The sequence below is a fragment of the Pseudomonas sp. 2995-1 genome, from assembly GCF_002742505.1.
GTDB classification, from domain to species: Bacteria; Pseudomonadota; Gammaproteobacteria; order Pseudomonadales; family Pseudomonadaceae; genus Aquipseudomonas; species Aquipseudomonas sivasensis.
This window is the reverse complement of sequence record NZ_LJSA01000250.1, coordinates 56,832-171,963: the sequence shown is the minus strand read 5'-3', so window position 1 is coordinate 171,963 and position 115,132 is coordinate 56,832. Positions and strand designations below refer to the sequence as shown.

The following is a 115,132-nucleotide window of genomic DNA, read 5'->3' as shown; positions in this document are numbered from 1 at the left end:
GCGCCATTGAACCCCTCCCGCACCGCCCCGCACCATGGCCGCCACCTGCACAACCCCAATAACAACAGGTCCAACGCCATGAGCACGCTCCGTCCTCGCCAGCTTTTGCTGGCCACCGCTGTCGCCAGCCTTGCCCTTCCCGTCGTCGCCGAAGAACACGGTTTCCTGGAAGACGCCAGCGCCAACCTCAACCTGCGTAATTTCTTTATCAACCGCAATTTCACCAACCCAACCAAAACCCAGGGCGGCGCGCAGGAGTGGACGCAGAGTTTCATCCTCGACGCCAAGTCCGGCTTCACCCAAGGCACGGTGGGTTTCGGTGTGGATGTGCTGGGGCTGTACTCGCTGAAGCTTGATGGCGGGCGCGGTACTGGCGGCACGCAGTTGCTGCCGCTGGATCATGACGGCCGGCCGGCGGATGAATTCGGGCGTCTCGGCGTTGCGTTCAAAGCGCGTATTTCGAAGACAGAAGTAAAGGTCGGCGAATGGATGCCTGTGCTGCCGATCCTGCGTTCGGATGACGGCCGTTCCCTGCCGCAAACCCTGCGCGGCGGGCAGATAACGTCCAAGGAAATCGACGGCCTGACACTGTACGGCGGCCAGTTCCGCGCCAACAGCCCGCGCGACGACAGCAGCATGTCGGACATGTCGATGGTCGGCAAAACCGCTTTCACTTCGGACCGCTTCAACTTCCAGGGCGGCGAATACGCGTTCAACGACAAACGCACCCAGGTCGGCCTCTGGAATGCCCAGCTCAAGGACATCTATAGCCAACAATACGTCAACCTGACCCACAGCCAGCCACTCGGTGACTGGACCCTGGGCGCCAACCTCGGGTTCTTCTACGGCAAGGATGACGGCAGCGCCCGCGCAGGCGACTTGGACAACAAGACCTGGTCCGGCCTGTTCTCCGCCAAGTACGGCGGCAACACGTTCTATGTCGGCCTGCAAAAACTCACCGGCAACAACGCCTGGATGCGCGTCAACGGCACCAGCGGCGGCACCTTGGCCAACGATAGCTACAACTCCAGCTACGACAACGCTCAGGAAAAATCCTGGCAACTGCGCCACGACTACAACTTCGCCGCCGTCGGTGTGCCGGGGCTGACGCTGATGAACCGCTATATCAGCGGCAGCAACGTACACACAGGCACCATCACTGACGGTAAGGAATGGGGTCGCGAAAGTGAATTGGGCTACACCGTGCAAAGTGGCAGCCTGAAAAACCTGACGATGCGCTGGCGCAATTCGAGCATGCGCCGCGACTACAGCAACAACGAGTTTGACGAAAACCGGTTGATCGTCAGTTACCCGATAAGTCTGCTGTAATCCGGCGCGGCACTTACTGTATCGTGCGCGCCTGCCGCTGCTGATCCGCCCAGCAGCGGCCTCTTTTTCGAGCCCGCGCACACCATGAAATCCTTCGCCATCGCATCCGCCGTGCTGGCCCTGGCCGTGAGCCTCAGTGGCTGCATCGGCGCGCCTATCGCCCTGACGCCCCAGACCGAACAGCGCCTGCAAGCACAGGCGCCGATCCGTTTTCTGCTGACCTTCGATGACGGCCCCAGCGCCTCGGGTTACAACAACCCGAGCCGTTCGGTGGTGGCCGACCTGGCGCACAACCCGGTGTTGCCGGGAATCAAGGCCGTGTTTTTTTTACAGACCGAAGCGGCCCGTTCCGGCGGCAGTTCACGGGGTCGCAAGACCATGGAGCGTGAGTACGCGGGCGGTCATATTCTGGCGTTTCACACGGCCACCGCGTTCCATACCAACCACCGCTGGCTGAACAACGCCGAACTGGATAGCACCCTGGCCCAGGGTTCTGCCGATATCGCCTCGATCACCGGCGCACCACCGGTATTGGTCCGTCCGCCGTTCTGGAACTACGACCGCCGCACCTTCGCCGCCTACCAGCGCCATGGCATGCACGTTCTGCTGACCGACTTGAGCGCCAATGACGGCAAGATCTGGGGTTTCAACGGCAGCCCACGCCGCCGCGCCAACCTGTATCGACAACTGTCGGTCGTGCGCGAACGCATCGCGCTGGGGGAGCTGCCGACAGTGGACGGCGTGATACCGGTGGTGGTGACCTTCCACGACATCAACCGCTACACCGCGCGGCATATGCAGGAATACCTGCAGATCCTGCTGGACAGTGCCCAGGTCACCGGCATGAAGACCGCCGCCGAGCCGTTCTACACCGACCGTAGCGCACTCGAACGGGCAGCGCTGTCACGCACCGTGAAGGCTGTCAGTGAGGAAGTGCATTTACCGGGCGTGTGGAATTGGGTGTGGGACGCCGACTCCCACTGACCTTAAGCCGTGTGAAGAGCAAAAATGTGGGAGGGGGCTTGCTCCCGATGGCGGTGGTGCAGTCTCAATAACGCTGACTGATCCATCGCCATCGGGAGCAAGCCCCCTCCCACATTTCGACCGCGTTTCAAATCTACTCTGGTTGCCGGGACTCAACACCCAATTCATCCCACACCGACTCTGCCAGGTGAAAGGTGGCATTCGCCGCCGGGATACCGCAGTAGATCGCGCTCTGCATCAGCACTTCCTTGATCTCGGCACGGGTCACGCCATTGCTGGCAGCCGCGCGCAGATGCAACTTGAGCTCTTCGGCGCGGTTCATGCCGATCAGCATCGCAATCGTGATCAGGCTACGAGTGTGCCGAGGCAGGCCAGGACGGGTCCAGATATCACCCCAGGCGTGGCGGGTGATCATTTCCTGAAACTCGCTGTTGAACTCGGTCAGGGCATTGAGGCTGCGGTCGACATGGGCATCGCCCAGCACTTCGCGGCGTACTTGCAGGCCCTCGGCATAACGTTGTTTCTCTTCCACAAACAGCTCCTCAACGGGCCAGCAAAAATTCAATCACGCGGTCGCTGAATGCAGCGCCGGCCTGAACGTTGGACAGGTGCGCCGCGTAGAACTCAGCGTACTCGGCCCCCTGCACATGATTCTGGATAAAGTGGCTACCGGCCGGCGGTGTGACGGCATCTTCGGTGCCCGCAATCACCAGCGTCGGCACTTTGATAGAGCGCAGTTGCTCACGGAAATCCGCATCACGCACGGCGCCGCAGCTGGCCGCGTAACCTTGGGGTGACGTGGACGCGAGCATGTCAGTGATCTGCTGGGCCTGATGGGGGTTCGCCGCTGCAAAGTCGGCGGTAAACCAGCGTGCAATGGAGGCATCGCGCAAGGCGACCATCGCCGCCGCGCCATCGCGCAACACCATCTCGATGCGTGGGTTCCAGATATCCAGCGTGCCGATCTTGGCGGCGGTGTTGCACAGCACAAGGCGGTTCAGGCGGCCACCGGCGTGGATGCCGAGCCATTGGCCGATCAAGCCACCCATGGACAGCCCGCAAAAATGCGCACGTTGAATATCCAGTGCGTCCAACAGCGCCAGCACATCACGGCCGAGTTGCTCGATGCTGTAGGGCCCTTCGGTAACCAGGGATTTGCCGTGGCCACGGGTATCGAAACGCAACACGCGAAAATGCTCGGTGAAGGCCTGGATCTGGATGTCCCACATATGCAGGTCGGTGCCCAATGAGTTGGACAGCACCAGTACCGGCGCGTCCACCGGCCCATCCAGTTGGTAATGCAGGTCGCCCTCGGCGAGTTGTACAAATGGCATGGGGGCCTCCTCAGGCAGTCAGTTCAAAATGTTCGGTGACAGCACGCGTGACCCAGGTATGGGCCTGGCCCAGATAGTGGGCAGGGTCGAGCAGTCGATCCAGTTCGGCCGCAGATAACTCAGCGGTGATCTGCGGTTCGTCCGCCAATACCGCGCGCAGATGGCGCCCCTCGGCGACCGCACGCTTGCAGCACTGCTCCAGCAGATGGTGCGCGGTTTCGCGGCCAAGGCGTTGGGCAAGCACAATGCTGACGGCTTCGGCCAGTACCAGGCCTTGGGTCAGGTCGAGGTTCTGCTTCATGCGCTCGGGGTCGACTTCCAACCCTTCGCTCACCAGTAGCGCCTGTTGCAAGGCACCGGACACCAACCGGCAAATCTCCGGCAAGGTTTCCCATTCCGCATGCCACAGTCCCAGGCTGCGCTCGTGCTCCTGGGGCATGGCGCTGAACATCGTCGAGACCAACCCAGGCACGCGCGTAGCCGCACTGATCAGCACCGCAGCGCCTACCGGGTTGCGTTTATGGGGCATGGTGGACGAGCCGCCCTTGCCCGGCGCCGACGGTTCGAACACTTCCGCCGCTTCAGTCTGCATCAACAGGCTGATGTCCCGGCCCAGCTTGCCGAGACTGCCCGCGATCAAACCCAGCACGCTGGCGAACTCCACCAGACGATCTCGCTGAGTGTGCCAGGGCTGTTCGGGCAGGCTCAGTTGTAACTGGGCCGCCAAGGCCTCGGCCACGGGCATCGCCTGTTCACCCAACGCTGCGAGGGTTCCGGAGGCGCCGCCAAATTGCAGCACCAGCAAGCGCGGTTTCAACTCCGCCAAGCGCTGGCGGCTGCGCGTCACAGCGCCCAGCCAACCGGCGATTTTCATCCCCAGCGTGACCGGCGTGGCGTGCTGCAACCAAGTGCGCCCGGCCAACGGCGTCACCGCGTAACGCTGGGCTTGGGCGGCAAGCACATCGCCCAAGCGGGCCAGGTCGGTTTCGATCAACAGCAGTGCACGCCGCAGTTGCAGCACCAGGCCGGTGTCCATCACGTCCTGGCTCGTCGCCCCCAGATGCACGTAGCGCTCGGCACCGGCATCTTCACTGGCTATCAACTTGCCCAAGGCCTTCACCAATGGAATCGCCGAGTTCCCGGCCGAGGCAATCGCCACGCCGAGGGCGTCCATGTCATACAGCGACGCCAGGCACGCCTGGGCAATTGGTGCGATGGCCGACGGCGGGATCAACCCGACCTGAGCTTGCGCCCGGGCCAGGCCGGCTTCGAAATCCAGCATGCCCTGCAAGCGCCCCTCGTCGCAGAACACCTCGGCCATGCTGTCAGCGGTGAAATAGGCGTCGAACAGTTGGTTGCTCGTGCGCAGTGTCATAACGCGTCCCTTACAAATCGTGGTGCAAGTACTCCGCCTGTTTCGGCAGACGCAAGCTGAACAGGAAGGCCACGGCCATCATGCCGGTGACGTACCAATAAAAAGTGTTTTCCATGCCCATGGATTTGAGTCCCAAGGCCACGTATTCCGCCGAGCCACCGAAGATCGCGTTAGCCACTGCGTAAGCCAGGCCCACACCCAGGGCACGTACGTGCGGCGGGAACATTTCCGCTTTCACCAGGCCGCTGATCGAGGTGTAGAAACTCACGATAGCCAACGCCAGGGAAATCAGTACAAAGGCCAGGAACGGGCTTGTCACGGTTTTCAGGGTCAGCAGGATCGGCACCGTGCAGAGGGTACCGAGGGCGCCGAACCAGAGCATCGAGTTACGTCGGCCGATCTTGTCCGAGAGCATGCCGAACAGCGGCTGCATGCACATGTACACAAACAGCGCGCCGGTCATGATGTAGCTGGCGGTCTTGGCGTGCATCCCGGCGGTGTTCACCAGGTACTTCTGCATGTAGGTGGTGAAGGTGTAGAAAATCAGCGAGCCGCCCGCTGTGTAGCCGAGCACGGTGATGAAGGCCGCTTTGTGATTGCGAAACAGCGCGGCGACGCTGCCGGCGTCCTTGTCCTGGCGGGTTTCCTTACTGGTGGTTTCCTTGAGGGTGCGCCGCAGTAACAGGGAGATCACCGCCGCAATCGCACCGATCACGAACGGAATCCGCCAGCCCCAGGCGCGCAGTTCTTCTTCAGTGAGGATCTGTTGCAGGATCACCACCACCAACACCGCCAGCAGTTGCCCGCCGATCAGGGTGACGTACTGGAACGAGGCGAAGAAGCCGCGCTGGCCTTTGAGTGCGACTTCACTCATGTAGGTCGCGGTGGTGCCGTACTCGCCACCCACCGACAAGCCCTGGAACAACCGCGCCACCAGCAGCAATGCCGGGGCCCAGGCGCCGATGTCTTTGTAAGTAGGCAGGAAGGCGATGACCAACGAACCGGCGCACATCATCAGCACCGAAATCATCATCGAATTTTTGCGCCCATGCTTGTCAGCGACCCGGCCGAACAGCCAGCCGCCGATGGGGCGCATCAGGAACCCGGCGGCGAATACACCGGCGGTGTTGAGCAGTTGCACCGTGGGATCGTCCGACGGGAAAAATGCGGGGGCGAAGTAGATAGCGCAGAAGGCGTAGACGTAGAAGTCGAACCATTCGACCAGGTTGCCGGAGGAGGCACCGACAATCGCAAAGATCCGTTTGCTGCGCTCTTCTCCGGTGTAGTGACTGGTGGCTGTTGTCATGATTTTTTCACTCAGTGGGAACGGTTATAGCCTAGACATACTTTGCAACAACCATGTTCCGCAAGCAGACATTTGGGTAGGCCGTGCCTGAACCGGCCTCATCGGGGGCAAGCCCCCTCCCACATTGATAGGCGGCGCGCTCAAAATGTGGGAGGGGCTTGCCCCCGATGGGGCCCTGACAAGCGACTCAGTAGTCGAAGAACACCGTCTCCTTATCTGTCCCCTGCAAAATCACATTCCACTGATACACACCGTCAGCATCCTGCTTGGCAATCAAGGTGCTACGACGCTCGGCAGGCACGCATGCCAGCAAGGCGTCATCCCCATTCAACGCCTCACCGTCAAAATAAATCCGCGTGAGCAAGTGCTTCACCAAGCCACGGGCAAACACCAGCACTACCAAATGCGGCGCCTGGGTCGTGCCCTTGAGCCCCGGCACGCTGCCCGGCTTGATCGTGGTAAAGCGAAAACGCCCTTCGGCGTCCACCGGCACCCGACCGAAACCCTCGAAGTTGGGATCGACGGCCTTGTCCTGGTCATCTTCCGGGTGGTCGTATTTGCCGGCGGCGTTGGCCTGCCAGACTTCGAGCATGGCGTCGTTGACCACATCACCGTTGCCATCCACCACTTGCCCGCTGATCGCCACGCGCTCACCAAGGGTGGCGGCGACGGTCAGGTCTTCGCGGTTCAGCCAGGTCAGGCCAATGTGGTAGTACGGCCCGACGGTGTGGGACGTGGTTGCGTAAAGGCTCATCTCATTTCTCCATCGGCGTGGCGTCGCGGCCGCGCAGGACGATGTCCCAGCGGTAGCCGAGGGCATAGGAAGGAATGGTTTTTTCCAGGTCGAAACTGGAGATCAGGCGCTGCTTGGCCGAAGTGTCCGGCACACAGTTGTAGATCGGGTCGTATTCCAGCAGCGGGTCGCCAGGGAAATACATCTGCGTGACCAAGCGCGTCAGCACGCTGGGGCCGAACAGCGAAAAGTGGATATGCGCCGGGCGCCACGCGTTGTGGTGATTGCCCCATGGGTAAGCGCCGGGCTTGATGGTCTGGAACTGATACCAGCCATCGGCGTCGGTGACGGTACGGCCGGTGCCGGTGAAGTTCGGGTCCAGCGGCGCGTCGTGCAGGTCACGCTTGTGGTTGTAGCGGCCGGCGGCGTTGGCCTGCCAGATCTCCACCAGAATGCCCGGCACCGGCAAACCGTTTTCGTCCAGTACACGCCCATGGATGATGATGCGTTCGCCCTGGGGCTCGCCTTCATGCTGGGCGGTGAGGTCGTTGTCTTTCTCGTTGATCCGCTCGGCGCCGATGGTCGGGCCGGTGATTTCCGACAAGGAATGGGGCAGGAACACCAACGGCTGTGACGGCGAACGCAAGTTCGTCGACTGGTAGGCCGGGTGCAGGTAATCAGGTTGGGTGCCCGCTTGCGGGCGCCGGTAACCGGGCTTGTCACTCATGGAGCAATCCTCTCTTATTAGATGCGTTCAATCGCCAGGGCCAACCCTTGGCCGACGCCGACACACATGGTCGCCAGGCCTTTACGGCCACCGGTTTTTTCCAACTGATGCAAGGCTGTCAGTACCAACCGCGCACCGCTCATGCCCAACGGGTGACCGAGGGCGATGGCGCCGCCGTTCGGATTGACCTGGGGCGCGTCGTCGGCAATACCCAATTCGCGCAGTACCGCCAGGCCTTGGCTGGCGAAAGCTTCGTTGAGTTCGATCACGTCAAAGTCGGTGACCGCCAACCCCAGGCGTTCCACCAGCTTGCGCACCGCTGGCACCGGACCGATGCCCATCACACGCGGGGCGACACCGGCGCTGGCCATGCCCAACACGCGGGCACGCGCCGTCAGGCCGTGTTTCTTGACCGCTTCGGCGGACGCCAGAATCAGCGCCGCCGCACCATCGTTCACACCTGAAGCATTACCGGCGGTGACGGTCTTGTCAGGGCCGTTGACCGGCTTGAGTTTGGTCAGGGCTTCCAGGGTGGTGTCTCGTGGATGCTCATCGTGCTCGACCACGGTTTCGCCTTTTTTATGGGCAACCCTTACCGGCACGATTTCTTCGGCAAAAAAGCCCGCAGCCTGAGCGGCCGCCGTGCGTTGCTGGCTGCGCAGGGCGAAGGCGTCCTGATCAGCACGTGAAACCTGGTAATCATCGGCGACGTTATCGGCGGTCTGCGGCATCGCGTCCACGCCGTACTGGGCTTTCATCAAGGGGTTGATAAAGCGCCAGCCGATGGTGGTGTCTTCCAGCTTCATGTTGCGCGAAAACGCCGCGTCAGCCTTGCCCATCACGAACGGCGCACGGGACATCGACTCAACGCCCCCGGCAATCGTCAGCTCCATTTCGCCGCTGGCGATGGCGCGAAAGGCGGTGCCAATGGCGTCCATGCCCGAGGCGCACAAACGGTTAAGGGTCACGCCCGGAATGCTTCCCGGCAGACCCGCCAGCAACAGCGCCATGCGGGCGACGTTGCGGTTGTCTTCACCGGCCTGGTTGGCGCAGCCGAGGAACACCTCATCCACCGCGCTCCAGTCCACCGACGGATTACGCTCCATCAGCGCCTTGATCGGCAATGCCGCCAGGTCATCGGCGCGTACGGTGGACAGGCCACCGCCAAAGCGGCCGATGGGGGTGCGAATGGCATCACAAATAAATACGTCGCGCATCAGGCTTCTCCCGGTGCTTGGCCGTGGGCGGCAGCGGTGCGGGCTTCGAGATCACGCAGGGCGGTCAACTCGACCTCGGTCGGCTCGGCGGTGGTGCTGACTTGGTCGGCAAAGCGAATCGCCCAACCGGTAGCGGCCACCACTTGCTCGCGGGTCACGCCAGGGTGCAGCGCGGTGACCACGAATTCATGGGTGCCCTCTTCCGGCTCCATGATGCACAGGTCGGTAATGATTCCGACAGGACCGGCACCCGGCAGGCCCAGGCGTTTACGTGAATCGCCGCCCTCGCCGTGGCCGACTGAGGTAATGAAGTCCAGCTTGTCCACAAACGAACGGGACGACTGCTTGAGGATAATCAGCACGCTCTTGGCGGAGCCGGCGATTTCCGGCGCGCCACCGGCACCCGGCAGGCGTACTTTGGGCTGGTGATAGTCACCGACCACGGTGGTGTTGATGTTGCCGAAACGGTCGACTTGAGCTGCACCGAGAAAGCCAACGTCGATACGTCCGCCTTGCAGCCAGTAGCGAAAAATCTCACCGGTTGGCACCACGGTGTCAGCGGTTTCCGCCAGTTCGCCATCACCAATGGACAGCGGCAGTACCGAGGGCTTGGCGCCAATCGGGCCGGACTCGTAGATCAACACCACATCGGGCGATGAGGTCAGGCGCGCCAGGTTGGCCGCTTTGGATGGCAGGCCGATGCCGACAAAGCACACCGAGCCGTTCTTGAGGCGGCGCGCGGCGGCGACGGTCATCATTTCATTGGTCGAGTAAGCCATTACTTGGCCTCCTGCGCGGTGGCCAACTTGGCCTGGTATTCACTGAAATCGGCAGTGCCGTGGATGTATTCGTCGATCCAGGCGGTAAACGTCCCACGGTCGCGGGCAATCGGATCCCACGCCTGGTAGAAGCGGTTGTCGCGCTCGTTGTAACCGTGGGCGTAGGACGGATGCGCGCCGCCGGGTACGTGGCACACAGCAGTCAGGGCCCAGGTGGGCAACACGCAGCTGTTCATCGGTGCATTCAGGTCGTCGACAATTTCTTCAACGGTGACGATGCAACGCTTGGCCGCCAACGCCGCTTCTTTCTGCACACCGAGAATCCCCCAGAGCAGCACATTGCCCTTGCGGTCGGCCTTTTGCGCGTGGATCACCGTGATGTCCGGACGCACCGACGGCACCGCCGCCAGCACTTCGCAGGTGAACGGGCATGTCACGCTTTTGATCAATGGGTTGACTTTGGGCAGGTCGGAACCGGCGTAGGCACGCAGTACCGCGAACGGCAGGCCAGAGGCGCCGGCGACGTAGGCATTGGCCAGGTCGGCGTGGCTGTGTTCTTCGATTTCCAACGGTTGTGGCCATTGCTTCTCGACTGCGTCACGCAGGCGATGCAGGGAGCCCACGCCCGGGTTGCCGCCCCAGGAGAAAATCAGCTTGCGTGCGCAGCCGGCACCGATCAACTGGTCGTAGATTAGGTCAGGCGTCATACGCACCAGCGTCAGGTCTTTCTTGCCCTGACGAATGATTTCATGGCCTGCGGCGGTAGGGATCAGGTGGGTGAAGCCTTCGAGAGCGACGGTATCGCCGTCGTTCACGAAACGCTTGACCGCATCACGCAGGGTGAGAATTTCAGCCATGGGGTTGGGCTCCCGGTGTTGATCGAAAAAGGCGCTGAGGTGGCGCCGAAGTGCTTGAAGATTAAGCTGGGGAAATGAGCCAAACAATCCGATAATCGACTCAGCGTTCGATTATCGAACATATTGTTGTCTAGCTAATCTTCTGGTTTGAGAGGGCGCTTGCCCTCTCCCAGCTTAGAAACCTGCCAAGCTCAGGTGGCATCCGCATGGCTGACCATGCCCTTGATCACCACCGCCGTCGTGGCCACAGCGGCCGGGATCACCAGGGCGGTGAGCACCTGCTCAAAGTTCCAGCCCAGGCCCAGCAAGGTGGCGCCCATCCAGGCGCCGAGGATCGCGCCGAAGCGGCCGATGCCGAGCATCCACGACACGCCGGTGGCGCGGCCTTGGGTCGGATAAAAGCGCGCCGCCAGGGACGGCATCGCCGATTGCGCGCCGTTGACGCACATTCCGGCGATCAGCACCAACGTCGCCAGCACGGTGATATTGCCCAGGCTCTGACCTACCGCATAGGCAAACACCCCGGCCAGCAGGTAAAAGATGCCGATGACTTTGTGGGGATTGAACCTGTCCATCGCCCAGCCCACGCCGACGGCGCTTAACACCCCACCGAACTGGAACAACGCGCCAATAAACGCGGCCTGCTCCATGCTCGCGCCACTGTCACGCATCAGCGTCGGCAACCAACTGGTGAGCAAGTACACGATCACCAGGCCCATGAAGTAGGTGAGCCACAGCAGCAAGGTCCCGGCGCTATAAGTGCCGGAGAAGATCACCGCGAACACGTTGCGGGCTTTGACGGTTTTTTGTTCGGGCACGCTGAAGGCGGTGGCCTGGGCGACGATGTTGGGCTCGATGGGTGACAAGGTTTTGCGCACCTTATCGGTGCCGCGGTTGCGCACCACCAAGTAACGCGCCGACTCCGGCAGCCAGAGCAGCAGCACCACCACTAGGACCAGCGGCAGGATGCCGCCGATCATCAATAACGCGTGCCAGCCGAACGCCGGGATCAGTTTGGCCGAGATAAACCCGCCACCGGCCATACCCAGATTGAAACCGCAGAACATGCTGGTCACCAGCAGCGACTTGTGGCGCTCGGGGGTGTACTCGGACAGCAGCGTGGTGGCATTAGGCATGCCTGCTCCAAGGCCCAGCCCTGTGAGGAAACGCAGCACCAGCAACTGGTCGACGTTGCTGCTGTAGGCCGAAGCCAGGCTGAACGCGCCAAACACCAAAACCGCGCCGACCAGCACGACTTTACGACCGAAACGGTCGGCCAGCGGGCCCGAACCTAACGCGCCGAACACCATGCCGATCAACGCGGCGCTCATCACCGGACCAAGGCTGGCGCGGTCGATGCCCCAGTCCTGGGACAGCGCAGGCGCAATAAAGCCCATGGCGGCGGTGTCGAGGCCATCAAGGAAGACAATCAGGAAACACAGGATAACCACGCGCCACTGATAGCGTGACAGTGGCTGGGTGTTGATGAAGGACTGCACGTCCAGCGTGGTACCGACAGAAGGCTGATTCATTATTTTTATTCCACACCGAGGGCGGGCCAACGACCTGGGGTCGTCATTATTATTGGGGCGCCCTTAAGAGCGCTGCCGCACAGTAATAAGCCGGGGGAAATAGCGTCAATTGATCAAGCCGGGATCTGTGCGGTCACCGAACACCTTAGGCAAACAACTGCGCACTCAGCTCACGGCTGGCGCTGAGCATGCTCGGCAGGAAGCGCTGTTCCAGCTCGCTGCGGCTGACGCGTCCGGCATGGGTACTGACGTTGAGCGCCGCCAATACTTGGCCAGACGCGTCATACACCGGCACGGCGATGGAGCGCAGGCCTTGCTCCAGTTCCTGGTCGACGATGCACCAACCCTGCTGACGCACTTGTTGCAGGCATTCGAACAGGGCTTCGGGAGTGGTGAGGGTGCGGCTGGTCTTGATTTGCAGGTCCGCGTGGTCGAGGTAATCCTGCAGCGAGGCGTCGTCCAGCGCCGCGAGCAGGATGCGGCCCATGGACGTGCAATAGGCCGGCAAACGCCCGCCCACCGACAGGTCCACGGAAATCAGGCGTTGGGTGGTGGCCGAACGGGCGATATAGAGGATGTCGTCGCCTTCGAGGGTCGCCATATTGCAGGCTTCGTGCAGTTGTTCACTCATGCGGTCCAGATATGGCTGGGCCGACACCGCCAATGGCGTGGACGACAGGTAGGCATGGCCGAGGGTCAGTACTTTGGGCAACAAGGAATAGGTACGCCCATCGGTGGTGGCGTAGCCAAGTTTGATCAGGGTATGCAGGCAACGACGCACAGCGGCGCGGGGAATTTCGGTGCGATGGCTGATTTGGGCAATCGTCAGGTGGCGTTTGCGCTCCTGGAATGCCTGCACCACGGCCAGGCCACGGGCCAGGGACGTCATGAAGTCCGGGTCACCGGTAAACGCCTGGATACGCTTGGCCGGCGAGGCAACGATCGGCGGCGCCACTGAGGCGAAAGAGTTGCGCAATTGATCGTTCATCTCAGGTTCCTTTCTCTTATTGTCAACCGCAGGGATTGGGCAGGTATTACAAGCCGCACCGACCGATCTGCACAAGGCAGGGCCGGCAACATTGGGCGATTATCGGACGATCATGCGATTATCGCAATTTGGGGCGTACCTGAGCGACCGGCCTCGCGATGGCGCCTTGGCAAAGTAAAGTTACGGTGAAAGGCTTGAACCTTTAGTTGCTTGTTGAATTTATGGCGCCAGAATCTCAGCAACTACTCACGTGTGCGTGTAACAAAACGCTCACACAAAGTTGACGCTTTTCAACTTTATGCCGATAGTGTTATTCAAATGCGCCGCTATAATGCACCCTGTGCGGAGGTCAGCCCGGTTTTACTTTCGGGGCCAGAGCTCGCCAGGCCAGGCACATGCAGTGCATGGACAGTCGCAACTACCTGCTTTGAATGACAGCCATAACCAACGGTTTCCAGTATCCGTTGTTCAAACTTGAACGCATCAACTGCTCAACTTTGAACAATCCGAGGGCGACATTCAGGCATAACGCTGCAGCGTAATTACACTCAACTCAATTAGGTAACAATGTGACGAAAGATGAACTGCGCGCGGAACTTGAGCGCCAGGAGCAACGTTACAAGGATGTTTACGGCGGGGAAGTCACCACCTACGCCGCCCAGCCTGAACCTGAACGCAAACCGTGGCGCAAGCGAGCCAGCCTGCTCGACCAGGCATTTGCCCAGGAAATCCAAAAGATTGAACAGGAACTCAAAGCCGAAGAGCCATAAGCGCTTCGGATTGAGCCTAGGGTTCGGCCCTGACTGCTGGCAGCTAGCCATCAGTCGGGCACCCTGAGTCCCACTCCCACCAGTAAAATTTCATACAAATGTTTCAAGGATGACGATTCGGTGACAAAACCGTGTCTTTTCAGCCCTGCACTTTATAAATCAAAGACTTGCTAAAGCCCCGAAAACCTTGGGATCGCCCGGTTTCGCCCCAGGCGTTTCAATGAAGATTGTTACCGACGAGCAGCTAATGCATCGATTACTGAGGTTTTCTGGCATAATCGCGCCCCCTTACGACCGGGTCAGAAAACCTTCATGATCGATTTATTCAGCGGACTGGATGCTTGGGTTCTAGTGAGCCTGTTGCTCGCCCTCGCCTTTGTCCTCGCCTTCGAGTTCATCAATGGCTTTCATGACACCGCTAACGCGGTGGCCACAGTCATCTATACCAAAGCCATGCCGCCGCATCTGGCCGTGTTCTTCTCCGGGGTGTTCAACTTCCTCGGCGTGTTGCTCGGTGGTGTCGGTGTCGCCTACGCCATCGTGCATCTGCTGCCGGTGGAGTTGCTGATCAATGTGAACACCGGCCATGGTTTGGCGATGGTCTTCTCGTTGTTAGCCGCGGCGATCACCTGGAACCTGGGCACCTGGTACTTCGGTATCCCTGCTTCCAGCTCCCACACCTTGATCGGTTCGATCCTCGGTGTCGGCCTGGCCAATGCCCTGATCAACGATATCCCCCTGGCTGACGGTGTGAACTGGCAGAAAGCTGTTGATATCGGCGCATCCCTGGTGTTCTCGCCAATGGCTGGCTTCCTGGTCGCAGCCCTGGTGCTGATCGGTCTGAAATGGTGGCGTCCGCTGTCGAAGATGCACAAGACTCCGGACCAGCGCCGCAAGCTCGACGACAAGAAGCACCCGCCGTTCTGGAACCGCCTGGTCCTGGTGATCTCCGCCATGGCCGTGAGTTTCGTGCACGGCTCCAACGATGGCCAGAAAGGCATCGGCCTGATCATGCTGGTGCTGATCGGCATCGTGCCGGCGCAGTTCGTACTCGACCTGGGCAGTACCACCTATCAGATCGAACGCACTCGCGACGCCACCGTGCATTTGAGCCAGTTCTACCAGCGCAATAACGCCACCCTCGGCGAATTCCTGGCCCTGGGCAAAAGCGTGAAAGACGATCTGCCGGGCAAGTTCCAGTGCAACCCGCAGCAGACCGAACCTACTATCAATGCGCTCGTCAGTACGCTGAAAGGTGTCTCCGACTACCATTCGCTGACTTCGGATCAGCGTATCGAAGTGCGTCGCTACCTGCTCTGCCTGGACGACACTGCGAAGAAAGTCGGCAAGCTGCCGGGCCTGGATGCGCGTGAGAAGTCCGACCTCGACAAACTGCGCAAAGACCTGACCGCCACCACCGAGTACGCGCCGTTCTGGGTGATCCTCGCCGTCGCACTGGCCTTGGGCCTGGGCACCATGGTGGGTTGGAAGCGTGTGGTACTGACCATCGGTGAGAAGATCGGCAAACAGGGCATGACGTATGCCCAGGGCATGTCGGCACAGATCACCACCGCTACCATGATTGGTTTTGCCAATATCTTCGCCCTGCCGGTGTCCACGACCCACGTGCTGTCTTCGGGCGTGGCCGGCACCATGGTCGCGAACAAAAGCGGCCTGCAAGGTGGAACGGTCAAGACCATCCTGATGGCCTGGGTGTTGACGTTGCCTGCGACTGTTGGGCTGTCGGCCGGGTTGTTCTGGTTGGCTTCCAAGGCGTTGGGTAGCTGATAGATTTGGGTTGGAAAAGAAGGCGTGATCCTGATGGGGGTTGCGCCTTTTTTTGGTTTTTTTGGCGGGGGACCTATCCGTTGCTGCAGCGACGGATATACACACAAAAACAACTCAAAAAAAAAGGCGACCGAAGTCGCCCAAAATGCCTTGCGTGCTCATGTAACCCGGAAAGACCTAAGGTTTTTTACGCTTGTTTGCGTCTTTCCAGATGAAGAATCCAAACCCTACAAAAAACAACACCATGAGGCTTACAGTCAGCACTCCGGCGAATACCACATTATCGATAAACATGACCGGCCTCCTGCACTTGCCCTGTTGCGATAGGGCTAAGTTACTGGAGAAGGCGGATTGAAAAATTGACGGGGATCAATGTCGCCCGCAACGGGGCGTAAAGAAGGGGACTAACTGACCTGCATCAACAGATGCAGGCCGTGTTAACGCTTTTTCGGTTTGTTCTTTGATTTTTTCTTGCCTTTGCCTAAAGGCATCGCGTGTTCAAACGCCTGGCGCACTTCATTCAGGCGTTTGTCATTGAGGTCATGTACGCGCTTGGCGCGTTCGGCATTCAGGTCGATCAGCTTGTCGTCATCACTCATGGCTTGTCTTACGTCGTGGCGAGTAGGGTCCAATAATGCGGGCTGCTGCGCCCGACGGCAAATCAGCGCGCGACAAATGGCAGGCCGTCGCCCAAAATCGGCACTTTCCGCACGACCCAGGAGGCGCACTCAGGTGGCTCTGCACAAGGATCTTCCACCGTTGCTGGCACTACGAGCCTTTGAAGCCGTGGCCCGCCACTTGAGTTTTATCAAGGCGGCGAGTGAGTTATCGGTTACCCAAAGCGCCCTAAGCCATCAGGTGCAAAAGCTCGAACAGCATCTGGGTAAACCGCTGTTTATCCGACGCACCCGCGCGATCGATCTGACCGCCGACGGGCAGCGTTACTACGATGAAATCCGCCCCGCCCTTGACGCCATCGCTGCCGCGACCCGCGCCCAACGGCAGCTACCCAGCGCCACTGTGTTGCGCATCGGCCTGCTGGCGTCTTTCGCCACCTTGTGGCTGGCCCCGCGCCTGGCGGGGTTTCTCAACCGCTATCCGCACATCCAGGTGGAGTTATTGCCAGCGATTCAACTGGCCAACGTCGCCGCCGCCGAAGTCGACCTGGCCATCCGTTACGGCAAAGGCGATTGGCCGGACGTGCGGGCCACGCGGCTGATGGCTGAAGTGATTTCACCGGTGTGCAGCCCGGCATTCAAGGCCAGTCAACTGCACAACGGCCCCTTGCTGATGGCAACCTCGCACCGGCCGTTCGAATGGACGGATTGGTCCCAGCATTATCAAGTCGACCTCGAACACCACCCGCGCGTCATGCTGCATGACTACAACATCGTGGTCGAAGCCGCCGTCGCCGGCCAGGGCATTGCCATGGGCCGTCACCGCCTGATCCAACGCCGGCTTCAGGACGGCAGCCTGGTTGAAGCCTTCGATTGGCCGCCCTACCACAGTGACATCGGCTATTGGCTGATCGCCCCCCAAGGTTCCACCGGTGAAGCGGCCGAGTGTTTCAGCCAATGGTTAAAGGAGGTCTGCGCTGACGCGTGAGTTATTTCGATACGTCGCGTGAGATCTATCCGTTTGTCGCAGCCTCCCCCGGACCAACATGCTCAAACCTCTTGAAATCAGAGGATTCAGCATGAGCAACTCCATCCGCCAACGCGTGCACGCCCTTGGCTTGACGCTGCCAGCCCCCAGCCAGCCGATTGCCAACTACATCAACCATGTCATCAGCCAGAACCAGCTGTTTATTTCCGGGCAGATCCCCCTGCTCGACGGCAAGCCTGCTTACCTCGGCAGACTGGGGGAATCCCTCAGCGAGGAAGACGGCACCCAGGCGGCAGAACTGGCTGCACTGAGCTTGCTCGCGCAATTGAGCGATGCCTTGGGCGACGACCTGTCGCGCTTGGTACGCACCCTGCGCCTGGGGGTGTTTATCGCCAGCAGCGCTGACTTCCAGCACCAGGGCGCGGTGGCGAACGGTGCGTCGAACCTGCTGGTGAATGCACTCGGCGAACAGGGCCGGCATGTGCGAACAGCGGTGGGTGTTGCCAGCCTGCCGGCCGGCGTGGCGGTGGAGGTTGACGCAATTTTCGAGTTGCAGCCGTGAGCCCGCTGGATATTCATCGATTAAGGGAGTCCACACCCGGCTGCCAATCGGGCCTCGTGCACTTCAACCATGCCGGCGCGTCCCTGCCAAGCCAGGCGACACTGGACGCCATCATCGACCAACTACAGCGCGAAGCCCGCGACGGTCCAATGGAGGCCGGTGAGCATGGCGCCATGCTAATGGAAAAAGCCCGCCACGCCGCCGCGCAACTGCTCAATGCGCCCGCCGCGTCCATAGCGTTTGCCAGCAGCGGCTCAACTGCCTGGAACATGGCGTTCCAAGCCTTGGGCGCGTGGCAACCCGGTGATCGCATTCTGGTGGGGCGCCACGAATGGGGCGGTAATCTGGCGAGCATGCAGCTGGCCGTGCAGGCGGGTGCACGGGTGGAAGTCATCCCCTGCGATGCAACCGGCGCGGTTTGCCCCGTGGCGCTGGCGTCAATGATCGATGTCCATGTAAAGCTGATCGACCTCACCTGGCTCCCGGCCAACGGCGGCCTGATCAACCCCGCCCAGGCCATCGGCGCAGTGGCCAAGCGTCATGGCATCCCCTACTTTGTCGACGCCGGCCAAGCCGTCGGCCAAGTGCCGGTGGATGTACAAGCGTTGCAGTGTGACGTACTCAAGTCGGCCGGTCGCAAACACCTGCGCGGGCCGCGAGGCACGGCGCTGCTGTATGTACGGCCGGACTTTCTCCAGCACCTGGACCCGGCCCAGCGTGACGTGCTTTCTGCCCCCTTGGCCGCAACCGGTTTCGACCTGCGCGACGACGCCAGGCGCTTTGAAACCAGCGAAGTGTCCTTCGCGCTGTTAGCGGGTTTGGGAAATGCGCTGCGCGAGATGAATCACCTGGGGATTGGGCGCGTATGGGAGCGCGTCGCACAGACCAGCACACAAATTCGCGAAGCTCTACGTGAGATTCCGGGGATTTCCCTACATGAACTGGGCACGCTTCAATCAGGGCTGATCGCTTTCAACCTCGCCGGCTGGGACGCCTTCGAACTCAAACGGCAATTGGGATTGAAGCGCATCAATATCGGCGCCAACGGCGTGGGCTACACCCCGCTGGATATGCAGGCGCGTGGCCTGGCAAGCGTTGCAAGAATCTCCGTCAGCCCCCTGAACAACGATCACGACATCAAGTCGCTGATGGCAGCCCTGCGGCAACTGAGCGCTTAAACTTCGACGTCAACCCACAAGCCCTGGCGCGGCGCGTCTTCGATCAACGGCACGACCGGTACGGTGTTGTCGGCATTGAGCAGGTCGCCCGGAATCGCCAGGTGCTGATCCGGGTTTTCATCGGCTTCGCGCCGACGTTTCTGTTGTTCCTGCTGGCGGCGTTGTTCCTCGCGCAGCAAAAAGGTCGACTGCTCGGCATCGCCCTTTTTCAGGTCGATCGTGCTTTCGTTGGAGCCCGCTTGCACAGGGACCACGGGCGGAATATCCGGTTTCTGGCGGACCGGGTCGAGTTGCGACGTAACCGGTACAACGCTGACGGGCAGCATGGGTGGCAGCATGATAGTTGTTCTCCTGTCAGCAGGCTGTCGGCGGACCGGGCGACGACTTGAGCACGGACTCGCCAACCTGTGACCCAGTCGACACTCGCAAGTGCCCGCCACCCGTCGATTCAGCGCTCGCCCCTGCACTCAAACGGAGTAGTTTTCGTCAGAGTCCTTTGGCTGAGGGCCTTGTTCCGTTAAGATAGTCGGCTTTTTCACGGCGGGAGTCAGGCAGCATGGCGCAGCAGTATCAACCGGGGCAACGCTGGATTAGTGACAGCGAAGCAGAGCTGGGGTTAGGCACCGTTCTGGCACAGGACGGCCGCTTGTTGACCGTGCTCTATCCGGCCACTGGCGACACTCGCCAGTATGCGCTACGGAATGCGCCCCTCACCCGCGTGAGGTTCTCGCCGGGTGACTCCATCACCCATTTCGAAGGCTGGAAAATGACCGTTCAGGAAGTCGACGACGTCGACGGTCTGTTGGTTTACCACGGCCTCAATGGGCAGAACGAGCAGGTCACCCTGCCGGAAACCCAACTCTCCAACTTCATCCAGTTCCGACTGGCCAGCGACCGTCTGTTCGCCGGCCAAATCGACCCGTTGGCGTGGTTCTCGCTGCGCTACCACACCCTGGAACACACCAGCCGCCAATTGCAGTCCTCGCTGTGGGGCCTGGGTGGCGTGCGTGCGCACCCCATTGCTCACCAACTGCATATCGCCCGTGAAGTCGCTGACCGTATCGCGCCGCGGGTATTGCTGGCGGACGAAGTAGGCCTGGGCAAGACCATCGAAGCCGGCCTGGTGATCCATCGCCAATTGCTGTCGGGCCGCGCCAACCGTGTGCTGATCCTGGTCCCGGAAAACCTGCAGCACCAGTGGCTGGTGGAAATGCGCCGCCGCTTCAACCTGCAAGTTGCGCTGTTCGACGAAGAACGCTTCATCGAAAGCGATGCCGCCAACCCGTTCGAAGACACCCAGTTGGCCCTGGTTGCACTGGAATGGCTGGTGGACGACGAGAAGGCCCAGGACGCGCTGTTCGCCGCCGGCTGGGACTTGCTGGTAGTCGATGAAGCCCACCACCTGGTCTGGCATGAAGAAAAAGCCAGCCCGGAATACACGCTGGTGGAGCAACTCGCCGAAGTGATCCCCGGCGTCCTGCTGCTCACCGCTACCCCGGAGCAACTGGGCCAGGACAGCCACTTCGCTCGCCTGCGCCTGTTGGACCCGAACCGATTCCACGACCTGCACGCCTTCCGCGCCGAGAGCGAGAACTATCGCCCGGTGGCCGAAGCCGTGCAGGAGCTGCTCGATAAGGGCCGCTTGTCACCGACCGCACACAAGACCATCCAAGGCTTCCTCGGCAACGAAGGCGAAGCGCTGCTCACCGCCGTCAACGATGGCGACGCAGAAGCCAGCGCGCGCCTGGTGCGTGAGCTGCTCGACCGCCACGGCACCGGCCGCGTGCTGTTCCGTAACACCCGTGCCGCCGTGCAGGGTTTCCCGGAGCGCAAGCTGCACGCCTACCCAATGCCGAACCCGGACGAATACCTGGAGTTGCCGCTGGGCGAACACGCCGAGCTGTACCCGGAAGTCAGCTTCCAGTCGCAACCGGACATCGATGAAGAAAACCGCTGGTGGCGCTTCGACCCGCGCGTCGAGTGGCTGATCGACCAGCTCAAAATGCTCAAGCGCACCAAAGTGCTGGTGATCTGCGCCCACGCCGAAACCGCCATGGACCTGGAAGACGCCCTGCGCGTGCGCTCCGGCATCCCGGCCACGGTGTTCCACGAGGGCATGAACATCCTCGAACGTGACCGCGCCGCCGCCTACTTTGCCGATGAAGAGTTTGGCGCACAGGTGCTGATCTGCTCGGAAATCGGCAGTGAAGGCCGCAACTTCCAGTTCTCCCACCACTTGGTACTGTTCGACCTGCCGTCCCACCCCGACCTGCTGGAACAGCGGATCGGTCGTCTGGACCGGATCGGCCAGAAGCATGTGATCGAACTGCACGTGCCGTACCTGGAAACCAGCCCGCAAGAGCGCCTGTTCCAGTGGTACCACGAAGCGCTGAACGCGTTCCTCAACACCTGCCCGACCGGCAACGCCTTGCAGCATCAGTTCGGCCCGCGCCTACTGCCGCTGCTGGAAAACGCCGACGACGGCGAGTGGCAAGCCCTGATCGACGAAGCCCGTGCCGAGCGCGAGCGCCTGGAGCAAGAGCTGCATACCGGTCGTGACCGTCTGCTGGAGCTCAACTCCGGCGGCGCTGGCGAAGGCGATGCGCTGGTTGAAGACATTCTTGAACAAGACGACCAGTTCGCCCTGCCGATCTATATGGAAACCCTGTTCGACGCATTCGGCATCGACAGCGAAGACCATTCGGAAAACGCGCTGATCCTCAAGCCCAGCGAAAAAATGCTCGACGCCAGCTTCCCCCTGGGCGACGACGAAGGTGTAACTATCACCTACGACCGTAACCAGGCACTGTCGCGCGAAGACATGCAGTTCATCACCTGGGAACACCCGATGGTGCAGGGCGGCATGGACCTGGTGCTGTCCGGTTCCATGGGCAATACCGCCGTGGCGCTGATCAAGAACAAGGCGCTCAAGCCGGGCACCGTGCTGCTGGAGCTGCTCTACGTCAGCGAAGTCGTCGCACCACGCGCACTGCAACTGGGTCGCTACCTGCCGCCGGCGGCACTGCGCTGCTTGCTGGATACCAACGGCAACGACCTGTCCGGCCGCGTCTCGTTCGAAACCCTGAACGACCAGCTGGAAAGCGTGCCACGGGCCAGCGCCAACAAGTTCGTGCAAGCCCAGCGCGATCAACTCACCCCGCGCATCAACGCCGGTGAAGAGAAGATCACTCCGCGCCACGCCGAACGTGTGGCCGAGGCCAAGCGTCGCCTGGCGGCAGACACCGACGAAGAACTGGCACGCCTGACCGCGTTGCAAGCGGTCAACCCGACCGTGCGTGACAGTGAGTTGGTTGCCCTGCGCAACCAACGCGAGCAAGGCCTGGCCATGCTCGACAAAGCGGCGCTGCGACTGGAAGCCATTCGGGTGTTGGTAGCGGGTTGATTACCGCCCTGCCCTGCTGAACAAGAAGGCCCGCGCAATGCGGGCCTTTTTTATTCGCTGGAGAACAGCGTTGGCTTTGCGGGCTTCATCGGGGGCAAGCCCCCTCCCACATTGATCAGTGGTCGACATAACAACTCGGTCAACTGTGGGAGGGAGCTTGCCCCCGGTGGAATCACCGCGGTTTCAAGCAGTCGCTGCCGCAGCCGGCACCTCAACCGCCATCAAGCCTTCCTTCATACGCTTGGCATCACGCACAAAACTGCGTGACGCCTGGAACAGAAACAACATCGTCAAAAACAGCGCCACCGGAATCAGGTACATGGCGTCGTGCAAGCCCACGGCTTTATAAGCCTCGGTCATCTGCGCAGCCCCATCGGCATACATCGCCGAATGGGCAAAGTGGTCGGACAGCCCGCCCACCACAATCGGCCCCATCCCGCCGCCGAGCAAGTACAACCCGGCAAAGAACAACGCCATCGCCGTGGCCCGCAGGCGCGGCTCGACCACGTCCTGGATCGCGGTGTACACGCAGGTGTAGAAGTTATACGCAAACAACCAGCCCACACTGAACAGGGCCACAAACACGCCGATCTCGATGCGCCCGGCATGCAATGCCCAGGCGGTGGTCACAGTGGAGATGATCAGGCTGAACGCCGCAAACAGCAGCCGGCCATTGGCAACACGTTGATGGATCTTGTCGGCAATCCAGCCCCCCAAGGTCAAGCCCACCAGGCCGGTCAACCCGACAATGACGCCAGTGGCGACCGCCGCGTCCTGCAGTGGCATAAGGAAATAGCGCTGCAGCATCGGCACCAGGAACGAGTTGCACGCGTAGGTGGCAAAGTTGAAGCACAGGCCAGCCAGCACCAGCCACAGGAAAGTCGGCACAGCCAGTACGCGGCGAATCGGGCGGTCGACGCGTTCCTGGGAGACTTGTACGGTTTCGGCGGCGCCGCGCTTGGGCTCCTTGATATAGAACATGAACACCGCAAGGATCATCCCCGGCACGGCGGCGATAAAGAACGGCGCGCGCCAGCTGTCGAAGGCCTTGACCATCCAGCCAATGGTAAAGAATGCCAGCAATAGGCCAAGCGGCAGGCCCAGCATGAAAATCCCCATGGCTCGAGCACGGCGGTGCGCCGGGAACAGATCGCCAATCAGCGAGTTGGCGGCAGGCGCATAACTGGCTTCACCGATACCGATGCCCATGCGCACCAGCAAGAATGTCCAGAAACTGCCGACCAAGCCGTTGACCGCCGTCAGGCCGCTCCACGCGAACAGGCCCCAGCCCATGAGTTTGCTGCGCGAGCCGGTATCGGCCATGCGCCCAAGCGGCAGGCCGGCAATGGCGTAGACGATAGTAAAAGCGGTGCCGATGATGCCGAGCTGGAAGTCGCTCAGGTGCCATTCCATGCGGATTGGCTCGATGATGATCGCCGGAATCGTGCGGTCGAAGAAGTTGAACAGGTTGGCCAGAAACAGCAGGAACAGAATGCGCCAGGCATTCGCCGCTTGGGTCGAGTTCTGCATGGGTCCGTCTCTTTTATTGTTATGAGAGCTGCGATGCCCGATGCATCCTGCCCGGTACCTGCAACATAGTCAGGCGAGCTCTGGTTGTCTGTAATGATTCGTAAAGCTGATAGGGCATGATTTCACCCGGTGCTGCGGGACTTCACCTACAAAAATATAAGTGCGCCACCCTCTTCCCAACGGCCATGGCGCGGATAGAATGGCGAGCCTTCCCGTAGCACCCCCTTCTTACCTTTCTTATCGATGACGCCCATGTCCGAAGCCAGTCCGTGTCTGAGTTGCGGTGCCTGCTGTTCACACTTCCGTGTGTCTTTCTTCTGGGGCGAGTGTGCCTCATCGGGGGGCACGGTGCCGGATGACCTAGTGGTGCAGATCAACCCGACCCGCGTGGCGATGATCGGGACTGATCAGAAGCCCGCACGCTGCTGCAGCCTTGAAGGTGAAGTCGGCAAAGGCACCAGTTGCTCAATATATGAGCTGCGTTCAAGCCCCTGCCGAGAGTTCGATGCGTCGTGGAGTCAGGGCGAACAGAACGTCGACTGCGATGCAGCCCGCGCTGCATTTGGCCTGCCGCCGTTGCAAGCGCCGTTCGAATTGGAACTGCCCATCAGCGCTTAGCATTAATCGCTATGGGTGGCATGCCAAAATCATTCAGAGCAAAGTGCCATTATCCCTGGCAAATCCTTCGAGGCTTCTATACTCGACCCCATAGGTCATTGCCGCAGGCTGTGACGTGACGCTATGACGGGACATGCTATGGAATGGCTGGGTCTGCACTTCTTTACCGATCTTCCAGCGAACGGGCACTTATTACTCAATTGCAGTCATAACCCTTTCCTGGTGTTGCTGGCCTATCTGGTGGCCTGTGCGGCGGGGTTCGGCACCCTGGACATGGCTGAACGCGTTGGCCATGTCGAAGATCCCACCGCACGCCGCCACTGGCGCTGTCTGGGTGCCGGCTGCCTGGCGGGTGGCATCTGGTCTACCCACTTCATCAGCATGCTGGCCTTCCAAGCCCCCATTGCGATTCACTACGAACTGATTACAACGTTCGCCTCGCTGCTGATCGCCCTGATCGCCTCGTTGTTCGCCATGAAAACCCTCAGTCATGCCAACCTGCGGTTCCACCAATACGTGCTGGCGTCGGTCTGGATGGGGTTTGGCATCGCGTTGATGCACTACGTCGGCATGTCAGCCATGCGCTCCCAGGCTCAGATGTATTTCGAGTCGGGGCTGTTCCTCGCTTCTGTGGGCATCGCCATGGGCGCCAGCCTTGCCGCGTTATTGCTGTCGAGTTACCTGCGCACCGGCACTGGGGTATTTCATCAACTGCTCAAATACGCCGCCAGCCTGGTGCTGGGCGCGGGCATTCTCAGCATGCACTTTACCGGCATGGCCGCGACGCAATTGATCGTGCCCACGGGTGCCGACCTTTCATTGCCGCTGGACAACAACCCGATCCAATTGGGCCTGTCGGTCGCCGTGATCACCCTGCTGGTAATCGGCAGCAGCATCAGCGCTGCTCTGGCGGACAAGAAACTGCAGCACAAGGAACGCGACCTGCGTCGGGTCAACGCACTGCTCAGCGAACTGGACCAGGCGCGCGCCTCTCTACAACAGGTAGCCCATTACGATGCTCTGACCAGCCTGCTCAATCGCCGGGGTTTCAATCAGATCTTTGCGGAGAAAATCGCCGAAAAAACCGCTTCAAACGGCATGATGGCGGTTATTTTCCTGGACATCGACCACTTCAAGCGCATCAACGACAGCCTCGGTCATGACGCCGGCGATCAATTGCTCACCGTACTCGCCAGCCATATCAAAGGCTCGGTGCGCAGCCATGCAGACGTGGTCGCCCGGTTTGGCGGCGATGAGTTCTGCATCCTGATCAGCGTCCACCACCGCGACGAAGCGCGGCACCTGGCCCAGCGCATCATGCAGAAAATGAAAGAGCCCATCGAACTGGCCGGCCGCCGCATGGTAATGACCACCAGCATCGGCATCAGCCTGTTTCCCGACGATGGCCTGACCTGCGAAGAGCTGCTCAAGACCGCCGACCTGGCGCTTTACCAGTCCAAGGATACGGGGCGTAACAGCCTGAACTTCTTCAGTTCCAACCTGAAGACCCGGGCCTTCCTCGAACTGCAATTGGAAGAAGAACTGCGCAGCGCCTTGCGCGCCCAGAACCAACTGGTGCTGTTCTACCAACCGATCTTTGACATGAAACTGGGCAAGGTCACGCGCCTGGAGGCCCTCGTGCGCTGGCAGCATCCGCAACATGGGCTGCTGGCACCGGACCGATTTATCGGCATTGCCGAAAGCAACGGACTGATCGCCGACCTCGACCACTGGGTACTGCGCCAGGCCTGCCATGACTTGAGCCTGCTAACCGACCGAGGCTATACCGACCTGACCATGGCGGTGAACTGCTCGGCCCTGAACCTGGCCCGCGATGAGCTGGCAGATGAGATAGAAGACGCCCTGCGCTTCAGCGGCATCGGCGCTAATCGCCTGGAGCTGGAAGTGACTGAAAATGCGCTGATGGGCAACATCAGCAGCACCCTGGCGCTGTTGCGGCAAATACGTTCGCTGGGCGTGTCGCTGGCCATCGACGATTTCGGCACCGGCTACTCCTCCCTCGCTTACCTCAAGCGCCTACCGCTCAACACCTTGAAGATTGATCGTTCGTTCATCCAGGACATTCCCAAATCGACCGCCGATATCGAGATCGTCCAGGCGATTATCGGCATGGCCCATACCCTGCACCTGCAGGTGGTGACCGAAGGCGTGGAAACCCATGCCCAGTTCGAACTGCTGCTCCAACACGGCTGTGATTACGTCCAGGGTTACCTGCTGAGCCCAGCAGTGGCCGCCAGTGACATCATCAGCGTTATGCAGGGCATCGACATACGCAACCCGCTTTATTCGTTGAGCATGGCAGCCACCAAAGACACCATCGCGCCGAGAGAACCTGCCCCGGGCCGACCTGGGCCCACCTCTATCGTCAGGCCAATTCGCTGACGCCGACTCTTTGGCAGTTCGCCATCATTCATCTAAAGATTCCCGACGAACGGCCGATTCATCAGAGTCCGGCCAGGTTTTCCCTGAGAACACGGGGTCAACCCGATCGTCCCGGACAAGGACGCACTGCAAAGTCGCGAACTCCCATTCCGTGATGGCCCTTTGATTCTTTCCAGCCATCCGCCCAGGCACATGGCGCACAATGACTTCTAAAAATAACTCTGCCACCGTGGTATCCGACGTGTTGATCGCAGCGCCTGCGCAGAAGCCCTCAGGTTCAACGTCATTGACCACTGCCCGCCCGCTGTCCGCCCAGCAATACCTGTACTTCACCGAAACCAATACCGACCGTATCCTCGATAACCTCGATGGCCTGCGCGACATGGTGTTTCCACGTCCGCCTCATCTGGAAGTGGACGGCGAGCAGCGCAGCGAGCAAGAGTTTCCGTCGGTATGCCTGATCGGCCTGGGCCGCTGCGGTTCGAACATTGCGCTGGACGTGGCGGAGTTGGTGTACAACGCGCGCAAGTTCTACCTGAACGAGTTCAGCAACGAAGATAAGTCGTTGGACAAGGGTTACAGTCCGGCCCAGTGGATCCGCAATAACCTGCGCCTGGGCGGCGGCAAGGCCAGCAAGCCGGTGTTCCTGGTGGAACCGTTGGTGATGCTCGGCGACCTGGACAAGGACATCGCCGGGCGCATTCGCTTCTCGCGCAAGGGCGAAAAAAGCGGCTTCCTGCGCGACTACAGCAAAATGAAAATCATGGACCTCTCCGAAGTCCATGCCGGTGGCGCCGGTAACGCGCCGATCCTCGGCCAATACCTGGCGAAGATCATCCTCAACAAAGACACCCAGCGCTTTTCCAGCCCCGACTGGAAGATGATCCACTCGTACCTCATCGACTCCTGCGGCATCAAGGCCAATCAGTCGCGCCTGTACTTCTCGATCTTCAGCGCCGGTGGCGGTACCGGCTCAGGCATGGCCTCGGAATTCGGCCTGGCCCAGCAGCACTCGTACATGAACAAGACCTTCGACACCAAGCCCGCCGATGAGCACGACAGCAAAAGCGGCCATGCTTTCGTCTTCGAGCCGATCTTCACCAGCGGTATTTGTGTGCTACCGAACATTTCCGATCACCGCAGTGAAATGTCCGAGGCGCTGCACATCAACGCCGGCCGGCTGCTGTGCAAATACCTTTCGGAAGAGTGGGACTTCTCGTACAACTTTGACAACGAAGACAGCAGCGAAGCCAGCGTGAAGGGGCGTATCCGCCCATGGAACGCGATGATGCTGATCTCCAACGACATCATGCGCTATGCCGAAGAAAGCGATGACGGCAACATCCAGAACATTGACGTCAATGCCATGGAAAAACACGCCAACCAGTACATCTCCCAGCAGATCTTCAACATCCTCACCGCCCAGGCCGTGACCACCGACTACGACCAGAACTACTTCCGTCGCGCCGGTATCGACATCGGTGAAACCATCCGCCTGGACGCCAATGACCTATTCATGAGCCTGGCCGGCCCGGTGGCGATTGCCTACGCCGAGTCCGTGGTTCCGGAAACACCGGTTCCTTCGAATGACAAGTTCAAAGTCTTCGAGAAGGAGCCCCAGCGCCTGAATATCGACGATCTGTTCTTCCGCTCCATCGACCTGCCGCACTTCAATAAGGTCACCCAGGCCATCGAAGGCATCAGCCTGTTGCCAATCGAGTCCAAGCGCTACAAAGCGTCCCTGGAGCAGTACAAGAATTCCGGCTATGACGCAGCGGCGCTGCACGACCTGCACTTCTTCAAGAACTGCTCGTCGGTGGTGTCCATCGTCTCGCTGCCCAAGGACTACAAACTGTCCTACATGGACCTGAACAGGCTCAAGACTCACCTCAACAGCCTGTTCCCCAATACCACGCTCAAGCGCTACGCCTTGGTCATCGGCGCGTCGGCCAACCTGTCGCTGACCACCCTGATTGCCAAGAGCCCCTGCCTGTCGGATGACTTCCTGACGCTGATCGTGGCGTTTATCAAGCGTTGCTTCGCGCGCAATCCGTACCGCTTCGATGACACGCTGGACAACTCGATCCTGGATTTCATCATCCACGAGGACTTCGACGAAGACCGTATCGACGAGCTGCTCAACGAGTTTGAAAACCCGGCCAAGATCCTCGACACCAACTGGTACGCGATCAAACCGATGTATGAGAAGAAGTACCGGGAGCTGATCAACGACAAAGACAAGTTCGTATCGATCAATGACATTCGCCTGTCACGGGACTGCGTGAAGAAAGCGATCAAGTACCTGCGTGAGATCTATCGTCACCGCATCGGCAAGACCAAGGTTATTTCGTTGAATAACCATACCGGCAAGACGGCCTGATACTGTGCGACGGCGCCGCGTGGCGCCGTCGCAACGTCATTGCGTCATGCGCTGGCGCAGGAATGCGAGGATGGTTTGTTCGTCAGCGCGCTTGGCAGGCCGAGGAATATGCTTCGGCCAGCCGGCGTCTTTCGCGCCGAAAAACCGCTGCTGCTCCTCCTCATCCCAGCCGCGAATCTCCCGCGAAGCCGATTCCCACCAGCCATGTCGGCACACGTCGTAGTACGGATGTTCGGGCGCCGAACTGCCGTAGAGCAAATCGCGGCCGACCTTTTTGACACGCTTGCACTGATTGCGCAGCTTCCATTTGATGCGCAGTCGCTGCCAGGGCGAGGGCACCGGCTTGACCCGCGGCACATCAAGGCAACGCGCTACCAGCTCAGGGCCGAATACCTCACCGTGCTGGGCGAAGAAGTGCGCCTGCATGGCATGGAAGAAGCGCTTGTCGGCATAGTAGTGATGCACGAACTTGCACGCCTCGCGCACCTTCTGTTCGCGCATCGCAAAGGAAATCGCGATTTGCTCGATGGTGTGGATATCGAACGAGTGCTGGGTCCACTCGTCGATCAGGCAGATGGACGCTTCGAGCAGCGGCGCATCACTGGCGCGGACACCGCACAGGCCACTGTTGTAGAGCTTGAAGCTGTTATCGGCAGAGATGCCATGGGCCTGTAGGTGCTCGCCCAACTTGAGGTAGTCAGGACGCTTGCACACGTAGCTCCAGTCGTATTCGAAGCCATCCATCACGTACTGGCCCGGCTCGATCAGCTCAAGCACGCGATGGGGGGATTTGAGAAACAGGGTGTCGGTGTCAACGAACAGGGTCTTGTCCGCAAGCGCAAGCCCGTGGGCAATCGCGCACGCCTTGCGGCGGTGGGCATAGCCGTTTTCACCCTGCCATTGGGTCAGGGTCTGCTCGTCCAAGGTGATGGTCTCAACCGGCCAGCCGAAGTAATCCTGGGGGCGATCGGTCATGACACGGATGCACAACGACTCGCCCGCTTTGAGCTGGGACAAGGCAGTGAGGATACTGAACTTGGCTTCGCGCCGATAAACGTCCTGATTACCGTAAATAAGGTAAAGCAGCTGGTGCGAAGACTTGGCTAAAGGGGGCAGCGCTGACGGCATGACGAGCTCCGGGTGACAAGCGGCGAACTTTACCGGAATTCACCCTTTCCCATGTCATGATCTGACAGCCGCTACGCTTTATTCACACTGAGAAACAATTCTCCCGCCTATTCGCTCGCAAGATAACTGTTCCCATGACGCGCACGTCACCCTGAGCTGTGACCTTTCTCCACGGCAAGATGCCATCACCGTATCTGCGGTTACTCCGCTACACACTTTTGCCACGGAAAAACACGCACCGTTTTAGTGCCCACCTCTATTGCGCTGCCCTTTCCTGGATCAATATCCACGGCGAAACCACCACCGCCCACAAACTCGGGTCACGCTCCACCAGGTCCAATGCCCGCGTCGCAGACACTTCGCCCAGGCTACCCGAGGCCAGCCAGGCAGCGACTTTGTCACGGTTGTCCTCGGCCATTCCCTCGGCGGCTTCGATCAAATCCAAGCCGGTGTCGACCCACAATAGGGCACCCTTGGCAAAGAACGGTTCAAGCTCCTTCCAGGAAATTTCGGCGGTTTCACCGAGCAGCTTGGCATAGAGGGTGCTAGGTTCTTGCGTCATGGGAATTCACCTTGGGAAAAAATCGGCGCAATCATAACGTCGCGACCGAGGTAGAAAAACCCAGTTGCAAATGAGTCATCGATAGAAAGTGTCAGGAAAGCCAAGGATTGCCCGAAACTCTGGCATCACCCCGCCGCAATTCTGTCTTTTTCTTTCATTTAAGCGACACGCCAAGGTTTTGCCCCCAGCAGCCAGCTTTTCAAGCGATGAACCGGCGCTCTACACTGTACCGGTACAGTTGCCAGGGCACTGCCGGGGGATATCCGAGATATCTGATCCGGTTCTGCAGCTCACAAGGCCGCTAGAACTATAAAAAATACAACAGTAAGAGTGGAGCACTATGAATAAGGCTACTAAGCAGATTTCCAAACTGTTTGCCGCTATGGTCCTGGCTGGGGTTGCCGGCCATTCGTTCGCAGCTGACACCATCAAGATCGGCATCGCCGGTCCAAAGACTGGTCCTGTAACGCAATACGGCGACATGCAATTCATGGGTGCCAAGCAAGCTATCGCCGACATCAACGCCAAAGGCGGCGTCGACGGCAAAATGCTTGAAGCCAAGGAATACGACGACGCTTGCGACCCTAAACAAGCCGTGGCCGTCGCCAACAAAGTGGTTAACGACGGCGTCAAGTTCGTGGTCGGTCACCTCTGCTCCAGCTCCACTCAGCCAGCGTCCGACATCTATGAAGACGAAGGCGTGATCATGATTACCCCGGCGGCCACCAGCCCGGAAATCACCGCCCGTGGTTACAAGCTGATCTTCCGTACCATCGGCCTCGACAGCGCCCAAGGCCCAGCGGCCGGCAACTACATCGCCGACCACGTGAAGCCTAAAATCGTTGCCGTCCTGCACGACAAACAGCAATACGGCGAAGGCATCGCCACCGCCGTCAAAAAGACCCTGGAAGAAAAAGGCACCAAAGTTGCCGTCTTCGAAGGCCTGAACGCTGGCGACAAAGACTTCTCCTCGATCATCCAGAAACTCAAACAAGCCAACGTCGACTTCGTTTACTACGGCGGCTACCACCCTGAGCTGGGCCTGATCCTGCGCCAAGCCAAGGAAAAAGGCCTGAACGCCAAGTTCATGGGCCCTGAAGGCGTCGGCAACGACTCCATCTCGCAAATCGCCCAAGGTGCTTCCGAAGGCCTGCTGGTGACCCTGCCGAAATCCTTCGACACCGACCCAGCCAACAAAGCCATCGTTGAAGAGTTCACCAAGAACAAGCAGGACCCAACCGGTCCGTTCGTGTTCCCGGCCTACTCGGCCATTGAAGTCATCGCCGGCGGTATTACCGCTGCCAAGAGCGAAGACACCGCCAAAGTGGCTGCCGCCATCCACGCGGGCACCTTCAAGACCCCTACCGGCGAGCTGAGCTTCGACGCCAAGGGCGACCTGAAGGACTTCAAGTTCGTGGTCTACGAATGGCACTTCGGCAAACCAAAAACCGAAGTTTCCCCTCAGTAAGCCAGGCGTTACTGGTCCAACAAGCCCACTGTGAGAGCAGTGGGCTTTGTTTTACGAGGTTTATGGGCCTGTCACCCGCGATCCGGGCGCTGGCTCACCTGAAAATCTTAAAACCGTCACCAGCGGTTCGCTGGCAAACGCTTTGTGCAAATGTGCTCACAGAACACAGCACAGGGCCGGAACATGACTCCACCAGTGAAATGCGTATCGGGTTTTTAGGAGCGCTGTAATGCCTGAGATCTATCATTTTTTCCAACAGCTGGTTAATGGCCTGACCATTGGCAGCACCTATGCCTTGATAGCCATTGGCTACACAATGGTTTACGGCATCATTGGAATGATCAACTTCGCCCATGGCGAGGTGTACATGATTGGTTCCTACGTGGCCTTCATCGCCCTTGCCGGGCTGGCCATGATGGGTATCCACTCCCTGCCGCTGTTGATGACCGCCGCGTTCCTTGCGTCGATCGTCGTAACCAGTGCCTATGGCTACAGTATCGAGCGCGTTGCCTACCGTCCCTTGCGCGGCAGCAACCGTTTGATCCCGCTGATTTCCGCCATCGGCATGTCGATTTTCCTGCAGAACACCGTATTGCTGTCTCAGGACTCCAAGGATAAATCCATCCCCAACCTGATCCCGGGGAGCTTCTCCTTCGGCCCAGGTGGTGCGGAAGAAGTGCTGATTTCCTACATGCAGATCCTGGTCTTCGTCGTCACCCTGGTGGCCATGCTGGGCCTGACCCTGTTCATCTCCCGCTCCCGTCTGGGGCGCGCCTGCCGGGCCTGTGCCGAAGACATCAAGATGGCCAACCTGTTGGGCATCAACACCAACAACATCATCGCCCTGACCTTCGTGATCGGTGCTGCGCTGGCAGCCGTCGCGGCGGTACTGCTGAGCATGCAGTACGGCGTAATCAACCCCAACGCCGGTTTCCTGGTAGGCCTCAAGGCTTTTACCGCAGCGGTATTGGGCGGCATCGGCAGTATTCCGGGCGCGATGCTCGGCGGGCTGGTGCTGGGTGTGGCCGAGGCGTTTGGTGCCGATATCTTCGGCGACCAGTACAAGGACGTCGTGGCGTTCGGCCTGTTGGTTCTGGTGCTGTTGTTCCGTCCGACCGGCATCCTGGGCCGTCCGGAGGTTGAGAAAGTATGAGCAGATATCTTAAATCGGCGTTTTTCAGCGCCTTGCTGGTGTGGGCCGTGGCCTTCCCGGTACTCGGCCTCAAGCTGAGCATTGTCGGCATCAATCTGGAAGTGCATGGCACCGGTCCCGTGACCCTGACCATCATCGCCCTGTGTTCGGTGCTGATGTTCCTGCGTGTGCTGTTCACCCAGCAGGTCGGCGCTCTGTTCAAGAGCAACCGTGGTCCGTTGGTATCGCCTAAGGTCAGCCAATTCCTGACCCTGCCGCGCACCCAGCGCTACATCATCATCGGCCTGATCGTGGCCGCGCTGATCTGGCCGTTCTTTGGCTCGCGCGGTGCCGTAGACATCGCCACCCTGATCCTGATCTACGTGTTGCTAGGCCTGGGCCTGAACATCGTGGTGGGCCTCGCCGGCCTGCTCGACCTGGGTTATGTGGGTTTCTACGCCGTGGGTGCCTACACCTACGCGCTGCTCTCGCACTATCTGGGCTGGAGCTTCTGGATCTGCCTGCCGCTGGCCGGCATGGCGGCGGCCACGTTCGGCTTTCTGCTGGGCTTCCCGGTACTGCGACTGCGCGGTGACTACCTCGCCATCGTGACCCTGGGTTTCGGCGAGATCATTCGTCTGTTCCTGCGTAACCTCACGGACATCACCGGCGGCCCCAACGGCATTAGCAGCATCCCCAAGCCAACGTTCTTCGGGCTGTCGTTCGACCGCACCGCTGCCGAAGGCATGCAGACCTTCCACGAGTACTTCGGGATTGCCTACAACCCGGTAAGCAAAGTGGTGTTCCTGTACCTGGTGGCGCTGTTGCTGGCGCTGGCGGCATTGTTCGTGATCAACCGCCTGCTGCGCATGCCAATCGGCCGTGCTTGGGAAGCGTTGCGCGAAGATGAAATCGCCTGCCGCGCCCTGGGCCTGAACCCGACCATCATCAAGCTCTCCGCCTTCACCCTGGGTGCTGCGTTCGCCGGTTTTGCCGGCAGCTTCTTCGCCGCGCGCCAAGGCCTGGTGACACCGGAGTCGTTCACCTTTATCGAGTCGGCGATCATCCTTGCCATCGTGGTATTGGGCGGCATGGGCTCGCAACTGGGCGTGATCCTGGCCGCGATCGTGATGATCCTGCTGCCAGAAATGATGCGTGAGTTCAGCGAATACCGCATGTTGATGTTCGGCGCCATGATGGTGCTGATGATGATCTGGCGTCCTCAAGGTCTGCTGCCCATGCAACGTCCACACATGGAGCTGCGCAAATGAGCCGCGAGATCCTGAAAGTCGAAAATCTGAGCATGCGCTTTGGCGGTTTGCTGGCGGTCAACGGCGTGGCCCTGACCGTGAAAGAGAAACAGGTGGTTGCATTGATCGGCCCCAACGGCGCCGGCAAGACCACGGTGTTCAACTGCCTCACCGGCTTCTACAAGCCAAGCGGTGGCAGCATCCTGCTGGACGGCCAGCCGATCCAGGGTTTGGCCGGTCACGAGATCGCCCGCAAGGGCGTGGTGCGTACCTTCCAGAACGTGCGGTTGTTCAAAGACATGACGGCGGTCGAAAACCTGTTGATCGCCCAACACCGTCACCTGAACACAAACTTCTTTGCAGGCCTGTTCAAGACCCCGGCGTTTCGCAAAAGCGAGCGCGAGGCCATGGAATACGCGGAGTACTGGCTGGACAAGGTCAACCTCACCGAGTTTGCCAACCGTCCCGCCGGCACCTTGGCCTACGGTCAGCAACGTCGCCTGGAAATCGCCCGCTGCATGATGACCCGCCCGCGGATCCTCATGCTCGACGAACCAGCCGCCGGCCTGAACCCAAAGGAAACTGAAGATCTCAAGGCGCTGATCGGTGTGCTGCGTGAAGAAAACAACGCCACGGTGCTGTTGATCGAACACGACATGAAACTGGTCATGAGCATTTCCGACCACATCGTGGTGATCAACCAGGGCACGCCCCTGGCCGACGGGACGCCGGAGCAGATCCGCGACAATCCTGAAGTGATCAAAGCCTATTTGGGGGAAGCGTAAAATGCTGCAATTCGAAAACGTTTCCACTTTCTACGGCAAGATCCAGGCCCTGCACAGCGTCAATGTGGAAGTACGCCAGGGTGAAATCGTGACCCTGATCGGCGCCAACGGCGCCGGCAAGTCCACCTTGTTGATGACCTTGTGCGGTTCGCCACAGGCCCACAGCGGCAGCATCCGCTACATGGGTGAAGAACTGGTGGGCCAGCAATCTTCGCAGATCATGCGCAAGAGCATTGCGGTGGTGCCGGAAGGCCGCCGCGTGTTCTCGCGACTGACCGTCGAAGAAAACCTGGCCATGGGCGGGTTCTTCACCGACAAGGGCGACTACCAGGAGCAAATGGACAAGGTGCTGCACCTGTTCCCCCGGCTCAAGGAGCGCTTCAGTCAGCGCGGCGGCACCATGTCCGGCGGCGAGCAGCAAATGCTCGCCATCGGCCGGGCGCTGATGAGCAAGCCCAAGCTGTTGCTCCTGGACGAACCGTCCCTGGGCCTGGCACCGATCATCATCCAGCAGATTTTCGACATCATCGAACAGCTGCGCAAAGACGGTGTGACCGTGTTTCTGGTGGAACAGAACGCCAACCAGGCGCTGAAAATCGCCGACCGCGCCTATGTACTGGAAAACGGTCGTGTGGTGATGCAGGGCACTGGCGAGCAGTTGCTGACGGATCCGAAGGTGCGCGAGGCGTACTTGGGCGGCTAAGAGACGGTTGCTGAATACACCGGATCTAAATGTGGGAGGGAGCTTGCTCCCGATGGCGGCATATCAGGCACAGAGCATGTGACTGATAGTCCGCCATCGGGAGCAAGCTCCCTCCCACATTTGTTTTGCACCGTTTGAAAGTTTTTCAACTGCCTTTGTAACGAACTCAATCCTCCCTTCTCTAGTGGTGCATGCAGGCAATCAAGCCTGCCCACTCAACCACTGCTGGAGAAACACCATGACGACCAAACTGTCCGCCGCATCCCTCGTCCTCGCCCTGAGTTCTGCCTTGAGCCTCTCCGCTCTGACCAGCACCGTCCACGCCGCCGACGACATGCAAAAATGCTTCGGCGTCGCTGAAGCCGGTAAGAACGATTGCGCCGCAGGCGCAGGCACCTCCTGTGCCGGCAGCTCGAAAACCAAGGATCAGGCCAACGCCTGGAAACTGGTCCCCGCCGGCACCTGCACCCAAACCCCCAGCTCCACCTCGCCGACCGGTTTCGGCCAGGAAGCTGCCTTCACCGCCAAGTCGTGAAACCCTGCACAGCCTGAGTACGGATCATGACGCTTTCACGCCAGCACACGGTCTCAAACGCTCAGGCGCCCGGCCTCCCCTGTCGGGCCGGGCTGGGGCTGAAGAGCGAGCACTTCACCGAAGTGCTCCAGACCCTTCCCGATGTCGGTTTTTTTGAAATACACGCCGAAAACTACATGGTGGCCGGCGGCCCGTTTCATCACTACCTAGGGTTGATTCGCCAACAGTACTCGCTGTCGCTGCACGGCGTGGGCCTGTCCATCGGCGGCGAAGGCCCGCTCAACCGTGAGCACCTGGCGCGCCTGGCAACGCTGATCGAACGCTACCACCCCCACTCCTTTTCCGAACACTTGGCCTGGTCCAGCCACGGCCCGGTGTTTCTCAATGACTTACTGCCCCTGGCCTACGACGCAGACACGCTGAACCGGGTATGCGAACACATCGACCAAGTGCAGAGCACACTCAAGCGGCCCATGCTGCTAGAGAATCCATCGACCTATTTGCAGTTCCAGCGCTCGACCCTGGACGAGACCGACTTCATCAGCGAGACCATCCGCCGCACTGGCTGTGGCTTGCTGCTGGATGTGAACAATGCCTACGTGTCGTGTATCAACCACCAGCGCGACCCGCTCACTTACATCGACGCCCTGCCGTTGCACGCGGTGGGCGAGATTCACCTGGCCGGCTTTGGCGAGGACACCGACAACCTGGGTGATCGCCTGCTGATCGATGACCATGGTGCCCCCATCAACAACGCCGTATGGCAACTGTACGAACAGGTGCTCACACGAACTGGCCCGGTCGCCACGCTCATTGAACGTGACAACCACGTGCCGGCCTTTAACGTTTTGCACGCTGAAGCCCAACAGGCCGAGCACTATTTATCGCAGGTCCGCCCATGAGCCTTCACGACGCCTTCACCAGTGCCTTGCTGGCACCCGACCTGCCCTGCCCGGACGGCCTGTTCAGCAGTAACGGTGCCGACCCGGCCAGTCGCTTTGCGGTATATCGCAACAATGTTCACAGCTCATTGATCAATGCACTGGCATCGGCCTATCCCGTGACAGTGCAATTGGTAGGCGATGAGTTTTTCCGCGCCATGGTCGGCGTTTACGTCCAGGCGCACCCGCCTACCAGCCCACTGATCAGTGACTACGGCAGCACATTCGCCGACTTCATCGAGGGTTTCGATCCGGCCTCCAGTGTGCCTTATCTGGCCGACGTGGCCCGCTTGGAACGCTTGCGGGTTCGTGCCTATCACGCGGCAGATACGCCGGCGGTGAGTCAGCAAGCCGCCCTGCAACAGCTGCAGGCCCAAACGGAGCTGGGCGCATTGCGCCTACGGCTGCACCCATCCCTTGCCGTTTTGAACTCAGCCTACGCCGTGGTTGCGGTATGGGCGGCGCACCAGACCGAGGGCGCCTTGGCCACTCTTGATCCTTACAAAGCCCAAAGTGCATTGGTGCTGCGCCAGGGGTTGATCGTCAAGGTCTTCGCCGTCGACGGCGGCGCTGTCGCTTTTATCAATAGCCTGAACCACGGTGCCGCATTGGAAATGGCCGTGGCGGATGCGCTTAAAGCCTGCGCCGAGTTCGACCTGCACCAGTGTCTGTCACTGCTGATCAACCACGACGCCATCACTCACTTGCTCCCAGAACAAAAGGTATCGCCATGAACACTAGCCCTTCGTGCCGGATCAAACAGGCCATCGTTCTTTTCGAGAAAATCCCCTACAGCCTGATCGCGTTTATTGCGCGCTTTTCAATCGCGGCAGTGTTCTGGAAATCCGGGCAAACCAAGGTAGAAGGCTTCGCCATCGATCTGGTCAGCGGCACGTTCCAACTCGGTGAACCCTCACTCGCCGCCTCGACACTGCCGCTGTTTCGCAGTGAGTACCACGTGCCGTTGATATCGCCGGAAGTGGCCGCGCACATGGCGGCGTTTGCAGAGCACTTTTTCCCGGTACTGATATTGGTGGGGTTCGCCACGCGCTTCTCGGCCCTGGCCTTGATTGGCATGACGTTGGTCATTCAATTGTTCGTGTACCCGGACGCCTACCCCACCCACGGCACTTGGCTTGCGCTGCTGTTGCTATTGGTTGCCAAGGGCCCTGGTTGCTTGTCCATCGACCACTTGATCGCCCGCCGCTACCGTTAAAGACGATCCAACGCCTCGCCGCTGCGCTTGAACCACTCCACCAGGTAGTCGGCCAGAACCTGGGTGCGCCTGGGCAGGCCACCTTGATAAGGGTGAACCAGGTACATCGGCAGGCTTCGAGTCTGATAGTCACGCAGCAACCAGCGCAATCGACCGTCGGCCAGTTCCGTCGGCAGCACGTAGGACGGCAACCGGGCAATACCAGCGCCTACCAGCGCTGCCTTCTTCAGCAAGTTGTAATGGTTGGAGGCAAAGGTGCCGCTTACCCTGACCCGCAACAACTCGTGCTGCTGGTGATACAGCCATTCCTCGCGGCCGCTGTAGTGGCTGTTGAGCAAGCAGGTGTGCGCCGCAAGATCCGCCGGGGTCAGCGGTTCGCCGTGCTGCTCCAGATAGGCGGGGCTGGCGCAAGTCATCTCATGCCAGGCCAGCAGAGGCTTGGCCACCAGGCGCTCGTTTTCAATCGCACCCGAACGCACCCCCAAGTCGAATCCATCACGCGCGAGGTCTCGATAGCTGTTGTTGAGTTCAATCTCGATCTGCACCTGAGGGTACTGCTTGGAAAATTCCAGCAACAAGCCATCGAAGAAAGTTTCGCCTAATGAAACGGGAACCGTCATACGCACCGGCCCGGCCAGATCGTCCTTGAGCCTCGCCAGTGCCTGACGCGCACGTTCCACCTGCACCACCAATGCCTGGGCCTGTGGCAACAACGCCGCGCCGGCAGCGGTCAGGCTGAGCTTGCGGGTGGTGCGGTGCAACAACACCACACAAAACTGCGCTTCCAGCTGGGAGATACGCTTGGATAACTGGCCCTTACTGCAGCCCAGTTGCTCGGCGGCCACCGTAAAACTGCCGGCTTCGATCAGTACGGCAAAGGCCGCCAGGTCATCCATCTCGCTCATGGATTGTTTCCATTTGAAAACCAAAGGTTGCCTATTACCAAGTTTATCCAGCGAAAAAGCCACCCTAGACTGAGCCCTCACTTATCACTGGAGGAACAGCACCATGAAAATCCTATTGATTGGCGCGAGTGGCACCGTCGGCTCGGCAGTCAAGGCCGAACTGGCTCAGCGTCATGAGGTGATCAGCATTGGCCGCACCAGCGGCGACTTCCAAGTGGATATCAGCGACAGCGCGTCAATCCGCAGGTTGTTTGAGCAAACCGGTAAATTCGACGCCCTCATCTGCGCGGCCGGTAGCGTGAATTTCGTGGCGCTGGGTGATATGAGCGAAAACGACTTTGAACTTGGCCTGCGTGACAAGCTGATGGGCCAGGTAAACCTGCTGCTGATCGGCCGCGAGTATGCTAACGACGGCGCCTCGTTCACCTTCACCAGTGGCATTCTCAACCGTGATCCGATTCGGACTGGCGCTTCTGCGGCGCTGGTCAATGGCGCACTCGATGCGTTTGTCAAAGCGGCAGCGATCGAATTGCCACGAGGCCTGCGCATCAACTCCGTGAGCCCCACAGTGCTGGAAGAGGCCATGGGCAGCTACGCACCTTACTTCCGCGGCTATAAGCCTGCTCCGGGCGCTGACGTGGCCTTGGCCTACGCTAAAAGCGTGGAAGGCCTACAGACCGGCCAGACATTTATGGTTGGCTGAATGTAAGGGTTGTAAGAATTACCTGAAGCGGGACAGCGGGGTTGTGATGCACCGCCAGCCTGCGTAACGTGGCGGCACTTGCCTGGAGACCCCGATAATGCGTGCCGCCCGTACCTTTGCTTTGTGTGCTTTGCTTCCCTTTCTAACCGCGTGTCAGGTCTTCGAAAGCGAGCCGGCCAAGCCGTCTACGGTTGGGCTGACCCGCATGCAGGGCCAACTCACAGCCGTAGGCGACAAACTGTTGTTCCAAGCGTGCCACGACCAACGTAACTACGTGGTCAAGGACACCGGCGGCACCAGCATCCTGCAGGAAGCCGCCTCCCTGGCCGGCCAGCAAGGTGCGCTGTTTGCCGACCTGCGCGGTAAGTTTTCGGGCGTCGCCACCGGCACTCAGGGCGAAGTGGAGTTGCAACAGCTCTACCGTGTCGAACGGTCGACCTCGGCCTGCGACGACCCCGATTTCAAACGCATGATCCTGCGCGCCAACGGCCACAAGCCGGCCTGGGCGATGAACGTCACCGCCAAGGGCATGGTGCTGGAACGTGAAGGCCAGCCGCCTTTGGCCGTACCTTATGTAGAAGAGCAGATCGGCGACGGCCGCTTTAACCTGATGACCGAAGCCAACAACCAGCACATCGAGCTGTGGGTGGCTCCGCAACGTTGTGTGGACAGCGTCAGCGGCAGCCTGCAACACATGACCGCCGAATTGCGGATCAACGGTCAAGTCCAGCGTGGCTGCGCGGCTTTCGGTGGTTCGCGGGACGATTGATAGTGTCCTGCGCTTTTTAGCATGACGGGACACCACCGTTGGGGCTTATAATCGCCGGTTTGCAAAACCGCCGGCCTTACCGAATGCCGCACACCGGATCCCGTCATGTTACGAATCACCGAACTCAAGCTGCCCATCGACCATCCCGAAGAAGACCTGCGGCCTGCCATCCTGGCGCGCCTTGGCATCGCCAGTGATGACCTGCTCGATTTCACCCTCTTCAAACGCAGCTACGACGCCCGTAAAAAATCGTCGGAGCTATGCTTCATCTACACCATCGACTTGGATGTGAAGGGTGAAGCCGCCCTGCTGCTCAAGTTTGCCGATGACCGCAACGTCAACCCGGCGCCGGATGTCAGCTACAAAGTAGTCGGCCAAGCGCCCGAAGGCCTGGCTGAACGACCGATCGTAGTCGGTTTTGGCCCCTGCGGGATCTTCGCCGGGCTGCTGCTGGCACAGATGGGTTTCAAGCCGATCATCCTCGAACGCGGCAAGGAAGTGCGCCAGCGCACCAAGGACACCTGGGGCCTGTGGCGCAAAAGCGTACTGAACCCCGAGTCCAACGTGCAGTTTGGTGAAGGCGGCGCCGGCACCTTCTCCGACGGCAAGCTTTACAGCCAGATCAAAGACCCGAAATTCCACGGTCGCAAAGTACTCCACGAGTTCGTCAAAGCCGGCGCGCCGGAAGAAATCCTCTACGTCAGTAAGCCGCACATCGGTACCTTCCGCCTGACCGGCGTGGTGGAACACATGCGCGAGCAGATCATCGCCCTGGGCGGTGAGGTGCGTTTCGAGCAACGCGTGACTGACGTGCTGATTGAAGACGGCCAACTGAACGGCGTGGTGGTGGATGGCGGCGAGCAGATCCTGTCCAGGCACGTGATCCTGGCACTGGGCCACAGCGCCCGAGATACCTTCCGCATGCTTCACGGTCGTGGCGTATACATGGAGGCCAAGCCGTTTTCGGTGGGCTTCCGCATTGAACACCCTCAATCGCTGATCGATGCCGCGCGCCTGGGTAAATACGCCGGGCATCCGAAGCTGGGCGCCGCCGACTACAAACTGGTGCACCACGCGAAGAATGGTCGCTCGGTCTACAGCTTCTGCATGTGCCCTGGCGGCACCGTGGTGGCGGCCACCTCCGAGCCGAACCGCGTTGTGACCAACGGCATGAGCCAGTACTCACGTAACGAGCGCAATGCCAACTCCGGCATCGTGGTCGGCATCACGCCGGAAGTGGACTACCCCGGTGGCCCGCTGGCGGGTATCGAGTTGCAGGAACGCCTGGAGTCCCACGCCTACATTCTCGGTGGCAGCAACTACGAAGCCCCGGCACAACTGGTGGGTGATTTCATCGCCGGCAAGCCGTCCACTGCCCTCGGCAGTGTGGAACCGTCCTACAAGCCTGGCGTGGCCCTGGGCGACCTGGCGTTGGCGCTGCCGGACTTCGCCATCGAAGCCATCCGCGAAGCGCTGCCGGCGTTCGAGAAGCAAATCAAAGGCTACTCGCTGCACGATGCGGTACTGACCGGTATCGAAACGCGCACCTCGTCGCCGCTGCGGATAACCCGTGACGAATCGATGCAGAGCCTGAACGTTAAAGGCCTGTTTCCGGCCGGTGAAGGCGCGGGTTATGCCGGTGGGATTTTGTCGGCGGGTGTTGATGGGATTCGAATTGCCGAGGCGTTAGCGCGGGATATGTTGGGCATCGAGGCCTGAGCACATCCGTGTTCACAAGTGGGAGGGGGCTTGCTCCCGATAGCAGTGGATCAGTCAGGACACATGTGACTGGTCCACCTTCATTGGGAGCAAGCTCCCTCCCACACGGTTTTTGCGTGATTTCAGATGTTAGCGCGCAGGATGCAATCCGGTAGCGGCTCGCCCCGCTCCACACTGGCCGCAACGGCCGCGATCAGCCCTTGCAACTCGTACCCCTGCCCCGCCAACCACACCGGGTTGTAATAGGTTGTGGCGTATCGCTCGCCACCATCGCACAAGATCGCCACGATAGAACCCGACTCCCCCGCAGCCTTCATCTGCTGCGCTGCCACCAGCGCGCCAACCAGGTTGGTCCCGCTGGAACCGCCCACTCGCCGCCCCAATCGCTCTGCCAAGTAATGCATGGCTGCCAGTGACAGCGCATCCGGGACCTTGACCATTGCGTCGATCACCTTCGGCAAAAACGACGCCTCGACCCGTGGCCGGCCAATGCCTTCGATACGCGAACCGCAGTCCAGGCGCAGGCTGGCGTCACCCGTCTGGTAATAGTCAAAAAACACCGATCGCTCAGCATCGGCGCATAGCACGCGGGTGGCGTGCTGGCGATACCGCACGTAGCGACCCAATGTCGCCGTGGTGCCGCCGGTGCCGGGGCTGGAAATCAGCCAGCTCGGCTCGGGATGCTGCTCGAAACGCATCTGTTGGAAGATCGACTCGGCGATGTTGTTGTTCGCGCGCCAGTCGGTAGCGCGCTCGGCGTAGGTGAACTGGTCCATGAAGTGACCGCCACTTTCCCGCGCCAAGCGCTCGGATTCTGCATAGATCTGTGTGGGATCTTTTACCAGATGGCTCTTACCGCCATAGAAGGCAATCTGCGCGATTTTTTCCTGGGAAGTGGTGGCCGGCATCACCGCGATAAACGGCAGGCCGAGCAGCCGAGCAAAGTAGGCTTCGGAGATCGCCGTGGAGCCGCTGGAGGCTTCAATCACTGGTGCTCCGGGCTTGAGCCAACCATTGCACAGCGCATACAGAAACAGCGAGCGGGCCAGCCGGTGTTTGAGGCTGCCGGTGGGATGGCTCGACTCGTCCTTGAAGTACAACTCGATACCCGGCAAACCTGGCAGCGGCAAGGGGATCAGGTGGGTGTCAGCGCTGCGCTGGAAGTCTGCTTCGATGATACGAATGGCTTCGCGAGCCCAGGGACGATGGTCACTCATGGTCGGTTTCTCTAAGAATTTCCAGGTCAATATTAGGATCTTTCCTACACTCGACACAGATACAGTAACGTCTCAATTGGACACACAATTTCAAGCCCCTGACGCAACGCTGAACCTGCCCATTGCTTATAACAAATAAGAATATAACTTTTGTTTTAACAACTAACGGTACGGGTTAGGGTACCCGCCTATTGAATCCGGATTGGAGAGCACCCCTTGGCTCTGCGTAGCACTTTCACTCGTTTCTTCCAGCTGGAAGCCGCCAGCGGTCTGTTGTTGATCGCCGCTGCGGCCCTGGCATTGATCATCAATAACTCACCGTTGTCCCACCTGTACGGCGCGTTTCTCGACGTGCCGGTGGTGGCGCAGATTGGCGCGTTGAAAATCGACAAGCCAGCCTTGTTGTGGATCAACGATGGCCTGATGGCTCTGTTCTTCCTGTTGATCGGCCTGGAGGTCAAGCGCGAGTTGCTTGACGGCCATCTGTCCAAACCGTCGCAAGTGGTCCTGCCCGGTGCAGCCGCCATCGGCGGTATGGTGGTGCCGGCGCTGATCTACTGGGCGATCAACAAGGACTACCCCGCCGCCCTCTCCGGTTGGGCAATCCCCATGGCCACCGACATTGCCTTCGCCTTGGGCGTGTTGGCGCTGCTGGGCAAGCGCGTCCCGACGTCCTTGAAACTGTTCCTGATGACCCTGGCGATTATCGATGACCTGGGCGCGATCATCGTGATCGCAGTGTTTTATTCCGCCGATTTGTCCGGTGCAGCCTTGGCTGGCGCGGGCGCCTGTCTGGTGGCCTTGATCGCGATGAACCGCCTCGGAGTGATCAAGCTCTGGGCCTATCTGATCGTCGGCCTGATCCTGTGGGTATGCGTGCTCAAGAGTGGCGTGCACGCCACACTGGCCGGCGTGACGCTGGCGTTCTGCATCCCGATGCGCACTAAGAACGCCGAGCCCTCGCCGCTGCTGTCCCTCGAACACGCTCTGCACCCGTGGGTGGCGTACGGCATCCTGCCGCTGTTCGCCTTCGCTAACGCTGGCGTTTCCCTCACCGGCGTCAGCCTGGAGAGCTTCACCCACCACGTGCCCATGGGCATTGCCGCCGGCCTGCTGATCGGCAAGACCATCGGTGTGTTCGGCCTCACTTGGCTGGCCATCAAGACGGGTCTCGCCACACTGCCTAACGGCGCCAACTGGGGCCAAGTCTTCGGCGTGGCGATCCTGTGCGGTATCGGCTTCACCATGAGCCTGTTCGTCGGCTCCCTGGCATTCGTGCCGGGCGCCAGCGAATTTGCCGGCGAGGATCGAATGGGGATTCTGACCGGGTCGATATTGGCAGCATGTATTGGATATCTGGTGACGGCGATGGCGAGTCGTAAAAAAGCCTGATCCCCCAGAAAAAGCGCCCACAAAAAAACCCCAACCGGTCACCCGGTTGGGGTTTTTCTTTACCTGCTGCTTACCGATTAACGGGTAACGCGACTGGTACCATCGACCGTCATGATGCGCACGCGGTCGCCAATGCGGAAGATTTCGTTCTCCTGCACAGCCTGGACGTAAGCGCGCATGCTGCCATCGTCTTCGCGAACGGTGATTTCCACGCCTTGAGTGCGGGTCAGGCCTTCTTCAGTGGCCGAGCCCAGCAGGCCGCCAGCGACTGCGCCGATCACAGCAGTGACGATGCTGCCACGGCCGCCGCCGATGGCGCTGCCGCCAACGCCGCCGATGACTGCGCCGGCAGCGCCGCCGATTGGGGTCTTGGTGCCTTCGATTTTCACCGGACGCAGGGATTCGATGGTACCCATGCGCACGGTCTGTACACGACGCGCTTCATCACGGGAATACGAATCGCCGGTCAAACTTGAGGCGCAGCCACCCAGCAGCAGCGACAGGGTGGTAAAGCAGGCAACCAGTAAAACGGACTTACGCATAGCATCAACTCCAAAGGACAGGTGTTCATTAGACGCTGCGGCTTGGCGCCTGTCACGGCAAGCACCGCAGAAAACTGCTTTCATTCAGCCTGAGTACAGACTGCGCACACCGGAAAACTCGACAAACGGTAGCTCAGTTCGTGTACCAAGAGATGTCACAACGGTTTCATCATTGTAGCCGCGCAGCCGCATGCGACCGAAGTCTCTCCCATAGAGACGTCGGTGCTGCGAACAACATTCAGATGAAGTGACGAAAGGTGACGCTCAGGGCGCCAGGCGCTCGCGGGTCCACTCGCCCCCTTGCAGGCGGTAATTCAAGCGGTCATGCAGGCGGCTGGCGCGACCTTGCCAGAACTCAATACGCTCCGGCAGCAGACGATAGCCACCCCAATGCTCGGGGCAGTCGGGCTGGGTATCGCTGAAGCGCTGCTCAGTGGCCGTGAGCAGGTCTTGCAGTTCTTCACGGTCACGAATGACCTGGCTTTGCGGGGAAGCCCAAGCGCCGAGACGGCTGCCCAGAGGACGGACCTGGTAATAAGCATCCGACTCCTGAGGCGTGACCTTGACCACCCGCCCTTCGATGCGCACCTGGCGCTCCAGGGTCGGCCAGAAAAACGTCATGGCTGCAAACGGCCGCGCCGCGAGTTGTTCACCCTTCGCGCTCTGATAGTTGGTGAAGAAGGTAAAGCCCTGCGTATCCAAGCCCTTGAGCAGCAGGATGCGGCAGTGCGGGCGACCTTCCTGGTCGACCGTAGCCAGGGTCATGGCATTGGCTTCCACCGGGGGCTGCTCGGTTTTCACCGCATCGGCAAACCACTGGTGGAACAACGCAAACGGCTCGCCCGGGGCCTGGGCCTCGCTCAAACCGTCCCGTGTGTAGTCACGGCGCATATCGGCCAGTGCCTGGGTCATGCGGCTTTATCCTTCTGGTTCAGCAGATCAGTTTTTTGCCTGGTCGTTCGCCGGTGCAGCAGCCTTGGCTTTGGCCGGGGCAGTTTTCTTGGCAGCTGGCTTGGCCGGCGCCTTTTTAGCGGCTGGCTTGGCGGCAGCTTTCTTCGCGGCCGGAGCTTTTTTCGCCGCAGCTTTGGCTGCCGGAGCCGGTGCAGGTACGTTCTGCACGGCAACCATTTCAGCCACAGGCGGCGTCTTGCCCGAGTTGTACTTGCTCAGCAGCGCCAACATAGTTGTACGCTGAGTGAACATAATTTCCATGCGACGGTTCAGCGCACGGCCCTGGGTGCTGTCGTTGGCGGCACGTGGCATCAGGTCACCCATGCCACGCAGCATCAGGCGATCCTGCTTCAAACCGCTGAGGCTGAAAATCGAAGCGATGGACTGTGCGCGCTCCCTGCTCAGCGCCTGGCTCGCCGGGGCGGTGCCGGTGGCGTCAACGTGACCCAAGACCAGTACGGCGGTCTTGGGGTCTGCTTCAACAGCCTTGGCAACACGCGTGAACGGGCCAAGGGTAACCGGCAACAGCATGGCTGGACGTTTTGGGTTGTAGGAGCCATCGACCGGCGCAATCACGACGAGCACGTTGTCGCGACGTTCCAGTTGCAGGTTGCTGTCCTTGATGGCGGCGCGCAGGCGCGGCTCATAGTCGTCCAACCAGGCCTGGGTGATTTTCGGGTCCGGCATCGGCACGTTGGTCACGTCGACCTTGGACAATGGCTTGGGTTTGCTTTCGAACGGCCACCACCAGTGAGTTTCGCTGTCGGTCTTGGCGACGGCTGGTGCGGCGGCAGGGGCAGGAGTGGCGGCCTTGAGGTCGGCTTTCAGGTCTGCGGCCTTGGCATCGGCAGCCTTTTCGTCGGTGCTTTTGGAGGAGAACGGCCACCAGCTGGAGCCGGTGTCAGCCTTGGCCGCCGGAGCAGGCGCAGCGGCTACAGGTGCGGCAGGCTTGGCGCCAGCTGCGGGTTTGGCATCAGGCTTGGCCTCGGTCTGGGTCACGACGTCCTTGGTAGCGGCCTTATCAGATCCAAATGACCACCAATGCCCACCCTCGGCATCATTCTGTGGAGTTTGTGCGCAGCCGGTAATGGTGAGGCAAAGCGCCAGTGCCAAGGACTTGTTCGATAACATGAGATATCCACAAAATGAGAAAAGAAACGGGGGTCTGGATGACCCGTTAAACAGACGCTTACAGAACATTAAAGTTACATCATTTCGTTCAGCGTCTTCTTATAGTTGCCTTTGTAACAAAAAAATGTGAAACAGCAAGGGGTTTACAGACAACCGGCCAATATTCCGACCAACTTCTGTGCACGAGGGTCCATAAGTACATAAGGCCCCAATGTATTAGTCACGAAACCAAACGCTACATCGTGTTCGGGGTCGGCAAACCCTACCGATCCGCCTGCACCAGGATGCCCAAAAGCACGCGGGCCAAGGCCGAATGTGGCATTAGGCAACTGCGGTTGATCCAACATGCATCCCAAGCCAAAGCGAGTTTGTGTCAATAATGTTTTATCCGGCCCGATACTGTGTTCACGGGTCAACTCTTCGAGCATGTCGGCTTCCAACAAACTACCGTCCAACAAACCACTATAAAAACCCGCCAGGCTACGCGCATTACCGTGACCATTAGCCGCGGGCTGCTGCATGCGTCGCCATTCAGGTTTATTAGTACTGGTCAAAATAGACGGTGGATTGGCAAATGCCCGTGTGGTCATGGCGGTGGGTTCACGCATCATTACTTGCAGTAAACGTTGCGCAGCCTCATCGCCCATATTGCCTTTGCTGCGCGCTATATGGGCAACACGATAAAACTCTTCATCCGCCAGGCCCACATGAAAGTCCAGGTCCAACGGCCGTGCAACGCGCGCCACAATGGATTCACCAGGCCCACGCCCATCGGCGCGGCGCAGCAGTTCGCCGACCAGCCAGCCGTAGGTGATCGCCTCGTAGCCATGGCCTTGGCCCGGCGTCCACCAGGGTGCTTCGGCCGCGAGGGTGTCGACCATCAGTTGCCAGTCATACAGGGCCTCGGTGGGCAGCATCTCGCGGATCGCCGGCAAACCCGCCTGATGGCAGAGCAACTGGCGCAGCGTGATGCTGTCCTTACCGGCAGCGGCAAAATCCGGCCAGTACTTGGCAACTGGAGCGTCCAACTGCAACTTACCCTCAGCCACCAATTGCAGGGCCGTGACGGCAGTAAATGTCTTGGTGCAGGAGAAAAGATTGACGATGGTGTCGCTGTGCCAGGCCTCGGCACCGTCCTTGTCAGCGGTGCCGGCCCACAGATCGACCACGGTTTCGCCGCCGATCTGAATGCAAAGCCCGGCGCCACGCTCCTGTGGGTCATCGAACAGCGCGGCAAACGCTTCACGTACCGCTTCGAACTGGAGTTCGTAATGACCCTGAATCTGCACGTAAGCCGCCTCGAAAAACACCATTGAAAGTGGCCGACATTGTTCCAGCCCTTGTAGGTTTTGTGAACCCGTCAGCGATCAATCAATGACCGTTGGCGGAGTGCCCACCGGCATGCCCGGCGCCCTGCCCTGCGCCTTTGCCGTCATGCCCAGACTTACCGCCTTCACCTTCACGGACAGCGCTTGCCGCCTTGGCCTTTTCCGCCTCCTTGCCCAGTTGGTCCACCGCCGCCAGGTTGCTTTTACGCACGCTGTCGACAAAGCCCTGATAAGGCACGTCGGTGATGCCCACCAAGCCGAAGTGGCCGTTTTCACCGTCCAGCAAACGGCCGGTCACGGGTTGGTCCAGGTATTGGAACCAGTGCACACCCACAATTGACGGTTCGGCCATGGCTTGCTTGAGGAAGTTGGCGTACGCCGCGCCACGGTCCTCTTCCCTGGCCAACTGGGTCACGCCGCCCCAGAACGGGCCACGATCGGCAGAGCCAAAGTTGAATTCAGTGATCAGCACGGGTTTATCCAACGCGCGCAGCGCAGCGAAGTCGTAACCGTCCTGGGGCTTGAGGGTGTACATGTTGAAGCTCAGCACATCGCAATACTGTGCACACGAAGCCACAGCCTCGGGCGTGCTCACCGCATAGCGACCACCCAGCAACAACTGGTTCGGCGCGTGCCATTTCAGTGAATCGGAGATGGTCTTGAAATAAGCATCGGCAAAGGTTTTCTGGAAGTATTTAAAGTCGGCCTCGATTTCCGGGTGCTCAGGGTTGGGAATCGGTGGTTCAAAGCCTGGATCTTCCATCAGCTCCCAACCCGCCAATTCGATGCCCCAGGCTTTCGACAAGCCTTCTTCATTGCGGTACTTGTCCCGCAATTGTTTGAGGAAAGCGCGTTTGGCTGGAACGTCGGTGGTCATACGCAACGTGCCGTAGGCCAAGGCGTAGCGGGATTTCGGATCATCACCCGGCCCTGCCCAGGCCAGTTCGTTATCGGCAAAGAAGCCGATCAGCCACGGGTCGTCGCGATGGTCGCGGGCAGCAATCGCAACGGCACGCTCGGTCGCCATGGCGAAGCGTGGGTCAAACGGATCGGGCATGCCGCCCCACCAGTCGGTGCCGGTGCTGATGCTGGCGTAATCGCCGACGATCGACAGCGGCAAGGTATAGGGGACGCGGTCGGCACGGGCCAAAGCCTCGTCGCTCCAGTTGCCCACGGTGTTGAAACCCCAGGCCTGCAGGCGGTCCAGGGTGTGAGTCACCCAGCGTTTCTGGTCGAAGCCTTCGCCACCATAGGCCCGCTGCAGGTTGGCGCCATAGAAATCGTACCAACGCCCGGCGCCAAAACTGCGCCCCTCACCCGCACCGTTACCGGTGCGGTTATCGCCGCTGCCGTAATACTTATCCAAGGGCTCACCAGCCTTGGGCAACGCCGCAAACATCCATTCACGACCGGCCACGTAGGTCTGGCTGTTATCCGGGGCCACGGTATTGACGCCCAGGGAGTAGAACGGATGGCCCTCAGGCGTTACCAGATACCAGCGGCCGTCACGCTTCTCCGTGTGGAAAAATCCGCTGGCCTTGAATGCAGGGCCTTTGTTCCAGCCACCAAACTTGTCCAATGCGGACTTATCCCGCGCAGCCAGCCAGCCTTGAAGCTGGGTTTGCTCTTTGGCCGCGGCGGCCTTGAGCTGCTCGTCGCTGCTGACCTTCTCTGGCCAACGCGCACGGGTGGATTGGCCATACGTATCCACTAACTCGCTGTAGGCGGCCTTCAATACCGGCTCACTGTCCTGCACACCAAAGCGCTCCAGCAGGATGCTTTGGGCCGCGTTGGGCTTGATCATCGACAACGTCACCGAGACCACCTGGCTGCGGTCGATTTCCCCAGCGCTGCCAGCCAGCAACACACGCTGGCCATCAACAGTAATCGGCATCGGCGGGCCGGCCTTCATGCCCTGACTCAGCGGCGAGTTGGCTTGCAGCGGGATCAGCAGGGTCTGTGCCGGGCCGGCCGGCAGGTCGATTCGACTGACCAACGTCTTGCCGTCACTGCTCTGCACCTTGACGTAAAGGGTCAGCGCCCAGTCCATGGCACTCTGAATACGCAGGCTCATGGCGCTGGACTGCGACCAGTCCCACACCCCCGTCTGCGGGCTAAGCACCAAGCTGGGTTCAGCGGCCGGGTTGAAGGTGATACGGCGCAACACCTCACCTTCGGGGGTTTGCTCGGCGTTGTATTGCGGCAGGCTGGCGTCCTGGGTCGCCACCTTGACCACATCGGCAGGCCGGACGAAGTTGAACAGGGTTTGTTGCCCGGCGGGCGCCGCCATCAAGGGCGCAGCGAACAGCAGGGCAAAAAGGGCGGGCAGCGTGCGAATCATACGAGCAAGGTTCTCCCAAACGGCCGGTGAATGGCCTGATGACATTGATGAGATAGACCACGAAGTGGGCGAATCCGCCCACAGTGGCTTAAGAAATTTCGCGCCGGAACGGCGGTAAAGCATTCAGGATAGCTTTGCCGTAGCGCTGGGTGACCAAACGACGGTCGAGCAAGGTGATGGTGCCGCGGTCTTCTTCCGTACGCAGCAACCGCCCGCAGGCCTGCACCAGCTTCAACGAAGCATCCGGCACCGAGATTTCCATGAACGGGTTACCGCCACGCGCTTCGATCCATTCGGCCAACGCGGCCTCTACCGGATCATCCGGCACCGAGAACGGGATCTTGGCGATCACCACGTGCTCGCAGTACGCGCCCGGCAAGTCGACACCTTCGGCAAAGCTCGCCAGGCCGAACAATACGCTGGAGTCCCCGCCGTCGACGCGCGCCTTGTGCTTATTCAGGGTTTCCTGCTTGGACAGGTTGCCCTGGATAAACACCTGCTTGCGCCAGTCGCGGTCGAGGCCGTCGAACACGTCCTGCATCTGCTTGCGCGACGAGAACAGCACCAGCGTGCCCCGAGAGCCTTCGACCAAGCCCGGCAAGTCACGAATGATCGCGGCAGTATGGGCCGGCGCGTCCCGAGGATCGGCCTTGAGGTCCGGCACCCGTAACACACCGGCGTCGGCGTGATGGAACGGGCTCGGCACCACGGCGGTGACGGCTTTTTTCGGCAGCCCGGCGCGCATGCGGAACCGGTCGAAAGTGCCCAGGGCCGTCAGCGTGGCGGAGGTGACCAGGCAGCCGTAGGCCACGTTCCACAGATTGCGCCGAAGCATTTCGGCGGCGAGGATCGGGCTGGCATTGACCTCAATATCAAACAGCGCGCCGCTTTCCGACAAGGTCAGCCAACGGGCCATGGGCGGGTTGTCTTCCGGGTCTTCGACGGTAAACGCGGTCCACAGCTCCCAGTTACCTTGGGAACGGGACAACAGGCTGCCGAACAGTGGGTACCACTCCTCGGCCTGGTTGCTGGCGATGCCGATATTGACCTCGCCATCCATGCCTTCCTTGAGCAAATCCGTGAGACGGGTAAACAGGTCAGTCAGGCGTGAAAAGCCTTTCTTCAGTTCAATGCCCATTTCGCGCATATGCTCGGGGATCATCCCGCCGACAAAGCGGTGGCGTGGGCGCTCACGGCCCTCCACATCTTCGCCGGGCTTGAAGTCGGCGACCTGCTCGCAGGCGCTGAACATGAACTGCTGCTGGGTCTTGATCTCCCGCGCCAGCTCCGGCACCTGCTCAATCAGCTTGCCCAAGTCGCCGGGAAGCGGGTGCTGGGCGAGCAATTTGGTGAGGTTCTTCGCGGTGGTTTCCAGCCAGTCGGCGGTGGAACGCAGGCGCGTGTAGTGGGCGAAGTGGCCGATGGCCTTGTCGGGCAGGTGATGGCCTTCATCGAACACATAGAGCGTGTCGCGAGGGTCCGGCAGGACGGCGCCGCCGCCCAGGGCCAGGTCGGCCAGGACCATGTCGTGGTTGGTGACGATTACGTCGACTTTGCCCATGCCCTCGCGCGCTTTGTAGAAAGCGCATTGACCGAAGTTCGGGCAATGGCGGTTAGTGCATTGGCTATGGTCGGTGGTCAGGCGTGCCCAGTCGGCGTCTTCAAGGGCGGTGGGCCAGCTGTCGCGGTCGCCGTCCCATTTATTGCCGGCCAGTTTCTCGATCATGCTGGTAAACAGCTTCTGGCTGACTTCATCAACCTCAATCTTGAAGCCTTCTTCTTCGAACAGCGACGCCGTGGCGGTCTGCGCGTGGCCTTCCTGCAGCAGCACGTCGAGCTTGGACAGGCACATGTAGCGGCCACGGCCCTTAGCCAGGGCAAACGTGAAGTTCAGGCCGCTGTTGCGCATCAGGTCGGGCAGGTCTTTGTAGACGATCTGCTCTTGCAGGGCGACGGTAGCGGTGGCGATCACCAGGCGTTTGCCTGCGGCCTTGGCGGTCGGGATCGCAGCGAGGCTGTAGGCAACGGTCTTGCCGGTACCGGTGCCGGCTTCGACGGCCACGACCGCTGGATCACCTTCGCGGCGACCTTCGTCGTCGGTGTCGATATCCCCGAGGACCTTGGCCACTTCGGCGATCATCAGGCGTTGGCCGTAGCGCGGTTTCAAGCTCTTGGCTTCGAGAAAACGCGAGTAGGCGCCCTGGATCGTGGTTTTGAGTTCAGTGCTGATCATGGATAGTCGGGCGCAAAAAACGCTGGATAAATTTTCAGTGGTTCGGATCGGCCGCTATCATACCCCGCTAATTAATCCCGCGCAGAACGGAGTACCACAATGACCGCGTTTAGCCTCGCTTACACCCTGCATGTATTGGCCGCCCTGGTATGGGTGGGCGGTATGTTTTTCGCCTGGATGATCCTGCGACCCGCCGCCATGGCGGCACTTGAGGGCCCTGCCCGACTCAAGTTGTGGGCAAATGTGTTTCAACGTTTTTTCGTGTGGGTATGGGTGGCGGTGCTGGTTTTGCCGATCAGCGGTGTGGGCCTGCTGCAACTGCGTTTCAGCGGGTTTGAGACTGCACCGCGTTACGTGCAGGTGATGATGGGCTTGTATCTGGTGATGACCGCGTTGTTTATCCGCATCCAGGCGTTGAAATTTCCGGAGTTGAAGGCGGCGGTGGCGGCTGAGGATTGGCCGGTGGGCGCGGCTGCGCTGGGGCAGATTCGTAAGTTAGTGGGGGTTAATCTGATTGTTGGGTTGGTGGTGGTCGCGATTGCTTCGGCTCGGCCGATGTTCTGAGACGACCTTTAGCCCGCTATCGGCAGCAAGCCCCCCACACCCGGAATGCATTCCAAGGTGGGAGGGGCTTGAAGTATCAGAGACGCTGAATAGTCACAGTCCCCGCAGGCCCAACCGGCCCCGGTTGTCCTTCCAAACCAGGACGGCCCTTTTCGCCGCCATCGGCGCGATACACCAGGCAGCCTTTGGATTCCCCGCCTTTGCCCGGTTTGCCCGCTGTACCCGCCAGCCCGCCAGCGCCGCCGTCCACCCAGACCTTGATATGTTCAGCCGGGAAGTCCTTAGGCAACTCCACGCGTACCTGCGCACCCGCGCCCCCCGGCAGGCCATCACCGCCATTATCACCATTGAAACCGCGCCCGGCTGAGCCCCATGTGCAACCCGGGTCCACACCATTGGCACCATCAAGCCCGGCATAACCCTGAGCACCGGCGCCGCCACGGGCATCCACCGACAGCTCTTCAGCCGCCAGCGAATTGATGCGCAAGGTCAGGTCTCGACCGGCTTTCGCAGGTTTTTCATGGGTGCCTGGCGCGCCGCGCGAGGTGATCTGGCTGCCATGTTCCAGTTGCGCATGACCCACCTGCAATTGCAGTCCGACAGCGCCGGGGACAATGGCGATACGTGCATCGCGCCCCAAATGCAGCTCATCGACGGTGACCTGGCTGATGGTCGAGGGGATCAGCAAGGTGCCGTAGTCCGCCACTTCCAAGCGTTCCAGCTGCAACACACTGGTGCTGCTGGGCAGGCGCATCAACGAGTTGGTTTCGACACTGACGCTCTGGGCCAGGGCAACGGGGCTGGCCAACAGAGCCAACAGAAAAACCTTACGCATCATGGGGCTCCTGAGTGTTTTCAAATTTTTCTTTGATCGCACAGTAACGACTTCTACAGGCGATTTGCCAGTGAAGGTTCAAAAAACTTGAAAGGGCGGCGATTAAAGAGAGGATCTGTGCCGCGGAACCCCATCCCCGTATTCATTGAGGATGAACATCAAGGTAGGACTTTTCGCCATCACCTGCTCTAGGCCCACACGCTCAGCCGCGCTAGTCTCTACGGTCCTGATGTGAGGATCTCTGATGACCGCTGGTATTTCTGCCCGTACCCCCCAGCAAGCCCTGGCCGCATTGCTCGATCTGCACCAGCCCAAACGCCTGTTGCTGTTGGGTGCCAGCCAGTTCCCGGCGCTGGATGCCTTTAAGGAAGCGCATCCCGACACCCAAGTGTTTGTGGCAACGCCTGGGCCGTTGCCCGCAGAGCTGGCCGCGCTGCGCTTTGACCTGGCATTGGTGGTCGATTGCCTGGAGCACCTGTCAAAACCCCAAGGCCTGACCCTGCTCGGCGGGATTCGCAACCTCAACGCCAGCCGCATTGCGGTGCTGGTGGACCTGGGCGCCTGCGACTGGAAGGACACCGATTTCTTCTCTCTGGCCCTGCAGGCCGGCGAACGCTTCCAGCGCGATGAGCAGGTGCTGACGCTGTTTACCTACGATCTGCTTGACTATAAACAGGTGCCGGACTGGCTCAATGCCCGCTTCTGGGCCAACCCGGAAAATTTCGGTAAGTATTGGTGGTAACCCAATGAGTACATCCATTTGTCCCTGCGGCAGTGGCAACCTGCTGGATGCCTGCTGCGGCCATTATCACGCCGGTCACCCGGCGCCCTGCGCCAGCGCGTTGATGCGCTCGCGCTACAGCGCCTATGTGCTGGGCCTGGTGGACTATTTGGTGGCGACCACATTGCCCGCGCAACAGGCGGGTTTGGATCGCGAATCCATCAGCGCCTGGAGTGCCCAGAGCACCTGGCTCGGCCTTGAGGTGGAAAGCTCGGAGGTGTTCGGCGGCCAGCCGGAACATGCCTTCGTGACCTTTACTGCGCGCTGGCACGACAGCACCGGCGAACATAGCCACCGCGAACAGTCTTCTTTCGTACAGAATGACGGGCGCTGGTACTTCATCGATCCGACGGTGGAGGTGAAGGCTGGGCGCAATGACGCGTGCCTGTGCGGCAGCGGGCAAAAATTCAAGAAGTGCTGCTCCAGCTACTTCTAACCACAATAGGACCAACGCCATGCTCCGGATCTACAGCTTGATGCTGGCGTTAATCTTCGGTCTAAGCGGCTGCGCTTCGTGGTTCGAGGACGACGCGCCGCCGCCCCACGTCTCTCTGGTTAAGGTCGAAGTGGTGCGGGCCAAGTTGCTGGAACAGAAATTCAAACTGTACTTTCGCGTAGACAACCGCGACGACGCCGACCTGACCGTACGCGGTCTGATCTACAAGGTCACCCTGGATGATTTTGTGCTGACCGAAGGCGAGTCCAACGAATGGCTCACCGTGCCGCCCCGAAGCCATGCGTTTTTCAAAGTTTCCGTACGCACCAACCTCTGGCCGCAGATACGCAGTGTCGTGCAGCTGTTGAAAAAACCCGACCAACCCGTGCCCTATCGCTTGGAAGGCGAGCTCAAAACCGGATTATTCATCGGTTATGACGTGCAGGTGGCCCACAATGGCGTGATAATCCCCGGCGATTTTATTCCGGAGCGACATCAATGACTCAGCAACCCCATGTCCATGGTCCTGACTGCAACCACGATCACGATCACCATGATCACGACCACGGCCACGATCACGGCCATGTCCACGGCCCGAACTGCGGCCACGCTCATCAAGAGCCTGTGCGCAACGCGTTGAAGGACGTTGGCCGCAACGATCCTTGCCCATGCGGCAGCGAGAAAAAATTCAAGAAGTGCCACGGGGCGTAAGCCCGATACTGTAATAGGCGCCCGGCGACGGTTCGGGCATATGAAGGGGCACGGAAAGCCAATCCGCCCAAGTCCTCTTGGGCCGTTCATGAAAATAAGGCTGAGCTCCTGCTTGCGTCGGTTCGCCGCGCTCACTAACGTAGCGCCTTTACTGACGCTACCCCCCGCAGGAGCTTTGCCATGGCCTCGCCAGCCCTCTCACATTTTCTCCCCCGGTTCGGCGTTGCCGCGGCAGTGGCCAGTGCATTAAGCCTGGCCGGTTGCCAGCTCCAGAGCACCCAGGACACCTTGCCGCCCGTTGCGGGCGTACAGCCGATCAAAGGCCTGGCACAAAACGTGTCGGTGCGCCGCAATGCCCAAGGCATGCCGCTGATCGAAAGCAACACATTCCACGACGCACTGTTCAGCCTTGGGTATGTGCACGCCAGTGACCGCATCACCCAGATGGTCACCCTGCGCCTGCTGGCCCAAGGCCGTCTTGCAGAAATGTCCGGCCCAGAGGTGTTGGATGTCGACCGCTTCATGCGTGCGGTCAACCTGAAAAAAAGCGCCGGCGAGCTGTACAACGCCTCATCGCCGCGCCTCAAGCGCTTCTTCGAAGTGTATGCCCGTGGCGTCAACGCCTACCTGTTCCGCTACCGCGACAAGCTGCCGCCGGACCTGGCCCAGACCGGCTACAAGCCCGAATACTGGAAGCCGGAAGATTCGGCGCTGTTGTTCTGCCTGCTGAATTTCAGCGAGTCGGCCAACCTGCAAGAAGAGCTCGCCTCTTTGGTGCTCGCGCAAAAAGTCGGCGTCGACAAACTCGCCTGGCTTACCCCAAGCGCACCGGACGAGCCCATCCCACTGGCCGAAGCCGAGAAGCTCAAGGGTGTGAACTTCAGCCAGATCACCGGTCTGGCGGGGCTGGACACCGTCAGCCAGCAACTGGGCAGCCTCAATGCCCTGGCCGTGACCACGTCGAGCAACTGGGCCATCGGCCCGCAGCGCAGCCGCAGTGGCAAGAGCCTGCTGGCCAACGACCTCGCCGCCCAACCGCAAGCACCGTCGCCATGGAGCTACGTGCAGATTCGCGCCCCGAAATACCAGGCCGTCGGCGCCTCGATTGCCGGCTTGCCAACGCTGCTGTCCGGGTTCAACGGCAAAGTCGCGTGGAGCATGAGCACGGTCAAGGGCGATACCCAGGACCTGTTCCTGGAAAAGGTCAAACGCCAAGGCAACGCGCTGTACTACGAGAACAACGGCAAATGGCTGCCGGCCGGCGTGCGTAATGAAACCTTCTTCGTCAAAGGCCAGCGCTCGACTCGCGAAGTTGTCTACGAAACCCGTCACGGCGCCCTGCTCAACAGCAGCCAGGCGCTCACCAGCGGTCTGGGCCTGGCGTTGCAAACAGCCGACTTTAAAGACGACAAGAGCCTGGATGCGTTCTTCGACCTGTCCCGCGCGCAAAACGTCGCCAAAGCCTCGGATGCGACCCGCGAGATTCGCGCCATTGCCTTAAACATGGTGTTCGCCGACGCCACCAATATCGGCTGGCAGGTCACCGGCCGTTTCCCCAACCGCCGCGAAGGCGAAGGTCTGCTGCCGTCGCCAGGCTGGGATACGCGTTTTGACTGGGACGGCTACGCCGACGCGATGCTGCATCCTTATGACCAGGACCCGGCCCAAGGCTGGATCGGCACCGCCAACCAGCGCACCGCGCCGCGTGGCTATGGCATGCAGTTGTCCAACTCCTGGGACGCCCCGGAGCGCAGCGAGCGCCTGGCGCAACTGGCCAATGCCGGCAAACACGACAGTCGTAGCGTGATCGCCATGCAATACGACCAGACCACCACGTTCGCCGCAAAGCTCAAGACCATGTTCCAGGCACCGGGCATGGCCCAGCCGCTGAAACAGGCGATTGATGGGTTGCCTGCGGCCGAACAGACCAAAGCGCGTGAAGCGCTGAATCGCCTGATGGCCTTCGACGGTCGCCTCGTCGCGACATCCGCCGACGCGGCCCTCTATGAGTTATTCCTGCAGGAAAGTACCAAGCAGATCTTCCTCGACGAACTCGGCCCGGAAAACAGCGCCAGTTGGAAAGCGTTTGTCAGCAACGCCAACCTCTCCTACGCCGCTCAGGCCGACCACTTGCTGAGCCGCGAAGACAGCCCGTTCTGGGACGACGTGCGCACACCGCAGAAAGAAGACAAACCGGCGATCCTGGCCCGCAGCCTCGCGGCCGCGATCACCGCGGGCGACATCCAGCTGGGCGCCGATCACAAGGCCTGGCAGTGGGGCAAGCTGCACAGCACCACCTGGAAGAACACTGCTGGCCAAGTCATTCGCGGCCCGTTGGCGTCCGGCGGTGACCACAACACCTTGAACCCGGCGCCGTATAGCTGGGGCCAGGATTTCAACACCACCCAAGTCCCGGCGCTGCGCATGATCGTCGACTTCGGCCAGGTGGAACCGATGATGGGCCAGGGCGGCATCGGCCAATCCGGCAATCCCGCCAGCCCGAGCTACGCCAATGGCATCGACCCGTCGCTCAAGGCGCAATACCTGAGCTTCCCGATGCAGCCGCAGAACTTTGAGAAGGTCTATGGGAAAGCTCGGTTGACCCTGACTCCAGGCAAATAAACCGGCTTTCTCCTGAAGAAACCGGGTCAAAATGTGGGAGGGTGCTTGCTCCCGATAGCAGTGGGTCAGCCAATACAAATTTGACTGATCCACCGCCATCGGGAGCAAGCACCCTCCCACATTTGGCTCTCTGCATTTAGATAGAACTTCTCCAGGTTCATTCTCCTCCTACTGATAAGCCCATCGCCCACGGCACACACCATGGACCTTGTCATCGCCCGCCCTGAAGGTCTCTATTGCCCCGCCGGTGATTTCTACATCGACCCTTGGCGCCCGGTAGAACGCTCCGTCATCACCCACGCCCACGGCGACCACGCCCGCACCGGCAACCAGCATTACCTGGCCGCCGCGCCCGGCGAAGGCATCCTGCGCTCTCGCCTGGGGCAGGACATCAACCTGCAAACCCTGGCCTACGGCGAGAAACTGCAGCATCACGGCGTGACGTTGAGTTTCCATCCGGCCGGGCATGTGCTCGGCTCAGCCCAGGTGCGCCTGGAATACCAAGGTGAAGTCTGGGTGGCGTCTGGCGACTACAAAGTCGAGCCTGATGGCACCTGCGCGCCCTTCGAACCGGTGCGTTGCCACACCTTTATCACCGAATCCACCTTCGGCCTGCCGATCTACCGGTGGCAGCCCCAGGCGCAGATTTTTGCCGGGATCAACGACTGGTGGCAGGTCAATATCGCCGCCGGCAAGGCCAGCGTGTTGTACTGCTACTCCTTCGGCAAAGCCCAGCGCATCCTGCATGGCATCGACGCCAGCATCGGCCCGATCCTCAGCCACGGCGCAGTCGAACCGCTGAACCGGGTGTACCGCGAGGCCGGCGTCTACATTCCCGAGACGCTCTACGCCGGTGACTTCACCAAGACCGACCCGCTGCTGCGCCAAGCCCTGATCATTGCCCCGCCCTCCGCCGGCGGCAGCAGTTGGATCAAGCGTTTCGGCGACCACAGCGACGCGTTCGCCAGCGGCTGGATGCGCCTGCGCGGCACACGGCGGCGGCGCGGTGTGGACCGAGGTTTTGTGCTCTCGGACCACGCCGACTGGCCCGGCTTGTTGTGGGCCATCGAACAAACCGGCGCGGAACGGGTGATGGTGACCCACGGCTCAGTCGGCGTATTGGTGCGCCACTTGCGGGAAAAAGGCCTGGACGCCCAGGGTTTCACCACCGAGTACGGTGACGACGAAGAAGAGGTCAGCGCATGAAGGCCTTCGCTGAGCTGTACGCCAACCTCGACGCCACCACTTCCAGTAACGCCAAGCTCGCGGCCCTGCAAGCCTACTTCCTGAAGGCGCCGCCTGAGGATGCGGCATGGGCAGTGTATTTCCTGTCCGGCGGACGCCCTCGACAACTGGTGCCGACGCGCCTGCTGCGGGACATGGCCACCGAAGCGTCCGGCATCGAGCCTTGGCTGTTCGAAGAGAGCTATCAGTCGGTGGGAGACCTGGCCGAAACGATTTCCCTGCTGCTGCCGGAATCAACCTACACCTCAGAAGACGGCCTCGCCGTGTGGCTGGAAGAAAAACTCCTGCCCTTGCGCGGCCTCTCACCTCAGGATCTGGCAGAGCGCCTGCCAGCGTTATGGGCACAGCTGGATCAACCGAGCCTGATGGTGTGCATCAAATTGATCACCGGCAGCTTTCGTGTGGGCGTATCCAAATTGCTGGTCACCCGCGCCCTTGCCGCCATGGCCGGGCTGGACAGCAAACGCGTGGCCCAGCGGCTGGTGGGCTACACCGATCTGTCCAACCGCCCGACACCCCAAGGCTACCTCAAACTGATCGCCGCAGAATCGTCCGACGAACATGCGCAACGCGGCGGTCAGCCGTATCCGTTTTTTCTTGCTCACGGGTTGTCGCAGCCGGTAGAGCAATTCGATGCATTGCTTGGCTCCCCAGCCGACTGGCAGGTGGAGTGGAAGTGGGACGGCATTCGAGCGCAACTGGTCAAGCGCGAGGGGCGCCTGTGGGTCTGGTCCAGGGGTGAAGAATTGGTGACTGACCGTTTTCCCGAACTCCACAGCCTGGTAAGTGGCCTGCCCGATGGCACGGTGATCGACGGCGAAATCGTGGTGTGGAAAGAATCAGTGCAACCCTTCGCTCTGTTGCAGCAGCGTATCGGTCGCAAGACCCTGAGCAAAAAAGTCCTTGAGGATGCGCCGGTGGCGGTGCTGGCCTACGACCTGCTGGAACATGCGGGCGACGACTGGCGCAACCACACCCAGGCCGAGCGCCGCGCACAGTTGGAACAGGTGATTGCTGTGTGCAACCAACCGGTATTGCAGCCCTCACCGCTGCTGACGGGTGCAACTTGGCAGGACCTTGCGCAGCAACGCGAAGCCTCCCGCAGCCTCGGCGTCGAGGGCATGATGCTCAAGAATCGCCAAGGCCTGTATGGCGTCGGCCGCACCAAGGACATGGGCCTGTGGTGGAAGTGGAAAGTCGACCCGTTCAGCGTCGACGCCGTGTTGATCTACGCCCAGCGCGGCCATGGCCGGCGCGCCAGCCTCTACAGCGACTACACCTTTGCCGTGTGGGACGGCCCGCCCGGCAGCGAGCGCAGCCTGGTGCCGTTTGCCAAAGCCTATTCCGGACTGACCGACGAGGAGATGCGCAAGGTCGACGCGATTGTGCGCAAGACTACGGTGGAGAAGTTCGGCCCGGTCAGCAGCGTCACGCCAAGTATGGTGTTCGAGCTGGGGTTTGAGGGGATCGCCCTGTCCAAGCGGCATAAAAGCGGGATTGCGGTGCGCTTTCCGCGGATGTTGCGGTGGCGCCAGGACAAGGCGGTAGAGGAAGCCGACAGCCTCGCCACTCTGCAAGATCTCCTGGCCTGACGTAACGCCCGCTCCCAGGTTTTAATTTCCGTATGACTCGTAATGGTGCACTCATTTTCCGATGCCCACTTTCGGGCATCTCCTACACTCAAGATTCCCTCTTCCCACCTTTTAAAACGATCATTCGGAACTATGGTGCAGAAATTGCTACTTGTGTTCCGTCTGACACCGTTCAGTAACAGTCCTAAACGCGCCACAAGCGCTTATCTTGGTTTCCAGGGATTACATAATGAAAAAAGCATTGCTGACCCTTTCTGCACTGGCTCTGTGCATGGCCGCCGGTACCGCGCTGGCCAAGGAATACAAGGAATTGCGTTTTGGTGTCGATCCGTCCTACGCGCCCTTCGAATCCAAAGCTGCTGACGGCAGCCTTGTGGGCTTCGATATCGATCTGGGCAATGCCATCTGTGCCGAGCTGAAGGTCAAGTGCAAGTGGGTCGAAAGCGACTTCGACGGCATGATCCCAGGCCTGAAGGCCAACAAGTTCGACGGCGTGATCTCTTCCATGACCGTGACCCCGGTGCGTGAAAAGGCCATCGACTTCTCCAACGAGCTGTTCTCCGGCCCAACCTCGCTGGTGTTCAAGAAAGGCGCTGGCTTCTCGACACCTGAGTCGCTCAAAGGCAAGTCCGTGGGCTACGAGCAAGGCACCATCCAGGAAGCCTATGCCAAGGCTGTGCTGGACAAGGCCGGTGTGACCACCAAGGCCTACGCCAACCAGGACCAGGTTTATGCTGACCTGACTTCCGGCCGTCTCGACGCTTCCGTACAGGACATGCTGCAAGCCGAACTCGGTTTCCTGAAGTCGCCAGCCGGTGCCGGCTACGAAGTCAGCGCAGCTATTGACGACCCATTGCTGCCGTCGAAAACCGCGATCGGTATCAAAAAAGGTAACACTGAACTCAAGGCGCTTTTGGATAAAGGTATCAAAGCGTTACACGATGATGGCACCTACGCCACTATCCAGAAGAAACACTTTGGCGATCTGAACCTGTACAGCGGCAAATAATGCCCGGGGCGCCCCTCCAGTGGAGGGGCGCTTTTTTATCGCCATAGGTCCTGATTTATGTTCGAAGATCTGTTGCAAACCCTCGGGCTGAGCGCGTTCAGCTTGAAGGGTTTCGGCCCGCTGTTGCTGCAAGGCACCTGGATGACCCTCAAGTTGTCGGTGTTGTCCCTGGCCGTCAGCGTGTTGCTGGGCCTGCTCGGCGCCAGCGCCAAACTCTCCAGCCTGCCCTTCCTGCGCATTCCCGCCCAGCTCTACACCACGTTGATCCGTGGCGTACCCGACTTGGTGCTGATGCTGCTGATTTTTTACAGCCTGCAAACCTGGCTGACCGGCCTGACCGACTTTATGGAATGGGAATACATCGAGATCGACCCATTCAGCGCCGGGGTGATCACCCTGGGCTTTATCTACGGTGCCTACTTCACCGAGACCTTTCGCGGCGCGATCCTTGCCGTGCCCCGTGGCCAGTTGGAAGCCGCCACTGCCTATGGGCTCAAGCGCGGGCAACGCTTTCGCTACGTGACCTTCCCGCAGATGATGCGCTTCGCCCTGCCGGGCATCGGCAATAACTGGATGGTGATGCTCAAGGCCACCGCACTGGTATCGATCATAGGCTTGGCGGACTTGGTCAAGGCGGCCCAGGACGCGGGCAAAAGCACTTATCAGTTGTTTTATTTCCTGGTGCTGGCCGCGCTGATCTACCTGGTGATCACCAGCGTCTCCAACTTTGTCTTGCGCCGTCTTGAACGTCGCTACTCCGCAGGCTCCCGGGAGGCGGTGCGATGATCGAACTCTTGCAGGAATACTGGCGCCCGTTCCTTTACAGCGACGGCCAACACATTACTGGCCTGGCCATGACCATGTGGTTGCTCAGCGCCGCACTGGTGATCGGCTTTCTGGTGTCGATCCCGCTGTCCATCGCCCGCGTGTCGCGCAACCCGCTGGTACGCTGGCCGGTGCAGTTCTACACCTACCTGTTTCGTGGCACACCGCTCTATATCCAGTTGCTGATCTGCTACACCGGCATCTACAGCATCGCCGCCGTGCGCGAACAACCGGTACTGGATGCGTTCTTTCGCGATGCAATGAACTGCACGATCCTGGCCTTCGCCCTTAACACCTGCGCCTACACCACGGAGATTTTCGCCGGGTCCATCCGCAGTATGGCCCACGGCGAAGTCGAGGCGGCCAAGGCCTACGGGCTCAGCGGCTGGAAGCTGTACGCCTATGTGATCATGCCGTCCGCACTGCGCCGTTCGCTGCCGTACTACAGCAACGAAGTGATCCTGATGCTGCATTCGACCACCGTGGCGTTTACCGCGACGATTCCGGACATCCTCAAAGTGGCGCGAGATGCCAACTCGGCGACCTTCATGACCTTTCAATCGTTCGGCATTGCCGCGCTGATCTACCTCGCCGTGACCTTTGCCCTGGTCGGCCTGTTTCGGCTGGCGGAACGTCGCTGGCTGGCCTTTCTCGGGCCGAGCCATTAAGGAGCCTTCATGCGTCATCAGCTACATGAACTGATTGCGCCGGTGCCAGGCACGGCGCGGCAAATCCACAGTTTCCACTTCGGCCCGCAGCAGGCCGCAGGCAAGGTTTACATCCAGTCGTCGCTGCATGCCGATGAGCTGCCCGGCATGCTGGTGGCCTGGCACTTGAAGATGCGCCTCGCCGAATTGGCGGCGGCTGGGCGGCTGTTGAGCGAGATCGTGTTGGTGCCCATCGCCAACCCGGTGGGCCTGGAACAGGTGTTGATGGATATCCCCCTGGGCCGCTACGAGTTGGAGAGCGGGCAGAACTTCAATCGCCTGTTTGTCGACCTCAGTGATGAGGTGGGCAACCAGGTCGAGGCGCTGCTCGGAGATGATCCGCAACACAATGTCGAACTGATTCGCGCCGCATTGAGCACCGCCTTGGCCGGGCAAACCGCCGCAACCCAGTTGCAGTCTCAACGACTGGTACTGCAGCGCCTGGCGTGCGACGCCGACATGGTGCTGGACCTGCATTGCGACTTCGAAGCCGTGGCGCACCTGTACACCACACCAGAGGCCTGGCCGCGGGTGGAGCCGTTGGCGCGCTATATAGGCTCGGAAGCCAACTTGCTGGCCACCGACTCCGGCGGGCAGTCTTTCGATGAGTGCTTCACCCTGGTCTGGTGGCAGTTGCAGCAACGTTTTGCCGGGCGCTTTCCGATTCCCATGGGCAGCTTTTCGGTAACCGTCGAACTGCGCGGCCAGGGCGACGTCAACCACGGCCTGGCCAGCCTCGATTGCCAGGCGATCATCGATTACTTGATTCACTTCGGCGCAATTGCCGGCGACCCGGCACCGCTGCCCGACCTCCCCTACCCGGCCACGCCCCTGGCAGGCGTCGAACCCGTGGCGACGCCGGTGGGCGGCCTGTTGGTGTTCAGCGCCCTGCCCGGTGAATACCTGGAAGCCGGGCAACTGATCGCTGAGATCATCGACCCCATTACCGACCGCGTAACGCCCGTGCACTGCCACAACGCAGGCCTGCTTTACGCCCGTTCGCTACGCCGCATGGCCACTGCGGGGATGGTCATCGGCCATGTCGCAGGCTCAGAGGCCTACCGCAGCGGCTATCTACTTTCGCCTTGAGGATGCACGCCCCATGTACAAATTGACCGTTGAAGGCCTGCATAAAAGCTATGGCGACAATGAGGTGCTCAGAGGTGTCTCGCTCAAGGCCAAGACCGGAGATGTGATCAGCCTGATCGGCGCCAGCGGCTCGGGCAAAAGCACCTTTTTGCGCTGCATCAATTTCCTGGAAACCCCCAACGACGGCGCCATGACCCTCGACGGCAAACAGATCCGCATGGTCAACGACCGCCACGGCATGCGCGTGGCCGACGACGCCGAATTGCAGCGCCTGCGCACGCGGCTGGCGATGGTCTTCCAGCACTTCAACCTGTGGAGCCATATGAGCGTGCTGGAAAACATCACCATGGCCCCGCGCCGGGTATTGGGTTGCAGCAAGAAAGACGCCGAGGACCGTGCTCGCCGCTATCTGGACAAGGTTGGCCTGCCGGCACGGGTGGCCGACCAGTACCCGGCGTTTCTCTCCGGTGGTCAGCAGCAACGCGTGGCGATCGCCCGCGCGTTGGCCATGGAGCCGGAAGTGATGCTGTTCGACGAACCCACCTCAGCCCTGGACCCGGAACTGGTGGGTGAAGTGTTGAAGGTGATCCAGGGGCTGGCTGAGGAAGGCCGCACCATGATCATGGTCACCCATGAGATGAGCTTTGCGCGCAAGGTGTCGAACCAAGTGCTGTTCCTGCACAAGGGCATGGTCGAAGAGCAAGGCGCGCCTGAGGATGTGTTGGGCAACCCGAAGAGCGAGCGCTTGCAGCAGTTCCTGAGTGGCAATCTGAAGTAAACCTTTGCGGTGCCGGGAGGGTCTGTGGGAATAGACCCTCCAGAGCGTCAGGCACCGCATGGCAAAACCCCACGACTTCGCCAAGACATGGTTCGCCGCCAAGGGCTGGAAGCCGTTCGACTTCCAGAAAGCAGTTTGGACGGCGGTCAAAGATGGCCAGTCCGGGCTGCTGCACGCCAGCACCGGCGCCGGTAAAACCTATGCGCTGTGGTTTGCCGCCCTCAATCGCTTCGCCAACATCCGCCCGCCTGCTACGGGCAAACGCAAACCGCCTGCCGAGCCCCTCACCGTCCTGTGGATCACGCCGATGCGTGCGCTGGCCGCCGACACGGCTCGCGCCCTTGAAGCGCCGCTGGCGACCTTGCAGATTCCCTGGAGTGTCGGCCTGCGCACGGGCGATACCAGCAGCAGCGAGCGCGCCCGGCAAACCCGCCGCCAACCCACCGCACTGATCACCACCCCGGAAAGCCTGACGCTGATGCTCGCCCGCGCCGACAGCGAGTCGAGCCTGGCGCACCTGCGCATGGTGGTGGTGGATGAATGGCATGAGCTGATCGGTAACAAGCGCGGCGTGCAGTTGCAATTGGCGTTGGCGAGGCTGCGGCGCTGGCATCCGGATCTGATGGTGTGGGGCATTTCGGCGACCCTGGGTAATCAGGCCCACGCGCTTGAGGTTTTGGTCCCACAAGGCGGTGCAATCAATGTGCAGGGCCAAACGGCCAAATCCCTAAAAGTCGACACCTTGTTGCCGCTGGTTACCGAGCGTTTTCCCTGGGCCGGGCATATCGGTTTGAAGATGTTGCCGCAGGTGGTCGCCGAGGTGGAGGCCAGCAGCAGTTGCCTGGTGTTTACCAACACGCGGGCGCAGTCGGAAATCTGGTACCAGGCCTTACTGGAGGCGCGGCCCGATTGGGCTGGATTGATTGCCCTGCACCACGGCTCGCTGTCCCGGGAAACCCGCGATTGGGTAGAGCGCGCCTTAAAAGACGGCCAGCTTAAAGCGGTGGTGTGCACTTCCAGCCTGGACCTTGGGGTGGATTTTTTACCGGTGGAGCGGGTACTGCAGATCGGTTCGGCCAAAGGTATCGCCCGCCTGATGCAACGCGCCGGGCGCTCCGGCCACGCGCCGGGGCGACCGTCGAGGGTGACGCTGGTGCCGACCCACAGCCTGGAGCTGGTTGAGGCTGCGGCAGCCCAGGATGCAATTGCAGCGCGGCGCATCGAAGCACGCGAATCGCCCTACAAACCGTTGGATGTACTCGTACAACATTTGGTGAGCATGGCCCTGGGCGGTGGCTTTACACCGGATGCCTTGCTGGCGGAAGTGCGCGGCGCCTGGGCGTATCGCGACCTTACGGATGCGGACTGGGCCTGGGCGCTGGGATTTGTGCGCCATGGCGGCTTGTCGCTCACCGCTTATCCGGATTACCGCCGTGTGGAGCCCGACGAGCATGGCATCTGGCGCGTCCCCGACGCTCGGTTGGCTCGGCGCCATCGCATGAGCGTAGGCACCATTGTCAGCGACGCGAGTATCCAGCTGAAGTTCTGGAGCAAAGGCGGCGGCGGCAAGAATCTGGGCAGTGTTGAGGAAGGTTTTATCGCACGGCTCAAGCCCGGCGATGGTTTTCTGTTCGCCGGACGTCTGCTGGAGCTGGTGCGGGTAGAAAACATGACCGCTTACGTACGCCGCAGTACCGCAAAAAAGGCAGCCGTACCGCGCTGGAATGGCGGGCGTATGCCGCTTTCCAATGAACTGGCCCAGGCCGTGGTGGAGCGCTTTGACGCTGCGGCCCATGGGCGTTTCGACGGCCCCGAGATGCGGGCGGTGCAACCGTTGTTGCAGACGCAGTTGCGCTGGTCCGGCCTGCCGACACGGGAACACTTGTTGGCCGAAGTGCTGAAGTCCCGGGAGGGGTGGCATCTGTTTCTATACCCGTTTGCCGGGCGTCAGGTGCATTTGGGGCTGGCGAGTTTGCTCGCCTGGCGGGTCAGCCAAGGGCAGGCGGTGACCTTCTCGATTGCCGTCAATGACTATGGTCTGGAGCTACTGAGCGCCACGCCGTTGGATTGGACAGTGTTGCTGAACGAGACCCTGCTCAGCCCGGCGAATTTGCTGACGGATGTAGCCGCCAGCCTGAATGCCGGGGAACTGGCGCTGCGGCGCTTTCGTGAAATCGCCCGTATCGCCGGGCTGGTGTTTGCCGGTTACCCCGGTGCGCCGAAAAGTACGCGGCAGGTGCAGGCGTCCAGTGGATTGTTCTTTGAAGTGTTCAAGCAATATGACCCGCAAAACCTGTTGCTGGCCCAGGCAGGGGAAGAAGTCCTGCGTGACGAGTTGGATATTCGCCGACTCGAAGAGACCTTGCTTCGGTTATCGGCGCTGAAAATGGATGTGTATGTGATCGAACGCCCAACGCCCCTGGCGTTCCCGCTGCTGGTGGAGCGGATGCGAGAAAGCATGAGTTCGGAAAAACTTTCAGAGCGCATTGCGCGGATGGTCAAAGACTTGGAAAAAGTTGCGGAGAAACGATGACGCATTGCTCGGTGACGCTTGGGGGCGAAGAGCTGTGGTTGCTGGCGGAGAAAGCGGTTTACTGGCCTGCGCGCCAGTGCCTGTTGATTGCCGATGCGCACTTTGGCAAGGCATCGGCCTATCGAAGCCTGGGGCAACCGGTGCCACAAGGCACGACCTCCGACAATCTGCAACGATTGGACCGCGTGTTAAACGCCCTGCCGTGCGCGCAGGTGATCTTTCTCGGCGACTTTCTGCATGGTCCAGGCTCCCACGCCAGCGGCACGCTGAGCGCACTGAGGAGCTGGCGAGCGCGCCACAGCGACCTGGCGATGACCTTAATCCGCGGCAATCACGATAAACGCGCGGGTGACCCGCCTGCCGACTTGAGGATCGAAGTGGTTCCTGAACCCCTGCTGATGGGCCCATTCGCCCTGCAACACGAACCGGACGCCCATGCCAGCCACCTTGTGTTGGCGGGGCATGTGCACCCGGTGTATCGCTTGCGCGGCAAGGGCCGGCAAAGCCTACGCCTACCGTGCTTCCTGCTGAGCTCGAGCGTCAGCCTGTTGCCGGCATTTGGCGCGTTTACGGGCGGATATACCGTGGAGCAAGACAATGATCACCAAATCTTTGTGATTGGCGACCATCAGGTCTGGCCAGTTGGCTGAAACACCGACTGGCCTGGCTGGTATCAAGCGACAGGTGCGGGTGGCGGCTCGTCCGGAAGAGTCGGCTCGCCGGGTTCGGTGGGCTGCGGGTAATCCGGCTCGGGTTGGCCAGGGATGCCGCCCGCATAAGCGGGATCGGCCATCAGGGACCAGGCCAGAACACCAATCTGGTTGGGTTCAAGCCGGGCAAGTTCTGCGCTGATTCGCGGGTCGATCTTCATAAGGTACTCCTCAAGCGTGGCCCGACGCGTTTTGCACGCGCCGAGGCAGTACACCCAATAGAGTCACTTTCTTCGGACTAATTCCCTTTACGCGTAGGACCTTTCGATCAAGCGCGTGGCAAGGTGACGCCGCGCTGGCCTTGGTACTTGCCTGCGCGGTCTTTGTAGGACACTTCACAGGCCTCATCAGACTGAAGGAACAGCATCTGCGCTACGCCTTCGTTGGCGTAGATCTTGGCCGGCAGCGTGGTGGTGTTGGAGAACTCCAGGGTCACGTGACCTTCCCACTCAGGCTCAAGCGGCGTCACGTTGACGATAATGCCGCAACGCGCGTAGGTGCTTTTACCCAGGCAGATGGTCAGTACGTCACGCGGAATACGGAAGAACTCCACGGTGCGCGCCAGGGCGAAGGAGTTTGGCGGAATGATGCACACGTCGCTCTTGACGTCGACGAAACTCTTTTCGTCGAAGTTCTTCGGATCGACGATTGCCGAGTTGATGTTGGTGAACACCTTGAACTCATCGGCGCAACGTACATCGTAGCCGTAGCTGGAAACGCCGTACGAAATCACTCGGTCATCGCCTTCACCACGAATCTGGCGCTCGACGAACGGTTCGATCATGCCGTGCTCTTGCGCCATGCGGCGAATCCACTTGTCCGATTTGATGCTCATGGCGGGTGTCCTGAATAGCGAGGTGGAAAAATTCTGTGTGGCATCTTACCGGGGCCGGCGTTGGGGTTCAAAGGCCGTGGGGCTTTTCTTGATCAATACCCCGCCGCTTATAAGGCGCAACCAACGGGGCCGGGGCCGAACTGCCGGATCAGGGGTCTGTAAATACCACCGCCAGTCACGAAAATAGAGAAACCTTCGGAAATACCATTGGCACGTTCCGGAAAAAGGGTTAAGGTGGCGCCACTGTGCTGCTTGTGTCACTGAGAATCTCTACACGATATGTTGAATTTCGATCCAACCATCTCCAAGAATTTTTCCTGCTCTTTGCACTCAGTCTCGGCCAGGGCTTTTCCTGAGTCGCAGTTAACTTTGTCCAAGGAGATACACCATGTCTAATCGCCAAACTGGTACCGTTAAGTGGTTCAACGATGAAAAAGGCTTCGGCTTCATCACTCCACAATCCGGTGACGACCTGTTCGTTCACTTCAAAGCTATCCAATCCGACGGCTTCAAAAGCCTGAAAGAAGGCCAACAGGTTTCTTTCATCGCTACCCGCGGTCAGAAAGGCATGCAAGCTGAAGAAGTTCAAGTTATCTAACTTGTACTGACTTAGTCGAAAAGACCCCGCCCTTAAAAGCGGGGTTTTTTTATGCCTGGGATTTGGTATTCGCACCAACTTTATGCCCGGCACAAAAAATGTGGGAGGGGGCTTGCCTCCGATGGCGGCGTAGCAGTCGATACTTGCATTGACTGACAAACCGCTATCGGGGGCAAGCCCCCTCCCACATTCAAGCATTCAAGCCGTGTCGTTATTGAAACAACGACTCACTCGACAAGCCATTCTTCTCCAGGATCTCGCGCAAGCGCTTAAGCCCTTCCACCTGGATCTGCCGCACCCGCTCACGGGTCAGGCCGATCTCCAGGCCTACGTCCTCCAGGGTGCTGCTCTCATGGCCGCGCAGGCCGAAGCGGCGAATTACCACCTCACGCTGCTTGTCCGTGAGCTCCGACAACCACTGGTCAATACTTTGGGACAGATCATCGTCCTGCAACAGCTCGCAGGGATCTGTAGGCCGATCATCCGTCAGGGTATCCAACAGGGTTTTATCCGAATCCGGACCCAGCGAGACATCGACCGAAGACACACGCTCGTTAAGGCCCAGCATGCGCTTGACCTCCCCTACCGGTTTTTCCAGCAGGTTGGCGATTTCTTCGGGCGAGGGTTCATGATCGAGTTTTTGAGTGAGCTCACGCGCTGCCCGCAGGTAGACGTTGAGCTCCTTAACCACATGGATCGGCAACCGGATCGTGCGGGTTTGATTCATGATCGCCCGTTCGATGGTCTGGCGGATCCACCAGGTAGCATAGGTTGAAAAGCGGAAGCCCCGCTCTGGGTCAAACTTCTCCACCGCGCGGATCAAGCCCAGATTGCCCTCCTCGATGAGGTCCAACAAGGACAACCCACGATTGACGTAGCGTCGGGCGATTTTCACCACTAGGCGCAGGTTGCTTTCAATCATGCGCTTGCGCCCAGCCGGATCCCCCTTTTGCGACAACCGCGCAAAATGGACTTCTTCTTCGGGGGTAAGCAGGGGGGAAAAGCCGATTTCATTGAGATACAGCTGGGTCGCGTCGAGCGCCCGTGTGTAATCAATGTATTTATGCTGCTTTAAAGCGGTAGAGTTCTTGGATTTGGTACGAACTGAAGGTGTTGCAGGTCCCTCATTCGACATCGATTCCATAGCGATACCGGTCTCCATAAGGAGAACCTCATCGTCGATGTCAAACTCCGGCGCTTCTTTACTGAGAGCCATTGTTATAGTCCTTTGGTGAGTTCGACCTCAAGCTCAAGCGACGCCTTTATCCTTGGCAACGCTGGAGCCTGTTCCTTCTACGTGAGGGAACAGGCTGGCAACACATCAACGACGGGGTAAGAATTGCAGCGGATCTACAGGCTTCCCTTGACGGCGAATCTCAAAGTGCAGTTTCACCCGGTCTGTACCCGTTGAACCCATTTCGGCAATTGTCTGTCCGACTTTGACCTGCTGCCCCTCCCGAACCAACAGCCTGCGGTTATGACCGTAAGCACTGACGTAGGTATCGCTGTGTTTGATGATGACCAGCTCGCCGTAGCCCCGTAAACCACTCCCGGCGTACACCACCGTCCCATCAGACGCAGCTAAAACAGGCTGTCCCAAATCACCGGCGATATCAATGCCTTTATTCAAACTACCGTTTGAAGAGAATTTTCCAATTAATACTCCGTTTGAGGGCCATCCCCAGCCCGTCGGAGCAGGCCCGGCAGGCGGCAACGGCGCGGCTGTTGGCTTGCCTGAGGCCGCCGGGACAGCAGTGCCGGCAGGGCGTGTAATGATGGTGGTTTTGCTAGAAGACGACGGCGAAGATCCTGTGTTTGTCACAACCGTCGTAGGCGTGGAACCGGTGCGACCGTCAAAGCGAATCGTCTGACCCGGATGTATGGTGTAAGGCACAGGAATATTGTTACGAGCTGCTAGTGCCTTGTAATCCCACCCGTAACGGAAGGCGATTGAGAACATCGTGTCGCCTTTGCGCACCACATATTGCCCGGTGGTTACCGTGGGCTTTTGCGGTGCCGCACTATTACGATCAACGACCCGTGCGCCGCTGCTTGGCGAGCTGGAACAGCCGACCAACAAGGAACCGAAGACAAGGCCAAGCACCAGTCGTTGAAAACTTGTTTTACCCATACGCTGCGCAAGACCTGTGAGACTCACCCGCCGCTCCCTTTGTGGTGGCTGAACATGAATGCCTGTATCAGGCTTGAAATATGTCGCAAGTATAACTGGGCACTGAAGTTTTACCGGCACGCGACTGAAACGAATCATTCAGCGTGTTGAATCACCGCACCTATCATGTTGACTTGATAAACCCCGCCGTAAGACAAATCCCCGCCCGCAGAATTCAGTAGCGTCGAAAATTCGTCAGGCCAGCGGTCCGTTGAGCAACGGAACAAAACGTACGGCGCCCAATACATGCCGGGAAAAACCGTCGTCCTCACGGACAATAAGCATCAATTGTTGCACTTCGCCGGAACCGACCGGGATGACCAGGCGCCCGCCTGGGGCCAATTGGTCGAGCAACGCTTGCGGAACATCGGTGGCCACGGCGGTGACGATAATGCCGTTGTACGGCGCCAGCGCCGGCCAGCCTTCCCAGCCATCGCCCCAGCGAAATACCACGTTACGCAAGTTCAGCTCCACCAGGCGCTCCTTGGCACGGTCTTGCAGCACCTTGATGCGCTCCACCGAGAACACGCGCTCCACCAACTGCGACAGCACGGCGGTCTGGTAGCCGGAACCGGTGCCGATCTCCAGCACCTTGTCCAGCGGGCCCGCCGCCAGCAGCAGCTCGCTCATGCGCGCCACCATGTAGGGCTGGGAGATGGTCTGGTTATGGCCAATCGGCAACGCCGTATCTTCATAAGCGCGATGGGCCAGGGCTTCATCGACAAACAAATGACGAGGGGTGCGGCGGATCACTTCCAACACCTGAGCGTTGGACAACCCCTCTTCATAAAGGCGCTGGATCAAACGCTCACGGGTGCGCTGGGAGGTCATACCGATGCCACGACGCAGCAGGTCGTCTTGTTCACGAGCCATCAGCGCAATCCCTCCAGCCAGACTTCAAGACCACTGAAGGCATCGCTGAAGGTGCGGTCGAATTGCAACGGAGTAATCGACACATAACCCTGCATCACCGCGTGAAAGTCCGTGCCCTCGCCACCGTCTTCGGCATCGCCAGCTGCCGCTATCCAATAGCCTTCCTTGCCACGCGGGTCGACCACCTTCAACGGGGCCGCCGCACGGGCACGGTGGCCAAGACGTGTCAGCTTGACGCCGCGAATGTGATCGAGGGGCAAATTGGGAATATTGACGTTGAGCACCGTGCGCGGCGGCAGGTCCAGGGAGGCATGAGCCTCCACCAACTTGCGTGCGAAATAGGCGGCGGTGGGCAAATTGTCCAGTTGCCGCGAGGCAAACGAAAAAGCGAACGAGGTACGACCCAGAAAGCGCCCTTCAAGCGCTGCCGCCACGGTGCCGGAATACAGCACATCATCGCCCAGGTTGGCGCCGAGGTTGATGCCCGACACCACCAGGTCCGGCTCTTGATCCAACAGGCTGTTGATCGCCAGGTGCACGCAGTCGGTGGGCGTGCCGTTGACACTGATAAAGCCATTGGCCAGAACCTGCGGGTGCAGGGGACGGTCGAGCGTCAGCGAACTGCTGGCGCCGCTCTTGTCCTGGTCGGGGGCAACCACCACGCACTCGGCGTAATCTTCCAGCGCAGCATAGAGCGCAGCAAGACCGGGTGCGGTGGCACCGTCATCATTTGATATCAGAATACGCATGGGCTGTCCGTCTGCCCCACCGGCACCAGATCAACGAGCTCGCGCACCAAGACAGTGGCGAAGCATCCGGCCGGTAGGACGAATTCCAATTGCAGAATGTCAGGCCCGGGATAATGCCACGTCAACCCGCCAATGGGCAGTCGCAGAATGCGACGTTCCTGGCTCATGCCGGCATTCACCAGCCAATCACGCAGGTCGGCTTCACCGGCGGCAACCGCCTGCTCCAACTCAAACGTGGCGCCCGTCGCCGGAGAATCACCCTCGCCCCACTGCGGGCCGGTGGGGTGCAGATCCAGGATCGCCAGGCGCGGGTCGCTGCACTCAGCCTCACCCGCCGGAAAAAAACTGCGGCTGTCAGTAAACGCCAGCAGATCACCCACTTGCGCACGCTGCCAGGAACCGTCGGCGACGCGCGCCGCCAGTACTTTGTTGAAGAGGAAACTACGCGCCGTAGACAACAACCGCGAACGCACATTGCGCTGCTCCGGCAGTGCCTTGCGCGCAGCCCATCCACGGGCGTCGACAACGTTGCCACCGTCGTGGCCGAAACGCTGGGTGCCGAAATAGTTGGGAATGCCGTGCTGGGCAATCAGTTGCAGGCGCGCGTCGATGGCGGCGGTATCACCCACCAGTTGGGTCAGGCGCAAGGTGAATCCATTGGCCGCGTGCGCGCCGCGTTGCAGCTTGCGCTTGTGACGGGCAGTCTTGAGGATCTTGAGCGTGTCGTTTTCAGCAGTGCTCATGTCCGGGTCGGCCTTGCCCGGCAGTTGCACGCTGAACCATTGGCGGGTCAGCGCCTGACGGTCCTTGAGACCGGCATAGCTGACGGTGCGCAACGGCACACCGGCGGCCTTGGCGATACGGCGCGCAGCTTCCTCGGTGTTGAGGCCACGTTTTTCCACCCACAGCCAAAGGTGCTCGCCCTCGCCGGTCAGCGGGATATCCAGCACTTCGTCCACCTGAAAATCTTCGGCAGTGGCCTTCAGGACGGCGCTGCCCAAAGCTTCGCCGTAGGCACGCGGGCCCAGCAGTTCCAGATCATTCATGCGCGCAGCAACAAGGCGACGGAGTGCACCGCAATGCCCTCTTCACGACCGGTAAACCCGAGCTTTTCGGTGGTGGTGGCTTTCACGTTCACTTGATCCAATTCAATTTGCAGGTCTGCGGCAATCAGTGCACGCATTGATTCGATATGGGGCGCCATCTTCGGCGCCTGGGCCACGATAGTGTTGTCGACGTTACCGACCTTCCAGCCCTTGGCGTGGATCAGGCTGACCACGTGGCGAAGCAATACACGGCTGTCAGCGCCCTTGAAGGTGGGGTCGGTGTCCGGAAAATGCTTGCCGATATCACCCAACGCCGCCGCGCCGAGCAAGGCATCGCTCAAGGCATGCAAGACAACGTCGCCGTCGGAATGAGCCAGCAACCCATGGTGGTGTGCAATGCGCACGCCGCCCAGGGTGATGAAATCGCCTTCAGCGAAACGGTGCACATCGTAGCCGTGGCCAATACGCATAAAAAAACGCCCCGATTTAATTCAGGGCGTGATTCTACCTACTTTTGCCTCACATTAACCGAGCAAAGCGCGGCCATGGTGTCGCAAATGGTCTTCGATGAAGCTGGCGATGAAGAAGTAGCTGTGGTCATAGCCGGGTTGCAGGCGCAGTTCCAGCGGATGCTTGGCCGCCTTGGCCGCTTGCTGCAAGGCCTCAGGCTTGAGCTGCACCGCGAGGAAATCATCGCGATCGCCCTGATCAACCAGCAAGGGCAGCTTTTCCGAGGCTTCGCTGATCAATACGCAGGCATCCCATTCACGCCACTTAGAGCGCTCTTCACCCAGGTAACGGGAGAAGGCTTTCTGGCCCCACGGGCAATCCATCGGGTTATTGATAGGCGAAAACGCCGACACCGACAGATAACGTCCGGGGTTGCGCAACGCACACACCAGTGCGCCGTGTCCGCCCATGGAGTGGCCGCTGATACCACGCTTGTCCGAAGCGGGGAAATGCGCTTCAACCAAAGCAGGCAATTCCTGCACCACATAGTCATGCATCCGATAATGCTTGGCCCATGGTTCCTGGGTGGCATTCAGGTAAAAGCCAGCGCCCAGGCCAAAGTCCCAGGCGTTATCCGGATCACCCGGGACACCGGGACCGCGAGGGCTGGTATCCGGCGCCACGATGATCAGCCCCAGCTCGGCGGCCATGCGTTGCGCGCCAGCCTTCTGCATGAAGTTCTCATCGGTGCAGGTCAACCCGGAGAGCCAATACAACACCGGCAGCTTGCCGCCCTGCTCCGCTTGCGGCGGCAGGTAAACGGCGAAGGTCATGTCGCAATCGAGCACATCGGAATGATGCTTGTAGCGTTTATGCCAGCCGCCGAAGCTCTTCTGGCAGGACAGGTTTTCCAGACTCATGGGCGACCTCAGAAGTGGATGACGGTACGAATGCTCTTGCCTTCATGCATCAGGTCAAACGCTTTGTTGATGTCTTCCAGGCCCATGGTATGGGTAATGAACGTGTCCAGCGGGATTTCGCCGGTCTGGGCCATTTCCACGTAGCTTGGCAACTCGCTACGACCGCGTACGCCGCCGAATGCCGAGCCGCGCCAGACGCGACCGGTCACCAACTGGAATGGGCGCGTAGCGATTTCCTGGCCCGCACCGGCCACACCGATGATCACCGACTCGCCCCAACCTTTGTGGCAGCACTCAAGGGCAGCACGCATCAGTTGCACGTTGCCGATGCACTCGAAGGAAAAATCCACACCGCCGTCAGTCAAATCAACAATCACGTCCTGGATCGGGCGATCGTATTCTTTCGGGTTGATGCAGTCGGTGGCGCCCAATTGCTTGGCGATTTCGAACTTGGCCGGGTTGATGTCGATGGCAATGATGCGACCGGCCTTGGCTTTCACCGCGCCAATAATGGCCGACAGACCAATTCCACCGAGACCGAAAATGGCCACGGTGTCGCCCGGCTTGACCTTGGCAGTGTTGATCACCGCGCCAATACCGGTGGTAACGCCACAGCCCAGCAAGCAGACTTTTTCCAGCGGCGCTTCTTTAGGAATCTTGGCCACGGAAATTTCCGGCAGCACGGTGTACTCGGAGAAGGTCGAGGTGCCCATGTAGTGGAAAATCGGCTGACCCTTGTAGGAAAAACGCGTGGTGCCATCTGGCATCAGGCCTTTGCCTTGGGTGGCTCGAATGGCTTGGCACAGGTTGGTCTTGCCCGACAGGCAGAATTTGCACTTGCCACATTCCGGGGTGTACAGCGGGATGACATGGTCGCCGACGGCAACTGAAGTCACACCCTCGCCAATCGCTTCAACCACCGCACCGCCCTCGTGGCCGAGAATCGATGGAAAGATGCCTTCCGGGTCAGCACCCGACAGGGTGTAAGCGTCGGTGTGGCATACGCCGGAGGCCACAACGCGCAGCAGGACTTCGCCAGCCTTGGGCATGGCGACATCCACTTCAACAATCTCAAGGGGTTTCTTGGCTTCGAAGGCGACGGCGGCACGGGACTTAATCATCCGGTATTTCTCCAGGGCGTTAAAAATTGAGAGGGAGAGTGTAAAACATGGCTTACTGATTAATAATCCAGCCAAAAGCAAAACATTATTGCTGTACAGGGACAATCATGATGTCGGAGAACCGCTGGGAAGGCATCGACGAGTTCGTCGCCGTGGCTGAATGCAGTCAATTTACAGCTGCCGCCGAGCGCCTGGGGGTGTCGTCGTCCCATATCAGTCGCCAAGTCGCACGCTTGGAGGAACGGCTGCAGACACGGTTGCTTTATCGCAGTACACGCAAAGTGACCCTGACCGAAGCCGGGCAAACCTTCCTCCAGCATTGCCAACGCTTGCAGGACGGCCGCGAAGAAGCATTGCGGGCGGTGGGCGACTTGACCAGCGAGCCAAAAGGCATGTTGCGCATGACGTGCGCCGTGGCTTATGGCGAGCGATTTATCGTGCCTTTGGTGACGCGGTTCATGGGGCTTTACCCGCAGTTGCGGGTGGATATCGAACTGAGCAACCGCCAGCTCGATCTGGTACACGAAGGCCTGGACCTGGCAATTCGCTTGGGGCGCCTCTCAGACTCAAGAATGGTTGCCAGCCGTCTCGCGCCGCGGCGCATGTATTTGTGTGCATCGCCGTCCTATCTCGAACGCTATGGGCGCCCCCATAGCTTGTCGGAATTGAGTCGGCATAACTGCCTGATTGGCAGCTCGGATATCTGGCAACTGGCTCAGGACGGCCGGGAGTTTTCCCAGCGGGTGCAGGGAAACTGGCGTTGCAACAGTGGACAAGCGGTGCTGGATGCTGCATTGCAGGGCGTGGGATTGTGCCAACTGCCGGATTATTACGTGCTGGAACATTTGCGCAATGGTGCACTGGTGTCGCTGCTGGAAGCGCATCAGCCGCCGAATACAGCGGTGTGGGCGCTGTATCCGCAGCAACGGCATTTGTCGCCAAAGGTGCGCAGTTTGGTGGATTACCTAAAAGAAGGCCTATCAAACAGGACAGAATACAAAGCCTCTGACGCCCTGTTCTCCCATGACCTCATATGATGACCAGCGCTACTGTCAACTCTGACAGTAGTGAGCAAAGATGAATGGTGGTTCCCTACGGTTTCACTGCTGGCGCTGCATCATCAATTTTACGGTGCTGCCCAGTGAGGCCTATCAAGATGACGCAGGGAAACTGCCATGAAAAATGTAAACACCGCAGATATCGAAAAGCAGCTTGAACAGAACATAGCTTCATATAAAAAGCACAAAGTCGATTCAGAGGGTTCAGCCGACTTAAGGATCGAAAGTACTGAACGCTATGCGACCAAAGACGCACATTTTTATCAATTCGACAATCATGAAGTGATTCAGATAGGAGTGCCCGCAACAGACCCTGAAGCCCCCGGTCATCCGGTAATCATAGATATTTTTTCTTTTAGCCCACCCTTTGAATCGGGAAGTTTCGATCTCAGCACCGGATTCCCCATCCGGCTAAACGTTCACCATCCTTTGCTACGCGACGCCAAAATGAAGCATGGCAACTTGGAACTGACAGTAGAAGATAGACAACTAAATGGCCGCCTCAGCTGCGAGTTCACCCATGAACACCTTGAACTTAGAATGAACACGGCATTCGCGATCACAAAACCATAGGAAGACGACGTATCAATAATCGGTGCTACGCGCGACCGGTGCCCATGACAGCGGTATGGGCACTTTCAGGTCAAACATACCGAAGATGAAGACGCCGCCGAGAGCAGCGTTTGCCTGGCACAGCCTCTCAGCCAACAATCACTGCCGATTTGCCCAGCGTAACCGTAACCACTCCAGATCCTCGGGCCGGGTCACCTTGATATTGTCCGAACGCCCCTCAATTAACCGCGGCGCCTGACCGGACCATTCCATTGCCGAGGCCTCATCGGTGATGACCGCATCCGCTACCAGGCTATCAGCCAAGGCACGATGCAACGCACCGAGTCGGAACATCTGCGGCGTGTACGCTTGCCAGATCAGGCTGCGGTCGACGGTTTCATCGACACGACCGTGTTTGTCGGCGCGCTTTAGGGTATCGCGGGCCGGGACGGCCAGTAGGCCACCGACAGCATCATCGGCCAGTTCGCTTAACAGTTTGTCGAGATCATCGCGGCTTAAATTGGGCCTGGCGGCGTCGTGCACCAGCACCCAGTCGTCATCGCTCGCGCCCAGGGCATTGAGGTGCAACAGAGCGTTTAGCACCGAACCCGAGCGCTCCGAACCGCCGTCCGCACGCTGTATACGTGGATCAATGGCGCATGCCAGGTTGGGCCAATAAGGGTCATCCATGGCAAGGCTGACCACCAACCCCTTGAGATTGGGGTGGTCGAGAAAACAGTAGAGGCTGTGTTCAAGAATAGTGCGCCCGCCCAGTTGCAAATATTGCTTGGGACGGTCCGCAGCCATACGGGCACCGACGCCCGCGGCAGGAATTACGGCCCAGAAGGCCGGCAAACTGTTGCTCATTGGGCCAACTGGTAGAGGGTTTCGCCCTCCTTGACCATGCCCAGTTCGTGACGAGCCCGCTCTTCAACGGTCTCCGTGCCTTTTTTCAACTCAAGCACTTCAGCGTCCAGGACGCGGTTGCGCTCCAGCAGGATCTCATTTTCGGCGTGCTGTGCAGCAATTTGCTCAGTCAGGTCTTTTACCTGCGCGAAGCTGCCATTACCCACCCACAGGCGGTACTGCAGGCCAGCCAGCAACAAGAGCAAGACGAGGAACAACCAATTGGGACTGCGCATCGAATATCGGGTATCCAGTGAAAAAAGACAGCCATGCATAACTTTTGAAGCAACTGATAGCACGAAGCCTGGAAGAACCAGGCTTGTGCTTGATAGCCATCAGATTAGCGCCGAAATGTTCACTATCGTGAACTTTCCGACGCAATCCGCCGACTTTTTACCATTTACAGATTAGCCGCGAAACTCGCCGCGACCGTTGTACTTGGCTTTGCCAGCCAGTTGCTCTTCGATACGCAGCAATTGGTTGTACTTGGAAACGCGATCGGAACGGCACAGCGAACCGGTCTTGATCTGGCCCGCCGAAGTGCCTACAGCCAGGTCGGCGATGGTCGAATCTTCGGTTTCGCCGGAGCGGTGGGAGATCACGGCGGTGTAGCCCGCAGCCTTGGCCATCTGAATGGCTTCCAGGGTTTCGGTCAAGGTGCCGATCTGGTTGAACTTGATCAGGATCGAGTTGGCGATCTTTTTATCGATGCCTTCTTTCAGGATCTTGGTGTTGGTCACGAACAGATCGTCGCCCACCAATTGGACTTTCTCGCCGATCTTGTCGGTGAGGATTTTCCAGCCGTCCCAATCGGACTCATCCAGGCCGTCTTCGATCGAGATGATCGGATAGCGCTGGGTCAGGCCCTTCAGGTACTCAGCAAAACCTTCGGAGTTGAACACTTGGCCTTCGCCGGACAAATTGTATTTGCCGTCTTCGTAGAACTCGCTGGCCGCGCAGTCCAGGGCCAGGGTCACGTCAGTGCCCAGCTTGTAGCCAGCGTTGGCCACGGCTTCGGAGATCACTTTCAGCGCATCTTCGTTGGATGCCAGGTTTGGAGCGAAGCCACCTTCGTCGCCTACAGCAGTGCTCAGGCCACGGGCCTTCAGAACAGCTTTCAGGTGATGGAAGATCTCGGTACCCATGCGCAAGCCTTCGGAGAAGGTCTTGGCGCCAACCGGCTGCACCATGAATTCCTGGATGTCGACGTTGTTATCAGCGTGCTCGCCACCGTTGATGATGTTCATCATCGGCACCGGCATCGAGTAAACACCCGGAGTGCCGTTCAGGTTGGCGATGTGAGCGTACAGCGGCAAGTCCTGGTCCTGGGCAGCAGCCTTGGCAGCGGCCAGGGAGACGGCGAGGATAGCGTTAGCGCCCAGGCTACCTTTGTTTTCGGTGCCGTCGAGCTTGATCATCGCGTGGTCCAGAGCTTTCTGGTCCAGCGGATCCTTGCCCAGCAACAGGTCACGGATCGGGCCGTTAATGTTGGCTACAGCCTTGAGTACACCCTTGCCCAGGTAACGGCTCTTGTCGCCATCACGCAGTTCCAGCGCTTCGCGCGAACCGGTAGAAGCACCGGACGGCGCGCAGGCGCTGCCGATGATGCCGTTATCGAGAAGCACGTCGGCTTCGACGGTGGGGTTGCCACGGGAGTCGAGAACTTCACGACCTTTGATGTCGACGATTTTTGCCATTGTTGTAAACACTCCAAAGTTGACGAAAACGACGCAGCTGAAGGGAAACTTTTGACCGACCGCAAGGGTGGAACAACGGGGCAGGCTTGCAGGCGACAAGGCTCAGGCCCAAGGGCCTGAACAGAAAACGTGGGAAAGTCTACCGGAGAAACGACGCTTACGCGGTCTCTACTGTCGGAAAACTCTTGACCAGTTCGTCCAACTGCTTGAGCTGGGCCAGGAATGGCTCCAGCTTGTCCAGGCGCAGGGCGCATGGACCGTCGCATTTGGCATTATCCGGGTCCGGGTGGGCCTCCAGGAAAAGGCCAGCCAGGGACTGGCTGATGCCGGCCTTGGCCAGGTCCAGCACCTGGGCACGGCGCCCGCCTGCGGAATCGGCGCGACCACCGGGCATTTGCAGCGCGTGGGTCACGTCGAAGAACACGGGGTATTCGAACTGCTTCATGATGCCGAAACCGAGCATGTCCACCACGAGATTGTTGTAGCCGAAGCTCGAACCACGCTCGCAGAGGATCAACTGGTCGTTACCCGCTTCCACACACTTGTTCAGGATGTGCTTCATCTCCTGAGGTGCGAGGAACTGGGCTTTCTTGATATTGATCACTGCGCCGGTCTTAGCCATCGCGACGACCAGATCGGTCTGACGCGACAGGAAGGCCGGCAACTGGATGATGTCGCACACCTCGGCGACCACGGCAGCCTGTTCAGGCTCGTGGACGTCGGTGATGATCGGCACGCCGAAGGCTTGTTTGATGTCCTGGAAGATCCGCATGCCTTCTTCAAGGCCTGGGCCGCGGTAGGACGTTACGGACGAGCGATTGGCCTTGTCGAAGCTGGCCTTGAACACGTAAGGGATACCCAATTTCTGGGTAACCTTGACGTACTCTTCACAGACCTGCATCGCCATGTCGCGGCTTTCCAGCACGTTCATGCCGCCGAACAGCACCATGGGCTTGTCGTTGGCAATCTCGATGTCGCCTACGCGAATGATCTTCTGGGCCATCAGGTTTACGCCTTCTTCTGATGTTGCGTCAGTGCAGCTTTGACAAAACCGCTGAACAACGGGTGACCGTCGCGTGGAGTCGAGGTGAACTCTGGGTGGAACTGGCAAGCGACGAACCATGGATGATCCGGTGCTTCGACCACCTCAACCAGCGCGCCATCACCGGAGCGACCGGAGATTTTCAGGCCGGCTTCTTTGATTTGCGGCAGCAGGTTGTTGTTCACTTCGTAACGGTGACGGTGACGCTCGACGATCACGTCCTTGCCGTAGCAATCGTGAACCAGCGAGCCCGGCTCCAGCAGGCAATCCTGCGCGCCAAGGCGCATGGTGCCGCCCAGGTCGGAGCTTTCGGTACGGGTTTCAACAGCGCCGGTGGCGTCTTCCCACTCGGTAATCAGGCCCACGACCGGGTGACCGCTCTTGCTGTCAAACTCGGTGGAGTTGGCGTCTTTCCAGCCAAGCACGTTGCGGGCGAACTCGATAACCGCCACTTGCATGCCCAGGCAGATACCCAGGTACGGCACCTTGTTCTCACGAGCGTACTGTACGGCGGTGATCTTGCCTTCCACGCCACGCAGGCCGAAACCGCCTGGAACGAGGATTGCGTCAACACCTTCGAGCAGCGCGGTGCCCTGGTTCTCGATGTCTTCGGAGTCGATGTAGCGCAGATTGACCTTGGTACGGTTGCTGATACCCGCGTGGCTCATCGCTTCGATCAGCGACTTGTACGCGTCCAGCAGCTCCATGTACTTGCCGACCATGGCGATGGTGACTTCGTGCTCAGGGTTGAGCTTGGCGTCAACCACAGCTTCCCACTCGGACAGGTCCGCACCGTTGCATTGCAGGCCGAAACGCTCGACCACAAAATCGTCCAGGCCTTGCGAGTGCAGGATGCCCGGGATCTTGTAGATGGTGTCGGCGTCTTCTAGGGCGATCACCGCACGTTCTTCAACGTTGGTGAACTGCGCGATCTTGCGACGCGAGGAAATGTCGATCGGGTGATCGGAGCGGCACACCAGCACGTCCGGCTGCAGGCCGATGGAACGCAGTTCCTTGACCGAGTGCTGCGTAGGCTTGGTTTTGGTTTCGCCAGCGGTGGCGATGTACGGCACCAACGTGAGGTGCATCAGCATCGCGCGCTTGGCGCCGACTTCGAAACGCAACTGGCGGATAGCTTCGAGGAATGGCTGGGATTCGATGTCACCCACGGTGCCACCGATCTCGACCATCGCCACGTCGGCATCGCCTGCACCCTTGATGATGCGGCGCTTGATTTCATCGGTAATGTGCGGAATCACCTGGATGGTTGCACCCAGGTAGTCACCACGGCGCTCTTTGCGCAGAACGTGCTCGTAGACACGGCCGGTGGTGAAGTTGTTGTTCTGGGTCATGGTCGTGCGGATGAACCGCTCGTAGTGGCCCAGGTCCAGGTCGGTCTCGGCGCCGTCGTGTGTGACGAACACTTCACCATGCTGGAACGGGCTCATGGTGCCCGGGTCGACGTTGATGTACGGGTCCAGCTTGAGCATGGTGACTTTAAGCCCCCGCGCCTCCAGGATGGCCGCCAATGAAGCGGAGGCAATGCCTTTCCCCAATGAAGAAACAACACCGCCCGTGACGAATATGTAGCGCGTCATGAAAAACCCTAGAAGTCTGCGTTAAAGCGGTCCGAGCCGCCGGGGAAAGCGAAGAGAGGCCGAAGCCCCCGATCACCAGCATTAATCACAGTGCACCTTTCAAAAAAACCGCCGCGTTGTGACAGACCAGCAGTGAAACACCGGTGCGTTGATCGCTACACATTTTTTGGAATCGCCCAGCAAAGACGGCTTGGTAATCGGCAACTGCTGCGATTCAGGCGAATCCACAGAAGTTGTATCAAGAAGGGAGCGTAGTCTACCGGAAAGGCTCTATCAGCTCAAACCTTGATCGCAGCTCTGTGGCATCCAATGCAATTTCCAGCCATCACTCGGCGAGGCCCAGAGTCCAGTGAGGTTGGGCACGCCGAGCAATTGCTCGCCCTGATACAGCAGCGGCAATCTGCCACGGACGAAGCCCGGCACTCCATGCTCATTGAGCAGGCGCTTCAGGTCACGCCGGCCTCGGCCTGGCACTTCAAGCATTTCACCGCCCTGGCGATAACGGACCTCCAGCGGGACTTCGGGCACCTTGCCGATAATTTCCAGCAGGCCATTGCCGGGTAACTCTAGTGGGTTTTGCGGGCGAGGCCAGCTCACCGACGCGCGGGAAAATTCCGACCAGGCGCGAGACAACCACCAGATGCGTTCGCCACAACGGTGCAATTCTCCATCGGCCAGGCGCCACAAGGGCTGTGCGTCGCCCTTGGCATCGCGTAGGGAATACCAGCCAGCCCAGTGGTCGGTGTCGGGCAACCGGGTCAGCGGCGCCAGCCAATGGCGTAGGACGTTGCGCTGACGAGCATCGGAAAAATCGCGCAGTGGGCCGAGGGCCAATGACGGCAAAGGCAGCCAAGGAAACCGTGAAGGTTGATCCGCGGCTTGTAGGTCCATGCTGGCTAACTCACGCAGCAATGCCTGGGCTTCACCGAAGTGTTCGGCAGTGCGGGCCAGGCTGGAGACGGCTTGGGGCCAACGCTCCGTCAATGTCGGGATCACGCGGTGACGCAGGTAATTACGGGAGAAGCGTGGATCGGCGTTGGAAGGATCTTCAATCCACTTGAGTTGATAATCAGCGGCATAGGCTTCCAACTCGGCGCGCGAGACATCCAGCAACGGCCGCACCAAATGGCCACCCGCCAATGGACGGTGCACAGGCATTGCCGCCGCCCCCCGCACGCCGGCCCCGCGCAACAGGCGAAACAGCAGGGTTTCAGCCTGATCGTCGCGATGCTGGCCCGTGAGCAACACCTCCCCTGCCCCGATCACCTCGGTAAACGCCCTGTAACGTGCATCACGCGCTGCACGCTCAAGGCTGGCGCCGGGCTGCACCTGCACACGCTTTACGCGCAGGGGCACGCCCAGCCTGTCGCAAATGGACTGGCAATGGCTCGGCCAGGTGTCGGCGGCGGATTGCAGGCCATGGTGGACATGGACAGCGCTTAGAGGCGGAAGGGCTTCGGCGTTGGCCAGGAGATGCAGCAGGACAGTGGAATCAAGACCACCAGAGAAGGCGATATGCCAAGCCGGGGCTTTGCGCCAAGGGGCTAGGGCGTGCAGGAGTTTGGCGGATAAAGTCGGTTTCATCACAGGTTACCGCCGCAAATCTGGAATACCCAAGCCAAGCATACACAAAGCAAATGTGGGAGGGGGCTCGCCCCCGATAGCGGAGCATCAGCCAGTGAATACAGTGACTGACACTCAGCAATCGGGGGCAAGCCCCCTCCCACAGTAGTACCGCTGCGGCCTTAGAGGCCGTAGCTCATTAGGCGTTCGTAACGACGGGCCAGCAGCGCCTCGTTGTCCAGTTTTTTGAGCATCGCAAGCTGCGAACCCAACTCGGCACGGATAGTCGCGGCGGCAGCAGCCGGGTCGCGGTGGGCGCCGCCCAATGGCTCGGCGATCACTTTGTCCACGATACCAAGGCCCTTGAGGCGATCAGCAGTGATGCCCATGGCTTCGGCAGCGTCCGGTGCCTTTTCTGCAGTCTTCCACAGGATCGAGGCGCAACCTTCTGGCGAGATCACCGCGTAGGTCGAATATTGCAGCATGTTCAGTTGGTCGCAGACGCCAATGGCCAATGCACCGCCGGAACCGCCTTCACCAATCACCGTGGCAATGATCGGGGTTTTCAGGCGAGACATGACGCGCAGGTTCCAGGCAATCGCTTCGCTCTGGTTGCGTTCTTCAGCGTCGATACCTGGGTATGCACCCGGCGTGTCGATGAAGGTCAGGATGGGCATCTTGAAGCGCTCAGCCATTTCCATCAAACGGCAAGCCTTACGATAGCCTTCCGGACGCGGCATGCCGAAGTTGCGGCGGACTTTCTCGCGCACTTCACGGCCTTTCTGGTGACCAATCACCATTACCGGCTGGTCGTCCAGGCGAGCGATACCGCCCACGATAGCCGCGTCGTCGGAGAAGTGGCGATCGCCATGCAACTCGTCGAACTCGGTGAAAATGTGCTGAATGTAGTCCAGGGTGTACGGACGGCGCGGGTGGCGGGCCAGGCGCGCGATCTGCCAGCTGGTCAGCTTGCCGAAGATGTCTTCGGTGAGCGTGCTGCTCTTGTCTTGCAGGCGAGCGATCTCATCGCCGATATTCAGCGAATTGTCATTGCCGACCAGGCGCAGCTCTTCGATCTTGGCTTGCAGGTCAGCGATCGGCTGTTCGAAATCAAGAAAATTCGGGTTCATAAGCGTCCGTCTTGGGTCGACGGCCAGGGAGTGCCTGGCCAGCCGGTTGTCTGTTCGCGCCCTACCTTAAGGGAGAGGCGCGTTCAGGTCGAGATTAAATGTTCAGCCGAGGTCAGACGTTCTGACCGTCAGCGGTATTGGAGGAAGACGTTGTCTCGACCGAACTGGTCACGCAAAGCTTGAATCAAGCCATCAGCAGGATCAATTCGCCAGGTCTCGCCGAACTGCAACATCGCCTTGGCGTCGTCGCCGGTGTACTCCATGGTCACCGGGCATGCGCCACGGTGACGCTTGAGCAAGTCACCCAGCCAGCGTAGCTGATCGCCCTTGAGCGCCTCGGTCTTGACCTTCAAGCGCAGGCTTTCAGCCAGGTTGGTGCGCGCATCTTCCATGCTCATCACCCGCTTGATACGCAGGCGCAGGCCACCGGAGAAGTCATCGTTGCTGACCTCCCCTTCCACAACCACCATGGCATCGGTCTGCAGCAGCGACTGCGCCGAATGGAAGGCATCGGCAAACAGCGAAGCTTCGATACGGCCCGAGCGGTCATCGAGAGTGATGAAACCCATCTTGTCGCCCTTCTTATTTTTCATCACCCGCAGGGCGATAATCATGCCGGCGACGGTTTGGGTGTCCCGCGCCGGTTTCAGGTCGATGATGCGCTGACGGGCGAAACGGCGGATCTCGCCTTCGTATTCGTCAATCGGGTGACCGGTGAGGTACAGGCCCAAGGTGTCTTTTTCACCCTTAAGGCGCTCCTTGAGGGTCAACTCTTTGGCCTTGCGGTGATTGCCGTACACGTCCGCGTCTTCTTCGACGAACAACCCGCCAAACAGGTCGGCGTGGCCGCTATCATGGGTACGGGCGGTCTGCTCGGCAGCTTTGATCGCTTCTTCCATGGCAGTGAGCAGCACCGCGCGGTTGCGGTCGATATTTGCCTGGTAGGCCTTCGGCTCATCGTGAAAGTAAGGGCCGAGACGGTCCAGCGCACCGCTGCGGATCAAGCCATCAAGGGTTCGCTTGTTGATGCGCTTGAGGTCAACCCGCGCGCAGAAGTCGAACAGATCCTTGAACGGCCCGTCCTGACGCGCTTCGGTAATCGCCTCCACTGGGCCTTCGCCCACGCCTTTGATCGCGCCCAGGCCATAGATGATGCGGCCTTCGTCATTCACCGTGAACTTGAACTCCGAGGCGTTCACGTCAGGCGCGTCGAGGCGCAGCTTCATGGTGCGCACTTCCTCGATCAAGGTCACAACCTTGTCGGTGTTGTGCATGTCCGCAGAAAGTACCGCAGCCATGAACGGCGCCGGGTAGTGGGCTTTCAGCCAGGCGGTCTGGTAAGACACCAGGCCGTAGGCGGCGGAGTGAGATTTGTTGAAACCATAACCGGCGAATTTTTCCACTAGGTCAAAAATGTTACCGGCCAGATCGGCGTCGATATTGTTGGTGGCGCAACCCTCAATGAAACCGCCGCGCTGCTTGGCCATTTCCTCGGGTTTCTTTTTACCCATGGCTCGACGCAGCATGTCCGCACCGCCGAGGGTGTAGCCCGCCATCACCTGAGCGATCTGCATCACCTGTTCCTGGTACAGGATGATGCCGTAGGTTGGCGCCAGCACAGGCTTGAGGCCTTCGTACTGGTAGTCGGAGTGCGGGTAGGCCAGTTCGGCGCGGCCGTGCTTACGGTTGATGAAGTCGTCAACCATGCCCGACTGCAGCGGGCCCGGACGGAACAGGGCCACCAGTGCGATCAAGTCTTCCAGGCAGTCGGGCTTGAGCTTTTTGATCAGCTCTTTCATGCCCCGCGACTCAAGCTGGAACACAGCTGTTGTTTCAGCTTTTTGCAGCAATTGGTAAGTCGGCTTGTCATCCAACGGGATGAACGCAATATCCAGCGGCTCTTCGTCGACCTTGGCGCGCTCGCGGTTGATGGTCTTCAGCGCCCAGTCGATGATCGTCAGGGTCCGCAGGCCGAGGAAGTCGAACTTCACCAGGCCGGCCGCCTCAACGTCGTCCTTGTCGAACTGGGTAACCAGGCCGCCGCCTTCTTCATCGCAATAGATCGGCGAAAAGTCAGTGAGTTTGGTCGGCGCGATCACTACGCCACCGGCGTGTTTACCGACGTTACGCACGATACCTTCGAGCTTGCGCGCCATGTCCCAGATCTCGGCGGCCTCCTCATCGATCTTGATGAAGTCACGCAGGATTTCTTCCTGCTCGTAGGCCTTTTCCAGGGTCATGCCGACTTCGAACGGGATCATCTTCGACAGCCGGTCGGCCAGGCCGTAGGACTTGCCCTGCACCCGGGCCACGTCGCGGATTACAGCCTTGGCCGCCATGGAACCGAAAGTGATGATCTGGCTTACCGCGTTGCGGCCGTATTTCTCGGCCACGTATTCGATCACGCGGTCGCGACCGTCCATGCAGAAGTCGACGTCGAAGTCGGGCATGGAAACCCGTTCCGGGTTCAGGAACCGTTCGAACAGCAAGTCATATTCAAGAGGGTCGAGGTCGGTAATCTTCTGCACATACGCCACCAGCGAGCCGGCACCCGACCCACGGCCAGGGCCTACGGGCACGCCGTTGCTTTTCGCCCACTGGATGAAGTCCATTACGATCAGGAAGTAACCGGGGAACCCCATCTGGATGATGATATCCAGCTCGAAATTCAGCCGGTCGACATACACCTGGCGCTTGGCTTCGTAGTCTTCAGTGGTGTCCTTGGGCAACAGCACGGAAAGCCGTTCTTCCAGGCCATCGAACGACACCTTGCGGAAATATTCATCGATGGTCATGCCATCGGGAATCGGGAAGTTGGGCAGGAAGTGCGTACCCAGCTTCACTTCAATGTTGCAGCGCTTGGCGATCTCGACAGAGTTTTCCAGGGCCTCGGGCAAGTCGCTGAACAACTCGGCCATCTCTTCGGCGCTTTTGAGGTATTGCTCTTCGCTGTAATTTTTCGAGCGGCGCGGGTCATCCAGGGCCCGGCCTTCACCGATGCACACACGGGTTTCGTGGGCTTCGAAATCTTCTTTCTTGATAAAGCGCACGTCGTTGGTGGCGACCAGTGGCGCGCCCAGCTTTTCGGCCAGGGCAACGGCGGCGTGCAGATGTTCTTCATCATTGGGGCGATTGGTGCGCTGCACTTCAAGGTAGAAACGGTCGGGGAAGACCTGCATCCACTCCTTCGCCAGCACTTCGGCTTCCTGGGGATTGCCCCCCAGCAGTGCGAGACCAATCTCCCCCTCTTTAGCGGCCGACAGCATGATCAGGCCTTCGCTGGCCTCGGCAACCCATTCACGCTCGATAATGATCGAACCGTTGCGTTGACCATCGATGAAGCCACGGGAGATCAGTTCAGTGAGGTTGCGATAACCCACGCCGTTCATCGCCAAAAGGCTGATGCGGCTCAGCGCGTTATCCGGATCTTTGTTGGACAGCCACAGGTCGGCACCGCAGATAGGCTTGATGCCGGCCCCCATGGCGTTCTTGTAGAACTTGACCAGGGAACACATGTTGTTCTGATCGGTAACCGCCACCGCGGGCATGTTCATGCCCACCAGGGTTTTGACCAGAGGCTTGATCCGTACCAGGCCGTCGACCAGGGAGTACTCAGTGTGCAGGCGTAGGTGAACGAATGAAGCCGGCATAGTGATCCTGTCTTATACGTGGAAACAACAAGGCCCGGATTGTACCGGGCCTTGGCAAAAACATCAGCCTCGCGACTACACCTCGCTGAGACTCTCCCGCGCTTCGTAAGCCAGGCGCACCGGGGCAAACGAGCGGCGGTGGATAGGCGTGGGGCCGAGGCGGGCCAGGGCTTCCAGATGAACGGGCGTCGGATAGCCTTTGTGACCACCGATGCCGTAGCCGGGATAGATCAACTCGAACGCGGCCATTTCCCGGTCACGACTGACCTTGGCCAGGATCGATGCCGCTGCGATGGCCGGAACCTTGCTGTCACCTTTGACCACTGCCTCGGCCGGCATCGCCAATTTAGGGCAGCGGTTACCGTCGATCATCGCCAGTTTGGGTGTGATGTGCAGGCCTTCAACAGCACGCTGCATGGCAAGCATGGTGGCGTGGAGAATGTTCAGCTCGTCGATTTCTTCGACTTCGGCCCGGGCGATATGCCAGCTCAGGGCTTTTTCACAAATCTCGTCATAGAGCTTTTCGCGACGAGCTTCGGTGAGCTTCTTCGAATCGTTGAGGCCAAGGATCGGACGGTTCGGGTCAAGAATCACAGCTGCGGTGACCACTGCACCGCAGAGGGGACCGCGCCCTACTTCATCAACACCGGCCACCAGTTCATGGGCTTGTGCAACCAGGCTGAAATCCAGGCCCATCTGCGTACTCATAACATTTCCTGTTTGTGGCCGATCAAACTCAACACGGCGTCTGCAGCCTGGTTCGACGCATCACGGCGCAGGGTGCGATGAATCTCATCAAACCCTCGGGTCTGCTCTTCGCCGCCATCGATCAGGGGCAGCAGTGTCTGCGCCAAGGCCTCCGGTGTCGCATCGTCCTGCAGCAACTCCGGCACCAACAAGCGCTGGGCAAGCAAATTGGGCAAAGAGATATAGGGGCTTTTGACCATGCGTTTCAGAATCCAGAACGTCAGCGGTGCCAGGCGATACGCCACAACCATCGGACGCTTGTACAACAAGGCTTCCAGGGTTGCCGTGCCTGAAGCAATCAGCACCGCATCGCAGGCCGCCAATGCCAGGTGCGATTGACCATCAAGCAATGTCAACGGAAGGTTACGACCTTCCAGCAGCGTTTCGATCTGTGCGCGACGCTGTGGGCTTGCACAGGGCAGTACGAAACGCACACCTGGCTTCAAGGCTTGCAGGCGCTCGGCGGCATCGAAGAACACGCTGGCCAGCCGACCGACTTCTCCCCCCCTGCTGCCCGGCATCAACGCGACGAGCGGGCCATCGGGCAAGCCCAACTGCCCACGGGCCGCCACGCGATCGGCCTGCAAAGGGATGTCGTCGGCGAGCGTATGCCCAACGAACCGTACCGGCACGCCCTTTTCTTCGTAGAACCTGGCCTCGAACGGCAACAGGGTGAGCATCAGGTCACAGCCTTCACGGATCTTCAGCACACGCTTTTGTCGCCACGCCCACACGGAGGGGCTGACGTAGTGCACGGTTTTGATCCCGGCCTGACGCAGCTTGAGTTCGATATTGAGGGTGAAGTCCGGTGCATCGATTCCGATAAAGACGTCGGGTTTTTCTTCGATCAGGGTCTGAATCAGCAGCTTGCGGCGCGCCAACAGCTCACGCAGGCGACCCAGCACTTCCACCAACCCCATAACCGACAGGCGCTCCATGGGGAAATAGGAAGTGAGGCCTTCAGCCTGCATCAATGGGCCACCAACACCGATGAATTCAACCGCCGGATGCTGGGCCTTGAGGGCCCGCATAAGACCTGCGCCCAGGATATCGCCGGAAGCTTCTCCGGCCACCAGCGCAATTCGCAGATTAGCCATGATCAGCGAGTGATGCCGCGAGTCGACGCCTGGATCGAATCACGGAACACCGCGACTTCCGGGAACAACGCTGCCGGCTCGGTCAGTTGGGTCAACGCCTGATCTACTGTCAGCCCCTGGCGATAAACCACCTTATAGGCACGACGCAGGGCGTGAATGGCCTCTTCGCTGAAACCACGACGGCGCATGCCTTCGAAGTTCATGCTGCGAGCTTCAGCGGGGTTGCCGAACACCGTGACGAACGCCGGGACGTCCTTGCCGATGGCGGTGCCCATGCCGGAGAAGCTGTGGGCCCCAATGTGGCAGTACTGATGGACGAGCGTGAAGCCTGACAGGATTGCCCAATCGTCGACGTGCACGTGGCCAGCCAACGCCGTGTTGTTGACCAGGATGCAGTGGTTGCCGATCACGCTGTCATGCCCGATATGGGCATAGGCCATAACCAGATTGTGATCACCCAGTGTGGTCTCGGCACGATCCTGCACGGTGCCACGGTGAATGGTCACGCCTTCACGGATGATGTTGTGATCACCGATTACCAAGCGTGTTTCTTCACCCTTGTACTTCATGTCCGGGGTGTCTTCGCCTACCGAGGAAAACTGGTAGATGCGGTTGTGTTTGCCAATGCGGGTCGGACCTTTGAGGATCACGTGCGGCCCGATGACAGTCCCCTCGCCGATTTCCACACCTGCGCCGATGATCGACCAGGGGCCGACCTCAACGTCGGCGGCCAGTACGGCCGACGGATCGATGATTGCGCGAGGGTCAATCAAACTCATAGTTTGCGTTCCGCGCAGATGATCTCGGCAGAGCACACTGGCTTGCCGTCTACCGAGGCCTGGCATTCGAACTTCCAGATCTGGCGCTTGCAGCTGATGAATTTGGCTTCCAGGATCAACTGGTCACCCGGAGTAACCGGGTTGCGAAAGCGCAGCTTGTCGGAGCCCACGAAATAATAAAGCGTGCCGTCGGCAGGCTTAAGGTCAAGCATTTTGAAACCAAGGATACCGGCAGCCTGGGCCATCGCTTCGATGATCAACACGCCCGGCATGATGGGATGCGCGGGAAAGTGACCGTTGAAGAACGGTTCGTTGATGCTGACATTCTTGTAGGCACGAATGCGCTTTTCCTCAACATTGAGGTCCACTACGCGGTCCACCAGCAGGAACGGGTAACGGTGAGGCAGGTATTCGCGAATCTCGTTGATGTCCATCATTTCGGGGGGAAGCCTGTAATAAAGATTGGGGGCGGGCGACTAAACGCACGCCCCGCTAGCAAATCAAGGAGGCAGTCTAGCGGCTGTGCACACTTGATATGGAAATGGTATCAGCCTTCAGATGAAGCATTACCGCCAGGGGTCACGTCCCCAACACGCTTTTCCAGCTGTTTGAGACGTCGAGCCATGTCGTCAAGCTGCCTCAAACGTGCCGCACTCTTGCGCCATTCAGCCGCAGGCTGCATGGCGGTACCGGATGAATAGGCCCCAGGCTCGGTAATCGAGTGAGTGACCATGGTCATTCCGGTGATAAAAACGTTGTCGCAAATATCAATATGCCCCACCAGACCGACGCCACCGGCGAGCATGCAATGCTTGCCGATTTTGGTGCTGCCGGAAATCCCCACGCATGCGGCCATGGCGGTGTGATCACCAATCTGTACGTTGTGAGCAATCTGGATCTGGTTGTCGAGCTTCACACCGTTGCCGATCACGGTATCGGCCAAGGCCCCGCGATCGACAGCTGTATTAACACCAATTTCCACGTCGTCGCCGATCAAAACGCCGCCGACCTGGGCAATCTTGTTCCAGATACCTTTGGAGTTGGCAAAGCCGAAGCCTTCCCCTCCGATCACCGCACCTGACTGGATAACCACCCGCTCACCGATACGCACATCGTGGTAAAGGGTCACGCGAGGTGCCAGCCAACCATCGGCACCGATTTCACAACGCGCACCAATAAAGCAATGCGCACCAACAGTTACACCGGCCGCAATGCGCGCACCACTCTCGATCACCGCAAAAGCGCCAATGCTCGCCGCAGGATCAACCCGGGCATCATCGGCGATCACCGCCGACGGGTGAATCCCACTGGCTGCCTTGGGTTTTGGATCAAATAGGTGCGAAACCTGTGCATAGGCCAGATACGGGTCAGCTACCACCAGCGCATCCCCAGCAAACCCTTCGGCGTCAGCTGCCTTGAGCAATACGGCTGCGGCTTGGCTAGCGACGAGGTATTTACGGTATTGAGGGTTTGCGAGGAAGCTCAACTGAGATGGGCCAGCCTCCTGCAAGGTGGCTAGCCCAGTAATTTCCTTCTCCTGGGAGCCACGCAAGGTGGCCCCCAGGAACTCGGCCAACTCGCCGAGCTTGATAGTCGCGGTCATGGCTTACTTCAGCTGGTTCATGCGCTCGATCACCTGGCGGGTGATGTCGTATTGAGGTTTGACGTCAATTACTGCGCCACGCTCGAACACCAAGTCAAAGGCACCTTTCTTGATGACTTCTTCCACAGCGCTGTCGAGTTTCGGCTTGAGCTGCTTGAGCATTTCACGGTCGGCAACAGCCTTGGCTTCGTTCAGCTCCTTGGATTGGAACTGATAGTCACGGGCCTTTTGCTTGAACTCAAGCTCCAGACGCTCGCGCTCGCCTTGCTGCATTTTGTCCCCACCCGCTACCAGACGATCCTGGATGCCCTTGGCGCTGCTTTCCAGCGTCTTAAGCTTGGTCAGTTGCGGACCGAATTTCTTCTCGGCATCCACGGCGTATTTTTTGGCCGCATCGGATTCCAGCAATGCCATCTGATAGTTCAGAACGGCGATTTTCATTTCGGCGAAGGCCGGGGTGGTCACCAGCACGGTGGCCAGCAGAACCAATTGAGTCAACTTACGCACGATGTACTCCTACAGAATCCGTTGTCGTTATCTTGGGTCAGACGCTTAGAACGTCTGGCCGAGGGAGAATTGGAAAATCTGGGTTTCAGCGTTATCCGGTTTCTTGATCGGCATGGCCAGAGCAAAGCTCAACGGACCAAGCGCAGTCACCCAAGTAACACCTACACCCACGGAGCTCGCCAGGTTGGTCAGGCTCACGTCGTTGCACTGAGTGTTGGATTTAACACCGCTCGGGTTTCTAATCTGCTCGCACTTAGAGTCGAACACGTTACCCACGTCCCAGAACACGGACGTACGCAGCGAACGCTGATCCTTGACGAATGGCAGCGGGAACAAAATCTCCGCGCCGCCCTGGATCAACACGTTACCACCGAACGGCAGTGGGTCGTTGTCGGAGTCAGCCACAGTGCCTTGGTTACCGGTTACGCCAGCACCTCGGCTCGGAGTACCACGAGGACCCAAGGTGCTGTCTTTGAAGCCACGTACGGAGTTGAAGCCACCCGCATAGTAGTTCTCATAGAACGGCAAACCATTGGTCGAACCATAACCGTCGCCATACCCCAGCTCAGTGTGCAGGCGCATGGTGTAGTTGTCGCTCAGCGGCTGGAACAACTGACCACGGTAGTCGAGCTTGAAGAACGACAGGTCGCTGCCCGGCGTAGTGGTTTCCAGAGTCAGGCTCTGGGAATGGCCCCGGGTTGCCAGTACACCTTTGTTCAGGGTCGACTCGGACCAGCCAGCAGACGCCTTGAAGTTCAGGAACTTGTCACCTTCACGACGAGTGAAGTCGAAGATTTCGTCCACGGTGTAGACACCGGTCTTGATCTCATCCTGCTGCGCGGTCAGGCCGAAGGTCAAACGCGAGGTTTCGCTGATCGGATAACCGACGTTGACACCCGCGCCAAGGCTGTCGATTGCATAGCTTGCAACGTCAACATCGAGGTCTTTGTAGTCGGTGGTGCGGTAGAAGGCGTTGTAGCCCAAGCTCACACCGTCAGCAGTCCAGTAGGGGTCGGTATAACCAAAGTTATATCGGCTCTGGTATTCGCTTCGAGTCAGGCCGATAGACACACGGTTACCGGTACCGAGGAAGTTGTTCTGGGTGATGGAACCACCGAGGATCAGACCTGCGCTTTGTGCAAAGCCGACGCTGGCAGTGATAGAACCCGATGCTTGCTCTTCTACTGCGTAGTTAACGTCAACCTGGTCATCCACGCCCGGTACAGCCGGGGTTTCAACGTTGACTTCCTTGAAGAAGCCCAGGCGCTCAAGACGGGTCTTGGATTGGTCGATCAAGTACGTCGACGCCCAGCCACCTTCCATCTGACGCATTTCACGGCGCAGCACTTCATCCGCAGACTTGGTGTTGCCACGGAAATTGATACGGTTCACGTAGGCACGCTTACCTGGGTCGACCACAAAGGTAATGTCCACTGTGTGATCATCATCGTGCGGGGTCGGTACGCCGTTGACGTTGGCGAAGGTATAGCCTTCGTTACCCAGACGACGGGTGATCAGTTCGGACGTGGTGGTCATCAGCTTACGCGAGAACACCTGGTCTTTCTGCACCAGCAGCAGGGACTTGACCTGGTCTTCAGGCACTTTCAAGTCGCCGCTCAGCTTGACGTCACGAACCTTGTACTTCTCGCCTTCGTTGACGTTAACGGTGATATAGACGTGCTTCTTGTCCGGGGTGATGGACACCTGGGTCGACGCGATATCCATATTGATATAGCCACGGTCCAGGTAGTACGAACGCAGACGCTCCAGGTCACCGGAGAGTTTTTCACGGGCGTACTTGTCGTCGTTCTTGAAGAACGACAGCCAGTTGGTGGTCTTGAGCTCGAAGAGGTCGATCAGGTCGTCATCAGCAAACTTGGTGTTACCCACCACGTTGATGTGCTGAATGGCCGCCACGGTGCCTTCGTTGATGTTGACCTTGAGGCCGACACGGTTACGAGGCTGCGGGACCACTTCCGTCTCCACGGTCGCCGAGTAGCGGCCCTGGGCAACGTACTGACGCTGCAGTTCGTTACGCACACCTTCAAGAGTGGCGCGCTGGAAGATCTCGCCCTCGGCCAGGCCGGACTGCTTGAGGCCCTTCATCAGGTCTTCAGTAGAGATCGCCTTGTTACCTTCGATCTCGATACTGGCGACAGAAGGTCGCTCGACGACGGTGATGACCAAGACGTTACCTTCGCGCCCCAGTTGGATGTCTTGAAAGAAACCGGTTTTGAACAGCGCACGAGTGGATTCCACCAGGCGACGATCATCAGCCTGTTCACCGACGTTCAACGGTAATGCACCAAAGACGCTACCCGCGGAAACCCGCTGGAGGCCGTTGACGCGAATATCGGAGATGGTGAAGGACTCGGCGTGAACTTCGGCGATCATCAATACGGTGAGAACCGCAGTTAGCAGCAGACGTTTCATGAAGTCCTTTCTTATTCCAACTGGCAATAAACAAACTGCCGCAAAATGCGGCAGATTCGCAATTCAGCGAAGCGTTACAGTCGACCCAGATCGTTGACCAAGGCTAATAACATCACCCCGACAACCAAACTGATACCGATCTGTATCCCCCAACCCTGCACTCGATCCGACAAGGGGCGACCACGCACCCACTCGACCAGATAAAACAACAGATGCCCCCCATCCAGTACAGGAATGGGCAGCAAATTCAGAACACCCAGGCTAATACTCAGATAAGCCAGGAAATTCAGGAAATCCGCGACACCCGACTGGGCAGAAGCGCCCGCCACTTTAGCAATGGTTATCGGTCCACTCAAGTTTTTTACCGAGAGCTCGCCGAACAACATTTTCTTGAGGGATTCCAGGGTCAGTACGCTCATGGTCCAGGTGCGTTTTGCACCCTCGCCAATCGCCGCCAACGGCCCGAAGCTGACCTCACGCACCATTGATGGCGGCCACTCCGGACTCTTGACGCCAGCACCCAAGTACCCCCCGGCTGCCTTGGCTTCGCCACGCACCGCCAGAGTAACGGGAACGTCGATTTGAGCACCGTCGCGCTCAATTTTCAGCACAATTTTGGTATCAGGGCGTACACGAACCAGATCGACCACTTGCTGCCATTCACCCAGCGCCTGGCCATCGAGGGCCAACAGACGATCGCCGGTTTTCAGACCTGCAGCCTGGGCTGGCCCCTTCGGATCCAGCTCGGCAAGGACCGGCGGCAGTGCCGGACGCCACGGACGAATACCCAAGGACTTGATCGGATCAGGCTCATCAGCGCCTTTGAGCCAATGATCCAAGGCCAACGACCGCGGGATTTCGGCGCTGGAGTCCTGCTCACGCACCACAACATTAACAGTGCCGCTTTCACCCAAGCGACGCACCAACTGCAAATTGACCGCCCCCCAACCCGTGGTCGGTTCGCCATCAATAGACACAATTTCCTGGCCAGCGACCAGGCCAGCCTTGGCAGCGATACTGTCCGCCTCAACCGCGCCGATAACTGGACGCACCTGCTGGCTGCCCAGCATGGCCAACACCCAGAAGAACAGCATCGCCAGCAGGAAGTTGGCGATCGGACCAGCGGCAACGATAGCGATACGCTGACGAACGGTCTTGCGATTAAAGGATTGGTCCAACTGATCAGCCGGCACTTCGCCTTCGCGCTCATCGAGCATCTTGACGTAGCCACCCAACGGGATGGCCGCAATCACAAACTCGGTGCCACGACGGTCGTGCCAGCGAACCAGCGGCATGCCGAAACCGACGGAAAAACGCAGTACCTTGACGCCGCAACGACGCGCCACCCAGAAGTGGCCGAATTCGTGGAAGGTGACCAGCACACCCAGAGCAACCAGGGTGCCGACAATCATGTAAAGCGCACTCATCTAATTTCTCCGCAATCCAATCCAGTACCCGAAGGCTCAAGCGCGCCCACAGACTAACGCGTATTGCGGCTCAACCATTGCTCGGCCAAAGTCCGCGCCTTGGTATCTGCCTCAAATACCGCCCCGAGGTCATTTACAGCCACCACAGGCTCAAGACTCAAAACGTCCTCGATAATACTCGCGATCTGCGGAAAGCGGATGCGCCGTTCGAGAAACGCCGCCACGGCCACCTCATTGGCCGCATTGAGCATCGCTGGCGCACTGTTACCCGCCTCCGCCGCCTGCCGCGCCAAGCGCAGACAAGGAAAGCGCTGTTCGTCCGGCGCTTCAAAATCCAGGCGAGCAACTGCAAACAGGTCGAGTGGCGCCACGCCGGAATCAATCCGCTCCGGCCACGCCAGGGCATTAGCGATCGGCGTACGCATATCGGGATTGCCCAATTGGGCCAAGACTGAACCATCCACGTAGTCGACCAAGGAATGAATCACGCTTTGCGGGTGAATAACCACCTCGACCTGATCCGGCCGCGCATCGAACAACCAGCAGGCCTCGATCAATTCCAGGCCCTTGTTCATCATGCTTGCCGAATCCACGGAGATTTTGCGGCCCATGGACCAGTTCGGATGGGCGCATGCTTGATCCGGAGACACATGCTCCAGCTCTACCAACGGAGTTTGCCGGAAAGGCCCACCGGAAGCGGTCAGCAGAATCCGACGAACGCCTACCTGACTCAAGCCACGAGCATAGTCTCCGGGCATGCACTGAAAGATTGCGTTGTGCTCACTGTCTAACGGCAACAGCACCGCACCGCTTTTACGCACCGCCTGCATAAAGAGCGCGCCAGACATCACCAGCGCTTCTTTATTGGCCAGCAGGATTTTTTTGCCCGCGTCGACGGCAGCCAAGGTTGGGCGTAAGCCGGCGGCACCGACAATAGCGGCGACTACAGTGTCCACCTCGGCATCGGCCGAGACCTGACACAATCCCGACTCGCCTACCAGCACCTGCGTGGCAAGTCCGGCAGCCCGCAGGTCATCCTGCAGGCCCTGCGCTGCCGCTGCTTCAGGCACCACAGCAAAGCGAGGCGCATGACGCACACACAGCGCCAGCAGCTCGCTCAGACGGGTGAATCCCGTCAGGGCAAACACTTGATAGCGATCAGGGTGACGAGCGATCACATCGAGGGTGCTCAACCCTACCGAGCCGGTTGCGCCCAACACGGTTACTTGCTGCAGACGGCTCACGAAGCAGTCATCCACAACAGCACGGCAAAGATCGGAATAGCAGCGGTAAGGCTATCAATACGGTCCAGCACCCCACCGTGCCCTGGCAGCAGATTACTGCTGTCCTTGACCCCGGCCTGGCGCTTAAACATGCTTTCAGTGAGGTCGCCCACGACCGAGATGAACACGACGATAGCCGTACCCAGAAGAGCCAGGAAGATGTCCGTTACTGACCAATCCCGCACGACACCGACCACCAAAGTGATCAGCAGGGTCAATGCCAGGCCGCCGTAAACCCCTTCCCAACTCTTGCCCGGACTGACTGCCGGTGCCAGCTTGCGCTTACCGAATGCCCGTCCCGAGAAGTAGGCGCCGATATCTGCGCCCCACACCAGCACCATCACCGCCATGATCAGCCAATTGCCCATCGGCGAGTTCTTGATCTCCACTAACCCTTGCCAGGCTGGCAACAGAATCAATAAGCCAATCAACAACTTGCTGGCAACACTGGACCAATGACCACTGCTGCGCGGAAACGTCAACACCAGATAGGTCGCAAGCGCCCACCACAGCACCGCAGCACCCAGCACCCAAGGCACGATGATGCTCGACAGGGTGTGCATCAGAAACAGTAACACCGCTACGACAGCGGCATACACCAAGCGTGGCAATTGCGCGTTGAAACCTGCCAAGCGTGCCCATTCCCAGGCGCCCAAGGTTACGACCAGCCCGATAAATAGGGCAAAGCCGGACCCATCGAGCAGGAAAAACCCACATAAGGCGATCGGCAACAGGATGAGTGCTGTGATGATTCGTTGTTTAAGCATTTAAACCCGGGCTCCAGCTTCGACCTGCTCACTCGTTTTACCGAATCGACGCTGGCGGGAAGCGAAATCGGCCAGCGCAGTACGCATGGCATCGTGTTTGAAGTCCGGCCAGAACAGGTCGGAGAAGTACAGCTCGGTGTAGGCCAACTGCCACAGCAGGAAATTGCTGATGCGATGTTCACCGCCGGTACGGATGCACAAGTCAGGCAATGGCAGATCACCGGTCACCAGGCAGGTTTGCAACAGTTCAGGCGTGATGTCGTCCGGTCGAAGATGACCGGCTTGCACTTCGCGAGCCAGCCGCTGTGCAGCCTGGGCGATATCCCACTGGCCGCCGTAATTGGCTGCGATCTGTAGCACAAAACGGTTGGCGCCAGCCGTGATGGCCTCCGCCTCGCGCATGGCCGCCTGCAGCTCCGGGTGGAATCGCGAGCGATCACCGATGATGCGCAGACTGATATTGTTGTCATTAAGGCGCTTCGCCTCACGACGCAACGCCTTGAAGAACAGATCCATCAAGGCGCTGACTTCTTCGGCGGGCCGCTGCCAGTTCTCACTGGAGAAGGCGAACAAGGTCAACACCTCGACCTTGGCCTCGGCACACACCTCAATCACAGCCCGCACCGCATCGACACCCGCTTTATGCCCGGCGACACCCGGCATAAAGCGTTTCTTCGCCCAGCGATTATTTCCATCCATGATGATCGCGACATGGCGCGGCACCAAAGAGGGTACAGTCTGCTTGGTCTTTTCCATGAAGGCGTCCTGACCCTTATACGGCCATCAGGTCCTTTTCTTTTTCTTCCGTGGCCTTGGTGATCTGGGCCTCGGCATCTTTGGTCAGCTTGTCGATATCAGCGACGGCGCGACGCTCTTCGTCTTCGCTGATCTCCTTGTCCTTAACCAGTTTCTTCAGGTCACCCAGGGCATCACGACGGATGTTGCGCACAGCAACGCGTGCATCTTCAGCCGCGCTACGTGCCTGCTTGGTGAAGCCCTTGCGGGTTTCTTCGGTCAAGGCAGGCATGGAGATCAGCAGCAGTTCGCCCAGGTTGGTCGGATTGAGGTTCAAGCCGGCGCTCTGAATCGCCTTGTCGACCGCAGCGAGCATGTTGCGCTCGAAAGCCACGACTTGCAGGGTGCGCGAATCTTTAACGGTAACGTTTGCCACGCCGCTCAGCGGAGTGTCAGCGCCGTAGTAAGGCACCATCACGCTGCCCAGAATACTCGGGTGCGCCTTGCCAGTACGAATCTGGCCGAATGCATGGCTCAAAGATTCCAGGGATTTCTGCATACGCGCTTGGGCGTCTTTCTTGATTTCATTGATCATTGTTGGCCTTCCTCGATCAGAGTCCCTTCCGCGCCGCCGTGTACGATATTCAGCAGGGCGCCGGGCTTGTTCATATTAAATACGCGCAGCGGCATCTTGTGGTCGCGGCACAGGCAAATAGCCGTCAGGTCCATGACACCCAGCTTGCGATCCAGCACTTCATCGTAGGTCAGATGATCGAACTTCTCGGCATGCGGGTCTTTGAATGGGTCTGCGGTGTACACACCGTCTACCTTGGTTGCCTTCAAAACCACGTCAGCGTCGATTTCGATGGCACGCAGGCACGCCGCCGAATCAGTGGTAAAGAATGGGTTACCGGTACCAGCGGCGAAGATCACCACTTCTTTTGAGTTCAAATGGCGCATGGCTTTGCGACGATCATAGTGATCGGTCACACCCACCATGGAAATAGCCGACATCACGATAGCCGAGATATTGGCACGCTCCAGGGCATCACGCATCGCCAGGGCGTTCATCACAGTGGCCAGCATGCCCATGTGGTCGCCAGTGACCCGATCCATACCGGCCGCACTCAGCGCCGCGCCACGGAACAGGTTACCGCCGCCGATCACCAAGCCGACTTGCACGCCGATGCCAACCAGTTGGCCGACTTCCAGCGCCATGCGGTCGAGCACCTTGGGATCAATCCCGAACTCTTCCGAGCCCATCAGGGCCTCGCCGCTGAGCTTGAGTAGAATGCGTTTATAGCGAGCCTGATAACCACTGCCCTGCTGAGCCATTGCGAATCTCTCCTGCGGCGTATTTTTTAAAAATTCTTGGCGAGCCGTTTACGGCTTGCGTTCACTCTAGCTGGACGCTCTCACAGCGCCATCGGAACACGGCTTTGTAAGCCAGTTCCGAGGGTAAGCCAAATTAATTCGGCCTGCCCATTTGAAAAGAGGCTGCGCGCGTGAGCGGGCAGCCTCTTTCGGGCGACAGTTGAAAACTGTCTTATTGCTTGGCGGCAGCCAGCTGGGCAGCAACTTCTTCAGCGAAGTTGTCGACCGGCTTCTCGATACCGTCGCCTACTTTGAAGTAAGTGAAGGAAACGATTTCAGCACCGGCTTTCTTAGCCAGTTCGCCAACCTTGATTTCAGGGTTCTTAACGAACGCCTGCTCAACCAGGCTTGCTTCGGCCAGGAACTTGCTAATACGGCCTTTGACCATATTTTCAACAATGTTTTCTGGCTTGCCTTTGATTTTTTCTTCGTTCAGCTGCAGGAACACAGCCTTTTCGCGCTCGATCGCTTCGGCAGAAACTTCCGAAGGCAGCAGGAACTCTGGGTTGCTGGCCGCTACGTGCATAGCGATGTCTTTAGCCAGCTCAACGTTGCCGCCCTTCAGGACAACTGCAACACCGATCTTGTTGCCGTGCAGGTAACCACCAACAACGTCACCTTCAACGCGTACTAGGCGACGGATGTTGACGTTTTCGCCAACTTTGCCGACCAGTACCAGGCGTGCAGCTTCTTGTGCCTCGATCAGCGGAGCGACGTCAGTCAGTTTGTCGTCGAACGCTTTATCAACGCTGGCAGCAACAAATGCCTTGAAGTCGTCTTGCAGAGCCAGGAAGTCGGTCTGCGAGTTCACTTCCAGCAGAACAGCAGATTTGCCGTCTTCTTTCAGAGCGATAGCGCCTTCAGCAGCCACGTTGCCTGCTTTCTTGGCAGCCTTGATTGCGCCGGAAGCACGCATGTCATCAATTGCTTTTTCGATGTCGCCGTCAGCCTTTTCCAGGGCTTTCTTGCAATCCATCATGCCTTCGCCGGTACGCTCACGCAGTTCTTTAACCAACGCTGCAGTAATTGCTGCCATTTTCAAATTCCTCTTGGATAGGTTTTCAACCATTCCACCCGATCGAACGGGGGATCAATTCTTCCCGAACCACCCTTGTAGGCCGCTGCACGTTACAGATGATGTAGCTGCGCTGCGCACAAATGGTTTTCGAGGGGGCAAAAAGGGGGCCAAGCCCCCTTTTTGCTTACTGAGTCAACGCCAGGGCGTCAATTACTCAGCTGCGGCTACCGGAGCTTCTTCAACGAACTGCTCGGTACCACCAGCAACGTGGTTGCGACCACGGATTACAGCGTCAGCCATCGAACCCATGTACAGCTGGATAGCGCGGATTGCGTCATCGTTGCCTGGGATGATGTAGTCAACGCCTTCCGGGCTGCTGTTGGTATCGACTACGCCGATAACAGGGATGCCCAGCTTGTTGGCTTCGGTGATCGCGATGCGCTCGTGATCAACGTCGATAACGAACAGTGCGTCAGGCAGACCGCCCATGTCCTTGATACCACCCAGGGAACGATCGAGCTTTTCCAGGTCACGAGAGCGCATCAGCGCTTCTTTCTTGGTCAGCTTGGCGAAAGTACCGTCTTCGGCTTGCACTTCAAGGTCACGCAGACGCTTGATGGAAGCACGGATGGTTTTGAAGTTGGTCAGCATGCCGCCCAACCAGCGGTGATCGACGTACGGCGAACCGCAACGTGCTGCTTCTTCAGCAACGATCTTGCCAGCGGAACGCTTGGTGCCGACGAACAGAATCTTGTTTTTGCCCTGGGCCAGACGCTCTACGAAAGTCAGAGCTTCGTTGAACATTGGCAGGGTTTTTTCAAGGTTGATGATGTGGATCTTGTTACGCGCGCCGAAAATGTATTTACCCATTTTCGGGTTCCAGTAACGGGTCTGGTGACCGAAGTGCACACCGGCCTTCAGCATATCGCGCATATTGACTTGGGACATGATAGTTCCTTAATAAGTCGGGTTTGGCCTCCACGTATCCCAATGACCAACCAGCGGCATCAAGGCCTCCGGCACCCAGGTCATCGTGTCGACACGTGTGTGGATTTAAGCTCTTCGGGGCATCCCCGGAAAGCGGCGCATTTTATACCACACGAAGGGCGAAAACGAAACCCGCAATCACATTTGGCGTGCGCGGCTTATGCGCAACCCTTTGAATAGAGCGGATATAGCCCCACCTTATAATAGAGAGAAGCGATCGTCAGGGGCTCATGATTTGCCGCCCGCGTCTGTTAGAATCGCGTTTTTTGGGGCTTTTGCGAATTCTGTAATCTTTTGTCGCGCGCCCGTAAACCGTATTGATTTCAGCGCTTCGCGCTAGAGAGAGCCTGTATGACCGTTAGTTTGAAAACCGCCGAAGACATTGCCGGCATGCGCATTGCCGGCAAACTGGCTGCCGACGTGCTGGAAATGATTGCCGAGCACGTCAAGCCGGGCGTCACCACGGACACCCTCAACCAGATCTGCCATGACTATATCGTCAATGTGCAGGGTGCCATTCCTGCGCCGTTGAATTACAAGGGCTTCCCCAAGTCAATCTGCACGTCGATCAACCATGTGGTCTGCCACGGTATTCCGTGCGACAAACCCCTGAAGGACGGCGACACCCTGAACATCGACGTCACCGTGATCAAGGATCGCTACTTCGGCGATACCAGCCGCATGTTCCACGTCGGCACCGTGCCGGTCTGGGCCGAACGCCTGTCCCAAGTCACCCAGGAATGCATGTACAAGGCGATCGAAATCGTCAAACCCGGCTGCCGCCTGGGCGATATCGGTGAAGTGATCCAGAAGCACGCTGAAAAGAACGGCTTCTCGGTGGTACGTGATTTCTGCGGCCACGGCATCGGCACCGTGTTCCATGAAGAGCCACAGATCCTGCACTACGGCCGCGCCGGCACCGGCATGGAGCTCAAGGCAGGCATGACCTTTACCATCGAGCCGATGATCAACCAGGGCAAAGCCGACACCAAGGTGCTGGGCGACGGCTGGACCGCCATTACCAAGGACCGCAAGCTTTCGGCGCAGTGGGAACACACCCTACTGGTCACCGAAACCGGCTACGAGATCTTCACACTGCGCGCCGACGATACGATCCCACGCGTTTCAGCCTGAAGGTTGCCCAGGTTTTCCCAAAGCGTGTTGTGACTGACTGATAGATAGAAAGGAAAGCCGATCGATGCCCCAGGTGGATCCCGAACTCTTCGACCGTGGCCAGTTCCAGGCCGAATTGGCCCTGAAGGCAAGCCCCATCGCCGCCTTCAAGAAGGCGATCCGCCAGGCCCGCGAAGTGCTCGACGAGCGCTTTCGTAGCGGCCGCGACATCCGCCGGCTGATCGAGGACCGTGCCTGGTTCGTCGACAACATCCTTCAAAAGGCCTGGGAACAGTTCAACTGGAGCGAAGACGCCGACATCGCCCTGGTGGCCGTTGGCGGCTATGGCCGTGGCGAACTCCACCCCTACTCCGATATTGACCTGCTGATCCTGCTGGACAGCGCCGATCATGAGATCTTTCGCGATTCCATCGAGCGTTTTCTGACACTGCTGTGGGACATTGGCCTGGAAGTCGGCCAGAGCGTGCGCTCGGTGGACGAGTGCGCCCAAGAGGCCCGTGCCGACCTCACCGTCATTACCAACCTGATGGAAAGCCGCACCATCGCCGGCCCAGAGCGCTTGCGCCAGCGGATGCTGGAAGTCACCAGCACCGCGCATATGTGGCCGAGCAAGGACTTCTTCCTGGCCAAACGCGCCGAGCAGAAAGCCCGGCACCACAAGTACAACGACACCGAATACAACCTGGAGCCCAACGTCAAAGGCTCGCCCGGCGGGTTGCGCGACATCCAGACGATTTTGTGGGTCGCCCGTCGCCAGTACGGCACCCTTAACCTGCGCGCCCTGGCCGGCGAAGGTTTTTTGGTAGAGAGCGAAAACGCCCTGCTGGCCTCGTCCCAGGAATTCATCTGGAAAGTGCGCTACGCCCTGCACATGCTCGCCGGGCGCTCCGAAGATCGCCTGCTGTTCGATCATCAGCGCTCCATCGCCACGCTGCTGGGCTTTGAGGGCGAGGACGCGAAGACCAGCATCGAAAGCTTCATGCAGCAGTACTACCGGGTGGTGATGAGCATCGCCCAGCTCAGCGACCTGATCATCCAGCACTTCGAAGAAGTGATCCTGGCCCCCGAGGATGAGGCGCCGCCGCAGCCGATCAATGCGCGCTTCCAACTGCACGACGGCTATATTGAGGCGCGCAACGACAACGTGTTCCGCCGCACCCCATTCGCCATGCTGGAAATCTTCGTATTGATGGCCCAGCAGCCGGAAATCAAAGGCGTGCGCGCGGATACTATCCGCCTGCTGCGGGAAAACCGTCACTTGATCGACGATGATTTTCGCAACGACATCCGCAACACCAGCCTGTTTATCGAGCTGTTCAAGTGCAAGATCGGTATCCACCGCAACCTGCGCCGCATGAACCGCTACGGCATCCTGGGGCGCTACCTTCCGGAGTTCGGCTTTATCGTCGGGCAGATGCAGCACGACCTGTTCCACATTTATACGGTGGATGCGCACACCCTTAATCTGATCAAGCACCTGCGTAAGTTGCAGTACACCCAGGTGTCAGAGAAATTCCCGCTGGCCAGTAAGCTTATGGCCAAGCTGCCCAAGCCGGAGCTGATCTACCTGGCCGGCCTGTACCACGACATCGGCAAGGGCCGGCATGGCGACCATTCGGAAGTCGGCGCGGTCGACGCCGCAGCCTTCTGTCAGCGCCACCAGTTGCCGCAATGGGATAGCCGCCTGATCGTCTGGCTGGTGCAGAACCACCTCGTGATGTCGACCACCGCACAGCGTAAGGACTTGTCCGACCCGCAGGTGATCCACGATTTCGCGCAAGCTATCGGCGATGAAACCCGCCTCGACTACCTCTACGTGTTGACCGTTTCCGACATCAACGCCACCAACCCGACACTGTGGAACTCGTGGCGCGCCAGTCTGTTGCGCCAACTGTACACAGAGACCAAGCGCGCCCTGCGCCGTGGTCTGGAAAACCCGGTGGACCGCGAAGAGCAGATCCGCCGCACCCAAAGCGCGGCCCTGGATATCCTGGTGCGCGGCGGCAACGATCCGGATGACGTCGAGCAACTGTGGTCGCAACTGGGCGACGATTACTTCTTGCGCCACACCGCCGGCGATGTGGCCTGGCACACTGACGCGATCCTGCAGCAGCCCGCCGATGGCGGCCCGCTGGTGCTGATCAAGGAAACCACCCAGCGCGAATTCGAAGGCGGCACGCAGATCTTCATCTACGCGCCCGACCAGCACGACTTCTTTGCCGTGACGGTAGCGGCCATGGACCAGCTCAATCTGAACATCCACGATGCCCGGGTGATCACTTCCAGCAGCCAGTTCACCCTCGACACCTACATCGTGCTCGATACCGAAGGCGAGTCCATCGGCGACAACCCGACGCGGGTGAAAAAGATCCGCGAAGGCCTCACCGAAGCCCTGCGTAACCCGGACGACTATCCAACGATCATCCAGCGCCGGGTGCCGCGCCAACTGAAGCACTTTGCCTTTGCGCCCCAGGTGACCATCTCCAACGATGCGCAGCGCCCAGTGACGGTGCTGGAACTCAGCGCACCGGATCGCCCAGGCCTGCTGGCACGGATCGGCGGGATTTTCCTGGAGTTCGACCTGTCATTACAAAATGCCAAGATTGCGACCCTGGGCGAGCGCGTGGAAGACGTGTTCTTTATTACCGACGCCGACAACCAGCCGCTGTCCGACCCGGAACTGTGCCGCCGTTTGCAGGAGGCTATCGTCCAGCAGTTGAGCGTGACCCAAGAGCCCGGTGTCGAGCTGACGCGCCTGGCGTTTTGAACGGGGCTTATATGGGAGAGGGCTTACCCCCAAAAGCAGCGGATCAGAAACCTATTAGCTGACTGACACACCTTAATCGGGAGCAAGCCCCCTCCCACAGTTGGACCTGCAGCGCCCGACAGACCGCATTACCAATGAATTGAACGAGAGTCTCATGAACAACGCCCTGAACCAGTTGCAGCCCTACCCGTTCGAGAAATTGCGCGCCCTGCTGGGCAGCGTCACACCCAACCCGGACAAGCGCCCGATTGCCCTGTCCATTGGTGAACCCAAGCACAAATCGCCCACGTTCGTGGCCGAGGCACTGAGCAGCAACCTTGATCAGATGGCGGTGTACCCCACCACTCTGGGCATCCCGGCACTGCGCGAGGCCATTGGCGCCTGGTGTGAACGTCGCTTCAACGTGCCCAAGGGATGGCTTGACCCAGCGCGCAATATCCTGCCGGTCAACGGCACCCGCGAAGCACTGTTCGCCTTCACTCAGACCGTAGTCAACCGTGGCGACGATGCACTGGTGGTCAGCCCGAACCCCTTCTACCAGATCTACGAAGGCGCCGCGTTCCTTGCCGGTGCCAAGCCGCACTACCTGCCCTGCCTGGATGAGAACGGCTTCAACCCGGACTTCGACGCCGTGACACCAGACATCTGGAAACGCTGCCAGATCCTGTTCCTGTGCTCCCCCGGCAACCCGACCGGCGCACTGATCCCGGTTGAGACCCTGAAAAAACTGATCGCCCTGGCCGACGAACATGACTTCGTCATCGCCGCCGACGAGTGCTACAGCGAGCTGTACTTTGACGAACAAACCCCGCCGCCGGGCTTGTTGAGCGCCTGTGTTGAACTGGGTCGCCAGGATTTCAAGCGCTGCGTGGTATTCCACAGCTTGTCCAAACGCTCCAACTTGCCGGGCCTGCGCTCTGGTTTTGTGGCCGGTGATGCCGAGATCCTCAAGGCCTTCCTGCTGTACCGCACCTACCACGGCTGCGCGATGCCGGTGCAAACCCAGCTGGCGAGCATTGCCGCCTGGCAGGACGAAGCGCACGTACTGGCCAACCGTGACCTGTATCGCGAGAAATTCGAAGCCGTGCTGACCATCCTCAAGCCGGTGCTGGATGTACAAAGTCCCGACGGTGGCTTCTACCTGTGGCCAAATGTGAATGGCGACGATGCCGCGTTCTGCCGCGACCTGTTCGTTGAAGAACACGTCACCGTGGTCCCAGGTTCGTACCTGTCGCGGGAAGTGGATGGCGTCAACCCTGGGGCTGGCCGCGTACGCCTGGCGCTGGTCGCACCGCTGGCCGAGTGCGTGGAAGCGGCTGAACGGATTCGGGATTTCATTCAGCGTCGTCGGTAAGCAATCGGGTCATTTCACCTGGCCCAGATTCGCCTCACTCATATCCAGCTCTCCCAACACCTCCCTCAAGACGTCATCACCAATCTGGTGATGACGGCTCAAGCTGTACAACTCCAAACGTTGCGCGCGCAGGGCCTTGAGCCGCAGTTTTCGCTCAAGCAGGTCCATGTGTCTCGCCAGCGCCTGGGCCTCGGCGGAGTCGTTGAACACCTCCAACTGATGACGATATTCCGACATCAGCCGCGCCTTGAGCTCCGCCGCCAGGGCCGCCTGTGCGGCGTCGGAGGTTTCCGACTCTACGGGCTCCTCCGCCTCCAGTGCGTGAATCGCTGCCACGGCAGTCTTTTTCCACGCCTCCCGCACTTCCTTATGACGCTTCTCATCGGGGCTCTTTTCGATACCGCGCAGCAACAGTGGCAAGGCAATGCAGGCGGCGACCAGTGATAGCAGGATCACCCCGGCCGCGATAAAGATCAGCAAATCACGCTCAGGAAAATCTTTGCCTGGCGCCAACAGCAAAGGCACCGACATCACACCCGCCAGGGTCACAGCACCGCGCACACCGCCGACCGTCAAGAGCCAACAGGATCGGGCGGTTGGCACCAACGTCAGATCACTTTTCCCTCGCAGGCGCCGCAATAACCCCGACAGCCTCCAGATGCTCTGCACCCAGATAAAACGCAGCACCACCAGCACCAGGAAAATCGCAATCACATCCAGGCAGCGGTAAAACAGGGTCGGCCATAGCGTAGCTTCATGGCTCACCACGGCTTTGATGATGTCCGGCAGTTGCAATCCCAGCAGCAGGAAGATCAAGCCATTGAAGGCAAACTCCAGCAACGACCAGACGCTGCGGTTAAGCAGCCTTGTGCTGGTCTGGCGTGGCAGCAGGTCCAGCCAGCTTTGCATCATGCCCGCCGCCACTGCCGACAAAATCCCTGAGGCGCCCAACCGTTCAGCCAATACATAAGCGGCAAACGGCAACAGCAACATAAACACCACATGAGTCGCCGGATCGTCCCAGCCCCGCGCAATCATCCATGCGCGCAGGCGGCCGACCAGCCAACTCAACGCCACACCGATCGCCAGGCCACCGACGGCCACCAACACGAAGGTCAAGCTCGCATCGGCCAGGGAGAACACGCCGGTCAATGCCGCTGCCAAGGCAAACTTGAAGGTCACGAGGCCCGACGCATCATTCATCAAGGCTTCGCCCTGGAGCATATGCATCAATGGCGTGGGCAAACGATTCTGGGAAATAGCCGACACTGCCACCGCATCCGTCGGCGACAATACGGCCGCCAGGGCGAAGGCCACCGGTAACGGGATCGTAGGCAAAATCCAGTGAATGAAGTATCCGGCGCCGACTACCGTGAACAGCACAAGGCCCACGGCCAGCGTCAGAATCGGGCCCCGCAGACGCCACAATTCGCGTTTGGGCATGCGCCAACCGTCGGAAAACAACAAAGGTGGCAAGAACAGGAACAGGAACAGTTCAGGGTCCAGCGCCACATGCAGGCCCAGCGTTGGCCAAGCCAACAAGGCTCCGGCGGCGATCTGCACCAGCGGTAACGGCAGAGGAATGACACGTCCGACCAGACGCGAAACGCTGACCAGCATCAGCAGGATAAGAACGGTGTAGGCGGTTTGCATAACGCGGGTTTCCCGGACGATCGACTTGCAACGACACACATCAGGCAACAACTGGCAGTTGAAGTGCCATATTACCCAGCTATGTTACGCGGCTATGCCACGCACTGGCTTTTGCACATAAGTCGCACAAAGCCGTGGGTCCTGCTGACGAGCGGCCCCCAAACCCGCTGGTCGTGGCATAATCCCGGACCTTTCGTTTTGAGCATCCTAAAAGGGGGCAATTCCTTGACCGCTTCAAGCAAAACGTTGCACCTTTTCGGCATCAAAGCCTGCGACACCATGAAAAAAGCGCGCACCTGGCTCGATGAGCATGCTGTGAGCTATGAGTTCCACGACTACAAAACGGCCGGTATCGACCGCGAACACTTGACCCAATGGTGCAACGAGCACGGTTGGCAGGTGGTTTTGAACCGTGCGGGCACCACCTTTCGCAAACTCGAAGACGAACGCAAAGCCGATCTCGATCAGTCGAAAGCCATTGAATTGATGCTCGCGCAACCTTCGATGATCAAGCGCCCGGTGCTTGATCTCGGTGACAGAACCCTGATTGGCTTCAAGCCAGAAAGTTATTCGGCGGCCCTCAAGTAGGCCAGCCCTTCCATTTTTGTAGAGGTAATAGCATGTCCCATTCCCTGTTCAGCCTGGGCTTCGGCGTCGGCACTCAGAACCGCCAAGGTGCTTGGCTGGAAGTTTTTTACGCACAACCGCTGCTCAACCCATCGG

107 protein-coding genes (1 of these 107 running past the window's edge) are annotated in these 115,132 nt (G+C 59.5%); 47 read left to right on the top strand and 60 right to left on the bottom strand.

The features are described 5' to 3' along the window. Nucleotides 1-78 precede the first annotated feature (78 nt). The gene (locus tag AOA61_RS05595; protein ID WP_099601307.1) at nucleotides 79-1,329 is read left to right on the top strand and encodes an OprD family porin; all 1,251 of its coding nucleotides are present in this window, start codon (nucleotides 79-81) and stop codon (nucleotides 1,327-1,329) included. Nucleotides 1,330-1,413: 84 nt separating this feature from the next. Further along, nucleotides 1,414-2,313: a polysaccharide deacetylase family protein gene (locus tag AOA61_RS05590; RefSeq protein WP_032891540.1), complete on the top strand. Its 900-nt coding sequence runs from the start codon at nucleotides 1,414-1,416 to the stop codon at nucleotides 2,311-2,313. Nucleotides 2,314-2,446: 133 nt separating this feature from the next. On the opposite strand, the gene pcaC is transcribed toward AOA61_RS05590, so the two are convergent. The 11 genes from pcaC to pcaR form a co-directional block, all read right to left on the bottom strand. Beyond that, the gene (gene pcaC, locus AOA61_RS05585) at nucleotides 2,447-2,845 is read right to left on the bottom strand and encodes a 4-carboxymuconolactone decarboxylase (protein ID WP_032891541.1); all 399 of its coding nucleotides are present in this window, start codon (nucleotides 2,843-2,845) and stop codon (nucleotides 2,447-2,449) included. 10 nt (nucleotides 2,846-2,855) lie between these two features. After that, a complete protein-coding gene (gene pcaD / locus AOA61_RS05580) occupies nucleotides 2,856-3,647 on the bottom strand; it encodes a 3-oxoadipate enol-lactonase (protein WP_099601305.1) in 792 nt (263 codons plus the stop codon). Between the two features lie 10 nt (nucleotides 3,648-3,657). After that, on the bottom strand, nucleotides 3,658-5,022 hold the full coding sequence (locus AOA61_RS05575; protein WP_032891543.1) for a 3-carboxy-cis,cis-muconate cycloisomerase: 1,365 nt from the start codon (nucleotides 5,020-5,022) through the stop codon (nucleotides 3,658-3,660). A gap of 10 nt (nucleotides 5,023-5,032) precedes the next feature. Continuing rightward, a complete protein-coding gene (locus tag AOA61_RS05570; RefSeq protein ID WP_032891544.1) occupies nucleotides 5,033-6,328 on the bottom strand; it encodes an MFS family transporter in 1,296 nt (431 codons plus the stop codon). Between the two features lie 187 nt (nucleotides 6,329-6,515). Beyond that, entirely contained in the window at nucleotides 6,516-7,082 is a 567-nt protein-coding gene (gene pcaG, locus AOA61_RS05565; protein WP_032891545.1) for a protocatechuate 3,4-dioxygenase subunit alpha, read from the bottom strand. Nucleotide 7,083: 1 nt separating this feature from the next. Next, complete coding sequence (pcaH, locus tag AOA61_RS05560) at nucleotides 7,084-7,788, bottom strand: protocatechuate 3,4-dioxygenase subunit beta (RefSeq protein WP_099601304.1); 705 nt, start codon at nucleotides 7,786-7,788, stop codon at nucleotides 7,084-7,086. A gap of 17 nt (nucleotides 7,789-7,805) precedes the next feature. Next, nucleotides 7,806-9,008, bottom strand: a complete 1,203-nt coding sequence (pcaF, locus tag AOA61_RS05555) for a 3-oxoadipyl-CoA thiolase (RefSeq protein ID WP_178075182.1) — start codon at nucleotides 9,006-9,008, stop codon at nucleotides 7,806-7,808. Further along, a complete protein-coding gene (locus AOA61_RS05550; RefSeq protein ID WP_032891547.1) occupies nucleotides 9,005-9,784 on the bottom strand; it encodes a CoA-transferase subunit beta in 780 nt (259 codons plus the stop codon). The genes pcaF and AOA61_RS05550 overlap by 4 nt, the downstream gene beginning before the upstream one ends. Continuing rightward, the gene (locus AOA61_RS05545) at nucleotides 9,784-10,641 is read right to left on the bottom strand and encodes a CoA transferase subunit A (protein WP_099601302.1); all 858 of its coding nucleotides are present in this window, start codon (nucleotides 10,639-10,641) and stop codon (nucleotides 9,784-9,786) included. Before AOA61_RS05545 ends, AOA61_RS05550 begins: the two co-directional genes overlap by 1 nt. Nucleotides 10,642-10,832: 191 nt before the next feature. Beyond that, nucleotides 10,833-12,173, bottom strand: a complete 1,341-nt coding sequence (locus AOA61_RS05540) for an MFS transporter (protein WP_099601301.1) — start codon at nucleotides 12,171-12,173, stop codon at nucleotides 10,833-10,835. Between the two features lie 145 nt (nucleotides 12,174-12,318). After that, on the bottom strand, nucleotides 12,319-13,161 hold the full coding sequence (gene pcaR / locus AOA61_RS05535) for a pca regulon transcriptional regulator PcaR (RefSeq protein WP_032891554.1): 843 nt from the start codon (nucleotides 13,159-13,161) through the stop codon (nucleotides 12,319-12,321). 569 nt (nucleotides 13,162-13,730) lie between these two features. On the opposite strand from pcaR, the gene AOA61_RS05530 reads away from it, so the two are divergent. Further along, nucleotides 13,731-13,931, top strand: a complete 201-nt coding sequence (locus tag AOA61_RS05530) for a hypothetical protein (protein WP_003172389.1) — start codon at nucleotides 13,731-13,733, stop codon at nucleotides 13,929-13,931. Nucleotides 13,932-14,243: 312 nt separating this feature from the next. Continuing rightward, nucleotides 14,244-15,719 carry an inorganic phosphate transporter gene (locus AOA61_RS05525; RefSeq protein ID WP_099601300.1) on the top strand — a complete coding sequence of 492 codons (1,476 nt, stop codon included), beginning with the start codon at nucleotides 14,244-14,246 and terminating at the stop codon, nucleotides 15,717-15,719. A 177-nt stretch (nucleotides 15,720-15,896) separates the two neighbouring features. Here the strand turns inward: AOA61_RS05525 and ccoM are convergent, their stop codons facing one another. Continuing rightward, on the bottom strand, nucleotides 15,897-16,013 hold the full coding sequence (gene ccoM / locus AOA61_RS32480) for a cytochrome c oxidase subunit CcoM (protein ID WP_017530457.1): 117 nt from the start codon (nucleotides 16,011-16,013) through the stop codon (nucleotides 15,897-15,899). A gap of 143 nt (nucleotides 16,014-16,156) precedes the next feature. Next, nucleotides 16,157-16,318: a hypothetical protein gene (locus AOA61_RS31480; protein WP_095184037.1), complete on the bottom strand. Its 162-nt coding sequence runs from the start codon at nucleotides 16,316-16,318 to the stop codon at nucleotides 16,157-16,159. A gap of 133 nt (nucleotides 16,319-16,451) precedes the next feature. On the opposite strand from AOA61_RS31480, the gene AOA61_RS05515 reads away from it, so the two are divergent. The 3 genes from AOA61_RS05515 to AOA61_RS05505 all read left to right on the top strand — a co-directional run bounded on the left by AOA61_RS05515 (nucleotide 16,452) and on the right by AOA61_RS05505 (nucleotide 19,064). Continuing rightward, nucleotides 16,452-17,324, top strand: a complete 873-nt coding sequence (locus AOA61_RS05515; protein WP_099601299.1) for a LysR substrate-binding domain-containing protein — start codon at nucleotides 16,452-16,454, stop codon at nucleotides 17,322-17,324. A gap of 91 nt (nucleotides 17,325-17,415) precedes the next feature. Continuing rightward, on the top strand, nucleotides 17,416-17,886 hold the full coding sequence (locus AOA61_RS05510) for a RidA family protein (RefSeq protein WP_099601298.1): 471 nt from the start codon (nucleotides 17,416-17,418) through the stop codon (nucleotides 17,884-17,886). After that, nucleotides 17,883-19,064, top strand: coding sequence for an aminotransferase class V-fold PLP-dependent enzyme (locus tag AOA61_RS05505; protein WP_099601297.1), 1,182 nt, complete (start codon nucleotides 17,883-17,885; stop codon nucleotides 19,062-19,064). Before AOA61_RS05510 ends, AOA61_RS05505 begins: the two co-directional genes overlap by 4 nt. On the opposite strand, the gene AOA61_RS05500 is transcribed toward AOA61_RS05505, so the two are convergent. Further along, the gene (locus AOA61_RS05500; RefSeq protein WP_032891563.1) at nucleotides 19,061-19,402 is read right to left on the bottom strand and encodes a hypothetical protein; all 342 of its coding nucleotides are present in this window, start codon (nucleotides 19,400-19,402) and stop codon (nucleotides 19,061-19,063) included. The two genes, AOA61_RS05505 and AOA61_RS05500, sit on opposite strands and share 4 nt — an antisense overlap. 218 nt (nucleotides 19,403-19,620) lie before the next feature. On the opposite strand from AOA61_RS05500, the gene rapA reads away from it, so the two are divergent. Then, the gene (gene rapA, locus AOA61_RS05495) at nucleotides 19,621-22,467 is read left to right on the top strand and encodes an RNA polymerase-associated protein RapA (protein ID WP_099601296.1); all 2,847 of its coding nucleotides are present in this window, start codon (nucleotides 19,621-19,623) and stop codon (nucleotides 22,465-22,467) included. A gap of 183 nt (nucleotides 22,468-22,650) precedes the next feature. Here the strand turns inward: rapA and AOA61_RS05490 are convergent, their stop codons facing one another. Next, the gene (locus AOA61_RS05490) at nucleotides 22,651-23,997 is read right to left on the bottom strand and encodes an MFS transporter (protein ID WP_032891565.1); all 1,347 of its coding nucleotides are present in this window, start codon (nucleotides 23,995-23,997) and stop codon (nucleotides 22,651-22,653) included. Between the two features lie 252 nt (nucleotides 23,998-24,249). Between AOA61_RS05490 and AOA61_RS05485 the strand changes: the two genes are divergently transcribed. The 3 genes from AOA61_RS05485 (at nucleotide 24,250) to AOA61_RS05475 (ending at nucleotide 29,398) form a co-directional block, all read left to right on the top strand. Continuing rightward, nucleotides 24,250-24,615 carry a YkgJ family cysteine cluster protein gene (locus tag AOA61_RS05485; RefSeq protein ID WP_099601295.1) on the top strand — a complete coding sequence of 122 codons (366 nt, stop codon included), beginning with the start codon at nucleotides 24,250-24,252 and terminating at the stop codon, nucleotides 24,613-24,615. A gap of 138 nt (nucleotides 24,616-24,753) precedes the next feature. After that, a complete protein-coding gene (locus AOA61_RS05480; RefSeq protein WP_099601294.1) occupies nucleotides 24,754-27,018 on the top strand; it encodes a bifunctional diguanylate cyclase/phosphodiesterase in 2,265 nt (754 codons plus the stop codon). A 202-nt stretch (nucleotides 27,019-27,220) separates the two neighbouring features. Continuing rightward, nucleotides 27,221-29,398, top strand: a complete 2,178-nt coding sequence (locus AOA61_RS05475; RefSeq protein WP_099601293.1) for a hypothetical protein — start codon at nucleotides 27,221-27,223, stop codon at nucleotides 29,396-29,398. Nucleotides 29,399-29,434: 36 nt separating this feature from the next. Here AOA61_RS05475 and AOA61_RS05470 read toward each other — a convergent pair whose 3' ends face one another. Then, nucleotides 29,435-30,526 carry a hypothetical protein gene (locus AOA61_RS05470; protein WP_099601292.1) on the bottom strand — a complete coding sequence of 364 codons (1,092 nt, stop codon included), beginning with the start codon at nucleotides 30,524-30,526 and terminating at the stop codon, nucleotides 29,435-29,437. A 256-nt stretch (nucleotides 30,527-30,782) separates the two neighbouring features. Continuing rightward, nucleotides 30,783-31,088, bottom strand: coding sequence for a DUF2288 domain-containing protein (locus tag AOA61_RS05465; RefSeq protein ID WP_099601291.1), 306 nt, complete (start codon nucleotides 31,086-31,088; stop codon nucleotides 30,783-30,785). Between the two features lie 340 nt (nucleotides 31,089-31,428). Here AOA61_RS05465 and AOA61_RS05460 point away from each other — a divergent pair, with 340 nt between their 5' ends. The 9 genes from AOA61_RS05460 to AOA61_RS05420 all read left to right on the top strand — a co-directional run bounded on the left by AOA61_RS05460 (nucleotide 31,429) and on the right by AOA61_RS05420 (nucleotide 39,118). Further along, on the top strand, nucleotides 31,429-32,556 hold the full coding sequence (locus AOA61_RS05460) for a branched-chain amino acid ABC transporter substrate-binding protein (RefSeq protein ID WP_032891577.1): 1,128 nt from the start codon (nucleotides 31,429-31,431) through the stop codon (nucleotides 32,554-32,556). Between the two features lie 229 nt (nucleotides 32,557-32,785). Further along, nucleotides 32,786-33,709, top strand: coding sequence for a high-affinity branched-chain amino acid ABC transporter permease LivH (gene livH / locus AOA61_RS05455; RefSeq protein ID WP_003172375.1), 924 nt, complete (start codon nucleotides 32,786-32,788; stop codon nucleotides 33,707-33,709). Continuing rightward, on the top strand, nucleotides 33,706-34,959 hold the full coding sequence (locus tag AOA61_RS05450) for a high-affinity branched-chain amino acid ABC transporter permease LivM (protein ID WP_095184031.1): 1,254 nt from the start codon (nucleotides 33,706-33,708) through the stop codon (nucleotides 34,957-34,959). The genes livH and AOA61_RS05450 overlap by 4 nt, the downstream gene beginning before the upstream one ends. Further along, nucleotides 34,956-35,723: a high-affinity branched-chain amino acid ABC transporter ATP-binding protein LivG gene (livG, locus tag AOA61_RS05445; protein WP_012722652.1), complete on the top strand. Its 768-nt coding sequence runs from the start codon at nucleotides 34,956-34,958 to the stop codon at nucleotides 35,721-35,723. Before AOA61_RS05450 ends, livG begins: the two co-directional genes overlap by 4 nt. A gap of 1 nt (nucleotide 35,724) precedes the next feature. Then, complete coding sequence (locus tag AOA61_RS05440) at nucleotides 35,725-36,426, top strand: ABC transporter ATP-binding protein (protein WP_010212366.1); 702 nt, start codon at nucleotides 35,725-35,727, stop codon at nucleotides 36,424-36,426. A 238-nt stretch (nucleotides 36,427-36,664) separates the two neighbouring features. Further along, a complete protein-coding gene (locus AOA61_RS05435) occupies nucleotides 36,665-36,961 on the top strand; it encodes a DUF2282 domain-containing protein (RefSeq protein ID WP_032891579.1) in 297 nt (98 codons plus the stop codon). Nucleotides 36,962-36,984: 23 nt separating this feature from the next. Further along, entirely contained in the window at nucleotides 36,985-37,863 is an 879-nt protein-coding gene (locus AOA61_RS05430; protein ID WP_099601290.1) for a DUF692 domain-containing protein, read from the top strand. Further along, a complete protein-coding gene (locus AOA61_RS05425) occupies nucleotides 37,860-38,636 on the top strand; it encodes a DNA-binding domain-containing protein (protein WP_099601289.1) in 777 nt (258 codons plus the stop codon). The genes AOA61_RS05430 and AOA61_RS05425 overlap by 4 nt, the downstream gene beginning before the upstream one ends. Continuing rightward, nucleotides 38,633-39,118 (top strand): DoxX family protein, encoded by a 486-nt coding sequence (locus AOA61_RS05420; protein ID WP_032891582.1) that lies wholly within the window; start codon nucleotides 38,633-38,635, stop codon nucleotides 39,116-39,118. Before AOA61_RS05425 ends, AOA61_RS05420 begins: the two co-directional genes overlap by 4 nt. Here the strand turns inward: AOA61_RS05420 and AOA61_RS05415 are convergent. After that, nucleotides 39,115-40,023, bottom strand: coding sequence for a LysR family transcriptional regulator (locus tag AOA61_RS05415; RefSeq protein WP_095184028.1), 909 nt, complete (start codon nucleotides 40,021-40,023; stop codon nucleotides 39,115-39,117). The genes AOA61_RS05420 and AOA61_RS05415 overlap by 4 nt on opposite strands. A 103-nt stretch (nucleotides 40,024-40,126) precedes the next feature. Between AOA61_RS05415 and AOA61_RS05410 the strand changes: the two genes are divergently transcribed. The 3 genes from AOA61_RS05410 (at nucleotide 40,127) to AOA61_RS05400 (ending at nucleotide 43,214) form a co-directional block, all read left to right on the top strand. Next, complete coding sequence (locus tag AOA61_RS05410; RefSeq protein WP_032891585.1) at nucleotides 40,127-40,726, top strand: short chain dehydrogenase; 600 nt, start codon at nucleotides 40,127-40,129, stop codon at nucleotides 40,724-40,726. Nucleotides 40,727-40,823: 97 nt separating this feature from the next. Further along, complete coding sequence (locus AOA61_RS05405; protein WP_032891587.1) at nucleotides 40,824-41,495, top strand: COG3650 family protein; 672 nt, start codon at nucleotides 40,824-40,826, stop codon at nucleotides 41,493-41,495. A 105-nt stretch (nucleotides 41,496-41,600) separates the two neighbouring features. After that, entirely contained in the window at nucleotides 41,601-43,214 is a 1,614-nt protein-coding gene (locus AOA61_RS05400) for an NAD(P)/FAD-dependent oxidoreductase (protein WP_099601288.1), read from the top strand. A 122-nt stretch (nucleotides 43,215-43,336) separates the two neighbouring features. On the opposite strand, the gene AOA61_RS05395 is transcribed toward AOA61_RS05400, so the two are convergent. After that, nucleotides 43,337-44,431, bottom strand: coding sequence for a PLP-dependent cysteine synthase family protein (locus AOA61_RS05395; protein ID WP_099601287.1), 1,095 nt, complete (start codon nucleotides 44,429-44,431; stop codon nucleotides 43,337-43,339). Nucleotides 44,432-44,647: 216 nt separating this feature from the next. On the opposite strand from AOA61_RS05395, the gene nhaA reads away from it, so the two are divergent. Further along, the gene (gene nhaA, locus AOA61_RS05390; RefSeq protein WP_032891593.1) at nucleotides 44,648-45,823 is read left to right on the top strand and encodes a Na+/H+ antiporter NhaA; all 1,176 of its coding nucleotides are present in this window, start codon (nucleotides 44,648-44,650) and stop codon (nucleotides 45,821-45,823) included. A 77-nt stretch (nucleotides 45,824-45,900) separates the two neighbouring features. Here the strand turns inward: nhaA and AOA61_RS05385 are convergent, their stop codons facing one another. From AOA61_RS05385 to dinG, 6 genes are all read right to left on the bottom strand, one after another. After that, nucleotides 45,901-46,365, bottom strand: a complete 465-nt coding sequence (locus AOA61_RS05385; RefSeq protein ID WP_003189251.1) for a glycine zipper 2TM domain-containing protein — start codon at nucleotides 46,363-46,365, stop codon at nucleotides 45,901-45,903. Nucleotides 46,366-46,629: 264 nt separating this feature from the next. Next, nucleotides 46,630-47,277, bottom strand: a complete 648-nt coding sequence (gene pdxH, locus AOA61_RS05380; protein ID WP_032891594.1) for a pyridoxamine 5'-phosphate oxidase — start codon at nucleotides 47,275-47,277, stop codon at nucleotides 46,630-46,632. A 27-nt stretch (nucleotides 47,278-47,304) separates the two neighbouring features. Further along, entirely contained in the window at nucleotides 47,305-48,447 is a 1,143-nt protein-coding gene (locus AOA61_RS05375; protein ID WP_099601286.1) for an OmpA family protein, read from the bottom strand. Between the two features lie 143 nt (nucleotides 48,448-48,590). Beyond that, entirely contained in the window at nucleotides 48,591-49,736 is a 1,146-nt protein-coding gene (locus tag AOA61_RS05370; protein WP_099601306.1) for a serine hydrolase domain-containing protein, read from the bottom strand. A gap of 82 nt (nucleotides 49,737-49,818) precedes the next feature. Next, nucleotides 49,819-52,116 (bottom strand): beta-galactosidase, encoded by a 2,298-nt coding sequence (locus AOA61_RS05365; protein ID WP_032891597.1) that lies wholly within the window; start codon nucleotides 52,114-52,116, stop codon nucleotides 49,819-49,821. A gap of 88 nt (nucleotides 52,117-52,204) precedes the next feature. Then, nucleotides 52,205-54,349, bottom strand: a complete 2,145-nt coding sequence (gene dinG / locus AOA61_RS05360) for an ATP-dependent DNA helicase DinG (protein WP_032891598.1) — start codon at nucleotides 54,347-54,349, stop codon at nucleotides 52,205-52,207. Nucleotides 54,350-54,448: 99 nt separating this feature from the next. Between dinG and AOA61_RS05355 the strand changes: the two genes are divergently transcribed. Continuing rightward, complete coding sequence (locus AOA61_RS05355) at nucleotides 54,449-54,913, top strand: CopD family protein (protein WP_099601285.1); 465 nt, start codon at nucleotides 54,449-54,451, stop codon at nucleotides 54,911-54,913. Nucleotides 54,914-54,989: 76 nt separating this feature from the next. Here the strand turns inward: AOA61_RS05355 and AOA61_RS05350 are convergent, their stop codons facing one another. Further along, nucleotides 54,990-55,748, bottom strand: coding sequence for a hypothetical protein (locus tag AOA61_RS05350; protein ID WP_032891600.1), 759 nt, complete (start codon nucleotides 55,746-55,748; stop codon nucleotides 54,990-54,992). 244 nt (nucleotides 55,749-55,992) lie between these two features. On the opposite strand from AOA61_RS05350, the gene AOA61_RS05345 reads away from it, so the two are divergent. The 14 genes from AOA61_RS05345 (at nucleotide 55,993) to pdeM (ending at nucleotide 70,726) form a co-directional block, all read left to right on the top strand. Continuing rightward, nucleotides 55,993-56,490: a DUF6231 family protein gene (locus tag AOA61_RS05345; protein WP_032891602.1), complete on the top strand. Its 498-nt coding sequence runs from the start codon at nucleotides 55,993-55,995 to the stop codon at nucleotides 56,488-56,490. Nucleotides 56,491-56,494: 4 nt separating this feature from the next. Continuing rightward, the gene (locus AOA61_RS05340; protein ID WP_032891604.1) at nucleotides 56,495-56,965 is read left to right on the top strand and encodes a YchJ family protein; all 471 of its coding nucleotides are present in this window, start codon (nucleotides 56,495-56,497) and stop codon (nucleotides 56,963-56,965) included. Between the two features lie 19 nt (nucleotides 56,966-56,984). Further along, nucleotides 56,985-57,467, top strand: a complete 483-nt coding sequence (locus tag AOA61_RS05335; RefSeq protein ID WP_032891606.1) for an LEA type 2 family protein — start codon at nucleotides 56,985-56,987, stop codon at nucleotides 57,465-57,467. Then, a complete protein-coding gene (locus AOA61_RS05330; protein ID WP_099601284.1) occupies nucleotides 57,464-57,676 on the top strand; it encodes an SEC-C metal-binding domain-containing protein in 213 nt (70 codons plus the stop codon). The genes AOA61_RS05335 and AOA61_RS05330 overlap by 4 nt, the downstream gene beginning before the upstream one ends. Nucleotides 57,677-57,856: 180 nt before the next feature. Further along, nucleotides 57,857-60,298, top strand: a complete 2,442-nt coding sequence (locus AOA61_RS05325) for a penicillin acylase family protein (protein ID WP_099601283.1) — start codon at nucleotides 57,857-57,859, stop codon at nucleotides 60,296-60,298. A gap of 201 nt (nucleotides 60,299-60,499) precedes the next feature. Then, complete coding sequence (locus AOA61_RS05320; RefSeq protein WP_099601282.1) at nucleotides 60,500-61,504, top strand: ligase-associated DNA damage response exonuclease; 1,005 nt, start codon at nucleotides 60,500-60,502, stop codon at nucleotides 61,502-61,504. Next, nucleotides 61,501-63,135: an ATP-dependent DNA ligase gene (locus AOA61_RS05315; RefSeq protein ID WP_032891614.1), complete on the top strand. Its 1,635-nt coding sequence runs from the start codon at nucleotides 61,501-61,503 to the stop codon at nucleotides 63,133-63,135. Before AOA61_RS05320 ends, AOA61_RS05315 begins: the two co-directional genes overlap by 4 nt. 229 nt (nucleotides 63,136-63,364) lie before the next feature. Further along, complete coding sequence (locus AOA61_RS05310) at nucleotides 63,365-64,144, top strand: transporter substrate-binding domain-containing protein (RefSeq protein ID WP_032891615.1); 780 nt, start codon at nucleotides 63,365-63,367, stop codon at nucleotides 64,142-64,144. 57 nt (nucleotides 64,145-64,201) lie between these two features. Then, a complete protein-coding gene (locus tag AOA61_RS05305) occupies nucleotides 64,202-64,930 on the top strand; it encodes an ABC transporter permease (protein ID WP_032891617.1) in 729 nt (242 codons plus the stop codon). Further along, nucleotides 64,927-65,637: an ABC transporter permease gene (locus AOA61_RS05300; protein WP_032891620.1), complete on the top strand. Its 711-nt coding sequence runs from the start codon at nucleotides 64,927-64,929 to the stop codon at nucleotides 65,635-65,637. The genes AOA61_RS05305 and AOA61_RS05300 overlap by 4 nt, the downstream gene beginning before the upstream one ends. A gap of 9 nt (nucleotides 65,638-65,646) precedes the next feature. Next, nucleotides 65,647-66,765 carry a succinylglutamate desuccinylase/aspartoacylase family protein gene (locus tag AOA61_RS05295; protein ID WP_032891623.1) on the top strand — a complete coding sequence of 373 codons (1,119 nt, stop codon included), beginning with the start codon at nucleotides 65,647-65,649 and terminating at the stop codon, nucleotides 66,763-66,765. Between the two features lie 13 nt (nucleotides 66,766-66,778). Beyond that, on the top strand, nucleotides 66,779-67,543 hold the full coding sequence (locus AOA61_RS05290; protein WP_032891624.1) for an ABC transporter ATP-binding protein: 765 nt from the start codon (nucleotides 66,779-66,781) through the stop codon (nucleotides 67,541-67,543). A gap of 58 nt (nucleotides 67,544-67,601) precedes the next feature. Further along, complete coding sequence (locus AOA61_RS05285; protein ID WP_099601281.1) at nucleotides 67,602-70,076, top strand: ligase-associated DNA damage response DEXH box helicase; 2,475 nt, start codon at nucleotides 67,602-67,604, stop codon at nucleotides 70,074-70,076. Beyond that, nucleotides 70,073-70,726: a ligase-associated DNA damage response endonuclease PdeM gene (gene pdeM / locus AOA61_RS05280; RefSeq protein ID WP_099601280.1), complete on the top strand. Its 654-nt coding sequence runs from the start codon at nucleotides 70,073-70,075 to the stop codon at nucleotides 70,724-70,726. The genes AOA61_RS05285 and pdeM overlap by 4 nt, the downstream gene beginning before the upstream one ends. Nucleotides 70,727-70,749: 23 nt before the next feature. Here the strand turns inward: pdeM and AOA61_RS05275 are convergent, their stop codons facing one another. Continuing rightward, nucleotides 70,750-70,947, bottom strand: coding sequence for a hypothetical protein (locus tag AOA61_RS05275; protein WP_010212420.1), 198 nt, complete (start codon nucleotides 70,945-70,947; stop codon nucleotides 70,750-70,752). Nucleotides 70,948-71,054: 107 nt separating this feature from the next. After that, nucleotides 71,055-71,621: a dCTP deaminase gene (dcd, locus tag AOA61_RS05270; RefSeq protein WP_003172320.1), complete on the bottom strand. Its 567-nt coding sequence runs from the start codon at nucleotides 71,619-71,621 to the stop codon at nucleotides 71,055-71,057. 388 nt (nucleotides 71,622-72,009) lie between these two features. Between dcd and AOA61_RS05265 the strand changes: the two genes are divergently transcribed. Continuing rightward, nucleotides 72,010-72,219, top strand: a complete 210-nt coding sequence (locus AOA61_RS05265) for a cold-shock protein (RefSeq protein ID WP_002554837.1) — start codon at nucleotides 72,010-72,012, stop codon at nucleotides 72,217-72,219. Nucleotides 72,220-72,430: 211 nt separating this feature from the next. Here the strand turns inward: AOA61_RS05265 and rpoS are convergent, their stop codons facing one another. From rpoS to AOA61_RS05225, 8 genes are all read right to left on the bottom strand, one after another. Then, a complete protein-coding gene (gene rpoS, locus AOA61_RS05260; protein ID WP_032891629.1) occupies nucleotides 72,431-73,435 on the bottom strand; it encodes an RNA polymerase sigma factor RpoS in 1,005 nt (334 codons plus the stop codon). Nucleotides 73,436-73,540: 105 nt separating this feature from the next. After that, complete coding sequence (locus AOA61_RS05255; RefSeq protein ID WP_032891630.1) at nucleotides 73,541-74,377, bottom strand: peptidoglycan DD-metalloendopeptidase family protein; 837 nt, start codon at nucleotides 74,375-74,377, stop codon at nucleotides 73,541-73,543. A gap of 207 nt (nucleotides 74,378-74,584) precedes the next feature. Next, nucleotides 74,585-75,220, bottom strand: coding sequence for a protein-L-isoaspartate(D-aspartate) O-methyltransferase (locus tag AOA61_RS05250; RefSeq protein WP_169899534.1), 636 nt, complete (start codon nucleotides 75,218-75,220; stop codon nucleotides 74,585-74,587). A gap of 41 nt (nucleotides 75,221-75,261) precedes the next feature. After that, on the bottom strand, nucleotides 75,262-76,011 hold the full coding sequence (surE, locus tag AOA61_RS05245) for a 5'/3'-nucleotidase SurE (RefSeq protein ID WP_099601279.1): 750 nt from the start codon (nucleotides 76,009-76,011) through the stop codon (nucleotides 75,262-75,264). Beyond that, entirely contained in the window at nucleotides 75,999-77,057 is a 1,059-nt protein-coding gene (gene truD / locus AOA61_RS05240; protein WP_032891632.1) for a tRNA pseudouridine(13) synthase TruD, read from the bottom strand. The genes surE and truD overlap by 13 nt, the downstream gene beginning before the upstream one ends. After that, nucleotides 77,054-77,527 carry a 2-C-methyl-D-erythritol 2,4-cyclodiphosphate synthase gene (ispF, locus tag AOA61_RS05235; protein ID WP_032891633.1) on the bottom strand — a complete coding sequence of 158 codons (474 nt, stop codon included), beginning with the start codon at nucleotides 77,525-77,527 and terminating at the stop codon, nucleotides 77,054-77,056. Before ispF ends, truD begins: the two co-directional genes overlap by 4 nt. A 54-nt stretch (nucleotides 77,528-77,581) precedes the next feature. Further along, entirely contained in the window at nucleotides 77,582-78,427 is an 846-nt protein-coding gene (fghA, locus tag AOA61_RS05230) for an S-formylglutathione hydrolase (protein WP_032891634.1), read from the bottom strand. A gap of 8 nt (nucleotides 78,428-78,435) precedes the next feature. Further along, nucleotides 78,436-79,548: an S-(hydroxymethyl)glutathione dehydrogenase/class III alcohol dehydrogenase gene (locus AOA61_RS05225; protein ID WP_032891635.1), complete on the bottom strand. Its 1,113-nt coding sequence runs from the start codon at nucleotides 79,546-79,548 to the stop codon at nucleotides 78,436-78,438. Between the two features lie 110 nt (nucleotides 79,549-79,658). Between AOA61_RS05225 and AOA61_RS05220 the strand changes: the two genes are divergently transcribed. Together AOA61_RS05220 and AOA61_RS05215 are read left to right on the top strand one after the other, a co-directional pair. Next, on the top strand, nucleotides 79,659-80,585 hold the full coding sequence (locus AOA61_RS05220) for a LysR substrate-binding domain-containing protein (RefSeq protein WP_099601278.1): 927 nt from the start codon (nucleotides 79,659-79,661) through the stop codon (nucleotides 80,583-80,585). Between the two features lie 138 nt (nucleotides 80,586-80,723). Next, on the top strand, nucleotides 80,724-81,179 hold the full coding sequence (locus AOA61_RS05215) for a hypothetical protein (protein WP_099601277.1): 456 nt from the start codon (nucleotides 80,724-80,726) through the stop codon (nucleotides 81,177-81,179). Between the two features lie 138 nt (nucleotides 81,180-81,317). Here AOA61_RS05215 and ispD read toward each other — a convergent pair whose 3' ends face one another. The 23 genes from ispD to rpsB all read right to left on the bottom strand — a co-directional run bounded on the left by ispD (nucleotide 81,318) and on the right by rpsB (nucleotide 107,462). Then, complete coding sequence (gene ispD, locus AOA61_RS05210; protein WP_032891639.1) at nucleotides 81,318-82,025, bottom strand: 2-C-methyl-D-erythritol 4-phosphate cytidylyltransferase; 708 nt, start codon at nucleotides 82,023-82,025, stop codon at nucleotides 81,318-81,320. Beyond that, nucleotides 82,022-82,300: a cell division protein FtsB gene (gene ftsB / locus AOA61_RS05205; RefSeq protein ID WP_003231201.1), complete on the bottom strand. Its 279-nt coding sequence runs from the start codon at nucleotides 82,298-82,300 to the stop codon at nucleotides 82,022-82,024. Before ftsB ends, ispD begins: the two co-directional genes overlap by 4 nt. 171 nt (nucleotides 82,301-82,471) lie before the next feature. Then, a complete protein-coding gene (gene eno, locus AOA61_RS05200) occupies nucleotides 82,472-83,761 on the bottom strand; it encodes a phosphopyruvate hydratase (RefSeq protein ID WP_032891640.1) in 1,290 nt (429 codons plus the stop codon). A 157-nt stretch (nucleotides 83,762-83,918) separates the two neighbouring features. Then, entirely contained in the window at nucleotides 83,919-84,764 is an 846-nt protein-coding gene (gene kdsA / locus AOA61_RS05195) for a 3-deoxy-8-phosphooctulonate synthase (RefSeq protein WP_010563535.1), read from the bottom strand. A gap of 5 nt (nucleotides 84,765-84,769) precedes the next feature. Next, nucleotides 84,770-86,401 (bottom strand): CTP synthase, encoded by a 1,632-nt coding sequence (locus AOA61_RS05190; protein ID WP_032891641.1) that lies wholly within the window; start codon nucleotides 86,399-86,401, stop codon nucleotides 84,770-84,772. Between the two features lie 273 nt (nucleotides 86,402-86,674). Continuing rightward, entirely contained in the window at nucleotides 86,675-87,985 is a 1,311-nt protein-coding gene (gene tilS / locus AOA61_RS05185) for a tRNA lysidine(34) synthetase TilS (RefSeq protein WP_099601276.1), read from the bottom strand. 161 nt (nucleotides 87,986-88,146) lie between these two features. After that, entirely contained in the window at nucleotides 88,147-89,094 is a 948-nt protein-coding gene (locus AOA61_RS05180; protein WP_003172288.1) for an acetyl-CoA carboxylase carboxyltransferase subunit alpha, read from the bottom strand. Between the two features lie 128 nt (nucleotides 89,095-89,222). Continuing rightward, the gene (gene dnaE, locus AOA61_RS05175; RefSeq protein WP_032891643.1) at nucleotides 89,223-92,744 is read right to left on the bottom strand and encodes a DNA polymerase III subunit alpha; all 3,522 of its coding nucleotides are present in this window, start codon (nucleotides 92,742-92,744) and stop codon (nucleotides 89,223-89,225) included. Between the two features lie 75 nt (nucleotides 92,745-92,819). Beyond that, entirely contained in the window at nucleotides 92,820-93,452 is a 633-nt protein-coding gene (rnhB, locus tag AOA61_RS05170) for a ribonuclease HII (protein WP_032891644.1), read from the bottom strand. Continuing rightward, a complete protein-coding gene (gene lpxB, locus AOA61_RS05165) occupies nucleotides 93,449-94,588 on the bottom strand; it encodes a lipid-A-disaccharide synthase (RefSeq protein ID WP_099601275.1) in 1,140 nt (379 codons plus the stop codon). Before lpxB ends, rnhB begins: the two co-directional genes overlap by 4 nt. Nucleotides 94,589-94,590: 2 nt before the next feature. Beyond that, nucleotides 94,591-95,367, bottom strand: coding sequence for an acyl-ACP--UDP-N-acetylglucosamine O-acyltransferase (gene lpxA / locus AOA61_RS05160; protein WP_032891646.1), 777 nt, complete (start codon nucleotides 95,365-95,367; stop codon nucleotides 94,591-94,593). Next, nucleotides 95,364-95,804 (bottom strand): 3-hydroxyacyl-ACP dehydratase FabZ, encoded by a 441-nt coding sequence (gene fabZ, locus AOA61_RS05155; protein ID WP_003172281.1) that lies wholly within the window; start codon nucleotides 95,802-95,804, stop codon nucleotides 95,364-95,366. Before fabZ ends, lpxA begins: the two co-directional genes overlap by 4 nt. Nucleotides 95,805-95,914: 110 nt before the next feature. Beyond that, nucleotides 95,915-96,970, bottom strand: a complete 1,056-nt coding sequence (gene lpxD, locus AOA61_RS05150; RefSeq protein WP_099601274.1) for a UDP-3-O-(3-hydroxymyristoyl)glucosamine N-acyltransferase — start codon at nucleotides 96,968-96,970, stop codon at nucleotides 95,915-95,917. Nucleotides 96,971-96,973: 3 nt separating this feature from the next. Next, on the bottom strand, nucleotides 96,974-97,477 hold the full coding sequence (locus AOA61_RS05145) for an OmpH family outer membrane protein (protein WP_003172279.1): 504 nt from the start codon (nucleotides 97,475-97,477) through the stop codon (nucleotides 96,974-96,976). 45 nt (nucleotides 97,478-97,522) lie between these two features. Continuing rightward, nucleotides 97,523-99,910, bottom strand: a complete 2,388-nt coding sequence (gene bamA, locus AOA61_RS05140; protein WP_095184009.1) for an outer membrane protein assembly factor BamA — start codon at nucleotides 99,908-99,910, stop codon at nucleotides 97,523-97,525. A 74-nt stretch (nucleotides 99,911-99,984) separates the two neighbouring features. Continuing rightward, nucleotides 99,985-101,337: a sigma E protease regulator RseP gene (gene rseP / locus AOA61_RS05135; protein ID WP_095184008.1), complete on the bottom strand. Its 1,353-nt coding sequence runs from the start codon at nucleotides 101,335-101,337 to the stop codon at nucleotides 99,985-99,987. Between the two features lie 53 nt (nucleotides 101,338-101,390). Then, the gene (gene ispC / locus AOA61_RS05130; RefSeq protein ID WP_095184007.1) at nucleotides 101,391-102,581 is read right to left on the bottom strand and encodes a 1-deoxy-D-xylulose-5-phosphate reductoisomerase; all 1,191 of its coding nucleotides are present in this window, start codon (nucleotides 102,579-102,581) and stop codon (nucleotides 101,391-101,393) included. Next, entirely contained in the window at nucleotides 102,578-103,387 is an 810-nt protein-coding gene (locus AOA61_RS05125; protein ID WP_099601273.1) for a phosphatidate cytidylyltransferase, read from the bottom strand. The genes ispC and AOA61_RS05125 overlap by 4 nt, the downstream gene beginning before the upstream one ends. Beyond that, the gene (gene uppS / locus AOA61_RS05120; protein ID WP_032891653.1) at nucleotides 103,388-104,143 is read right to left on the bottom strand and encodes a polyprenyl diphosphate synthase; all 756 of its coding nucleotides are present in this window, start codon (nucleotides 104,141-104,143) and stop codon (nucleotides 103,388-103,390) included. Between the two features lie 16 nt (nucleotides 104,144-104,159). Beyond that, a complete protein-coding gene (gene frr, locus AOA61_RS05115; RefSeq protein ID WP_016974404.1) occupies nucleotides 104,160-104,717 on the bottom strand; it encodes a ribosome recycling factor in 558 nt (185 codons plus the stop codon). Further along, nucleotides 104,714-105,457, bottom strand: coding sequence for a UMP kinase (pyrH, locus tag AOA61_RS05110; RefSeq protein ID WP_003189161.1), 744 nt, complete (start codon nucleotides 105,455-105,457; stop codon nucleotides 104,714-104,716). Before pyrH ends, frr begins: the two co-directional genes overlap by 4 nt. A gap of 211 nt (nucleotides 105,458-105,668) precedes the next feature. Then, complete coding sequence (gene tsf, locus AOA61_RS05105) at nucleotides 105,669-106,532, bottom strand: translation elongation factor Ts (protein WP_032891654.1); 864 nt, start codon at nucleotides 106,530-106,532, stop codon at nucleotides 105,669-105,671. 192 nt (nucleotides 106,533-106,724) lie between these two features. Further along, nucleotides 106,725-107,462, bottom strand: coding sequence for a 30S ribosomal protein S2 (rpsB, locus tag AOA61_RS05100; RefSeq protein ID WP_003189158.1), 738 nt, complete (start codon nucleotides 107,460-107,462; stop codon nucleotides 106,725-106,727). Between the two features lie 390 nt (nucleotides 107,463-107,852). On the opposite strand from rpsB, the gene map reads away from it, so the two are divergent. The 3 genes from map (at nucleotide 107,853) to dapC (ending at nucleotide 112,756) form a co-directional block, all read left to right on the top strand. Then, nucleotides 107,853-108,635, top strand: a complete 783-nt coding sequence (map, locus tag AOA61_RS05095; RefSeq protein WP_032891656.1) for a type I methionyl aminopeptidase — start codon at nucleotides 107,853-107,855, stop codon at nucleotides 108,633-108,635. A 64-nt stretch (nucleotides 108,636-108,699) separates the two neighbouring features. Then, nucleotides 108,700-111,402, top strand: a complete 2,703-nt coding sequence (locus AOA61_RS05090; protein ID WP_099601272.1) for a [protein-PII] uridylyltransferase — start codon at nucleotides 108,700-108,702, stop codon at nucleotides 111,400-111,402. 154 nt (nucleotides 111,403-111,556) lie between these two features. Beyond that, nucleotides 111,557-112,756 carry a succinyldiaminopimelate transaminase gene (gene dapC / locus AOA61_RS05085; RefSeq protein ID WP_099601271.1) on the top strand — a complete coding sequence of 400 codons (1,200 nt, stop codon included), beginning with the start codon at nucleotides 111,557-111,559 and terminating at the stop codon, nucleotides 112,754-112,756. A gap of 9 nt (nucleotides 112,757-112,765) precedes the next feature. Here the strand turns inward: dapC and AOA61_RS05080 are convergent, their stop codons facing one another. Continuing rightward, nucleotides 112,766-114,409, bottom strand: coding sequence for a Na+/H+ antiporter (locus tag AOA61_RS05080; RefSeq protein WP_095184004.1), 1,644 nt, complete (start codon nucleotides 114,407-114,409; stop codon nucleotides 112,766-112,768). A gap of 225 nt (nucleotides 114,410-114,634) precedes the next feature. On the opposite strand from AOA61_RS05080, the gene AOA61_RS05075 reads away from it, so the two are divergent. Together AOA61_RS05075 and dapD are read left to right on the top strand one after the other, a co-directional pair. Next, complete coding sequence (locus tag AOA61_RS05075; RefSeq protein ID WP_017529704.1) at nucleotides 114,635-114,997, top strand: ArsC family reductase; 363 nt, start codon at nucleotides 114,635-114,637, stop codon at nucleotides 114,995-114,997. Nucleotides 114,998-115,029: 32 nt separating this feature from the next. After that, nucleotides 115,030-115,132, top strand: partial view of a 2,3,4,5-tetrahydropyridine-2,6-dicarboxylate N-succinyltransferase gene (dapD, locus tag AOA61_RS05070; protein ID WP_032891666.1) — the start only. Its footprint extends 932 nt past the window's final position; only the first 103 of its 1,035 coding nucleotides appear in the window; the start codon lies at nucleotides 115,030-115,032; its stop codon lies off the right edge, out of view.

Coding starts and splice junctions, on each gene's coding strand:
- AOA61_RS05090 (WP_099601272.1), top strand. CDS start 108,700: ATGCCCCAGGTGGATCCCGAACTCTTCGACCGTGGCCAGTTCCAGGCC.
- lpxD (WP_099601274.1), bottom strand. CDS start 96,970: ATGACCGCGACTATCAAGCTCGGCGAGTTGGCCGAGTTCCTGGGGGCC.
- AOA61_RS05285 (WP_099601281.1), top strand. CDS start 67,602: ATGGCAAAACCCCACGACTTCGCCAAGACATGGTTCGCCGCCAAGGGC.
- rpsB (WP_003189158.1), bottom strand. CDS start 107,462: ATGTCCCAAGTCAATATGCGCGATATGCTGAAGGCCGGTGTGCACTTC.
- AOA61_RS05310 (WP_032891615.1), top strand. CDS start 63,365: ATGAAAAAAGCATTGCTGACCCTTTCTGCACTGGCTCTGTGCATGGCC.
- AOA61_RS05365 (WP_032891597.1), bottom strand. CDS start 52,116: ATGATTCGCACGCTGCCCGCCCTTTTTGCCCTGCTGTTCGCTGCGCCC.
- AOA61_RS05550 (WP_032891547.1), bottom strand. CDS start 9,784: ATGGCTTACTCGACCAATGAAATGATGACCGTCGCCGCCGCGCGCCGC.
- AOA61_RS05335 (WP_032891606.1), top strand. CDS start 56,985: ATGCTCCGGATCTACAGCTTGATGCTGGCGTTAATCTTCGGTCTAAGC.
- AOA61_RS05405 (WP_032891587.1), top strand. CDS start 40,824: ATGCGTGCCGCCCGTACCTTTGCTTTGTGTGCTTTGCTTCCCTTTCTA.
- dnaE (WP_032891643.1), bottom strand. CDS start 92,744: ATGCCGGCTTCATTCGTTCACCTACGCCTGCACACTGAGTACTCCCTG.
- pdxH (WP_032891594.1), bottom strand. CDS start 47,277: ATGACCCAGGCACTGGCCGATATGCGCCGTGACTACACACGGGACGGT.
- AOA61_RS05300 (WP_032891620.1), top strand. CDS start 64,927: ATGATCGAACTCTTGCAGGAATACTGGCGCCCGTTCCTTTACAGCGAC.
- AOA61_RS05425 (WP_099601289.1), top strand. CDS start 37,860: ATGAGCCTTCACGACGCCTTCACCAGTGCCTTGCTGGCACCCGACCTG.
- AOA61_RS05480 (WP_099601294.1), top strand. CDS start 24,754: ATGGAATGGCTGGGTCTGCACTTCTTTACCGATCTTCCAGCGAACGGG.
- map (WP_032891656.1), top strand. CDS start 107,853: ATGACCGTTAGTTTGAAAACCGCCGAAGACATTGCCGGCATGCGCATT.
- AOA61_RS05545 (WP_099601302.1), bottom strand. CDS start 10,641: ATGGCTGAAATTCTCACCCTGCGTGATGCGGTCAAGCGTTTCGTGAAC.
- AOA61_RS05385 (WP_003189251.1), bottom strand. CDS start 46,365: ATGCGTAAGTCCGTTTTACTGGTTGCCTGCTTTACCACCCTGTCGCTG.
- AOA61_RS05440 (WP_010212366.1), top strand. CDS start 35,725: ATGCTGCAATTCGAAAACGTTTCCACTTTCTACGGCAAGATCCAGGCC.
- bamA (WP_095184009.1), bottom strand. CDS start 99,910: ATGAAACGTCTGCTGCTAACTGCGGTTCTCACCGTATTGATGATCGCC.
- AOA61_RS05295 (WP_032891623.1), top strand. CDS start 65,647: ATGCGTCATCAGCTACATGAACTGATTGCGCCGGTGCCAGGCACGGCG.
- pdeM (WP_099601280.1), top strand. CDS start 70,073: ATGACGCATTGCTCGGTGACGCTTGGGGGCGAAGAGCTGTGGTTGCTG.
- rpoS (WP_032891629.1), bottom strand. CDS start 73,435: ATGGCTCTCAGTAAAGAAGCGCCGGAGTTTGACATCGACGATGAGGTT.
- livH (WP_003172375.1), top strand. CDS start 32,786: ATGCCTGAGATCTATCATTTTTTCCAACAGCTGGTTAATGGCCTGACC.
- AOA61_RS05080 (WP_095184004.1), bottom strand. CDS start 114,409: ATGCAAACCGCCTACACCGTTCTTATCCTGCTGATGCTGGTCAGCGTT.
- AOA61_RS05305 (WP_032891617.1), top strand. CDS start 64,202: ATGTTCGAAGATCTGTTGCAAACCCTCGGGCTGAGCGCGTTCAGCTTG.
- AOA61_RS05350 (WP_032891600.1), bottom strand. CDS start 55,748: ATGCGTAAGGTTTTTCTGTTGGCTCTGTTGGCCAGCCCCGTTGCCCTG.
- AOA61_RS05180 (WP_003172288.1), bottom strand. CDS start 89,094: ATGAACCCGAATTTTCTTGATTTCGAACAGCCGATCGCTGACCTGCAA.
- pyrH (WP_003189161.1), bottom strand. CDS start 105,457: ATGGCTCAGCAGGGCAGTGGTTATCAGGCTCGCTATAAACGCATTCTA.
- AOA61_RS05570 (WP_032891544.1), bottom strand. CDS start 6,328: ATGACAACAGCCACCAGTCACTACACCGGAGAAGAGCGCAGCAAACGG.
- pcaD (WP_099601305.1), bottom strand. CDS start 3,647: ATGCCATTTGTACAACTCGCCGAGGGCGACCTGCATTACCAACTGGAT.
- AOA61_RS05355 (WP_099601285.1), top strand. CDS start 54,449: ATGACCGCGTTTAGCCTCGCTTACACCCTGCATGTATTGGCCGCCCTG.
- lpxB (WP_099601275.1), bottom strand. CDS start 94,588: ATGGCTAATCTGCGAATTGCGCTGGTGGCCGGAGAAGCTTCCGGCGAT.
- pcaR (WP_032891554.1), bottom strand. CDS start 13,161: ATGAACGATCAATTGCGCAACTCTTTCGCCTCAGTGGCGCCGCCGATC.
- truD (WP_032891632.1), bottom strand. CDS start 77,057: ATGAATGATCTGGAACTGCTGGGCCCGCGTGCCTACGGCGAAGCTTTG.
- AOA61_RS05540 (WP_099601301.1), bottom strand. CDS start 12,173: ATGAATCAGCCTTCTGTCGGTACCACGCTGGACGTGCAGTCCTTCATC.
- fabZ (WP_003172281.1), bottom strand. CDS start 95,804: ATGATGGACATCAACGAGATTCGCGAATACCTGCCTCACCGTTACCCG.
- rnhB (WP_032891644.1), bottom strand. CDS start 93,452: ATGAGTACGCAGATGGGCCTGGATTTCAGCCTGGTTGCACAAGCCCAT.
- AOA61_RS05460 (WP_032891577.1), top strand. CDS start 31,429: ATGAATAAGGCTACTAAGCAGATTTCCAAACTGTTTGCCGCTATGGTC.
- eno (WP_032891640.1), bottom strand. CDS start 83,761: ATGGCAAAAATCGTCGACATCAAAGGTCGTGAAGTTCTCGACTCCCGT.
- ccoM (WP_017530457.1), bottom strand. CDS start 16,013: ATGTTTATCGATAATGTGGTATTCGCCGGAGTGCTGACTGTAAGCCTC.
- dapC (WP_099601271.1), top strand. CDS start 111,557: ATGAACAACGCCCTGAACCAGTTGCAGCCCTACCCGTTCGAGAAATTG.
- AOA61_RS05410 (WP_032891585.1), top strand. CDS start 40,127: ATGAAAATCCTATTGATTGGCGCGAGTGGCACCGTCGGCTCGGCAGTC.
- AOA61_RS05595 (WP_099601307.1), top strand. CDS start 79: ATGAGCACGCTCCGTCCTCGCCAGCTTTTGCTGGCCACCGCTGTCGCC.
- AOA61_RS05525 (WP_099601300.1), top strand. CDS start 14,244: ATGATCGATTTATTCAGCGGACTGGATGCTTGGGTTCTAGTGAGCCTG.
- dinG (WP_032891598.1), bottom strand. CDS start 54,349: ATGATCAGCACTGAACTCAAAACCACGATCCAGGGCGCCTACTCGCGT.
- ispF (WP_032891633.1), bottom strand. CDS start 77,527: ATGCGTATTGGCCACGGCTACGATGTGCACCGTTTCGCTGAAGGCGAT.
- AOA61_RS05470 (WP_099601292.1), bottom strand. CDS start 30,526: ATGCCGTCAGCGCTGCCCCCTTTAGCCAAGTCTTCGCACCAGCTGCTT.
- AOA61_RS31480 (WP_095184037.1), bottom strand. CDS start 16,318: ATGAGTGATGACGACAAGCTGATCGACCTGAATGCCGAACGCGCCAAG.
- frr (WP_016974404.1), bottom strand. CDS start 104,717: ATGATCAATGAAATCAAGAAAGACGCCCAAGCGCGTATGCAGAAATCC.
- fghA (WP_032891634.1), bottom strand. CDS start 78,427: ATGAGTCTGGAAAACCTGTCCTGCCAGAAGAGCTTCGGCGGCTGGCAT.
- pcaG (WP_032891545.1), bottom strand. CDS start 7,082: ATGAGCCTTTACGCAACCACGTCCCACACCGTCGGGCCGTACTACCAC.
- surE (WP_099601279.1), bottom strand. CDS start 76,011: ATGCGTATTCTGATATCAAATGATGACGGTGCCACCGCACCCGGTCTT.
- AOA61_RS05375 (WP_099601286.1), bottom strand. CDS start 48,447: ATGTTATCGAACAAGTCCTTGGCACTGGCGCTTTGCCTCACCATTACC.
- AOA61_RS05275 (WP_010212420.1), bottom strand. CDS start 70,947: ATGAAGATCGACCCGCGAATCAGCGCAGAACTTGCCCGGCTTGAACCC.
- AOA61_RS05330 (WP_099601284.1), top strand. CDS start 57,464: ATGACTCAGCAACCCCATGTCCATGGTCCTGACTGCAACCACGATCAC.
- AOA61_RS05435 (WP_032891579.1), top strand. CDS start 36,665: ATGACGACCAAACTGTCCGCCGCATCCCTCGTCCTCGCCCTGAGTTCT.
- AOA61_RS05250 (WP_169899534.1), bottom strand. CDS start 75,220: ATGACCTCCCAGCGCACCCGTGAGCGTTTGATCCAGCGCCTTTATGAA.
- AOA61_RS05325 (WP_099601283.1), top strand. CDS start 57,857: ATGGCCTCGCCAGCCCTCTCACATTTTCTCCCCCGGTTCGGCGTTGCC.
- AOA61_RS05400 (WP_099601288.1), top strand. CDS start 41,601: ATGTTACGAATCACCGAACTCAAGCTGCCCATCGACCATCCCGAAGAA.
- AOA61_RS05415 (WP_095184028.1), bottom strand. CDS start 40,023: ATGAGCGAGATGGATGACCTGGCGGCCTTTGCCGTACTGATCGAAGCC.
- AOA61_RS05450 (WP_095184031.1), top strand. CDS start 33,706: ATGAGCAGATATCTTAAATCGGCGTTTTTCAGCGCCTTGCTGGTGTGG.
- pcaH (WP_099601304.1), bottom strand. CDS start 7,788: ATGAGTGACAAGCCCGGTTACCGGCGCCCGCAAGCGGGCACCCAACCT.
- uppS (WP_032891653.1), bottom strand. CDS start 104,143: ATGGAAAAGACCAAGCAGACTGTACCCTCTTTGGTGCCGCGCCATGTC.
- ispD (WP_032891639.1), bottom strand. CDS start 82,025: ATGAGCAACAGTTTGCCGGCCTTCTGGGCCGTAATTCCTGCCGCGGGC.
- AOA61_RS05225 (WP_032891635.1), bottom strand. CDS start 79,548: ATGATTAAGTCCCGTGCCGCCGTCGCCTTCGAAGCCAAGAAACCCCTT.
- tsf (WP_032891654.1), bottom strand. CDS start 106,532: ATGGCAGCAATTACTGCAGCGTTGGTTAAAGAACTGCGTGAGCGTACC.
- AOA61_RS05215 (WP_099601277.1), top strand. CDS start 80,724: ATGAAAAATGTAAACACCGCAGATATCGAAAAGCAGCTTGAACAGAAC.
- AOA61_RS05395 (WP_099601287.1), bottom strand. CDS start 44,431: ATGAGTGACCATCGTCCCTGGGCTCGCGAAGCCATTCGTATCATCGAA.
- AOA61_RS05420 (WP_032891582.1), top strand. CDS start 38,633: ATGAACACTAGCCCTTCGTGCCGGATCAAACAGGCCATCGTTCTTTTC.
- AOA61_RS05345 (WP_032891602.1), top strand. CDS start 55,993: ATGACCGCTGGTATTTCTGCCCGTACCCCCCAGCAAGCCCTGGCCGCA.
- AOA61_RS05125 (WP_099601273.1), bottom strand. CDS start 103,387: ATGCTTAAACAACGAATCATCACAGCACTCATCCTGTTGCCGATCGCC.
- AOA61_RS05590 (WP_032891540.1), top strand. CDS start 1,414: ATGAAATCCTTCGCCATCGCATCCGCCGTGCTGGCCCTGGCCGTGAGC.
- dcd (WP_003172320.1), bottom strand. CDS start 71,621: ATGAGCATCAAATCGGACAAGTGGATTCGCCGCATGGCGCAAGAGCAC.
- rapA (WP_099601296.1), top strand. CDS start 19,621: ATGGCGCAGCAGTATCAACCGGGGCAACGCTGGATTAGTGACAGCGAA.
- AOA61_RS05340 (WP_032891604.1), top strand. CDS start 56,495: ATGAGTACATCCATTTGTCCCTGCGGCAGTGGCAACCTGCTGGATGCC.
- AOA61_RS05315 (WP_032891614.1), top strand. CDS start 61,501: ATGAAGGCCTTCGCTGAGCTGTACGCCAACCTCGACGCCACCACTTCC.
- lpxA (WP_032891646.1), bottom strand. CDS start 95,367: ATGAGTTTGATTGACCCTCGCGCAATCATCGATCCGTCGGCCGTACTG.
- AOA61_RS05575 (WP_032891543.1), bottom strand. CDS start 5,022: ATGACACTGCGCACGAGCAACCAACTGTTCGACGCCTATTTCACCGCT.
- AOA61_RS05465 (WP_099601291.1), bottom strand. CDS start 31,088: ATGACGCAAGAACCTAGCACCCTCTATGCCAAGCTGCTCGGTGAAACC.
- AOA61_RS05510 (WP_099601298.1), top strand. CDS start 17,416: ATGAGCAACTCCATCCGCCAACGCGTGCACGCCCTTGGCTTGACGCTG.
- rseP (WP_095184008.1), bottom strand. CDS start 101,337: ATGAGTGCGCTTTACATGATTGTCGGCACCCTGGTTGCTCTGGGTGTG.
- AOA61_RS05485 (WP_099601295.1), top strand. CDS start 24,250: ATGTCCGAAGCCAGTCCGTGTCTGAGTTGCGGTGCCTGCTGTTCACAC.
- AOA61_RS05475 (WP_099601293.1), top strand. CDS start 27,221: ATGACTTCTAAAAATAACTCTGCCACCGTGGTATCCGACGTGTTGATC.
- kdsA (WP_010563535.1), bottom strand. CDS start 84,764: ATGGCCCAGAAGATCATTCGCGTAGGCGACATCGAGATTGCCAACGAC.
- AOA61_RS05320 (WP_099601282.1), top strand. CDS start 60,500: ATGGACCTTGTCATCGCCCGCCCTGAAGGTCTCTATTGCCCCGCCGGT.
- AOA61_RS05190 (WP_032891641.1), bottom strand. CDS start 86,401: ATGACGCGCTACATATTCGTCACGGGCGGTGTTGTTTCTTCATTGGGG.
- AOA61_RS05265 (WP_002554837.1), top strand. CDS start 72,010: ATGTCTAATCGCCAAACTGGTACCGTTAAGTGGTTCAACGATGAAAAA.
- ftsB (WP_003231201.1), bottom strand. CDS start 82,300: ATGCGCAGTCCCAATTGGTTGTTCCTCGTCTTGCTCTTGTTGCTGGCT.
- livG (WP_012722652.1), top strand. CDS start 34,956: ATGAGCCGCGAGATCCTGAAAGTCGAAAATCTGAGCATGCGCTTTGGC.
- AOA61_RS05290 (WP_032891624.1), top strand. CDS start 66,779: ATGTACAAATTGACCGTTGAAGGCCTGCATAAAAGCTATGGCGACAAT.
- tilS (WP_099601276.1), bottom strand. CDS start 87,985: ATGAAACCGACTTTATCCGCCAAACTCCTGCACGCCCTAGCCCCTTGG.
- AOA61_RS05490 (WP_032891565.1), bottom strand. CDS start 23,997: ATGCAGAACTCGACCCAAGCGGCGAATGCCTGGCGCATTCTGTTCCTG.
- AOA61_RS05500 (WP_032891563.1), bottom strand. CDS start 19,402: ATGCTGCCACCCATGCTGCCCGTCAGCGTTGTACCGGTTACGTCGCAA.
- AOA61_RS05220 (WP_099601278.1), top strand. CDS start 79,659: ATGTCGGAGAACCGCTGGGAAGGCATCGACGAGTTCGTCGCCGTGGCT.